This is a genomic window from Acinetobacter sp. 778_lipA, from assembly GCF_058242985.1.
The window spans coordinates 3,053,315-3,168,657 of record NZ_JBZAYT010000001.1; the positions used below are offsets into that span (position 1 = coordinate 3,053,315).

General features: G+C 37.9%; 110 protein-coding genes, 2 tRNA genes and 2 pseudogenes (1 of these 114 cut by a window edge). 48 read left to right on the plus strand and 66 right to left on the minus strand.

Annotated elements, in window-relative coordinates; genetic code table 11:
• Positions 1-39: 39 nt before the first annotated feature.
• Complete coding sequence (locus AC4CUY_RS14495; protein WP_490774323.1) at positions 40-459, minus strand: hypothetical protein; 420 nt, start codon at positions 457-459, stop codon at positions 40-42.
• Positions 460-1,246: 787 nt separating this feature from the next.
• Here AC4CUY_RS14495 and uraH point away from each other — a divergent pair.
• Positions 1,247-1,648: a hydroxyisourate hydrolase gene (uraH, locus tag AC4CUY_RS14500; RefSeq protein WP_419327183.1), complete on the plus strand. Its 402-nt coding sequence runs from the start codon at positions 1,247-1,249 to the stop codon at positions 1,646-1,648.
• 79 nt (positions 1,649-1,727) lie between these two features.
• Here the strand turns inward: uraH and AC4CUY_RS14505 are convergent, their stop codons facing one another.
• Positions 1,728-3,431, minus strand: coding sequence for a M61 family metallopeptidase (locus AC4CUY_RS14505; RefSeq protein WP_419820189.1), 1,704 nt, complete (start codon positions 3,429-3,431; stop codon positions 1,728-1,730).
• A 178-nt stretch (positions 3,432-3,609) separates the two neighbouring features.
• On the opposite strand from AC4CUY_RS14505, the gene AC4CUY_RS14510 reads away from it, so the two are divergent.
• From AC4CUY_RS14510 to AC4CUY_RS14525, 4 genes are all read left to right on the plus strand, one after another.
• Positions 3,610-4,878, plus strand: a complete 1,269-nt coding sequence (locus AC4CUY_RS14510) for a D-alanyl-D-alanine carboxypeptidase PBP6B (protein WP_419820188.1) — start codon at positions 3,610-3,612, stop codon at positions 4,876-4,878.
• Between the two features lie 127 nt (positions 4,879-5,005).
• Positions 5,006-6,292: an NAD(P)/FAD-dependent oxidoreductase gene (locus tag AC4CUY_RS14515; protein WP_336951721.1), complete on the plus strand. Its 1,287-nt coding sequence runs from the start codon at positions 5,006-5,008 to the stop codon at positions 6,290-6,292.
• A gap of 143 nt (positions 6,293-6,435) precedes the next feature.
• Positions 6,436-6,918 carry an FKBP-type peptidyl-prolyl cis-trans isomerase gene (locus AC4CUY_RS14520; RefSeq protein ID WP_004717066.1) on the plus strand — a complete coding sequence of 161 codons (483 nt, stop codon included), beginning with the start codon at positions 6,436-6,438 and terminating at the stop codon, positions 6,916-6,918.
• A gap of 109 nt (positions 6,919-7,027) precedes the next feature.
• Positions 7,028-8,464 carry a cryptochrome/photolyase family protein gene (locus tag AC4CUY_RS14525; RefSeq protein ID WP_490774324.1) on the plus strand — a complete coding sequence of 479 codons (1,437 nt, stop codon included), beginning with the start codon at positions 7,028-7,030 and terminating at the stop codon, positions 8,462-8,464.
• 32 nt (positions 8,465-8,496) lie between these two features.
• On the opposite strand, the gene AC4CUY_RS14530 is transcribed toward AC4CUY_RS14525, so the two are convergent.
• The gene (locus AC4CUY_RS14530; protein WP_419327179.1) at positions 8,497-8,976 is read right to left on the minus strand and encodes a hypothetical protein; all 480 of its coding nucleotides are present in this window, start codon (positions 8,974-8,976) and stop codon (positions 8,497-8,499) included.
• A gap of 246 nt (positions 8,977-9,222) precedes the next feature.
• Here AC4CUY_RS14530 and AC4CUY_RS14535 point away from each other — a divergent pair.
• Both AC4CUY_RS14535 and AC4CUY_RS14540 read left to right on the plus strand, forming a co-directional pair.
• Positions 9,223-9,298: transfer RNA gene (locus AC4CUY_RS14535), tRNA-Asn, on the plus strand.
• A 132-nt stretch (positions 9,299-9,430) separates the two neighbouring features.
• Positions 9,431-9,616 (plus strand): hypothetical protein, encoded by a 186-nt coding sequence (locus AC4CUY_RS14540; RefSeq protein WP_490774325.1) that lies wholly within the window; start codon positions 9,431-9,433, stop codon positions 9,614-9,616.
• Positions 9,617-9,713: 97 nt separating this feature from the next.
• Here the strand turns inward: AC4CUY_RS14540 and AC4CUY_RS14545 are convergent, their stop codons facing one another.
• The 10 genes from AC4CUY_RS14545 to AC4CUY_RS14590 all read right to left on the minus strand — a co-directional run bounded on the left by AC4CUY_RS14545 (position 9,714) and on the right by AC4CUY_RS14590 (position 18,212).
• Positions 9,714-10,358, minus strand: coding sequence for a MiaE family protein (locus tag AC4CUY_RS14545; protein ID WP_336951728.1), 645 nt, complete (start codon positions 10,356-10,358; stop codon positions 9,714-9,716).
• 34 nt (positions 10,359-10,392) lie between these two features.
• Positions 10,393-11,118 (minus strand): pyridoxine 5'-phosphate synthase, encoded by a 726-nt coding sequence (gene pdxJ / locus AC4CUY_RS14550; protein WP_419359455.1) that lies wholly within the window; start codon positions 11,116-11,118, stop codon positions 10,393-10,395.
• Between the two features lie 31 nt (positions 11,119-11,149).
• Positions 11,150-11,869, minus strand: a complete 720-nt coding sequence (recO, locus tag AC4CUY_RS14555; protein ID WP_336951731.1) for a DNA repair protein RecO — start codon at positions 11,867-11,869, stop codon at positions 11,150-11,152.
• Positions 11,870-11,880: 11 nt separating this feature from the next.
• A complete protein-coding gene (locus AC4CUY_RS14560; protein WP_336951733.1) occupies positions 11,881-12,072 on the minus strand; it encodes an NF038104 family lipoprotein in 192 nt (63 codons plus the stop codon).
• Positions 12,073-12,092: 20 nt separating this feature from the next.
• Positions 12,093-13,121 carry a GTPase Era gene (gene era, locus AC4CUY_RS14565; RefSeq protein WP_004823128.1) on the minus strand — a complete coding sequence of 343 codons (1,029 nt, stop codon included), beginning with the start codon at positions 13,119-13,121 and terminating at the stop codon, positions 12,093-12,095.
• A gap of 5 nt (positions 13,122-13,126) precedes the next feature.
• Complete coding sequence (gene rnc / locus AC4CUY_RS14570) at positions 13,127-13,819, minus strand: ribonuclease III (protein ID WP_004717088.1); 693 nt, start codon at positions 13,817-13,819, stop codon at positions 13,127-13,129.
• Complete coding sequence (locus tag AC4CUY_RS14575) at positions 13,791-14,165, minus strand: DUF4845 domain-containing protein (RefSeq protein ID WP_336951736.1); 375 nt, start codon at positions 14,163-14,165, stop codon at positions 13,791-13,793. The genes rnc and AC4CUY_RS14575 overlap by 29 nt, the downstream gene beginning before the upstream one ends.
• Before the next feature lie 309 nt (positions 14,166-14,474).
• Positions 14,475-15,329, minus strand: a complete 855-nt coding sequence (gene lepB / locus AC4CUY_RS14580) for a signal peptidase I (RefSeq protein WP_336951737.1) — start codon at positions 15,327-15,329, stop codon at positions 14,475-14,477.
• Positions 15,330-15,350: 21 nt separating this feature from the next.
• Positions 15,351-17,168, minus strand: a complete 1,818-nt coding sequence (lepA, locus tag AC4CUY_RS14585) for a translation elongation factor 4 (protein WP_004717093.1) — start codon at positions 17,166-17,168, stop codon at positions 15,351-15,353.
• Between the two features lie 261 nt (positions 17,169-17,429).
• Positions 17,430-18,212, minus strand: a complete 783-nt coding sequence (locus tag AC4CUY_RS14590) for an enoyl-CoA hydratase/isomerase family protein (RefSeq protein ID WP_490774326.1) — start codon at positions 18,210-18,212, stop codon at positions 17,430-17,432.
• Positions 18,213-18,357: 145 nt separating this feature from the next.
• Between AC4CUY_RS14590 and AC4CUY_RS14595 the strand changes: the two genes are divergently transcribed.
• A complete protein-coding gene (locus AC4CUY_RS14595; RefSeq protein WP_419327176.1) occupies positions 18,358-18,768 on the plus strand; it encodes a winged helix-turn-helix transcriptional regulator in 411 nt (136 codons plus the stop codon).
• Positions 18,769-19,377: 609 nt separating this feature from the next.
• On the opposite strand, the gene AC4CUY_RS14600 is transcribed toward AC4CUY_RS14595, so the two are convergent.
• Both AC4CUY_RS14600 and AC4CUY_RS14605 read right to left on the minus strand, forming a co-directional pair.
• The gene (locus AC4CUY_RS14600; RefSeq protein ID WP_336951741.1) at positions 19,378-19,824 is read right to left on the minus strand and encodes an acyl-CoA thioesterase; all 447 of its coding nucleotides are present in this window, start codon (positions 19,822-19,824) and stop codon (positions 19,378-19,380) included.
• An 89-nt stretch (positions 19,825-19,913) separates the two neighbouring features.
• Entirely contained in the window at positions 19,914-21,314 is a 1,401-nt protein-coding gene (locus AC4CUY_RS14605) for a Do family serine endopeptidase (RefSeq protein ID WP_336951742.1), read from the minus strand.
• 225 nt (positions 21,315-21,539) lie between these two features.
• On the opposite strand from AC4CUY_RS14605, the gene nadB reads away from it, so the two are divergent.
• Complete coding sequence (nadB, locus tag AC4CUY_RS14610; protein WP_419327174.1) at positions 21,540-23,183, plus strand: L-aspartate oxidase; 1,644 nt, start codon at positions 21,540-21,542, stop codon at positions 23,181-23,183.
• Positions 23,184-23,515: 332 nt separating this feature from the next.
• On the opposite strand, the gene AC4CUY_RS14615 is transcribed toward nadB, so the two are convergent.
• The 8 genes from AC4CUY_RS14615 to pabC form a co-directional block, all read right to left on the minus strand.
• Positions 23,516-24,289 (minus strand): AraC family transcriptional regulator, encoded by a 774-nt coding sequence (locus AC4CUY_RS14615; protein WP_336951744.1) that lies wholly within the window; start codon positions 24,287-24,289, stop codon positions 23,516-23,518.
• A gap of 18 nt (positions 24,290-24,307) precedes the next feature.
• Entirely contained in the window at positions 24,308-24,688 is a 381-nt protein-coding gene (locus AC4CUY_RS14620) for a hypothetical protein (RefSeq protein ID WP_336951745.1), read from the minus strand.
• Positions 24,689-24,794: 106 nt separating this feature from the next.
• Positions 24,795-25,676 (minus strand): arginase family protein, encoded by an 882-nt coding sequence (locus tag AC4CUY_RS14625; protein ID WP_490774327.1) that lies wholly within the window; start codon positions 25,674-25,676, stop codon positions 24,795-24,797.
• 4 nt (positions 25,677-25,680) lie between these two features.
• Positions 25,681-26,661 (minus strand): hypothetical protein, encoded by a 981-nt coding sequence (locus AC4CUY_RS14630; protein WP_419359447.1) that lies wholly within the window; start codon positions 26,659-26,661, stop codon positions 25,681-25,683.
• A 442-nt stretch (positions 26,662-27,103) separates the two neighbouring features.
• Positions 27,104-27,553 carry a PaaI family thioesterase gene (locus AC4CUY_RS14635; RefSeq protein WP_490774328.1) on the minus strand — a complete coding sequence of 150 codons (450 nt, stop codon included), beginning with the start codon at positions 27,551-27,553 and terminating at the stop codon, positions 27,104-27,106.
• 460 nt (positions 27,554-28,013) lie between these two features.
• A complete protein-coding gene (tmk, locus tag AC4CUY_RS14640) occupies positions 28,014-28,613 on the minus strand; it encodes a dTMP kinase (RefSeq protein ID WP_419327170.1) in 600 nt (199 codons plus the stop codon).
• A 9-nt stretch (positions 28,614-28,622) separates the two neighbouring features.
• The gene (mltG, locus tag AC4CUY_RS14645; protein ID WP_336951750.1) at positions 28,623-29,684 is read right to left on the minus strand and encodes an endolytic transglycosylase MltG; all 1,062 of its coding nucleotides are present in this window, start codon (positions 29,682-29,684) and stop codon (positions 28,623-28,625) included.
• A complete protein-coding gene (pabC, locus tag AC4CUY_RS14650; protein ID WP_336951751.1) occupies positions 29,677-30,498 on the minus strand; it encodes an aminodeoxychorismate lyase in 822 nt (273 codons plus the stop codon). Before pabC ends, mltG begins: the two co-directional genes overlap by 8 nt.
• A 163-nt stretch (positions 30,499-30,661) precedes the next feature.
• Here pabC and AC4CUY_RS14655 point away from each other — a divergent pair, with 163 nt between their 5' ends.
• From AC4CUY_RS14655 to AC4CUY_RS14685, 7 genes are all read left to right on the plus strand, one after another.
• Positions 30,662-31,672 (plus strand): sulfate ABC transporter substrate-binding protein, encoded by a 1,011-nt coding sequence (locus tag AC4CUY_RS14655; RefSeq protein WP_490774329.1) that lies wholly within the window; start codon positions 30,662-30,664, stop codon positions 31,670-31,672.
• A 43-nt stretch (positions 31,673-31,715) separates the two neighbouring features.
• Positions 31,716-32,321 (plus strand): RBBP9/YdeN family alpha/beta hydrolase, encoded by a 606-nt coding sequence (locus tag AC4CUY_RS14660; protein WP_336951753.1) that lies wholly within the window; start codon positions 31,716-31,718, stop codon positions 32,319-32,321.
• An 80-nt stretch (positions 32,322-32,401) separates the two neighbouring features.
• Positions 32,402-33,235: a sulfate ABC transporter permease subunit CysT gene (cysT, locus tag AC4CUY_RS14665; protein ID WP_336951754.1), complete on the plus strand. Its 834-nt coding sequence runs from the start codon at positions 32,402-32,404 to the stop codon at positions 33,233-33,235.
• Positions 33,232-34,128, plus strand: a complete 897-nt coding sequence (gene cysW / locus AC4CUY_RS14670; protein ID WP_419327167.1) for a sulfate ABC transporter permease subunit CysW — start codon at positions 33,232-33,234, stop codon at positions 34,126-34,128. The genes cysT and cysW overlap by 4 nt, the downstream gene beginning before the upstream one ends.
• A gap of 10 nt (positions 34,129-34,138) precedes the next feature.
• On the plus strand, positions 34,139-35,200 hold the full coding sequence (locus tag AC4CUY_RS14675) for a sulfate/molybdate ABC transporter ATP-binding protein (RefSeq protein WP_336951756.1): 1,062 nt from the start codon (positions 34,139-34,141) through the stop codon (positions 35,198-35,200).
• Between the two features lie 55 nt (positions 35,201-35,255).
• Positions 35,256-36,185, plus strand: coding sequence for a CysB family HTH-type transcriptional regulator (locus tag AC4CUY_RS14680; RefSeq protein WP_004717184.1), 930 nt, complete (start codon positions 35,256-35,258; stop codon positions 36,183-36,185).
• A 217-nt stretch (positions 36,186-36,402) separates the two neighbouring features.
• On the plus strand, positions 36,403-37,620 hold the full coding sequence (locus AC4CUY_RS14685; protein ID WP_490774330.1) for an outer membrane protein transport protein: 1,218 nt from the start codon (positions 36,403-36,405) through the stop codon (positions 37,618-37,620).
• 89 nt (positions 37,621-37,709) lie between these two features.
• Here the strand turns inward: AC4CUY_RS14685 and carO are convergent, their stop codons facing one another.
• Entirely contained in the window at positions 37,710-38,456 is a 747-nt protein-coding gene (gene carO, locus AC4CUY_RS14690; protein ID WP_336951758.1) for an ornithine uptake porin CarO, read from the minus strand.
• A gap of 304 nt (positions 38,457-38,760) precedes the next feature.
• Between carO and dapD the strand changes: the two genes are divergently transcribed.
• The 6 genes from dapD (at position 38,761) to AC4CUY_RS14720 (ending at position 42,763) form a co-directional block, all read left to right on the plus strand.
• Positions 38,761-39,582, plus strand: coding sequence for a 2,3,4,5-tetrahydropyridine-2,6-dicarboxylate N-succinyltransferase (dapD, locus tag AC4CUY_RS14695; protein ID WP_034612558.1), 822 nt, complete (start codon positions 38,761-38,763; stop codon positions 39,580-39,582).
• A gap of 109 nt (positions 39,583-39,691) precedes the next feature.
• A complete protein-coding gene (queE, locus tag AC4CUY_RS14700; protein ID WP_490774331.1) occupies positions 39,692-40,402 on the plus strand; it encodes a 7-carboxy-7-deazaguanine synthase QueE in 711 nt (236 codons plus the stop codon).
• 36 nt (positions 40,403-40,438) lie between these two features.
• Entirely contained in the window at positions 40,439-41,110 is a 672-nt protein-coding gene (gene queC / locus AC4CUY_RS14705) for a 7-cyano-7-deazaguanine synthase QueC (RefSeq protein WP_004717194.1), read from the plus strand.
• Positions 41,111-41,123: 13 nt separating this feature from the next.
• The gene (locus AC4CUY_RS14710) at positions 41,124-41,534 is read left to right on the plus strand and encodes a hypothetical protein (RefSeq protein WP_004717195.1); all 411 of its coding nucleotides are present in this window, start codon (positions 41,124-41,126) and stop codon (positions 41,532-41,534) included.
• A 65-nt stretch (positions 41,535-41,599) separates the two neighbouring features.
• On the plus strand, positions 41,600-42,292 hold the full coding sequence (locus tag AC4CUY_RS14715; protein ID WP_490774332.1) for a Dph6-related ATP pyrophosphatase: 693 nt from the start codon (positions 41,600-41,602) through the stop codon (positions 42,290-42,292).
• A gap of 9 nt (positions 42,293-42,301) precedes the next feature.
• Entirely contained in the window at positions 42,302-42,763 is a 462-nt protein-coding gene (locus tag AC4CUY_RS14720) for a peroxiredoxin (RefSeq protein ID WP_336951763.1), read from the plus strand.
• Between the two features lie 156 nt (positions 42,764-42,919).
• On the opposite strand, the gene AC4CUY_RS14725 is transcribed toward AC4CUY_RS14720, so the two are convergent.
• The gene (locus AC4CUY_RS14725; protein WP_419327162.1) at positions 42,920-43,522 is read right to left on the minus strand and encodes a LysE/ArgO family amino acid transporter; all 603 of its coding nucleotides are present in this window, start codon (positions 43,520-43,522) and stop codon (positions 42,920-42,922) included.
• Between the two features lie 179 nt (positions 43,523-43,701).
• Between AC4CUY_RS14725 and AC4CUY_RS14730 the strand changes: the two genes are divergently transcribed.
• Positions 43,702-44,592: a LysR family transcriptional regulator ArgP gene (locus AC4CUY_RS14730; RefSeq protein WP_336951765.1), complete on the plus strand. Its 891-nt coding sequence runs from the start codon at positions 43,702-43,704 to the stop codon at positions 44,590-44,592.
• A gap of 310 nt (positions 44,593-44,902) precedes the next feature.
• On the opposite strand, the gene AC4CUY_RS14735 is transcribed toward AC4CUY_RS14730, so the two are convergent.
• Both AC4CUY_RS14735 and AC4CUY_RS14740 read right to left on the minus strand, forming a co-directional pair.
• Complete coding sequence (locus tag AC4CUY_RS14735; RefSeq protein ID WP_336951766.1) at positions 44,903-45,466, minus strand: YceI family protein; 564 nt, start codon at positions 45,464-45,466, stop codon at positions 44,903-44,905.
• A 62-nt stretch (positions 45,467-45,528) separates the two neighbouring features.
• A complete protein-coding gene (locus AC4CUY_RS14740; RefSeq protein WP_336951767.1) occupies positions 45,529-46,095 on the minus strand; it encodes a nicotinate-nicotinamide nucleotide adenylyltransferase in 567 nt (188 codons plus the stop codon).
• Positions 46,096-46,196: 101 nt separating this feature from the next.
• On the opposite strand from AC4CUY_RS14740, the gene AC4CUY_RS14745 reads away from it, so the two are divergent.
• Positions 46,197-46,997, plus strand: coding sequence for an enoyl-CoA hydratase (locus tag AC4CUY_RS14745; RefSeq protein WP_004717217.1), 801 nt, complete (start codon positions 46,197-46,199; stop codon positions 46,995-46,997).
• Between the two features lie 98 nt (positions 46,998-47,095).
• On the plus strand, positions 47,096-47,854 hold the full coding sequence (locus AC4CUY_RS14750) for a nitroreductase family protein (protein ID WP_490774333.1): 759 nt from the start codon (positions 47,096-47,098) through the stop codon (positions 47,852-47,854).
• 56 nt (positions 47,855-47,910) lie between these two features.
• On the opposite strand, the pseudogene AC4CUY_RS14755 reads toward AC4CUY_RS14750, so the two are convergent.
• The 6 genes and pseudogenes from AC4CUY_RS14755 to AC4CUY_RS14780 form a co-directional block, all read right to left on the minus strand.
• Positions 47,911-48,203, minus strand: a pseudogene (locus AC4CUY_RS14755) (NGG1p interacting factor NIF3).
• A 192-nt stretch (positions 48,204-48,395) separates the two neighbouring features.
• On the minus strand, positions 48,396-51,419 hold the full coding sequence (gene gyrA / locus AC4CUY_RS14760; protein WP_490774334.1) for a DNA gyrase subunit A: 3,024 nt from the start codon (positions 51,417-51,419) through the stop codon (positions 48,396-48,398).
• Between the two features lie 524 nt (positions 51,420-51,943).
• Positions 51,944-52,759: a zinc ribbon domain-containing protein gene (locus AC4CUY_RS14765; RefSeq protein WP_336951770.1), complete on the minus strand. Its 816-nt coding sequence runs from the start codon at positions 52,757-52,759 to the stop codon at positions 51,944-51,946.
• 733 nt (positions 52,760-53,492) lie between these two features.
• Positions 53,493-54,425 carry an FAD-binding protein gene (locus tag AC4CUY_RS14770; RefSeq protein ID WP_004717227.1) on the minus strand — a complete coding sequence of 311 codons (933 nt, stop codon included), beginning with the start codon at positions 54,423-54,425 and terminating at the stop codon, positions 53,493-53,495.
• 17 nt (positions 54,426-54,442) lie between these two features.
• Positions 54,443-55,195: an electron transfer flavoprotein subunit beta/FixA family protein gene (locus AC4CUY_RS14775; RefSeq protein WP_004823176.1), complete on the minus strand. Its 753-nt coding sequence runs from the start codon at positions 55,193-55,195 to the stop codon at positions 54,443-54,445.
• 483 nt (positions 55,196-55,678) lie between these two features.
• A complete protein-coding gene (locus AC4CUY_RS14780; protein ID WP_490774335.1) occupies positions 55,679-56,284 on the minus strand; it encodes a LysE family translocator in 606 nt (201 codons plus the stop codon).
• A 116-nt stretch (positions 56,285-56,400) separates the two neighbouring features.
• On the opposite strand from AC4CUY_RS14780, the gene AC4CUY_RS14785 reads away from it, so the two are divergent.
• The 3 genes from AC4CUY_RS14785 to AC4CUY_RS14795 all read left to right on the plus strand — a co-directional run bounded on the left by AC4CUY_RS14785 (position 56,401) and on the right by AC4CUY_RS14795 (position 58,159).
• Complete coding sequence (locus AC4CUY_RS14785; protein ID WP_336951772.1) at positions 56,401-56,895, plus strand: Lrp/AsnC family transcriptional regulator; 495 nt, start codon at positions 56,401-56,403, stop codon at positions 56,893-56,895.
• A 24-nt stretch (positions 56,896-56,919) separates the two neighbouring features.
• Positions 56,920-57,474, plus strand: a complete 555-nt coding sequence (locus AC4CUY_RS14790; RefSeq protein ID WP_336951773.1) for a GNAT family N-acetyltransferase — start codon at positions 56,920-56,922, stop codon at positions 57,472-57,474.
• A gap of 133 nt (positions 57,475-57,607) precedes the next feature.
• Entirely contained in the window at positions 57,608-58,159 is a 552-nt protein-coding gene (locus AC4CUY_RS14795) for a GNAT family N-acetyltransferase (RefSeq protein WP_336951774.1), read from the plus strand.
• 1 nt (position 58,160) lies between these two features.
• Here AC4CUY_RS14795 and AC4CUY_RS14800 read toward each other — a convergent pair whose 3' ends face one another.
• The 3 genes from AC4CUY_RS14800 to AC4CUY_RS14810 form a co-directional block, all read right to left on the minus strand.
• On the minus strand, positions 58,161-58,532 hold the full coding sequence (locus AC4CUY_RS14800) for a hypothetical protein (protein WP_004717237.1): 372 nt from the start codon (positions 58,530-58,532) through the stop codon (positions 58,161-58,163).
• A 228-nt stretch (positions 58,533-58,760) separates the two neighbouring features.
• Entirely contained in the window at positions 58,761-59,660 is a 900-nt protein-coding gene (locus AC4CUY_RS14805) for a tyrosine recombinase XerC (RefSeq protein WP_419359510.1), read from the minus strand.
• Between the two features lie 80 nt (positions 59,661-59,740).
• Positions 59,741-60,700, minus strand: coding sequence for a M28 family peptidase (locus tag AC4CUY_RS14810; RefSeq protein ID WP_419359430.1), 960 nt, complete (start codon positions 60,698-60,700; stop codon positions 59,741-59,743).
• A 139-nt stretch (positions 60,701-60,839) separates the two neighbouring features.
• Between AC4CUY_RS14810 and rlmH the strand changes: the two genes are divergently transcribed.
• The 4 genes from rlmH (at position 60,840) to AC4CUY_RS14830 (ending at position 63,853) form a co-directional block, all read left to right on the plus strand.
• Positions 60,840-61,322, plus strand: a complete 483-nt coding sequence (gene rlmH, locus AC4CUY_RS14815) for a 23S rRNA (pseudouridine(1915)-N(3))-methyltransferase RlmH (RefSeq protein WP_336951776.1) — start codon at positions 60,840-60,842, stop codon at positions 61,320-61,322.
• A 126-nt stretch (positions 61,323-61,448) separates the two neighbouring features.
• The gene (locus AC4CUY_RS14820; protein WP_004717246.1) at positions 61,449-62,225 is read left to right on the plus strand and encodes a dioxygenase family protein; all 777 of its coding nucleotides are present in this window, start codon (positions 61,449-61,451) and stop codon (positions 62,223-62,225) included.
• A 166-nt stretch (positions 62,226-62,391) separates the two neighbouring features.
• Positions 62,392-63,162 carry a DUF4377 domain-containing protein gene (locus AC4CUY_RS14825; protein WP_490774336.1) on the plus strand — a complete coding sequence of 257 codons (771 nt, stop codon included), beginning with the start codon at positions 62,392-62,394 and terminating at the stop codon, positions 63,160-63,162.
• Between the two features lie 274 nt (positions 63,163-63,436).
• Entirely contained in the window at positions 63,437-63,853 is a 417-nt protein-coding gene (locus AC4CUY_RS14830) for a DUF4377 domain-containing protein (protein WP_336951778.1), read from the plus strand.
• Positions 63,854-63,927: 74 nt separating this feature from the next.
• Here AC4CUY_RS14830 and gdhA read toward each other — a convergent pair whose 3' ends face one another.
• A complete protein-coding gene (gene gdhA, locus AC4CUY_RS14835) occupies positions 63,928-65,271 on the minus strand; it encodes an NADP-specific glutamate dehydrogenase (protein WP_336951779.1) in 1,344 nt (447 codons plus the stop codon).
• 345 nt (positions 65,272-65,616) lie between these two features.
• Here gdhA and AC4CUY_RS14840 point away from each other — a divergent pair, with 345 nt between their 5' ends.
• Positions 65,617-66,420, plus strand: a complete 804-nt coding sequence (locus AC4CUY_RS14840) for an RnfABCDGE type electron transport complex subunit B (protein ID WP_336951780.1) — start codon at positions 65,617-65,619, stop codon at positions 66,418-66,420.
• The gene (gene nth / locus AC4CUY_RS14845; protein ID WP_336951781.1) at positions 66,417-67,094 is read left to right on the plus strand and encodes an endonuclease III; all 678 of its coding nucleotides are present in this window, start codon (positions 66,417-66,419) and stop codon (positions 67,092-67,094) included. Before AC4CUY_RS14840 ends, nth begins: the two co-directional genes overlap by 4 nt.
• A gap of 655 nt (positions 67,095-67,749) precedes the next feature.
• On the opposite strand, the gene AC4CUY_RS14850 is transcribed toward nth, so the two are convergent.
• The 4 genes from AC4CUY_RS14850 to AC4CUY_RS14865 all read right to left on the minus strand — a co-directional run bounded on the left by AC4CUY_RS14850 (position 67,750) and on the right by AC4CUY_RS14865 (position 70,709).
• Positions 67,750-67,965 carry a hypothetical protein gene (locus AC4CUY_RS14850; protein WP_419820175.1) on the minus strand — a complete coding sequence of 72 codons (216 nt, stop codon included), beginning with the start codon at positions 67,963-67,965 and terminating at the stop codon, positions 67,750-67,752.
• A 90-nt stretch (positions 67,966-68,055) separates the two neighbouring features.
• Positions 68,056-68,709 (minus strand): adenylate kinase, encoded by a 654-nt coding sequence (gene adk / locus AC4CUY_RS14855; protein ID WP_004717260.1) that lies wholly within the window; start codon positions 68,707-68,709, stop codon positions 68,056-68,058.
• An 83-nt stretch (positions 68,710-68,792) separates the two neighbouring features.
• Positions 68,793-70,109, minus strand: coding sequence for a DUF445 domain-containing protein (locus AC4CUY_RS14860; protein WP_004717262.1), 1,317 nt, complete (start codon positions 70,107-70,109; stop codon positions 68,793-68,795).
• A 60-nt stretch (positions 70,110-70,169) separates the two neighbouring features.
• Positions 70,170-70,709, minus strand: a complete 540-nt coding sequence (locus tag AC4CUY_RS14865) for a hypothetical protein (RefSeq protein WP_336951782.1) — start codon at positions 70,707-70,709, stop codon at positions 70,170-70,172.
• Positions 70,710-71,053: 344 nt separating this feature from the next.
• Between AC4CUY_RS14865 and mrdA the strand changes: the two genes are divergently transcribed.
• Both mrdA and rsmD read left to right on the plus strand, forming a co-directional pair.
• Positions 71,054-73,123 (plus strand): penicillin-binding protein 2, encoded by a 2,070-nt coding sequence (mrdA, locus tag AC4CUY_RS14870; RefSeq protein ID WP_483770775.1) that lies wholly within the window; start codon positions 71,054-71,056, stop codon positions 73,121-73,123.
• A 4-nt stretch (positions 73,124-73,127) separates the two neighbouring features.
• A complete protein-coding gene (rsmD, locus tag AC4CUY_RS14875) occupies positions 73,128-73,676 on the plus strand; it encodes a 16S rRNA (guanine(966)-N(2))-methyltransferase RsmD (protein ID WP_171500312.1) in 549 nt (182 codons plus the stop codon).
• 420 nt (positions 73,677-74,096) lie between these two features.
• Here rsmD and AC4CUY_RS14880 read toward each other — a convergent pair whose 3' ends face one another.
• Complete coding sequence (locus AC4CUY_RS14880) at positions 74,097-74,306, minus strand: hypothetical protein (RefSeq protein WP_336951784.1); 210 nt, start codon at positions 74,304-74,306, stop codon at positions 74,097-74,099.
• A gap of 137 nt (positions 74,307-74,443) precedes the next feature.
• Positions 74,444-75,097: a hypothetical protein gene (locus AC4CUY_RS14885; protein WP_483770773.1), complete on the minus strand. Its 654-nt coding sequence runs from the start codon at positions 75,095-75,097 to the stop codon at positions 74,444-74,446.
• Positions 75,098-75,439: 342 nt separating this feature from the next.
• On the opposite strand from AC4CUY_RS14885, the gene AC4CUY_RS14890 reads away from it, so the two are divergent.
• Positions 75,440-76,201 carry a 3-oxoacyl-ACP reductase gene (locus AC4CUY_RS14890; RefSeq protein ID WP_483770772.1) on the plus strand — a complete coding sequence of 254 codons (762 nt, stop codon included), beginning with the start codon at positions 75,440-75,442 and terminating at the stop codon, positions 76,199-76,201.
• A 153-nt stretch (positions 76,202-76,354) separates the two neighbouring features.
• Here the strand turns inward: AC4CUY_RS14890 and sucD are convergent, their stop codons facing one another.
• The 9 genes from sucD to sdhC form a co-directional block, all read right to left on the minus strand.
• Positions 76,355-77,245 carry a succinate--CoA ligase subunit alpha gene (gene sucD, locus AC4CUY_RS14895; protein ID WP_004717274.1) on the minus strand — a complete coding sequence of 297 codons (891 nt, stop codon included), beginning with the start codon at positions 77,243-77,245 and terminating at the stop codon, positions 76,355-76,357.
• A gap of 12 nt (positions 77,246-77,257) precedes the next feature.
• Positions 77,258-78,424 carry an ADP-forming succinate--CoA ligase subunit beta gene (gene sucC / locus AC4CUY_RS14900; protein WP_004717276.1) on the minus strand — a complete coding sequence of 389 codons (1,167 nt, stop codon included), beginning with the start codon at positions 78,422-78,424 and terminating at the stop codon, positions 77,258-77,260.
• Between the two features lie 168 nt (positions 78,425-78,592).
• Positions 78,593-80,026 carry a dihydrolipoyl dehydrogenase gene (gene lpdA / locus AC4CUY_RS14905; protein WP_004717278.1) on the minus strand — a complete coding sequence of 478 codons (1,434 nt, stop codon included), beginning with the start codon at positions 80,024-80,026 and terminating at the stop codon, positions 78,593-78,595.
• Positions 80,027-80,086: 60 nt separating this feature from the next.
• Entirely contained in the window at positions 80,087-81,298 is a 1,212-nt protein-coding gene (gene odhB / locus AC4CUY_RS14910) for a 2-oxoglutarate dehydrogenase complex dihydrolipoyllysine-residue succinyltransferase (RefSeq protein WP_490774337.1), read from the minus strand.
• The gene (locus AC4CUY_RS14915; protein WP_490774338.1) at positions 81,298-84,135 is read right to left on the minus strand and encodes a 2-oxoglutarate dehydrogenase E1 component; all 2,838 of its coding nucleotides are present in this window, start codon (positions 84,133-84,135) and stop codon (positions 81,298-81,300) included. Before AC4CUY_RS14915 ends, odhB begins: the two co-directional genes overlap by 1 nt.
• 611 nt (positions 84,136-84,746) lie before the next feature.
• Positions 84,747-85,457: a succinate dehydrogenase iron-sulfur subunit gene (locus AC4CUY_RS14920; protein WP_004717284.1), complete on the minus strand. Its 711-nt coding sequence runs from the start codon at positions 85,455-85,457 to the stop codon at positions 84,747-84,749.
• Positions 85,458-85,471: 14 nt separating this feature from the next.
• Positions 85,472-87,370, minus strand: a complete 1,899-nt coding sequence (locus AC4CUY_RS14925) for an FAD-binding protein (RefSeq protein ID WP_490774339.1) — start codon at positions 87,368-87,370, stop codon at positions 85,472-85,474.
• Between the two features lie 12 nt (positions 87,371-87,382).
• Positions 87,383-87,748, minus strand: a complete 366-nt coding sequence (gene sdhD, locus AC4CUY_RS14930) for a succinate dehydrogenase, hydrophobic membrane anchor protein (RefSeq protein WP_336951790.1) — start codon at positions 87,746-87,748, stop codon at positions 87,383-87,385.
• Complete coding sequence (sdhC, locus tag AC4CUY_RS14935; RefSeq protein WP_336951791.1) at positions 87,748-88,146, minus strand: succinate dehydrogenase, cytochrome b556 subunit; 399 nt, start codon at positions 88,144-88,146, stop codon at positions 87,748-87,750. The genes sdhD and sdhC overlap by 1 nt, the downstream gene beginning before the upstream one ends.
• Positions 88,147-89,214: 1,068 nt before the next feature.
• On the opposite strand from sdhC, the gene gltA reads away from it, so the two are divergent.
• Positions 89,215-90,489 carry a citrate synthase gene (gltA, locus tag AC4CUY_RS14940; RefSeq protein WP_309285271.1) on the plus strand — a complete coding sequence of 425 codons (1,275 nt, stop codon included), beginning with the start codon at positions 89,215-89,217 and terminating at the stop codon, positions 90,487-90,489.
• Between the two features lie 243 nt (positions 90,490-90,732).
• On the opposite strand, the pseudogene AC4CUY_RS14945 reads toward gltA, so the two are convergent.
• Together AC4CUY_RS14945 and AC4CUY_RS14950 are read right to left on the minus strand one after the other, a co-directional pair.
• Positions 90,733-91,125 (minus strand): annotated as a pseudogene (locus tag AC4CUY_RS14945) (transposase family protein); the annotation flags it as partial.
• Positions 91,126-91,162: 37 nt separating this feature from the next.
• Entirely contained in the window at positions 91,163-91,567 is a 405-nt protein-coding gene (locus AC4CUY_RS14950; RefSeq protein ID WP_490773745.1) for a transposase family protein, read from the minus strand.
• A gap of 131 nt (positions 91,568-91,698) precedes the next feature.
• Between AC4CUY_RS14950 and AC4CUY_RS14955 the strand changes: the two genes are divergently transcribed.
• Together AC4CUY_RS14955 and AC4CUY_RS14960 are read left to right on the plus strand one after the other, a co-directional pair.
• Positions 91,699-93,267: a peptide MFS transporter gene (locus AC4CUY_RS14955; protein ID WP_490774340.1), complete on the plus strand. Its 1,569-nt coding sequence runs from the start codon at positions 91,699-91,701 to the stop codon at positions 93,265-93,267.
• On the plus strand, positions 93,264-95,066 hold the full coding sequence (locus AC4CUY_RS14960) for an aminopeptidase P family protein (protein ID WP_419359415.1): 1,803 nt from the start codon (positions 93,264-93,266) through the stop codon (positions 95,064-95,066). The genes AC4CUY_RS14955 and AC4CUY_RS14960 overlap by 4 nt, the downstream gene beginning before the upstream one ends.
• 323 nt (positions 95,067-95,389) lie before the next feature.
• Here the strand turns inward: AC4CUY_RS14960 and AC4CUY_RS14965 are convergent, their stop codons facing one another.
• Both AC4CUY_RS14965 and AC4CUY_RS14970 read right to left on the minus strand, forming a co-directional pair.
• A complete protein-coding gene (locus AC4CUY_RS14965) occupies positions 95,390-96,040 on the minus strand; it encodes a hypothetical protein (RefSeq protein WP_336951795.1) in 651 nt (216 codons plus the stop codon).
• Positions 96,041-96,076: 36 nt separating this feature from the next.
• Positions 96,077-96,745 (minus strand): YARHG domain-containing protein, encoded by a 669-nt coding sequence (locus tag AC4CUY_RS14970; protein WP_239045192.1) that lies wholly within the window; start codon positions 96,743-96,745, stop codon positions 96,077-96,079.
• A 206-nt stretch (positions 96,746-96,951) separates the two neighbouring features.
• Here AC4CUY_RS14970 and AC4CUY_RS14975 point away from each other — a divergent pair, with 206 nt between their 5' ends.
• A complete protein-coding gene (locus tag AC4CUY_RS14975; protein WP_419327153.1) occupies positions 96,952-97,641 on the plus strand; it encodes a DUF2306 domain-containing protein in 690 nt (229 codons plus the stop codon).
• A gap of 38 nt (positions 97,642-97,679) precedes the next feature.
• Here the strand turns inward: AC4CUY_RS14975 and AC4CUY_RS14980 are convergent, their stop codons facing one another.
• From AC4CUY_RS14980 to AC4CUY_RS14995, 4 genes are all read right to left on the minus strand, one after another.
• A complete protein-coding gene (locus AC4CUY_RS14980) occupies positions 97,680-99,206 on the minus strand; it encodes a flavin-containing monooxygenase (protein ID WP_419327199.1) in 1,527 nt (508 codons plus the stop codon).
• Between the two features lie 281 nt (positions 99,207-99,487).
• Positions 99,488-100,333, minus strand: a complete 846-nt coding sequence (locus AC4CUY_RS14985) for an SDR family NAD(P)-dependent oxidoreductase (protein WP_490774341.1) — start codon at positions 100,331-100,333, stop codon at positions 99,488-99,490.
• Between the two features lie 27 nt (positions 100,334-100,360).
• A complete protein-coding gene (locus tag AC4CUY_RS14990; RefSeq protein WP_419327152.1) occupies positions 100,361-101,314 on the minus strand; it encodes a metal-dependent hydrolase in 954 nt (317 codons plus the stop codon).
• 375 nt (positions 101,315-101,689) lie between these two features.
• Positions 101,690-102,646, minus strand: a complete 957-nt coding sequence (locus AC4CUY_RS14995) for a metal-dependent hydrolase (RefSeq protein WP_336951800.1) — start codon at positions 102,644-102,646, stop codon at positions 101,690-101,692.
• 731 nt (positions 102,647-103,377) lie between these two features.
• On the opposite strand from AC4CUY_RS14995, the gene AC4CUY_RS15000 reads away from it, so the two are divergent.
• From AC4CUY_RS15000 to AC4CUY_RS15010, 3 genes are all read left to right on the plus strand, one after another.
• Positions 103,378-103,887, plus strand: a complete 510-nt coding sequence (locus tag AC4CUY_RS15000) for a hypothetical protein (RefSeq protein WP_336951801.1) — start codon at positions 103,378-103,380, stop codon at positions 103,885-103,887.
• A gap of 384 nt (positions 103,888-104,271) precedes the next feature.
• A complete protein-coding gene (locus AC4CUY_RS15005; RefSeq protein ID WP_336951802.1) occupies positions 104,272-105,897 on the plus strand; it encodes an NAD+ synthase in 1,626 nt (541 codons plus the stop codon).
• 5 nt (positions 105,898-105,902) lie between these two features.
• Positions 105,903-106,946, plus strand: a complete 1,044-nt coding sequence (locus AC4CUY_RS15010) for a hypothetical protein (RefSeq protein WP_336951804.1) — start codon at positions 105,903-105,905, stop codon at positions 106,944-106,946.
• Positions 106,947-107,073: 127 nt separating this feature from the next.
• On the opposite strand, the gene AC4CUY_RS15015 is transcribed toward AC4CUY_RS15010, so the two are convergent.
• The 5 genes from AC4CUY_RS15015 to rlmE all read right to left on the minus strand — a co-directional run bounded on the left by AC4CUY_RS15015 (position 107,074) and on the right by rlmE (position 111,970).
• Positions 107,074-107,150 (minus strand) — tRNA-Met (locus AC4CUY_RS15015).
• A 645-nt stretch (positions 107,151-107,795) separates the two neighbouring features.
• Positions 107,796-108,110: a DUF5713 family protein gene (locus tag AC4CUY_RS15020; protein WP_336951806.1), complete on the minus strand. Its 315-nt coding sequence runs from the start codon at positions 108,108-108,110 to the stop codon at positions 107,796-107,798.
• Between the two features lie 158 nt (positions 108,111-108,268).
• Positions 108,269-109,123 (minus strand): dihydropteroate synthase, encoded by an 855-nt coding sequence (folP, locus tag AC4CUY_RS15025; protein ID WP_490774342.1) that lies wholly within the window; start codon positions 109,121-109,123, stop codon positions 108,269-108,271.
• A gap of 127 nt (positions 109,124-109,250) precedes the next feature.
• Positions 109,251-111,140 carry an ATP-dependent zinc metalloprotease FtsH gene (gene ftsH / locus AC4CUY_RS15030; RefSeq protein ID WP_336951808.1) on the minus strand — a complete coding sequence of 630 codons (1,890 nt, stop codon included), beginning with the start codon at positions 111,138-111,140 and terminating at the stop codon, positions 109,251-109,253.
• 179 nt (positions 111,141-111,319) lie between these two features.
• The gene (gene rlmE, locus AC4CUY_RS15035) at positions 111,320-111,970 is read right to left on the minus strand and encodes a 23S rRNA (uridine(2552)-2'-O)-methyltransferase RlmE (protein ID WP_004717323.1); all 651 of its coding nucleotides are present in this window, start codon (positions 111,968-111,970) and stop codon (positions 111,320-111,322) included.
• A 199-nt stretch (positions 111,971-112,169) separates the two neighbouring features.
• Between rlmE and yhbY the strand changes: the two genes are divergently transcribed.
• A complete protein-coding gene (gene yhbY, locus AC4CUY_RS15040; protein ID WP_490774343.1) occupies positions 112,170-112,493 on the plus strand; it encodes a ribosome assembly RNA-binding protein YhbY in 324 nt (107 codons plus the stop codon).
• Positions 112,494-112,504: 11 nt separating this feature from the next.
• On the plus strand, positions 112,505-113,044 hold the full coding sequence (locus AC4CUY_RS15045; protein WP_336951809.1) for a DOMON-like domain-containing protein: 540 nt from the start codon (positions 112,505-112,507) through the stop codon (positions 113,042-113,044).
• Positions 113,045-113,159: 115 nt separating this feature from the next.
• On the opposite strand, the gene AC4CUY_RS15050 is transcribed toward AC4CUY_RS15045, so the two are convergent.
• Positions 113,160-113,624, minus strand: coding sequence for a hypothetical protein (locus tag AC4CUY_RS15050; protein WP_419820170.1), 465 nt, complete (start codon positions 113,622-113,624; stop codon positions 113,160-113,162).
• A gap of 319 nt (positions 113,625-113,943) precedes the next feature.
• Between AC4CUY_RS15050 and carA the strand changes: the two genes are divergently transcribed.
• A complete protein-coding gene (gene carA, locus AC4CUY_RS15055) occupies positions 113,944-115,083 on the plus strand; it encodes a glutamine-hydrolyzing carbamoyl-phosphate synthase small subunit (RefSeq protein ID WP_490774344.1) in 1,140 nt (379 codons plus the stop codon).
• A 14-nt stretch (positions 115,084-115,097) separates the two neighbouring features.
• On the plus strand, positions 115,098-115,343 hold the 5' end (the start) of the coding sequence (gene carB / locus AC4CUY_RS15060; RefSeq protein ID WP_336951813.1) for a carbamoyl-phosphate synthase large subunit. It continues 2,988 nt past the right edge of the window; 246 of the gene's 3,234 nt are visible here — the first part of the coding sequence; its start codon is at positions 115,098-115,100; the stop codon falls past the right edge of the window.

Below are 115,343 nucleotides of genomic sequence, written 5' to 3' on the forward strand. Positions count from 1 at the left end.
ACTCTATATTGAGTGCTTTTTTACAGATATTTTTGATTTTTAACGACACTTCCCTGTAGTTTTACCTTCAACACTACTCATACTGCTTTGTAGTTTCGTCAGTGTGGAACATTGTAAATTTCCTGTAATCATTGATTTATTTAAGCTCAATGTTGATGAAACCTGACCTGCAAGCACATTTCCCTCAACAGAAGAATTAACCAACTTTAATACTTTGGCTGTATTGGCTTGCACATTTCCACTCACTGAAGAGTTGTTTAAAATCAAACTTCCACCATTGAGTACATTCACGTTCCCTTCAACGGATGTACTATTTAACGTACATGTTGCACCTGCTGGAACAGTTAAGTTTGCCACAGCATTATTGCTGATTGTACTTGAACAATTTGCAGCAAATCCAAGTGGAGCTACGCCTAAACCACATGCGATTGTGATGAGCCTTAAGAAACGCTTTTTCATTGACATTATCCTTTTGTATTATGAATTTAGAATAAACTTATTGTTGGATGATTTTAAAATATACAGTCAGAAAGTTTAATGACAAATATGTTGATTTCTTTTAACTGGGAATCATAAATATAAAAATGGATGATACTTTAGCTTATTTGCCTCATTTTACTGTTGTTGCAGATTTCGGTTGAAATAAATCATTGCTGATTTATCGACTTAGCGAATTTGACTGATTTCAAAATCAAAAAGCCACTTAAAATTTGGGAGGTGTCGTTATTTTACTTACTGCTTAAGTTACTTAACATAGCCTGCTGAATTCAACATTAAGCCCTTTCTAGTCAGATCCTCAGAGAGTAATTTAGTACGAAACCAATTGTCGGTCGATTTATAATTTTACAGAAAATACAGATGTTCTAACTCATTCTGAACCTCTGTTTTGAACTGAGCAATCAATTCCTGAGCTCTTGCTTTTCCTATCTATTGGCTAAGTAACTAAATAAGAATTGTGGCTACTCTCTCTAATAACATCTATGCTTTTGATACCATTGATCATATAAGCCTTGTAACTTATGAGGGAAAAGGGATCTCAGGAAGCAAGTGTTTTTGGAAACAAGCCGTAAGGTGTATATAGAAACTACATTTTTCCTGTACTGTCTGCTCGCACAACAGATGTCGCCAAAACCGAACCCTACACAAAATATATTTGGGATATTGATGATTAATATAATTTTACATTTTTTTAACGGCAATGCTTCAACTTGACCTTAACATAGAGATTTTAGTCTTAGTAAAAAACATGATGAAAAAATTAATTTTAGCTGTTTCGGCAACCCTATTTTCTGGGATTTGTTTTGCCCAAAACCCATTAAGCGTACATGTATTAAATCTTGAAAATGGCTTACCTTCAAGCAATGTTAAAGTCATTCTTGAAGCGCAACAAAAAGATAAATGGGTAAAAATTAATGAAGGAAGCACAGACAGTAATGGGCGAATTTTATCATTGTATCCTGAAAATAAAGCATTAGATAAGGGTGTATATAAGGTTACTTTTCAAACAGGCGAGTGGTTTAAACAGAACAACCAACGTGCTTTTTTTCCAGAAGTTCCTGTGGTATTTGTGATTGATGGAAGCCTTGAACATTATCATATTCCACTGCTGATTAGCCCCTATGGATATTCAACATATCGTGGTAATTGATTGATCATATCAAGTTAAATTTTAGGCGTAAAAAAACCGATGTTTTTTTAACATCGGTTTTTCTTGGTACACAACTTAATTAAGCCTTTAACCATTTATCAGCCTTAGCTTGATCTAATACAGTCAACTCAACCGTAGTCAAAGCAACTTCACCACCTTGCAACTCAAATTGTAAAAACTCATCACGGCGGAATGCATAAAGTGTAAATTGACCTTGATGTTTTGCATATTGGCTTAAAAGTTTTTCAGACGCTTTTAAACCATCAATCGCAATGATCACATCATTGGCAGATAAACCCGCTTTTGCGCCAACACCATCACGACGCGCTTGCTGAATGATGACACCCTCAGCTTTTTCAGCAACTTTCAAACCAAATGGAAGTGCTTTTTCATTTTGCAAGCCATAGCTCAAACCAAATTCAGGAAACAATTGATCCAGTGGTAATTCATCTGTGGTATTAATCAAATGATTAATCTGTTCGATCCAATTATCACCCGTCAGTTCATTACACAATTCAACAATCGTACGCTCATTGACTTGTATACCCTTTTGGGTATTTTCATACAAACGGCGCATTAATGCATCCAGACTAGAACCACGTAAACGTAGACCTAAATCTAAACTGAGTGCCACCAAACACCCTTTATTGTAATAACTGGTTCCAGCATTATTTGAGTTTTCATCCTGACGATAAAATTTAATCCAAGCATCAAAACTAGACTCTGAAACAGATTGAATAAAACGTCCTGGATTCTGTAGATAACGATCAATTTGCCCTTTTAGCAACTTTAAATAAGATGCTTGAGAAATCACACCACTGCGATACAGAATCAAATCATCATAATAAGAGGTGAAACCTTCAAAAATCCATAGCAGTGAGGTATAGCCTTCCTGATCCAAGTCATAATTTGCAAAATTTTCAGGACGGATAAATTTAACCAACCACGAGTGAAAATATTCATGGCTACACAACCCAAGGAAGCGTTGATAATCCGCTGAGGGCTCTACAGGTTCATTTGCTTTAGGAAGATCATCACGTGGCGAAATCAGACTGGTACTATTCGGATGCTCTAAACCACCATAACTATTGCCGGTTGCCATGGTCATAAAGGTATAGTTTTCAAAAGGTGCTGAACCAAACATTGAAATTTCTGTACTACAGATTTTTTCAAGATCTTGCTTCATACGCTCTGCATTGATTGTATGCTGACCAGAAATCACAAATTCATGTGGAATCCCATTCGCTTCAAAACTAAAACGAGTTTGTTCTGCCAATTCAAATGGTGCATCAATCAATTGTGCATAATTGTTGGCTTTTAAGGTGTAGCGCCCTTTCACCAAACTTCTTGACTCTAAACCTGTGGCAATTTGAAAATGCTTTAATTCTTCAGGTAAAAATACTTCAACTTCGATTGCTGACTCTTCTTGGTCTTGTAACCCTAGACAGACACAAGCAGGATTGACATATAAACGGGTTTGATCGACATACGCGCCACGTACCGAAAGATCATAGGCGTAAACATCATATTCAACAGTAATCAGTTCATGGTCTGTGTTATATAAACGCCATTTATTTTTTTCAAACTTATTAATTTGCAGCTGACGACCCGCTTCATCATAGGCTTTCACAGATTCGATATGTTTAGAAAATTCACGGATCAAATAGCTACCAGGAATCCATGTAGGAAGTGACAAAACTTGGGTAGGGTTCGCCAGAAAGCGCAATGTGACATGGATGAGGTGCTGACGGTAATCGTCAAATTCAATCTGATAATGCAACATAAATATATATTCGAAAATAGACAGTGAGAAATTACCAATTAGATTAGCATTTTTTTACAAAGTCAGGCGATTTTAGTCGCAATTGTCTACGATTCTGACTAGCGAAGAGTGCAAAAAAGGCATAGCATTCGCAAAGTTTATGCACTCTCGCCATAGGATTGGCTTAAAGGTAAATCTGTTGAAAATTCTTGCTTCTTTTATCGCAATAACGGGCTTGGTTTGCTCCACGTTTGTTAACGCCGCTTTACTTAATATTAATCCGCAATCTGTTGAAGCTGAAGCTTGGACAATATTAGATACGCAATCAGGTCAAACCATTGCTGAATATAATAGTCATGTACAGCGTGCGCCAGCATCCATGACCAAAATGATGGTCGCTTATATTGCGTTGAAAGAACTCAAAGCGGGTCATATCAAAAAAGAAGAGATTATTACTGCAACCCCTGTGGTTCAGATCGTGCAATGGGATGAATCCCAAATGTACCTAAAGCAAGGTGAGCAAATCTCAATCGACCAACTTCTTGCTGGATTGATTGTGATGTCTGCCAATGATGCAGCAGTAACACTGGCAGAACGTATCTCAGGTAGCGTACCTGCATTTGTTGCTCGTATGAATCAAGAAGCACAAGCATTGGGAATGAAGGATACTCATTTTGCCAACCCTCCCGGTATTACCATGCCTGATCATTTTTCGTCAGCTCATGATATGGCGATCTTAGGTCAAGCAGTAACATCACAAACCCCTGAATATATGCATTATTCAGTGATGCCAAGTTTTAGTTATAATCAACATTTTCATCATGCTACCAATCTTGTTTTAAAGTCTGATCCAAGTGTAGATGGTTTAAAAACAGGTTTTACCAAAGCAGCCGGCTATAACTTAGCACTGACAGCGCATCGTCCTTCTGCCATTACAGAGTCTCCTGATCGTCGTTTAATTGTGGTGGTGATGGGTGCAAAAAGTGCAATTAAACGCGCGGAAATTGCACATAAACTGTTAAACTTGGGCTATGCCTATACCCGTGATGAAGTCGCAATTAAAGACAAACAGCTGATTGCTGAGCTTCCTGTAGTTAAATCCACCTTGAAAATGTTTAAGGTTGAAGCAAAAAAACCTCAACTTATAACCACATCGTTATATAACGATGCGACACCAATTGATTTAGCGACTTTTGATGTTGTAAATAGCCGTATTATGAAAACTGAAGCAAATGGTCTATTGGCAACAGTTGAACCGCTTACAACAACTCAAACCCATTTGAATGTTGAACTCAATGAGACATCACTTACCGCACCTTTAGAAAAGATCATGCATTTGGCAAAAGTGAATGTTTATCAAAACAATCAACTGATTCAAAGTTTTGATATTGAAGATGAAGTGCATATCGAACAAGCCTCTTGGTTTGAACGCTTAATGGAATGGATCAAGTCAATTTTTGGAATTTAATTAAAACCAACCAATTTACTTAGATTTATTATATTTATGTAACCTGTAATACAAAAAAAACCTAAACAATTAAATAGAATGGCATATTTATGCCATTCTATTTTCATAACAACAATTTAGGTTTTCTATGTCAAATCTACATCATATCGTGATTGTTGGTGGTGGCGCTGGTGGTTTAGAACTGGTGACTCAACTCGGTGATACGCTTGGAAAGAGTAAAAAAGCCAAAATCACCCTTGTTGACCAAAAACTCACCCATATCTGGAAACCATTGCTGCATGAAATTGCGGCTGGCACCATGAACCCAAGTGATGAAGAAACCAATTATTATGCGCATGCAGCCAAACATCACTATGAATTTGTCTTGGGGCGTTTTGAACATTTAGATCGTGATAACAAAACCATCGAGCTCAGCAAAACCCAAACCAGTAAATATGAATCTAATCAAGAGAAAATCACACTGCATTATGATACCTTAATTCTGGCCGTCGGCTCAGTCTCCAATGACTTTAATACGCCCGGGGTTAAAGAATTTTGCCATTATCTCGACAGTCGCCAACAAGCGGAAGTCTTCCAGCAGGACTTACTGCACTTGTATTTAGATGCTCAAAATAAAAATATTGATCGTGAATTACACATTGCCGTGATTGGTGCAGGCGCAACAGGTGTTGAACTTTCAGCTGAGTTGGTTCAAGCCAAACAGAACTTTTATAAATATGGTTTAAATAAAATTAACCCAAACAATGTCAAAATTACTTTGGTTGAAGGCGCTGATCGTATCTTACCTGCACTTTCTGAAAAAATGGCAGAGCATGCCACACAGCAATTACAACGAATGAAAATAGATGTATTAACGGGCAAACGTGTTGAAAAAGTAGATGCTGAAAAAGTCTATTTTAGTGATGGCACATCTGTAGAAGCACAATTAAAAGTTTGGGCAGCAGGGATAAAAACCCCTAAAGTAATTGCCAATTTAGCAGGCTTTGAAAAAGATCGTATGGGGCGTTTAAACGTATACGCAACCTTACAGACTCAGGCTGATCCAAACATTTTTGCCTTTGGTGATTGCGCCCACTGTATCTTAGATGCAAGAGAAGCACCACTTGGTCCACGTGCACAAGTCGCAAGTCAACAAGCTTCGTTTCTTGTAGATGCAATGAATGCACGTATCAAAGGGCGACCACAGCCAATGTTCCAGTTCGCAGACAAAGGCTCACTGGTATCACTTAGTGAAAATAAAGCGGTCGGTGAGCTACTTGGTCAGGTCAATGTTCAGGGCTTCGTGGCAAAATCGATGTATGTGTCTTTATATCGTATTCATCAAGCGACGATATATGGCTATGCTCATGCAGGCTTGTTAACGGCTAAAGATTTTGTTACACGAAAAATCGCGCCAAAAATAAAATTGCATTGAAATTTAAATTTTTGCCCATATTTATGAAAAAATGGTCAAAATACAGATGAAAATGCAATTTTTTAGTAATTTTAGTCTACAAAAATTGCTTTTCACTTTATGATGTAGCCTTAAAATTATCGATTACCCAATGGATCAATAACATGACTGCTATTGCAAATAACAACGTGGTTTCTTTCCACTATACGCTGACTAACGCTGAGGGTGAAACTCTCGATAAATCACAAGGTGAACCACTTGCATATTTACATGGCGCAGGTAACATCATTCCGGGTTTAGAAAAAGCTTTAGAAGGTAAAACTGTAGGTGACAAATTTACAGTCACTATTCCAGCTGCTGAAGGTTATGGCGAATACAACCCTGACCTCGTTCAAGAAGTTCCTGCTCAAATGTTCCAAGGTGTTGAGAACATTGAAGCTGGTATGCAGTTCCAAGCTCAAACTGATGATGGTGTTCAAATCGTTACTGTTAAAGCAATCGAAGGCGACAACATCATCGTTGATGCTAACTTCCCATTAGCTGGCCAAGATCTTACTTTTGAAGTTGAAATTGCAGAAGTTCGTGATGCATCTCCAGAAGAATTAGAGCACGGTCATGTACACGGTGCAGGTGGTCATCACCACTAAGATCTGATTGATCTGATCGAAAAGGCAAAGTTTTTACTTTGCCTTTTTTATATGTATCCGTTTAAATTGATTAAAATCTAGTGCAATTGAGTCTATTCTGATAAATCCTATGCAAAAACAACTTCTTTGGTTCCGTCAAGACTTGCGTATACAAGATCATACTGCCCTATGGCATGCGGCACAAAGTGGCCCTGTGATTGCACTTGTGATTCTTTCACCTGAACAATGGCAGATGCATGACGATGCACCAATTAAGCTTGATTTCTATTTACGTCAAATTAAAGCCATCCAGCAAGAACTTGCTTCCATTCAAATTCCGCTAATTATTTGCAACATCCCCTTATGGGAAAACATTCCAACCGAGATCAATCAACTGTGCCAAAAACTGGAAATTGAAAATGTACATGCCAATATCGAGTGCGGTGTCAATGAGTTAAATCGAGATTTTCAAGTTCAAACACAACTGAATCAAAGTAAGCGTGATTTGATTTTATATCATGATCGCACGCTGTTCCCTGTGGGTTCAATTCGAAATAAATCCAATCAACCCTATCAAGTTTTTGGCCCATTTAAAAAATATTGCTATGAACAACTGAGTATTTCAATCCCGCAATGCTTCCCTATTCCTGAGATTCAAGCCTTAAATGATACAATAGACGTAGGCAAGTTGAATAACAATAGCCTGCCAACTTTGGCCGAGCTTGGTTTTAAATTCGATCCGAATCAGATCAACAAGCAGTGGCAAATTGGCGAACAATATGCTTTGTATGTCTTGGATGAATTTATTGAAAACAAAGTCCGTCATTATCAACTCGAGCGTGATTTCCCCCAAATTGAAGCTACCAGCCAGCTTTCAGCCTATTTAAATATAGGCATCCTTTCAATTCGACAGTGTTTCAATGCCCTCTTTCGAGCACAATTTGGACATTTTTTTATTGATCATATTGGTCAACAAACATGGCTCGATGAGCTGCTTTGGCGTGAGTTTTATCAGCATATCCTGTTTGATTTCCCTCGTGTGTCAAAGCACTTGCCCTTTAAAATGCCAACACAGCAGCTACAATGGCGCAATGCTCCAAATGATTTAAGCGCTTGGCAAACTGGTCAGACAGGTATTCCTATCGTCGATGCAGGTATGCGCCAGTTACTTTACACAGGCTGGATGCATAATCGGATCCGCATGGTTGTCGCCATGTTTCTCACCAAGAACCTATTGATTGATTGGCGTTTAGGTGAGCAATGGTTTATGCAACACCTTATTGATGGGGATTTGGCTGCCAATAACGGAGGATGGCAATGGTGTGCATCCACAGGAACAGATTCCGTACCTTATTTCCGTATTTTTAACCCTATCAGCCAATCGCAGAAATTTGACGCACAAGGTGATTACATTCGAAAATGGGTTCCAGAACTTGCACATTTAGACGCAAAAACCATTCATGAACCTTATGCAAAAAATCCCAATATAGAGCTCAACTATCCAAAGCCAATTGTGGATTTAAAGCAAAGTCGTATTCGAGCAATTGAAGCTTTTAAGCAGATTTAAAGTCACACTTAAAAGCGTTCTCAATGGTTTGATTAAATCGCTTGCTGATACAATTTAAACGGGTTTTGAGGATGGTTTTTTGGGCGTTCAATCGATTCAAAATAGCAGTAATATTTAAAGATGCGATCCAAAGAAACATAAAGCACTTTTTGTTCTGAAACTGACCAAATTTGTGCGTGATTAGAACCTGATAAGGTACTTCCACTCAATTGGAACAGATAAAAATCTTGTGTACGTTGAACTGGTTTTTGAGTAGCTTGCGTGTCTGAACTTGATGAAACCTGACTGGATGAATTTAATAATCGACATGGTGTATTAATCAGCCATTTTTCACTAAACCATAGTTGCAACAGATCGCCCAAATACAGTTTTTTTTCAGTAAATGGCCAAACATCTAAATAGGCTTGTTCAACTTGGATAAAATATTGTTCAGAATCTTGCAAGATTGAAAGGTAGTTTTCTTGATAAAATAAGAAGTTTTCAAAAATTTGAGAAATAGTAAGCGTATTCATTCGCTGTCTCCTATTTAGCCATTTAGTGCTGGCAAGTTGGTTTTAAATCCACACTGTTTAAGTCAAACTTAAACACTCTTTATGGTTTTAATCTAACAAGACCGTTTCACTATTGCAACTGTAAGAATCAATTTTTTTAATTTATCGATAGATTGCTCAAATAAAAACCATACAGTGTACAAATGAAGAAAAGATGACAGGAAAGGCTTGACCCATAAAGATATATCCTTATAATCGCATTCAGATTCTCCAATAGCTCAGTCGGTAGAGCGACGGACTGTTAATCCGCAGGTCCCTGGTTCGAGCCCAGGTTGGAGAGCCAAATTCTAAAAGCCCACTTTCATAAGTGGGCTTTTTTTATTTCAGAACTCGACACCGGGTGTAACAAATAGACAAGTTTTATGTGCTACTTTCACTTCTAAAAACGACATATAGCCAACCTGTCAAAAAACCCATGCACAAGAATATAAGTTCTCTCAATTCGTATTTTCATTTAAATTATTTACAGAACAACCTTAAAGCCAATCAGCTTAGCCTCACGAATGAACAAATTCTACAACTTGATCAACTTTTTGCACCTGATCAGATACAGGATGAACGTTATCCAAATACAGACTGGACAGGTATCGAAACTGCCTAAAGCAACAATTTCATCTGATTTTATTAAAGAGTACAACGAAATAGACCAAAGCAATGCTTTGGTCTATTTTTTAATTCAGCTTTTAATCAGATGATAGTTAAGCTGGCACACCACTATGAAAACGGAAGGTCTTATCAGGCGTTAAAATCAAATCCTTCTCTACTTCACGAATCAATTCGATACGTTGCTCAATATCCTCTTCTGGATCTTTTAATTTGGCAGTTTTAGCAACATCTAAAGCCAAAGCTAAATAGTCCTCATAGTGACGAGATTCAGATTTCAACAAGTAACGGTAATATCGACCCAGCTCGTCATCCACCAATGGTGCTAAAGCATAAAATCGTTCACAAGAACGTGCTTCAACAAACGCCCCAATCACCAAAATATCAATCAAAGCTTCTGGTTCATAAGTACGAATTTCCTTACGCAAACCACCTGCGTAGCGACCTGCACTCAGACCTTTCCATTCTTGACCACGCTTGCTCATAAACTCTAACACTTGTTCATAATGCAACATTTCTTCACGAACAAGTTGTGCTAATTTGATCTGCAAATCGGTAAAAAAACTGTAACGGAACATCAAGTTCATTGCTGTTCCCGCCGCTTTCTTTTCACAATTCGCATGATCTTGCATGAGCAATGGGAGATTGTTCAATGCCTCATCCAACCATGCCTTTGGCGTTTCACAGCCTAAAAAAGCAATCACAGGTTGCATGAGTTCATCATAATTCATATTCGACATGATCAATATTCAACAACGTAAATCAAAAATTAAATTAACCAGCTGCATGAAGTGCGGCCTTCATGTCCTTCACTGCTTGTTCCAAACCGACGAAAACACTTTCGGCGATAATCGAATGTCCAATATTGAGTTCATGAATCTGTGGAATTGCAGCAATTGCAGCCACATTGTCCAAATTCAAACCATGACCAGCATTGACGACCAAACCTTTAGATGCTGCGTACTTTGTACCTTTAATAATTCTTTCTAGTTCAATCTGTTGAGCTTCAGCATTTTTAGCGTCTGCATAAGCACCTGTATGCAATTCGATGGTTGGTGCACCACAAGCAATAGCAGCATCAATTTGCGCAAGATCAGCATCAATAAACAAAGATACATCACAACCAATCGCAGTTAATGCCTGAGTCGCGGCTTTCACATCTTCAAAATGTCCAAGCACATCTAAACCACCTTCTGTCGTGATTTCTTGACGTTTCTCTGGCACAAAACAAACATGATGTGGTTGAATCTCTTTTGCAAATGCAACCATTTCATCTGTTACAGCGATTTCCAAGTTCATTCTTGTGGTCAATACAGGTCGCATACGGCGCACATCATCATCTTGAATATGACGACGATCTTCACGTAAGTGTAAAGTGATCCCTTCCGCCCCTGCTTGTTCACAAATTAATGCAGCTTTCACAGGATCAGGATAAGTTGTTCCACGTGCTTGTCTGAGTGTCGCAACATGGTCAATGTTTACACCTAGCAATGCAGCCATAACATTCTCCTAATTCACCAATAAAATAAAATTAACGGCTCAAGGTTTTAGATTGAGCGTTTTGAACCCAAAGCTGACGACTTTTTAATGGTCGATCACCTAAAAGTGAAGTAATCATTTGTCGATAGAGTTTAGCCAATAATTGTAACTGTTCTGGGCTAAAATCCCTACCCTTTTCATAATTTGCCATACTTAGAATTTGTTGCCCCAGCAACGTCCCAGATGAAGTATATGACACTGGTGTAAAGCCTTCCGCCAATTGAAATTGATAACGTTGGGTCAGCATAATCTCTTGTTGATTTGAATCATGCTCATAATCCAGTGGATAACCCAATTCTTCTAACAGTGCATGTTCAAACTGGCGTAAAATTTGTCGGAGAAATAAATCTGCTTGTGGATGTTCAGCCAATTTTTGTAAATGCTGTAAGGTTAAATGGTATTGCTGAAATGTTTCAGACATCATTTCTTCAAGCGGACATAAACGAAGTAGCAGTTCATTTAAATAAAAGCCTGAAAAGAAAGCATCCCCATAAAAGAAAATCGGTTGATTGAGTATTTCGAGTTTTGAAAAGTTTTTAAGCTCGGATTTTCCCGACGCTTGTAAAGTAATCGGTTGATATTGGGGTGGTGGGGTTTGTCTAAGAATACCGTCGACACGACCATGCTCTTGTGTAAATAAGTGCACAATATGACTACGTTCTCTGTATTTTCGATGATGGATTAAATAACCATGCAAGATTTCATTACGCATCTAGCTTGAACTTAATCATCCTTTTCTTTTTTCTTATCATCGTCATCATCCCCGTCAGGGATAACAGCGCCTACAACCGCAGCTGTACCTTTAACCACGCCTTTTGTGGTTTTATACGCAACTTTGACGGGAACTGTCACAATTTTAGTGATACAGCCTTGTAACATGACTATGCAAGCAAGAATTGCTATAACTCGAATCATTTCAGTTCCCAAAAAGTCAATTAAATATCGCTGTAGCCTAAACTTTTTAAAGCACGTTCGTCATCAGACCAACCGCCTTTAACTTTCACCCAAAGTGTTAGCATGATTTTTTGCTCAAACATTTTTTCCATGTCAACACGAGCATCCATACCAATTTTCTTCAGCTTAGCACCTTTTTCACCGATCACGATGGCTTTTTGGCCAGGGCGATCAACAAAAATTGTGGCATCAATATAAGTACATGCTGCTTTAGGACGACCAGTTTTTTCATTCACTGTTGCTTCTTCTGTTTTAAATGATTCAATTTGAACCGTTAAATCATACGGAAGTTCTTCGCCCAACTGACGCATAATTTTCTCACGAATGATTTCACTGGCAAGAAAACGTTCTGAACGGTCAGTTAACTGTTCTAAAGAATACAATGGTGGCTGAAATGGAAGATACTTTTCAATCGCTTCACGCAAATGATCTAAGTTTGCACCACGTAAGGCAGAAACAGGAACAATTTCAGCAAAATTCATCAACTTCGCACGTTCTTGAATCAACGGTAAAATCATACGCTTATTTTCTAAAGTATCGATTTTGTTGATAATCAAAACGACTGGCATTTCTGCATTTTGTAGTTTCTCTAAAACTAAGTCATCATTTGGCGTCCATTTCTGGGCATCTAAAACAAATAGAACCAAATTGACATCGCGTAAGGCAGAATGTGCAGCTTTGTTCATCATTTTATTAATCGCACGCACTTCTTTCTTGTGCATCCCTGGTGTATCAACAAATACAGCCTGAGACTTTTCACGACTATCAATACCAATGATTTTATGGCGTGTCGTTTGTGGCTTACGTGAAGTAATTGACAACTTTTGACCCAATAAATGGTTCATCAATGTCGATTTACCCACATTTGGACGTCCTACAATTGCAACAAATCCACTTCGATAATCCGAAGGGATTTCTGTACCTTGCGAGCTAAAAAATTGATTAATTAACTCATTACCGTTTTCAGACGGCTCGTGATCAGCATCATTGTGATCGGAATGTGTACTCATGCAGTTTACTGCTCCAATATCTTTAAAAAATCCGCCGCGACTGCTTGTTCTGCAAAACGGCGACTTGATCCCTCACCCATCATTTTAGGCAAGCCATCTACTGTACATTCTACTTTAAAATGCTGGTTAGGTGCATCACCCTGAATATCTACGACCTCATAAACTGGGAGATGCTTTTTACGAGCTTGTAGATATTCTTGTAAACGTGATTTTGGATCTTTGAGTTGATCTGTCGGTTCGATATGGTCTAAATAGGGTTCATACCATTTTAAAACAATCGATTCCAATAAAGGCAAATCTCGTGTTTCGGTATAAATCGCGCCAATAATTGCTTCAACAGTATCCGCTAATATTGACTCACGATGATGACCGCCTGATTTCAATTCACCTGTACTTAAAATTAAACTTTGACTTAACTTTAAATCATTTGCAATTTTACCCAGTGCTTCTTGGCGTACCAAAGTTGCACGCATACGCGTCAAACGTCCTTCATTTTCATGAGGATATGCATGATATAAGTAATTTGCGATGATCATACCCAACAATGCATCACCTAAAAACTCTAGGCGCTCATAGTTATATTTATGACTCACCGAGCGATGAGTCAGTGCGAGTTGTAATAACTCGTATTGTTTAAACTGGTAACCGATTCTACTCTGTAAGCGAGGATCACTTACTTTCAACTGACCTTTGATCAAAACTCTTCTCGAAAGTGAGGACTAAATCTATATTCAGCATGAAATTTTTCCGTACTTCATATTTTTTAGTCACTTGTAAACCATCTTTAGTTGATACAGTCGCAATATCCTCAAATTTAGTATCTCGGATATTGTTCATTTCTAACCGTTTATCAACTTCTGTTGCAAATTTCATTGGCGTGATATCAGTAGAGCTTTTATTTATTTGCTCTACAATTTGATTGTTAATCACACGATCATCCCAGTATAAGGGCCATACAGCAACTATGATTTTCAACATAAAAGCTAAGGCAATTATCCCCAATAAAATTCCAATATATGAAGCGCCTTGTTGATTTTTACGCATTTTTTTATCCAACAGGTAAGAATGAATAATCTTTAATCGCAATTGAAAATAATCATATAATTGAGTCAAATACTGTGATGCAATTCAACTAATCATTTTCAATTGTTATAAATTTTTTATCCACTGCAACCCCTGGTGTGATAAAAAACTTTTCCGCGCTATTATCCTTGAAACTGCATCAAGTTGCTAGTTTAAATCATTTGTTCTATTTCATTTTTCTTATAAATCAAGGCAACTTGATAGCTTTAACAGATAAAAATAAAGGTCAACATAAATTGACCTTTATTTGATTTTGTAAATTGTAGTCGATTAGTTAATAGCACCATTGCGACTAAATGAAGGAATTTTAAAACCAGGTTCCTTATGCATCCATACATATATTGCATGACCCGTTAAATTTTCTTCAGGTACAAAGCCCCAAAAACGACTGTCTGCACTTTGGTCACGGTTATCACCCATGGCAAAATATTGACCTTTTGGAACAGTGACTTCCCAGCTTTGACCATTGGATTTTACAAAGCGATCATTTGCTGTTGCTACATAGGGTAGGTCTTGTTTCTTCTGTGCATAATTAAATGCTGAAACCAACGTATTTTGGCCTTCCAACAGACGGACTAAATGCTTATGTGTACCCATCGTTTCATAATAGTAGATTGACTTAGGCGTATCTAAAATATCTTTTTCACGACTAAACTCAGTAGGTACTTGCTCAACATTTTTGCCATTGATTGTGAGTTGACCATTATTGAATTCAAGATGGTCACCTGGTAAACCAATAATACGCTTGATGTAGCTAATTTTAGGGTTTTCTGGATAACGGAAAACAGCAACATCACCACGTTGTGGCTCACCAATATCAATAATCTTGGTATTGGTAATCGGTAAACGTACCCCATACTGGAATTTGTTCACCAAAATATAATCACCCGTCTCTAAAGTGGGTACCATAGAATCAGAAGGAATATTAAACGGTTCAAATAAGAATGAACGCAATACCAAAACCACTGCTAGAACAGGCCAGAAATCATATGCCCATGAAATAATGACATTTTCATTCCCCTTACCTTTGGTTGCACGTTGTTTCAGTACAAACTTATCCAGTAACCATAGCCCAAAAAATATAAGCGTTGCAGGAACGAGAATTAAATTAAAATCAAAATCCATGAGCAATAAGACCTCTAGTTTTTATCTTTCTACTTTTAACACAGCAAGGAACGCTTCTTGTGGGATTTCAACACTACCCACTTGTTTCATGCGTTTCTTACCTTCTTTTTGTTTCGATAACAGTTTCTTCTTACGAGAAACGTCACCACCATAACATTTAGCCAATACGTTTTTACGCATCGCTTTAACTGTTGAACGTGCAATGATTTGTGCACCAATTGCAGCTTGAATCGCTACATCAAACATTTGACGCGGAATCAAATCTTTCATTTTTTCAACTAAAGCAATACCACGGTGACGCGCATCATTACGATGACAAATCATTGCCAAAGCATCAACCTTATCACCATTAATTAACACATCAACCTTAACTAGAGATGAACTCTCAAAACGCACGAAATTGTAATCCAGTGAAGCAAAACCACGTGAGCAAGATTTCAATTTATCAAAGAAATCCATAACCACTTCTGCCATTGGAATTTCAAAGGTAATAGATACTTGATTACCCAAGAATTTCATATCTTTTTGCACACCACGGCGCTCGATACATAAAGTCATGACATTACCCAAGTATTCTTGAGGCACTAAGATATGACATTCAGCAATCGGCTCGCGTAAATCTTCAACCGTTGAACCATCAGGCATTTTAGATGGGCTATCGATATAAATCGTTTCGCCATTTTTCATCAATGCTTCATAAATTACGGTTGGCGCAGAGCTAATTAAGTCTAAATCATACTCACGCTCTAGACGTTCTTGTACAATTTCCATGTGTAGCATTCCCAAGAAGCCACAACGGAAGCCAAAACCTAAAGCATCGGAGCTTTCGGGTTCAAAGAACAACGCAGAATCGTTAATCTGTAACTTATGTAGTGCTTCACGGAATGGTTCAAAATCACTAGCATCAATTGGGAATAAACCCGCATAAACCTGTGGTTTTACCTTTTTGAAACCCGGTAAAGTCGCAACATCAGGAGTCGTTGCCAAAGTAATCGTATCACCAACAGGCGCACCAAAAATATCTTTGATCCCAGCGATGATGAAGCCAACTTCACCCGCTTCTAAAATACCGGTATCAGTATGTTTTGGATTAAAAATACCAACTGAAGTGATAATGTGCGATTGACCTGTTGATTTCATCAACATTTTATCACCTTTACGCACACGACCTTGTTTGATACGAACAAGTGATACAACACCCAAATAGTTATCAAACCAAGAGTCAATAATTAAGGCTTGTAAAGGTGCATCACGGTCACCTTGCGGTGCGGGAATAATGTCAACCAATGTCTCTAAAACAGACTCTACACCTAGACCTGTTTTTGCTGAACATGTTGGTGCATGTGTTGCTTCAATACCGATAATTTCTTCGATTTCATGAATAACACGTTCAGGTTCTGCTTGTGGTAAATCGATTTTATTCAGGACGGGTAATACTTCTAGACCCTGCTCAATTGCGGTATAGCAGTTTGCAACAGATTGCGCCTCAACCCCTTGTGCAGCATCGACAACCAACAACGCACCTTCACAAGCCGCAAGTGAGCGCGATACTTCATAAGAGAAATCCACATGCCCAGGTGTATCGATAAAGTTTAATTGATACTCTTGCCCATTTGGATGGGTATAATACAAGGTTACAGAAGCCGCTTTAATGGTAATCCCACGTTCACGCTCAAGCTCCATAGAGTCAAGGACTTGAGCCTGCATTTCACGGTCTTGCAATCCACCACACATTTGAATGAAACGGTCTGCAAGTGTCGATTTACCGTGGTCGATATGAGCGATAATGGAAAAATTACGTATATTGTTGATATTAACGGATTTCTTAGCTACTGCCATACACTACTCTAAAAATATGTACACGATCATGTACTCAATATCAAAAGTACTTATGACGTGCAAAAAATGAAATATCTTAATTGCTGCACAGTATAAGCAGAACAGGGTCAAAAATATAGTGAGGCTTTGATAAATTCAGATACTATTAATTAAATAGTAAAAACCGTCATTACAAAACAACTAAAATTATTTTCCCCATTTAGATTCATCCCAAAGCCACCAATAAGATGACGCGTTGCAGATGAAGATAATACCTCCTAATTAAGATAGTTCGCGAAGTAGTTGCTCCAAATTATGTTCGCCAGTTTTTGTTTGAGCACCTCCCTGCAAACCGCCACGTATTCGTTTTTCAGCAGCAGGAAGCGCAAATAGACCTGCCCATTCCTGATGTTCTCGCAACAAACCCTCTCTCAAATCCGCTGGTTTAACGACTTTCTTTGCAGCGGAAATAACACCTTCTGGCAAAGCAGCAATATTGTTGGCTAGACGGCGAACAAATGCACCCAACTCGTTTGCAGCAAGTGCACGGTTCACCCACCCATATTTTTCTGCCAGCAGCGCATCAATGAGATCCGCTCCAAGTATTACTTCTAACGCACGTCCCCGCGTCATTCGCTGTGAAAGATATTGAGTGGCACCGCCACCGGGAATAATACCCATCAATGCCTCACATTGAGCGAGTCCTGCACGACCAATGGCAGCGAATGTCATATCCACTGCCGCCACGAATTCAGCACCACCACCCCGCGCCAGACCTTCAAGTTTGACAATTGTTACTTGCGGTTGTGCCCGAATCATCTCTCCCAAAGCCTGAAATGGGTTCAAGCCATCAGGAGCATTCTTGGCTATCTCATCGAAAGCATGCGGCTCATCAATCAGTGTCATGTCTACATGAGCTATAAAAAACTCTGGATCAGCACTTTGGAAAACGATTACGCGAGTTTGTGGATCATCACGCACCTGAGTGAGAAAACTTTGGATATCGCTCATCACAGCAACATCCAACACATTGACTGGCGGATTATTGATTGTAACAGTAGCCACACCACCATCATGCTCAATGTGAAGTGTAGAATAAGTGGAAATATTCATAATGTACCCTGATTTAGCTGTATATAGTCATGGTATCTTATGTATACTAGGTGTCAATTACGCACCTTAAGCATCCTAAGTATGTTGGAGCATACCAATGAACCTTGACCTAGATCCAGTCTACCGTGCCGACTGTCCTAGCCGCGCTATTCTCGATCAAATCGCAGACAAATGGTCAATGCTGGTCTTGATTGTCTTACATGAACCACGTCGCTTCAATGCCATTAAGCGTCGCCTCGATGGTATTACCCAGCGCGTATTGACACAGACACTTCGTAAGTTAGAGCGCAATGGTATGCTGACACGCACTGTCATAGACGGTAAAACCCTAGGTGTAGAATATGCTTTGACACCACTAGGTAAGTCACTCAAACTACCTTTTAACGCGCTCTACGACTGGACTGTAGAGAATATGGAAAGCATTCAGGCTTGCCAATCTCGCTATGATGAGTGTGATGATGTAATTGGCTCGAATTTCACGAAGGAGTCTCCCGTTACTCCAAAATAAAATACGTGGGAGATGGCTACAAACAGTGTCTGAGCTTGGCTTACTTAATTTATCCCGCTTTCCTTTAGACATTAAAAAACCACTCAAATTAAACTATTGATTATTATAAATTATCCTGAGATATGCATATAAAAAACCTACATATCTATAGACGTTTTTAGAATTATTGATTTGATAAACAACAATACTCAATACTTTTTAAATCAGATTCAATCAACAATCCCTTGCTAATCAGCATAATTCTAGAAACGATTGTGACATTATTTGGTTGATTAGGATTGATTTTCTTAAAATTATTATTAAATACTTTAACGAACCTAATTATACAAATTGAGATCAACTATTTTAAATTGACTATTGACTGCACCGAGTTGTAAAAATGGTTAATCTAATTCGCTTTAAGTTTTTAATTCAGAACAAAGTAAGAAATTTAATATTAAAAGTAAATAGATATTTACTCTGTAGTATGGCTATTTAATATTTCTACCAACAGTTTAGAACGCAAATATCGAAGCAGATTTATGCATGCCGATTTATTTAAGTTTTATAATTCTACTTCAATATATAATAGCAACTGATTAACTCTAAACTTTAAATTTTTTATTGTGTTTAAACTATCGAGCTTAAATCAAAAGGATCTACTTCAGGATCAACTGGTTGATAGGCTTGAATAAAAGTTGGAGACATCCGTTTTGGACGCCCTGAAGCGATTTCTATACATGCCCATTTGGTATTACCAGTAAAGAGTAAGCTAAGATCTTTAGCATTAAAAAAAGCGTATTGACGAAAAGAATAAAGTGCATTGATCTCATATAGCCAAGTTCTCAGAATAATATCATCATTCAACATCGCTGCTTTGCGATACTGAACATGATGTTCTACTGCAACCATTGCATGTTTCATTTCTAAGTATTGATCTAAGCCAACACCTAATGTTTCGATATGTGCAGAGGCAACATCCTGCATCCATTGTACATACACCACATTATTTACATGACCTAAGAGATCTATATGCTCTGGTTTTACTTTGATTTTTAAATCAAATACTGAACTCATCTCATCATTCCTTTTGCACTTTTAAATCATCCGCATAAGTTTGACATAAAAAAGCCACTCTTTGAGTGGCTGATTCTGATCAGTTGTATTTATTGAATACGTAATCCAATCATAGCATGTTGTCCTTCACGAACAATCGCTACACGTGCTACCGTATTTTTCTGTAGCTCAGACACTGCATCAACAAAATCATTTGGTGTATTTACTTTCTTGTTATTTACTTGTGTGATTACATCACCAGGTAAAATCCGTGACTGTGCAGCTAAGCCGCCTCTGGTCACATCTTGAATAAACACGCCACCTTTAACATTTAAACGATTCTTTTCTTGTTCAGTTAAAGCACGAATCGCAACACCGATGATAGGCCCTTTATTTGGCTTAGCTGAAGTGTTAGTGTTATCAACTTTTGCAGGTGTATCATCAGGTGCAACGGTTAAAGTTGCTGTAATCACTCTCGGTTTATCATCGCGTAAAATTTCGAGCTTAACAGATTGATTTGGCTGAGTACGATTCAAATAGTTCAATAATTCTGAAGTACGTGAAATTGGTGATCCATTATATTTTAGGATCACATCGCCTGATTTAAAGCCCGCTTTTTCTGCAGGTGAATTTGGCGCAACTTGTGTAATCAGTGAACCTTCTGGTTTATCTAATTTATAGGCTTCAGCTAAGTTTCGATCGATATCTTGTAACATTACACCAAGATAAGAACGGGTAACCTTACCATTCTTTTTCAACTGATCAACAACATCCATTGCAACATCAATTGGAATAGAAAATGACAAGCCCATATAACCGCCAGTACCACTAAAGATACGTGAGTTTACACCGACAACCTGACCTTGTTGGTTAAATAATGGACCACCTGAGTTTCCTGGATTTAACGCGACATCAGTTTGGATAAATGGTACCGATGTTTCACCCATCATATTGCGTGACTTAGCACTGACTATCCCTGCTGATGCTGAATAATCAAAACCAAATGGTGATCCAATTGCAAGAACAGGTTGCCCTACTTTAAGTTGATCTACATTACCCACAGATAATGATGGGAAATTATTTCCTTCAACTTTAAGCAAAGCGACATCAGTACGTTCGTCACTACCCACCACTTTTGCATCAATTTCACGGCGATCGTTCAGCATAATTGTTACTTTAGATGCATCTTCAACCACATGGTGATTTGTCAGTAAATAACCATCTTTACTAATAAAGAATGCACTACCATACGCGGTCTTTTCTTGTGGCGCACGTTGTTGTGGAATAATGATTTGATTACCAAAGAAACGCTTTAAAATTTCAGGGACTTGCTGTTGTAACAACTCTTCCTGAGATAATTTTTTAACAACATTAACACTAACAACAGCTGGACTGACTTGTTCAACCAAGTTAGAAAAATCCACAGGCGTTGAAGCTTGAACTTGTGATGTTGCCGCAGCGACAGTAAATACTGCTGCATACATTCCTTTTTGCATTAGACCATTACTCATTTCTCACGAACCTGTATCTGATGATGATTGCTTAAAAATATTTGTAACATATTATTTAATATAAATACGTAAAAATATGTTTACATTTTTTTATAAAACAAGACTTTACTTAATTTTATCTTAAAAGCCTTAGAATATCTTATTTATACTAAAATCTGACACATGTGACTATTGTAATTTGTTAAAAAAAAGAGTGTTATTAGCAAACATTTTTCAAATTAGCTGATGGACATGTCTAATTTAAGCACAACTCATCAATTTGACGTGGTTATTGTAGGGAGCGGCGGTGCTGGCTTAAGTTTAGCCTTATCTTTGCCTGAAAACTTTAATATTGCTGTTTTAGCGAAATCGACCTTAACCGATGCAAGCACGTATTTTGCACAAGGTGGTGTTGCTGCTGTACTTGATGAAACAGATTCCATTCAACAGCATATTGATGACACTATGATTGCAGGCGCACAGTTATGTGAGCTTGAAGCAGTTAAACATACGGTAGAGGGGGGGCGACCTTCTGTCGATTTCTTACTCCACCATGGTGTGCAGTTTACATTAGATCAGGATGAACAATTACATTTGACCCGTGAAGGTGGACATTCGCAACGTCGTATTATTCATTCAGCAGATGCAACAGGTAAGGCCATTTCAACAACACTGGTTCAAAGGGCTCAAGAAAAGAAAAATATTCATATTTTTGAAAATTATATTGCGATTGATTTAATCACCACACATAAATTAGGACATAAACAACAACCTAATCGTTCGGTTGGTCTGTATGCACTTGATGAAAGCAATGAAAAAGTTCATACCTTTTTAGCGCCCTTTACTGCCCTTGCTTGTGGTGGTGCAATGAAAGCTTATTTATACACATCAAATCCTGATATTGCCACAGGCGATGGTATAGCCATGGCATATCGTGCAGGTTGCCGTGTGGCAAATATGGAGTTTAATCAGTTCCATCCCACTTGTTTATATCATCCTCAAGCACGCTCATTTCTGATCACGGAAGCAATGCGTGGTGAAGGTGCATATTTACGTTTACCCGATGGTGAACGCTTCATGTTGCGTTTTGATGAACGTGCAGAGCTTGCTCCAAGAGATATTGTTGCACGCGCCATTGATTATGAAATCAAACGCTTAGGTATCCGTCATGTATGGTTAGATATCAGTCATAAACCTGCTGAATTTGTCAAAGAGCACTTTCCTACTTTATATGCACGCTTATTGGAACTTGGTATTGATATCACCAAGGATATGATCCCTGTTGTCCCAGCAGCGCACTATACTTGTGGTGGTGTGGTTGTCGATGAAAATAGCCAAACTGATTTAGCTGGTTTATATGCGATTGGTGAAACATCCTATACGGGTCTACATGGAGCTAACCGTATGGCGAGCAATTCACTACTTGAATGCTTTGTGTATGGTATGAGCGCTGCTAAAGACATTGAAGCAAAATTTAATCATCACTTTGACATACCCACTGTACCTGAATGGGATGCTTCACTATCGACCAATCCTGATGAAGATGTTGTCATTCTGCAAAACTGGGATGAACTGCGTCAAACCATGTGGAATTATGTCGGGATTGTAAGAACAACAAAACGTTTACAACGTGCATTACATCGTATTGAAATGCTGAAGAAAGAAATTACAGAATATTATCAGGACTATCATGTCAGTAAGAACTTGATTGAGCTGCGTAATTTAGTCATGGTGTCAGAAATGATTGTTCGTTGTGCCATGCAACGTAAGGAATCACGAGGCCTGCATTATACGCTTGATTATCCAGAGCTTTCCCCTGAATTAAGAAAAACGGTATTAACACCGCCAAACTTTACTGTCGAAACACCCCTGGTAAATGAAGAAGTTTAAAACTCCTTGAAATCTTGAAAAATAGCCAGATGATTCTGGCTATTTTTATATGAGGATATTAGAGTTTATTACCCTTCCATACATGGTCTACATTCTGAATTAAAATTGAGCATGAAAGGTATACATCATAAAGCATGCACGTGAAGCGCGAGACTAGTTCAAAATCCATAAGGGATAGTGTATCTATTGCTAAAGAAATTATTTTTAATTTTTATCTCTGAAAAGTGAGGCATCATCTACATCTACGCAAATCAATTTAAAGTTTTCAATCTAACATGAGACATGTGCAAAATCTTTAATGCTATTAGGTCTTCTATTTGAGAATAAAAAAGTTATGTTTGCTGCATATAATTTCGAGGTGAAAGATGCATTATTTTCTTAAACATCATAATAAATGAGCTATCACTATCATAGCCTAATTTCATCGCAACCTGATGCACCGAATTCCCTTCAGTTAACCACTGTAATGCCAATACAACATGTAACTTTCTTCGCCATTGATTAATACTCATCCCTGTTGTTTGATGAAAAGTGCGTGTAAGGCTGCGTTCACTCATACAGCATAACTTTGCCCATTTAGCTAGGCTTTGATTTTGCTCAGGGTTCCTCAATAAGTTGTCAGTCATTTTCACTAAACGTAGATCTTGCGGGATCGGTAAAAAAAATGTTGGCTTTACAACCGATTGAATTTCGTCTAACAAACATTGATGTAAACGTAAGCCTTTTTCTGAAAGTACCTTCTCAGACAAGCTTTCAACTCTTTCCAATAGCGCATTAAGTAAATTTGTCACCTGTAACATAGTGCAAGTGAGTTCTGAGAAATGATCAAGTTGGGGATCAATAAATGCAACATAACCAGAGGAGATACCATAACTACTGACTTTATGTGACACATTTGATGGAATCCATAAAGCATGTTGCGCTGGAACAACCCAAATTCCAGATGGTGTTTCCACAGTAATTAAGCCATTGATGGTCATCATTAATTGGCTTTTTATATGCTGATGTGACGCAAGTTCCCAATCAGGAACTTGCTGATGTATTTTTAATACAATAATTGCTTGGTCTATTTGATCTACAAAAAAAGCATCCACATTATCAAGCATGGTTTACCTATACATTTATCACTTTAAAACAGCGTTGATAACTTTCTGTGCTTGTTGTTGATTGTCTACGATAAACATCGGGTAACCTGTAAACTTAATAAAGTTATTGGCAAATTTTTGCGCCTCTAGTCGAATATTTTCATCAGGTTCAATATGAATCAATGCTTTCACATATTGGGTTAAACTTTCACGTTTTGCTTTTACCCATGCTGCAACTTGCTTGCGTTCTTCATGATCATTTTTTTGTTCAGGAAAAGCGCCTTCACTGATAAAAACAAAAGTTTCTTTGCGACTCAATAATGATTCATAAATTGCAATTGTTTCATCAACTGAAACTGCATCTTCAGCTTGATAACTAATACGAACGATTGGAAAGTTTTCTAAATTTTGAATAAACATGATAATTTCCTTAAATGAGAATAATTATCATTGTACAAATTTATACAGATTGCACATTACTAAATTCAGCCAATAAATACGGTATTCCAGCCAATTTTAAAAGAGTCTAATCTTTATTTTTTCCATAATAAATACGATGTGCTATATGAAAAGTTTCAGCATGTAATTTTGCTAAATCGTCTAAATTCTGATAGCCCCCTGCAAGTACAAACATGATCGGAATATTTTCACGTTTGGCTAGGTTAAACACCATTTCGTCTCTTTTTTGAATTAACTCTGTCGTAAACCATGCTGAACCATAAGGATCTGCTTGATGACAATCCATCCCCGCTTGATAAATAATAATATCTGCTTTCCACTCATTCGCTCGCTGAAATGCTTCATGCAATGCCATGGTATATTGAGCAAAACTTCCATGCTTGGTATGAATGTGACGACTTTCCGCTCGCTCATACGTGGGGTAGCCAAAAGCCAAACCGTAAATACTAAAATTATATAAATTATCCAATCTACGAGTAAAGTCAGCCGTTCCATCACCACCATGCTGATCGCAATCCAAAATAAAAATTCGCTTATTTGAATAATGTTGTGCAATTAGTGCCAAACCATTAAAAGTACAATATGAGCCACCATATTCATAATTTGCATGATGAAACCCTTGCGCAATATTGGCAGCAATTCCATGTTGGAGTGCCAGTTCAGTTGCCAACAATTGCCCAGCATTGATGGAGAGTACCGCATCTCTTAATTGTTCATTCCAAGGCTTAAAACCAGCAAAAGTTGCCAGTTTTGCGGGTTGCCCAGTTAAAAAAGCCTCGACATATTTAGGAGAATGTAAGGCTTTTAAAATCTCTGGTTCAATTTGTTGTGGTTCATGAAATTTATAATAATTAAATTGCTGTAGTTGCTCTGCGACTGCAACAAGTTTTTCCATGCTATTGGTATGTGTTTGAGCAAAATAGCGTGGAGAGAAACAAACATTTAACATAAAACTATCCGAGAATGAGTGCTCTCAATTGTGATTTTGCAACATCATTGAGTTGTTTTATAAGTGTTGTGTCCGGACTAAACAGTCCATTATTCACTTGTTGTTCAAAATGTGTCGTAAATGCCCTTTGTCGATTCTCAGGTGAAATGGCTAAAGTGGTTAATCGCAAGAACCAAAAACCTTGAATCTCTTTATAAGGAATAATATAACCTTTAAACTCTTGATTGGGGACTTTGTTTGCAATTTGTTCGATATCATAATCGACAGAAAATAAGGAACCAATCGGAATACGAATCCCATTCATCAATAAAGGTTGTAAATTTATACACGAATGATTATCTCCCATATTCATTTTTTCAATCAATAACGGACGATTTTGATCATCTACAAAAATATTAATTGAGCCTTGTCTTAACATGGAGCGATGGGCAATCTTTAAGAAAAATGCTTCTGCCATGGGACATGAGCCCACTTTAGGCTTGCCCTCTAGCGTCGGAATTTCAACATAACCTGTTTCATCTGCTGTTTTTGGTAAAATCACATCCTCCAACATAGCGCAAATAACATTACTTTCTTCTAATTGTGCTTGTTGCGATAAGCGTCTCAAGTTTGCTTGAATTGCAACTTCTTGTTCAACTAAGACTTTAAACTCATCATCTTTGGCTTCAGTAAGAAAATTTTGAATCGATTTATTTTGATCTAAGTTATGCCAATCATCGATCTCTAAACCATAAGCATTTTTTTGCTCAATGATTTTTTTTAACTTCTTAAAATCATAATCTTTAAATATTTTTAAATCAGTTGCTTCAACTTGATCACGCGGAAAATTAATGTACTCAGCCAATACTCGTGTAGCCTGCGTATAACCGCAACCACGGCGCTCAGTTTGATGTGAATAGTGTTCATTTAACATCTCCGTCAATTTATCTGATAAAGGAAAAACCCGTTCCTTAAACAAATCTACGACTTCATGACCTGATGACATATTCTTTATTCCATTCAATCTATATTAATATTTTTAAATCAACTATTTATTATGAATAAATTAGCATTATCCCTTGCACAACTCAATATATCACTCAAGTTGTAATTTCATCTATATCAATCAATACAATTGATTATTTATTATTCTTTTTGATACCCATGCTCACATTCATGATTTAAGTATCCATCAACGATCTTTCATCAATCAAAAATGGCCATATTGAGTGAATTAGACTTTTTATCGAAAGCCCCTTCTCCCTTTGGGAGAAGGCTAGAATAAAGGGATTGTATGATGATCTATGCTTTAAAAAAGAACGAACGTAAAAGTCTATTGTTAATGATGCTTGAACCAAAAATATAGATTGATGATTAAAACAAGCTAACCATCAGTAAAAATAGTGATCATTAAAAACCATCAGAAAACTGCTAGGGATTATAAAAAATCACCCAACAGGTATTTTAAAACCCCTAAATGATTTTTTTTGTGGTGGAACAGAATAAGTTCCTGTCACATGAGCAACAGGATCATCCGAATCCAAAGAATAAATCCAGACCTCCCCCACAATTAAAGCTTTACCCACTTTCATCAATTTACACACGCCGCGAATATCAACACCACCTGTTGGTTTGCGTAAAAAATTAATATTCATATTGGTTGTGACCGTCAAACCCACTAAACCGATTTCACCCATAATCGCAACATACAGTGCAAAATCTGCTAGGGCCATCATGGTAGGGCCTGAAACAGTTCCACCTGGTCGTATATCTTGATCACTGACATGCCAAACCAATGAAGCTCCTTTTTCGGTTACTTCTTCAATTTCACAACGTTGTAAGCTAGGTGAAAAAAATTGCTGTAAGAATTCTACGATTTCAGCTTTCGAGCTTTTCATAATTAAAGTCTTTATATCCATGACCTAAAACAATATAAAGACTTTTTCGGTTCAAAACACTAGGGGCCGTTGACAATTCGTCTATGTTTACGACTATAAGTGTTTTTTAGGCAATACTAGGCACGAAATACGAAATTTAGTCATTCTAAATGATGAGAAACATCGTTTCGCAAGGTAACGAAGTAGTGACAAAAAACACTTAAGTCCCCCCCACTGCGCCTTGCGCTGCAAACAAAGCAGTGCTTTGTTCTTGCTCAGGGTTGTGACTAAAATTATCTTAGTCTGCGTTATGAAACTCGAAAATAGTCTCGCTATTTTCTTCATGCTTTACGACGTATACGTCTCATGCTCAATTTTAGCCTCCAACGCAAGCCATTTATGAAATGCCAACAGCCCCTTTATCGTTCAAATCAATAGAATAAATTGCTCAACTGAACTTATTTAGAGGATTGATTGGCACTTATTTTAAATAACTCAACGCCTCGGCAAATACTTGCGCTGGTGCTTGAGTTGCATCTAAACGTTTCATTCGCTGAGAATCGCGAAGATGTATTTCAGAAAAACCACTACGTACCGATTCAAAAAACACCACTTTTTCTTGTTCAAAGCGGTCTAAGGCACCGCGTGCACGTGCACGGTTCATTCCCAATTCAATTGGTGCATCCAACCAAAAAGTAATATCTGGCATTTTAGAAACAAAATTTTCATTGAGCAGTTGTAACTTATCTCGGCTTAACCCGCGACCAGCACATTGATAAGCAAAGCTTGAATCGACAAACCGGTCACACAGTACAATTTTACCCTCTGCCAATGCAGGTAAAATCACAGTTGCCAAATGTTGTGCTCGTGCTGCATACATCAGCAATAACTCAGTGTCATTACTCATCTGTTCTTCATGATTGACAGACAGCAATAATGAACGAATTTGTTCAGCTAAGGGCGTACCACCAGGCTCACGTGTTAAAACAACCTGTTGACCTTGTTGTTGAAAGTAATCAAATAACTTTTGAATGAGCGTGGTTTTTCCTACACCTTCAGTACCTTCAAAACTTATAAACATGCTCATTCCTTAATTCTTAGACCGCATAACTTGAATATATTCTTGCACTGCGCGATTATGATCATTCAGATTGGCTGTAAATTTGTGCCCACCATTACCTGTGGCAACAAAGTAAATGTTTTCAGAGTGATCTGGATGCATCGTCGCTTCAATGGCTTTTTTACTAGGTAAAGCAATCGGTGTAGGCGGTAAACCATTGATCGTATATGTATTATAAGCAGTCGGTGTACGTAAATCCTGCTTAGAAATTTTACCCGTATATTTATCACCCATCCCATAAATCACGGTAGGATCAGTTTGTAAACGCATGCCCAGTTTTAAACGACGATAGAACACACCTGAAACCTGAGGTAACTCGCTGTCTACACTAGTTTCTTTTTCAATAATCGATGCCATGATTAAGGCTTCATATTTATTTTTATAAGGTAAGTCTGGCGCGCGTTTTTCCCAAGCTTCATCTAAAATTTTCATTTGACGTTGGTAAAGATCAGTCAAGATTTGCTTATCCGTTGCACCTTTATCAAAGAAATAAGTATCAGGTGCAAATAAACCTTCTGGGTGATCATAAGGAATATCTAAAGCTTTCAGCATTTCACTACGGGGAAGTTGGATCACTGATTTTTCAACCAATGGATCTTTTTGCAATGACTGAATTAATTGCTTGGATGTTGTTCCCTCAATCACTAAAAGTCGGCTCATCTGAGCATTTTCAATATTAGAAACCATTTCTAATACTTGACGTACATTCATCCCTTTGGTCACTTCATACACACCAGCTTTCATGGTGTCATGGATGAAAATCTTACGATAGAGCTTAAGAATAATCGGAAAACTGACCTTATCCTCTTTGGCCAATTGATCAATAAAACCGGTATAGGTTTCACCATTTGAAATAGACAGCTTTTGTTTTTGACCTGTCACTGGATATTCTTTAAAAATACTCATTTTTAAAATAATTGCAGTTATGAGAAAAAAAATAACCAGAACGATTGCAATGCCTTTATAAATGTTATTGCTCACTTGGGCTTGAGTTTTCTTTTTAGACTTTGGCTTAGGTTTGGTTTTAGACATGAGAATTAAACTGACTTAAATTTAAAGTATTAAATAACTCAACACAGGATTGAGTGTCTAGATGTTGATGATTCAACGTTTCGACTGCTTTCATTGGACTGAGTGCATTGCAAAAGAATAGGCTTTGAAAATGTTGAATTTCATCCATATCGATAAAACGCTGTTCACAAGTGACGCCATAATGTTGCATCCGTGACAAAATTTCGGCTCGCATCACACCATGTACACCATTATAACGAAGTTCAGGCGTAATCCATCTATTGTTTATTCGAATAAAACAATTACTGCTCACACCTTCAACAACTGAACCTTGTACATCTGTAACTAATGCTTCTAACCAGCCTTTTGCTTGAGCTTCTTTTTTGAGTAGTACCTGTTCTAAACGATTTAAGGTTTTTAGTCCCACCAAATTTGGCATCAATAAGCCAATCGCCTGATCTAATACACCACTTTGAATTAATTCAGGCTGAAAGCACGCAGTTGTTTTTGGATAATAGACCACATAAAGGTCTGCTTCATGCTCGGGCATTGCATAACCACGGTCACCATCTCCCCGACTAATAATCACTTTCAATGTTCCATTCAATATTCCATTTTTTTGTCTTAAACCTTGTAGGGTCTGATCCAACAATTCGAAATTCACATCTAAAAACAAACGTTCAGCCGCTAGCTTCAATCGAGCACGATGTAAAAGTTCCAACTCCATAACATCTTGATGTAATCGGACTGTAGTAAAACAACCATCTCCATAATGAAATGCTCGGTCTAAAAGTGAAATAGAATCAACAAATTGAGCATTTTTAAAACAGATCATTAAGCAGTTTCCTATGACTTTGCACGAATACTATAAGCAATATAAGTATTTTCTTTTTCTTTTTTATTCATATAAAATTCGTTTTTTATTATTTTTTATGGATAAAGACTAGCGTTATGCTCACTCCATCTTACCGAACTTCAGAATTAAATGGGGCAAAAAAATGCAGTTCTCTAAACTTAAATTCGCTGTAGCAGCAGCACTAATTTCAACCACAACTTTCAGCGTTGCTGCAAAAGATTTTTTAAATGTCTCTTATGATCCTACACGAGAATTGTACGATAATTTTAACAAGCAATTTGCAACATTTTGGAAATCTAAAACGGGCCAAGACATCCAATTTAAACAATCACATGGTGGTTCTGGCAAACAAGCCCGTGCTGTAATTGATGGTTTGCAAGCAGATGTTGTGACTTTAGCATTGGCCGCAGATATTGATGCAATTGCGCAAAATACAAATTTATTGCCAAAAGACTGGCAAAAGAAATTCCCACAAAACTCTACACCTTACACATCAACAATCGTTTTCCTCGTCCGTAAAGGTAACCCGAAAGGCATCAAAGACTGGGGTGATTTGGTAAAACCAGGTGTAGAAATTGTAACACCAAACCCTAAAACTTCAGGTGGTGCACGCTGGAACTATTTGGCAGCATGGGCTTGGGCAAAACATAAATATGGTTCAGACGCGAAAGCACAAGAGTTTGTACGTCAAATTTATAAACAAACTAAAGTACTTGATTCTGGTGCACGTGGTTCTACTACAACATTTGCAGAACGCGGTATTGGTGATGTGTTATTAGCTTGGGAAAATGAAGCGTATTTATCTACACGTGAACAACCGGGTAAATTTGAAATCATTACCCCATCACTATCGATCTTAGCAGAACCCCCTGTCGCGATTGTTGAAAAGAATGCTGAAAAAGACGGTAACTTAAACTTAGCGAAAGCATATTTAAACTATATGTATTCACCTGCTGGTCAAGACATTGCAGCGAAAAACTTCTATCGTCCGCGTAATGCAGCAATTTTACAAAAGTATGCGACAACCTTCAAACCGTTAAAATTGGTCACAATTGACAAAGAGTTTGGCGGTTGGACTAAAGTTCAAAAGCAACATTTTGAAAATAATGGTGTTTTTGATCAAATCGTAAAAGCCAATGCAAGCAGCAAATAACTGTTTAAAATAAACTTAAACGAAAGGAAACAGGAGCATAGACTTGATTCATACAATTATTGTTCCAGGCGTTGGTGGTAGTGATTACGATCACTGGCAATCTAAATTACAACGTGAACTCATGTCTTGCTCGCGCGTACAACAACAAGATTGGAACTTACCTATTCTGAAGGACTGGATTGCCCAATTTGTTGCGACTGTCGTCAATTCTGAACAACCTGTTCAAATTGTTGCACATAGTTTCGGATGTTTAACCACGGTTGCTGCTTTGGCTCAACATCCTGAAATTGTAGCTAAAGTAAGAAAAATTATTTTAGTTGCACCAGCTAATCCGGCACGTTTTGGTGAGGCTGGTTTTGCTCGAAACAGTATGGGTGACTATGAAGCTTATTTTCATGAATTGAAAATAACTGTGCCTGCTGAAATGATTATTTCTGAAAATGATCCTTGGTTGAATTTTGAGGATGCACAAAAGCTGGCAAAAGCATGGAAAATTAGACCTCGAAATTTAGGTCAAGTTGGGCATATCAATGTTGCATCAGGCTTTGGGCACTTTCCTGAAATTTATGATCATTTGATTTTTAATCAGCAAAACTTCTTTATCAGTAATACTGATGACAACAAGTTGTTATTTAAATTTGCAATTTAATCATTGCCTTTTAAGCTTGCAAAATCGTTTTAAATTTGCTTATTGATTTCAATAAGCTTTCTCTCTTTTGAGGAGTCATCATGTCGCAGCGATCCCGAGTGCTGCCAGGTTTTGGTCTTTCACTAGGCTTCACCCTAGCGTATCTATCATTAATCGTACTGATACCACTGTCTGCTGTATTCATAAAATCATTAGGCGTAGGTTGGGATGGTTTGTGGGAAATCTTGAGCTCTGAACGTATTTTAAAATCATTACAGCTCAGTTTTACCACCGCCCTCATTGCAGCCTTAATCAATGTCATTTTCGGATTTTTATTGGCTTGGTGCTTAGTCCGTTATTCATTTCCTGGTAAACGTATAGTCGATGCATTGGTGGACTTACCCTTTGCATTACCTACAGCGGTCGCAGGTATTGCGTTAACCTCTTTATATGCATCAACAGGTTGGATTGGTCATTTGCTTGAGCCTTTAGGGATTAAAATTGCCTATACCTCACTGGGTATTACGCTTGCTTTAATTTTTATTGGTATTCCTTTTGTGGTTCGTACAGTCCAGCCTGTTTTAAGTGATCTTGAAACTGAGCTAGAAGAAGCCGCTTCGGCATTGGGTGCAAACCGTTTTCAGATCGTAACAAGAATCATTTTACCGATTTTGTTTCCTGCATTACTGACTGGCTTTGCGTTGGCATTTGCTCGTGGTGTGGGTGAATATGGTTCGGTAATCTTTATTGCGGGAAATATTCCTTACGAAACTGAAATTGCTCCGTTAATGATCATTACGCGCCTTGAAGAATATGATTATGCAGGTGCAACGACAATTGCAGTTGTGATGCTGGTGATTTCTTTCTTTATCTTGTTCCTGATTAACTTGATACAGGCTTGGGCTAGTCGCCGTACAGGGAGAACAGCACGATGAGCTTAAATACCAATAGCAATGCTTTGGCAGAAAAATTGCAATCTCGTGATGCGACACGTGAACCGGCATGGGTACGTAATACCTTACTGATTATTGGTCTGATTTTCTTTTTAGGCTGCTTAATTCTACCGTTGGTGCTTATTTTTGTTGAAGCATTTAAACAAGGGGTTCAAGTCTACTTTGCCTCACTAGTTGACCCTTATACTTTGTCTGCAGTCAAACTCACATTATTGACTGCAGCCATTGCAGTACCTTTGAATGTGATTTTTGGTGTTACAGCAGCATGGTGTGTCGCCAAGTTTAATTTCCGTGGAAAATCATTCTTAACCACCATTATTGATACACCATTTTCAGTCTCACCCGTCATTGCTGGTTTAATGTTGGTTTTAATCTTTGGTTCACAAGGTTGGATTGGATCATGGTTAATTGAACATGATATTAAAATCCTCTATGCAACACCGGCCATTATCCTTGCCACAGTATTTATTACTGTTCCTTTTGTGGCACGTGAATTGATTCCATTGATGGAAGCACAAGGTACGGAAGAAGAAGAAGCTGCGATTGTACTCGGAGCTTCTGGTTGGCAAACCTTTTGGAAAATCACCATTCCAAATATCAAATGGGGTCTTATTTATGGCGTGATTTTGTGTAATGCACGTGCCATGGGTGAATTCGGTGCAGTATCTGTGGTTTCAGGACATATTCGTGGCGAAACCAATACCTTACCGTTGCATATTGAAATTTTATATAACGAACCAAATTCGATTAGTGCTGCTTTTGCGGTCTCAACACTGTTAGCATTCTTAGCCATTTTTACCCTGATTTTAAAAACATGGGTTGAATATCGCCAAGAAAAACAAGATCGAGAAAGTAAAGAATCAACTGTTTCTTAAGGAATTGCACATGAGTATTCAAGTTAAAAATATTGAAAAAAACTTCGGTGCATTCCATGCACTTAAAAACATCTCTTTAGATTTTCCAGAAGGTCAGCTGGTTGCGCTACTTGGCCCTTCTGGCTGTGGTAAAACGACACTACTGCGTATCATTGCTGGTTTAGAATCTACCGATAAAGGGCAAGTCATTCTTGAAGGTACAGATGCGACTAATATTCACGTACGCGAACGACAAGTAGGTTTTGTTTTTCAGCATTACGCATTGTTCCGTCATATGACCGTCTATGACAATGTTGCATTTGGTTTACGTGTTCGTCCAAAAGCAACTCGACCAAATGAAACTGAAATAAAAAAGCGCGTTACCCGTTTACTAGATTTGGTACAGCTCGGTTTCTTAGCAGATCGTTATCCAGCGCAATTGTCTGGCGGTCAACGTCAACGTATTGCATTGGCACGCGCATTGGCTGTTGAACCTCGGGTATTACTCTTAGATGAACCGTTTGGTGCACTGGATGCCAAAGTACGTAAAGAATTACGCCGTTGGTTACGTACTTTACATGATGAATTACATATCACTTCAATCTTTGTTACCCATGATCAAGAAGAAGCCTTAGAAGTTGCTGATCAAATCGTGGTAATGAACAAAGGTGATATTGAACAAATTGGTTCACCGCGTGAAGTTTATGAAAAGCCTGCAACACCTTTTGTATTTGACTTTTTAGGTCAAGCAAACCGTTTTGAAGGTGAAAACCATCAAGGCATCATTCAAATTGGTGAAGATCGCATCCATCTGCCTTCGGCTACACAAACCGCCAATGGTAAAGTGATTGCCTTTGCCCGTCCAAATGAATTGAAAATTCATACGCAACCGACTGAAAATACAATTCAAGCAATTTTCTTACGTGAGTTGTGGATTGCGGGTAAAGTTATGGCAGAGTTACAAGATCGTCAAGGACAACTGATTGAAATTGCTTTAAATCCTGATGAAGCAAAATTACATCAATATCGACCAAATCAAACAGTTTGGGTAAGTGCATCTACACTTCACCTATTTGAAAATCAAGTCGCATAATCGACGACAGGATGAATATTACTCCTATTCATCCACATTTGAGGTATCGAACATCATGAACTTTCAACAATTACGAATTATTCGAGAAACAGTTCGTCAAAATTACAATTTAACTGAAGCATCTGCTGCACTTTATACCTCGCAATCAGGTGTAAGTAAGCATATTAAAGATTTAGAAGATGAATTGGGTGTACAACTTTTTGTTCGTAAAGGTAAACGGTTATTAGGTTTAACTGAACCTGGTCAAGCCCTACTGAGTATTGTTGAACGCATGCTCATTGATGCTGACAATATTAAACGTCTTGCAGACGATTTTAATAAAGTTGATGAAGGTACACTCACCATCGCAACAACACATACACAAGCACGTTATGTGTTACCACCGATCGTGAATTTATTTAAAAAAGCATTTCCAAAAGTTCATTTGATTTTGCAACAAGCCAGTCCTGTGGAAATATCTGAAATGTTATTGCTTGGTTTGGCTGATATCGGTATTGCAACTGAATCACTGACCACTGAAGATAATTTGGGCAGTGTATCTTTCTATAACTGGAAACACAGCATCATTACGCCACAAGATCACCCATTGACTAAGCTTAATCCCAAAGAGATTACCTTAGAAAAATTGGCTGAATTTCCAATTATTACTTATCACGGGGGTTTTACTGGACGTTCTAAAATTGATAAAGCCTTTGAAGATGCCAATTTAGATGTAGACATTGTGATGTCAGCACTGGATGCCGATGTGATCAAAACCTATGTTGAACTGGGAATGGGTGTCGGTATCGTCAATGATGTCGCTTATGACACAGAACGAGATAAGCGTCTAAAACAAATCGATACTGATATTTTTGGTTTAAATACGACATGGATTGCAGTTCGTAAAGGGCATCTACTCCGTGGCTATGGCTATGAGTTTATTTCGCTCTGCTCTCCAGAAGCTGATATCAAAGCATTGAAAAAAATTGCGTATCCTGATGATTAAACTTTGAAATCAATCATCAAGAAAGAAACCATCAAAGAGTCATGATGATTAATGATAGAGAGCTACGGCTCTCTTTTTTATCATTTAAAAATAAAACACAAACTCTTAAGAATAATTAATCTATTTGATTTTATTTAATATTTTATTATGAGCATGCTTTTTAGTATAAAATTTAGTCTTATCTTAATCACTGATCAATTTATTTTTGGGGGAATGAATGAATTCGATTGCTTGGGGCTTAACCCTTGGAAGTTTTGTTCCTCTTTTTAGCCATGCAGCAGGTATGGAGAAATCTGACCAGTCTATCCTTGCTTTTTTAGAACCACGTCATTATGTAGAGTTGTCTTATGCAGAGCTCTATGCAGATGTTTCAGGACAACTACCCCAACATGAGCAATTCAAACAACTCGGCATTCAAGATTTTTCAACAGGCAACCTTGTTAACAATTACCACTTTGTCAAAGCTGCCGCAAAACTACAAATTGCCTCGCAACTTTCATTTGGACTGATTTATGATCAGCCTTATGGTGTTGATCTCAGTTATGAATATCGCCCACAGAGCTTTGCTGGAAAGCAACTTTTAGAGTCGGGTCAATTTAAGTTTAAAAGCCAAAACCTTTCAATGTTATTGGGTTATCAACCTAGTGCGAATTGGAATATATATACTGGTGGCATTTATCAACAGTTTGAGGGTGAACTCAAAGTCTTTGGAGCAAACTATTCAGCGATGAGTGGCTATCATGCAGAGCTAAAACAAAGTTCAGGTCATGGTTGGCTTGCAGGTTTAAGCTACCAAATTCCAGAGTATGCAGTAAAAACTGCGATTACCTATCGTTCCAAAATTAATCATCAATCGGCAATCAATGAGGATGTTGCAGAGCAAGCTTTAAGTATTCTTCCCTTCGCGAAAACGCAAATCACCACACCTCAATCCATCAATTTGGATCTTCAGACTGGTTTAACACCATCGAATATTCTTTATGGTAATTTGAGGTGGGTCAATTGGAAAGATTTTGAAATTCAACCTAGACAATTTGGTGCAGTGGTTAATATTGCTGCAGAACAATATCCCGAGCTAATCAAACCTTTTAATTTGATTGATTACAACAAAAATCAATGGTCTGCAAAGCTTGGGCTTGCACATATATTTTCACAACAATGGATTGCCACTACGGATATTTCATGGGATTCAGGCACTGCGAATCCCGCTGGAACCTTAAATCCTTCTGATTGCTTTTATGCTTTAGGTTTGGGTGCTTTATATAACATCAATCCGCAGAGCTTTATTTCTTATGGTGTTAAATATTTTAAATTCAATAAAGCAAAAGTTAGCGACTTAGATGCCAATACTTGGATTATTCAAAACTCAACTTTATCTGAAGTGGCTCATAATGATGCTTTTGCCCATGGAATTCGACTTGGCTATCGCTTTTGATTCATCTGAAAATCCAGTTATAAAAAATACCCAGTTCAAAATAAAAAAACGAGCCGAAGCTCGTTTTTTATTACATGATCAACAATCAATTACCAATGGTAGCTTACGCCCACTTTACCAACTGGTAACCATTTATATTTGTCATCATTACGGATTTTATCCGCTTCTGCTCTAGTTGCTTGACCTAGAGTACGACCATCATCACCAATTAATCCTGGGTTACTAGAAACCAGTTCCACTGTTGGATTACCTGTGTAGTAAGCACCTACTTCACCAAATACACCGAAATTCTTATTAATTTTCGGAGCAATACCGAAGCCTACATATGGGGCAATATCGTTATCGTATTTCTGGTTACCTTTAATTGATACATTATCATTTAAACCAGCATTAAAGCGTGACCCATCAACTTTAAATGATGCATTACGACCAATATTACGATTTACATCATAATCATTGTCAATATAAGCTACACCAGCAGCGACATATAGACCTTGTGCCCAAGTATTTTGGCTTGCACCCCAAGGACGAATCTCAGCGTTTAAATACGCTAATTTGTTGTCCATGTCTAAGTCATATTTAGATCCATTGATTTTTAAATCATCAGACCAAGAAATATCACCACCGTTATAACCCAGTGCTAAACCAACATAAGGGTTAGCAGTCCAAAGTAAAGCACCACCGTAACCAGTTGTACCAACTTCAAGACGAGCACCTGTAGGAATTAATTGGTTTGCTTCAAATGCATAACCTTGGTCAACAACAGAGCCATCTGCCATTGCTAGACCAGAAGCAGATAACGCAGCTGTAACAGCCAATAATTTTAACACTTTCATTTATGTCTCCTCAAAAAATAGAGTTTGTTCTTTAATCATTAATGTGTTGGACTCAGGACGATCATATGTGATTCTCTGCTCACAATTAATAGATAAATTGATTGCTTTTTGTTATTTTTTGATACAAATAGATATTAATTGTTGTTTTTAAAGAGAATAAGTTAAATAAAAACTTAACAATTCGCTCTTTTGGTTATTTTATTTTAAATTATAAGATTAGTTTTTTCGATTGAAACTAGATTTTATATCTAAACTGAGGCCAATTTGGTGTAGAATCTTTTAAAATTTTTTGGGAAGGAAGATCATGTCTCAGCTTTCAACGATCATCGAACAAGCGTTTGAAAACCGTGCTAACTTTACAGCAGTAGATTGCCCTGCTGAAGTACGTCAAGCTGTTGAAGAAGCCATTGCTGGCTTAGATAACGGTACACTTCGTGTAGCTGAAAAAATTGACGGTGAATGGATTGTTCACCAATGGTTGAAAAAAGCTGTGTTATTGTCTTTTAAGTTAAATGATAACAAGCCAATCGAATCATGTGATCTTCGTTTCTATGACAAAGTAGAGACTAAATTTACAGGTTGGACTGAAGAACAATTTAAAGCTGCTGGTGTACGTGTAGTACCGCCTGCTGTTGCGCGTAAAGGTTCTTTCCAAGCGAAAAATGTAGTATTGATGCCTTCGTATGTAAACATTGGTGCTTATGTAGATGAAGGCACAATGGTCGATACATGGGCAACTGTAGGTTCGTGTGCCCAAATTGGTAAAAATGTTCATCTTTCAGGTGGTGTAGGCATTGGTGGTGTTCTTGAACCACTTCAAGCAAACCCAACAATCATTGAAGATAACTGCTTTATTGGTGCACGTTCTGAAATCGTTGAAGGTGTGATTGTTGAAGAAGGCTCAGTTATTTCAATGGGCGTATTCATTGGTCAATCGACTAAGATTTTTGACCGTGAAACAGGTGAAATCCATTATGGTCGTGTACCCGCTGGATCAGTTGTTGTTTCAGGCAGCCTACCATCTAAATGTGGTACGTATAGCTTATATGCTGCAATTATTGTCAAGAAAGTTGATGCTAAAACACGCGCTAAAACAAGCCTGAACGAATTGCTTCGCGAAGACTAATTTATATCTCCTCGTGGAATTTTAGTCATCTAGCATGGCAATCGCTTCTCATCTCTACGGTCAATCGTGATCGTAGAGATTTTTCATTTTGTAATCTGTGGTAAATTTCATGAATTCTCTTCGTTCTTCAACTATTCCTGTTTCTGATCCGTCTGCGGGGCTACGTATCACGGAGATTTTTTATTCATTGCAAGGTGAAGCCAACACTGCGGGTTTACCTACTGTTTTTATTCGTTTAACGGGTTGCCCATTACGCTGTACCTATTGCGATACCACCTATTCTTTTGAAGGTGGCGAGCGCCAATCGCTTGACCAAATAATTCAAACAACATTAGATTATAAAACTCCTTACATCTGTGTCACAGGTGGCGAACCCCTCGCTCAACCCAATGCCTTACCCCTAATGCAACGTTTGGCAGATTTAGGTTGTGAAGTTTCTTTAGAAACCAGCGGTGCTTTAGATGTCTCTAAAGTCGACTCACGCGTTTCAAAAGTTTTAGATTTAAAAACCCCAACTTCGGGTGAGGTTGCACGAAATTTACTGAGCAATCTTGATCATTTAACCCAACATGATCAAATCAAATTTGTGATTTGTAATCGTGAAGATTATGAATGGTCTAAACAGCAAGTTGAACAATACGCTTTAGAGCAAAAAGTCAGTACAGTTTGGTTTTCTCCTGCTTTTGCAGTGGAAAAAGGTGTGGCACGTTTGCCTCAGCTTGCTCGTGATTTAGCACAATGGATTTTAGAAGACCATCTCCCTGTTCGCTTCCAGTTGCAATTACATAAATTGCTTTGGAACGATGAAACTGGTCGTTAAATTTATCGTCAATTATTAATATTTGGAGAGTTGGATATGCGCCCTCGTGCCGTAGTCTTATTATCTGGTGGCTTAGACTCAACGACGTGTTTGGCTTGGGCTCAAGCAAACTATGACTGTATCGCCCTAAGTTTTATGTATGGTCAACGCTCTACCACTGAACTCGATGCAGCCCGTGCTTTAACGCAACGCGCAGGTGTAGAACATCGTGTGATTAATATCGATTTAGGTAATTTAGGCGGTTCAGCGCTTACAGACCTTAACATTGATGTACCTGATCATGAAACAGATGGTATTCCTGTAACTTATGTTCCAGCACGTAACACCATTTTCTTGTCTTATGCACTTGCTGCTGCTGAAGTTTTTGATGCTCAAGCAATTGTAATTGGCATCAATGCTGTTGATTATTCAGGATATCCTGACTGCCGACCAGAGTTTATCGAGGCTTTTGCCAATATGGCTCGTCTTGCAACGAAAGTGGGTGTGGAAGGAAAGCCTCTTAAATTTGAAACACCTCTGTTACATTTATCCAAAGCGAATATAATACGCTTAGGTATCGAACATGGCGTAGACTATAGTCAAACGGTTTCATGCTATCAAGCAGATGACCAAGGACGTGCTTGTGGCAAGTGTGATAGCTGCCGACTTCGTAAAGAAGGTTTTAAGGATGCAGGTATTGCAGACCCAACACGTTATATACCGCAATAACAAGGTACTGTTTATGAAAAATTTAAAATCAAGTCTTATTCTTTCTGCTTTATTTTCAGCCTCGGCTTTAATGGGATCTACGGCTTTTGCTGCTGAATCAAATGCAGTTCAACAAGCCTATAAAAGCGCAAATGTGAAATCTGCGCTTATTGGTGTGTGTAAAACAGAAACTGCTAAAGGTGGTAAGTTAACTTCTGCGGAAGTAAGTAAATACTGTAGCTGTGCTGTTGAATCTGATGGTAAGTTAACCAATGATCAAAAATGGCAAATTCAAAGTGCCATTAACCAAAAGAAAAGCCCAGCGACACTGGCTTTCGTTCAAAAAAACAACCAAGACCTTCAAACATGTTTTGGTCCTCAGTTAACAGGTAAATTAAAAACCTTAACTGAAGAAGCAATGAAAGCTGCACAAGCGAAGAAATAATTTCTTCTTGTTGTGAAGAGCCTGCATATGCAGGCTCTTTTTACAATTGGATGATACAAAGCGATATGCTAGATCAATGGGACACTGTTCTACAGCAACAAAAGTTTGTTGCTTCATATAGTGGCGGTAAAGATAGTAGCCTTGCGTTATACCATGCTTTGCAAACTGGACAAGCCGTGGCTTTAATGGTCATGTTAGAAGAACATGGGCAAAGATCTCGTTCTCACGCCATGCCGCTGGATATCATTGATACTCAAGCTAAGCTGATTGGTTTACCAATTCTTAAAACAGCAGCCACGTGGAATGAGTATGAACATCAATTTTTAAATCTGCTCAATCAAGCCAAACAGCTGGGTGCAGAAGCCCTTGTTACGGGTGATATTGATCTGATTGGACATGCGCAATGGAACCAATCTGTCTGTGAGCAAAGCCAATTACAGTTATGCATGCCATTATGGCAAAAACCACGGCTCGACATTGTGAGTGAATTGATTCAACTGGGTTTTGTCAGCATCATTGTGACGATTAATTTAAACCTCGGTATGCGGGTTGAAGATTTAGGTAGAATTTTAACAGCTGATTTTGTGAATGAATTAATTACACGAGGGATTGATCCATGTGGTGAAGCTGGTGAATTTCATACCACATTGATAGATGGTCCCATTTTTAAAAAACCACTTTTACTGCATAAAGGTGATATTCTGTATCATGAAAATTATGCATTTCTAGCACTTGAACTTAAACAAGATAGCATTTAAGGACAAACAATGACTGAGCAAATATTACTTCCGAATCAAAAATTCCCTACGACTACGGGTGAAATCAATCTCACTGAGCTCTCCACAGATTGGTTAGTTTTATATTTTTATCCAAAAGATTCTACACCTGGCTGTACCACTCAAGCGGTTGGTTTCTCCTGTATAAAAGACCAATTTGACGCTTTAAATACCACTATCATTGGTGTATCTCGTGACTCTGTAAAAGCACATCAAAACTTTACTGAAAAGCAAGCATTGACCATTAATCTGATCAGTGACAAAGAAGAAGAATTATGTAAACACTTTGATGTGATTAAAGAAAAAAATATGTATGGTAAAAAAGTGATGGGAATTGAACGCTCAACATTTATTTATCATCAAGGTAAACTGGTTAAAGAATATCGTAAAGTTAAAGCAGCTGGACATGCTGAACAAGTTTTAGAAGACTTAAAAGCACTACAAAAAGCTTAACTGCAAAAGTCCCTACTCGCTTTGAAGTTAACGCGATTTTAAGCGTGTCAGGGACTTTAGCAGTTTCTTATTGAGAACATACTCAAATCCGATATAGCTTATTCCTTCTTTTCTCATTAAAAATGATCATTATGCTGAGTTGACCAACAATACCAATTAAACCAGCAAAGATATTGCAATTCCCCACATGACTAATGCAATAATAAAATCTAATATTTGCCATGAGCGTTGATTTTGAAAAACGGGGAGTAAAAAGCGTGCACCAAAACCTAAGCTAAAGAAGAATAACCACGATGCCGTTACTGCACCAATCGCAAAATACAGCGCGGCGGTAGATTCAAACTTTGTCGATATAGAACCAATTAAAACCACAGTATCCAAATAAACATGTGGATTAAGCCAAGTTAAAGCTAAACAAATCAGAAGCATTTTCATTAGTTTGAATTCATTATTTTCACTCGGTTTTAAACCTGTCGATGTTCTGAAAGCTTGTAGAAAATGTTGTGCTCCATAGACCAATAAAAACGTTGCTCCGAAATACTTTGCCCAATCGACAAACTCTGGATGGGTTTGAATAACTTTTGAAAATCCAAGCACACCCAATAAAATTAAAATCGAGTCAGATGCGGCACAGACCACGCAAACCCAAAATACATGTTGCTTCTTTAAACCTTGTTTGAGTACAAAAGCATTTTGAGCGCCAATTGCAATAATCAGGCTAAACCCAACAGCTAACCCCTGCATATAACTTTGCAACATTTTAAAACTACACTTTTAAAGTTTTGAATGGATTGTGCTATTATCCAAATTTACTCCTTTAAATGAGTATTTCTAAGTAAATATCATTTAAGTTAAGTTTTTCTTAGTTATTGGTAATGGGGTATTTTAAAATAACTCATCTCTTTATATAAAAACGCCCAATTTTTTAGAGGATCCGCATGTTACAAAGTAAGCATAGTGAAGCTTTTCTAGCGGTTGCCGAAACAGGTAGCTTTGAGCAAGCTGCTATTCGTTTGAACATCACAGCGTCAGCGGTAACATTACGTTTGCAAACTTTGGAAAAACAACTTGGACAAGTCCTGATCATTCGAGAAAGACCATGCAAAGTCACTCAAGCAGGCCAGGAAGTGTTACTTTTTCTACAACATCATCGCTTGATGGAACAGAATTTAATTCAGAGTCTTCAAGGACAAAGTTCACAATCACAATTTTTTAAATTAAACATAGCCACCAATGCCGATTCATTGGTGACGTGGCTATTACCCACAATTCAACACACCTTACTTACAGAAAAAATTGCTATAGACTTAAAAATTGATGATCAAACTCAAACCCATCACTTACTGGAAGCGGGATTAGTCAATGCCTGTATTTCAACCGAATCGAAACCAATGAAAGGCTGTGAGGCGATTCATTTAGGTACAATGAGTTATAGGATGGTTGCTACACCGAATTTTATCCACACTTACTTTCAGCATGGTATTCAACGTGAAACATTACGGCATATCCCTGCTGTTATTTTTAATGATAAAGACCACGTGCATGCCGAAGTTTTACAGCAAGTTTTTGGCTTGATGCCAAACAGTTATCCATGCCACTTTATTCCTTCTGCAACATCTTTTGTAGATGCGATTTTGCTCGATTTGGGCTATGGCATGGTACCTAAAATGCAAATTCAAAAAGAATTAGTAACAGGACAATTACTTGAAATCATACCCAAAGCAAGAACCGATTTACATCTATATTGGCATCATTGGAAACAACAATCTAAGCAACTGGAAAAACTCACTTTGGATTTAATTAGTAATACTCAGTCTATTTTAATCTAAGCACATGCTAATACTATTTGATTAAAGCGAATTCAAATCACATGTAAAGAACCCAACCATATCCCAGATCGAAATTTCATACATTGGACGAGCTAAACCCTTAGCTTGCGTTGCAAAAAATTGTAATTTGTTCTAGTACTCAGAGTTAAAGTATCTAAGTACCAAAAAAATTGTCGAATGAGTGAATCGTCCCCGCGTAAAAATGATATCCGTATCGCTATGCGATAGATATACAATAAATAATTGAACAATAAAAAATGTAAAACTACGTTATAGATATTATGCTAATTATGTTGGGCACTATACGTTATTACTTTATCCTCCACTGCCCAGACACTTGGATATTCACTTTTTCTCCAACGCCACCCACAGCTTTTTTCATTCCGAAATCACTACGCTTTATGACTGTAGTAGAACTAAAATCCAGCAATTTTGGATTATTTAGATTGGGTTTAATTGTCGCATTAAAAGTTACAGGCTTAGTCACATTACGCAAGGTTAAATTACCTGAAATTAGATACTTATTATTAGCAAGCGGTTTAAATGCCATACTTTTAAAAGAAGCGGAAGGATATTTAGCAGCGTAAAATAAATCTTCACCCATAATCATATTTTTTAAAGAAGATTTATTAATGCTTAGGCTATTTACATCCATCACAAATTCAGTAGATGCATTTTGCGGAGCGCTCGTATCAAAATTAAGGGAAGAATTAACACGCTTAAATTGCCCTTTGACGATGTTCATACCCAATGAGTCGATATGAAATCCAACATCACTATTGGGTGTCAATGTCCAAGACGCGGCATAGCTTGAAATCGAAATAACGAAGCTACCCAATAAAACTCCGTTTATAGCGACTGATTTAAACTGCATGCAATACTCCATTCATATTCTATATATTTCTATTCAGTGTATTGCAATGCACACAAAAAACATTAAAGATTTGATTTGTCTTGCGTTTGGTATTTGTACTTTAATTGTTGGTAAATTTCCGTTTTCTGAAATTTCTCTAAAAACTCAGCTGTGCCCAAAGGAAACTCGACCTGATAAACTTCACCACGATAATATGCCTCACGTAGTGGGGTCGCAGAGATAGAGCCAACTAAACTATCCAATTCAACCATTTGCCATTCTGGAAATAGTTTTAAGTAATAAGATGAATCATCTTTAAAGTGACCAATTAAACCAATCTTATCAGTCTCTAAAACTGTAGCATTCACCAAGGACTTAACCAGCTCTACCCATTTAGTATCATTATAAACATCAATAACATGTACAAATTTGATTCGTTTTTGATCCGCTTCAGAAAAATTAGATAAAATCATTTGTTCCCGTTCTGATGCCAGAAAAGGATTTTTAGTATTCCGTTCATTTTGCGCAGAACCCAAGGCCAAAATTACATATTGGCTTTGTTGTAATGCAATTTTAATAGTTTGCATATGCGCGAGATGAAAGGGCTGAAAACGTCCAATATAAACAAGATAATCAAATTTATAAGTCATAAAAGTAATTTTTTATGAACTCATCAGTTGCAACAGAATTTCAAATATGCGACATAATGAGGGCATAAAATCCAATTAAATTTTAAAGCAAGGATAGTACGATGACACTTAGTTGTATTCAACAGCCACATCAACATTTAAACGCAAATTTAGAGAATGGTGTACTGACTTTAGCAATTAATCGACCAGAAGCAAAAAATGCACTGTATGGTGAATTATATCTATGGATTGCAAAAGCCCTAGATGAAGCTGATCAAGATCGTGATGTTCGTGTGGTAATCTTACGTGGCGCAGATGCTGACTTTAGTGCAGGTAATGATATGAAAGATTTTATGGCTTTCATTCAACAACCACTTGAAGGTAAAGAAGGTGACGGCCCTCCATTTGTATTATTAAAATCTGCTGCACGTTTATCTAAACCATTGATCTGCGCAGTACGTGGTGTGGCGATCGGGATCGGAGTAACAGTACTTTTACATGCTGACCTCGTTTATGCAGACAATACTGCCCTATTCCAAATCCCATTTGTCAGTCTGGGACTTTCTCCTGAGGGTGCTTCCAGTAAACTCTTAATTCAACAAGCGGGATATCATAAAGCGGCTGAATTACTGTTAACTGCACAAAAATTTAACAGTGAAAAAGCGCTCAATGCTGGCTTAATCAATAGTATTGAAGACGATGTATATGGTCACGCTTTACACCAAGCACAGACCCTAGCAGCACTTCCGTTGGCTTCAATCAAACAAACCAAAGCATTAATGAAGCATAATCTTGAAGAGATTATTCAATGCGTGGATGATGAAGCGGTGATCTTTATGCAACGCGTTAAATCACCTGAAATGGCTGAAGCCGTTGCCGCATTTATGCAAAAGCGTAAGCCAAACTTCTCTCAATTTAATTAATTGAGAGAATCTGTCAAAAGCCACTGCATGACTAATATTCAGTGGCTTTTGTCATTTTGAATCCAATAAAACATATCATTTAATTATGGGTAAAGATCATGTCACAAGATACAACGACCAAGAAGCGCTATTACGAACCCGCTCCACAAGATATCGATATTGAAAATTTCCGTAAAGTCATAGAAAGTCGTCGCTCAGTACGTAAATACACTGAAAAGCAAATTCCTGCCGATGTTTTAGATGCTTGTTTAGATTTGGCTTTATTGGCACCAAACTCATCAAATCTTCAGCCTTGGACGTTCTATGTGGTTCAGTCTCAAGCGAAAAAGAAACAATTAGTCAAAGCTTGTTTAAGCCAATTATCAGCAAAAACAGCCGCAGAACTGATTGTATGTGTGGCACGTATTGACCGTATTGATGAAATGGCAAAAAACAATTTAACCCATTTCCCAATGCCAGAAGCGCCAAGAGCTGTAAAACAATATTATAAATTTATTGCATATAACTATAAAACAGGTTATCTGAATGCTTTAGGTAACTTTAAAAAGGTGGCTTTTAAAGTAGCACGCACTTTAGATAAACAACTTCCTGTCACTGCATTCAACCCAGCTGATGCAAAGCTTTGGTCCAGTAAAACAACAGCCTTGGCTTGTGAAAACTTGGTACTGGCTTTACGTGCTTATGGTTTTGACAGTTGCATGATGGAAGGTTTTGATGAACCCTTAGTTCGCAAGATCCTCAATCTAGGTGATAAAGAATTTCCAGTCATGGTGATTAGTGCCGGTGAACGTGCTGAAGATGGCGTATTCTTCCCACAATACCGTTTTGATCGTGATTTGTTTATTCAAAAAGTTTAATTTTAGCTTATAAATTCCTCCTCTTTGTTCAGAAGAGGGTTGAGATTTTTAAACTATTATTCAATATCAATGATTTGAATAAACTCAAAAGCAGGTTCTTCATAAGGATGACTTGCTTTTAAAGCGATTGCCACTTGTTTGGCCTTGTGTTCAGGAACGATAGTTTCCACTCGCCATTCAGGCAGCCTATAAAAGGCTGTGCACCGCTTAACGGTTTAAATTGCCCTATTCCTAACACTTGCCAAGCGCAATGTTCATAATCACCAATACCACCCGCTCCTGCTTGAAAAATTGCAAGTTTGGTTGCTTCAAGGTGTGATTCTGGAACATAGTAGATCAGTTTAAGCATATTATTTTATAATCAAAAACTTGATTATAGCTTTGTTCGTATTTACTTTTACTTATTTTTATTTGGTTTTCGTTAGAAAAAAGCTATGTATCGTTAGCACAATTCATAAGATTTAAACAGAACTGTAGATTTCATAAGCTTGATCAGAATACAAAAAAGAGCGCCTAAGCGCTCTTTTTATTTCTCTAAAAATTACTCGTCAGATTCAGTATTATCAGACTCAGTTTCACCTACATCCATAACAGTTTCATCATCAACTAATTTTTCAGAATCAATTAAATTCTCTGAATCTAAAGCAGTCTCGCCTTCGATCGCGTCTAACTGATCGATAATCTCATCATCAGCTTCGACAGCTTCAACCGCAACCACACCGACCAAGACTTCTTCATTACCTAAGCGGATCAAACGAACACCTTGGGCATTACGACCTGTTCTCGCTACTTCAGAAGCACGGGTACGAACCAGTGTTCCACCATCAGAAATCAACATTAATTCTTTAGATTCATCGATGGCAACAGCACCCACTAACTCACCATTACGTTCAGATGTTTTAATTGCAATAACACCTTTACCACCACGTTTTTTAGTTGGGAAGTCATCTACTGGTGTACGTTTACCATAACCATTTGCAGAAGCACATAATACTTCGCCAGTTTCTGGTACAACAACTAACGAAACGATTCGGCTAACCACATTGGTATTCGAATCTATAGTATCTTCATCATCTGAATCTACATCAACTTCAACATCTTCTTCTGTTTGTGCCGCAGCCAATGCCACACGCATACCACGAACACCTTTCGCAGTACGACCCATCACACGAGCATCAGTTTCAGAGAAACGGATTGCTTTACCTTCATTCGAGAACAACATGATTTGCTGTTCGCCATCAGTAATTGCAACACCAATTAAAGTATCTTCTTCTTTCAACTCGATCGCACGTAAACCATTTGAACGAACATTACCAAACTGCTCTAATTCAACACGTTTTACTGTACCTGATGCTGTTGCCATAAATACATAGAAGTTTTTACGAACACTTTCTACACGTTCAGCAAATTCAGCGATTAATTCATCATCAAGATCAGAAGCAGAAAGTTCAATACCAATTTCTTTGAGTTGCTTACGTAAAGCATCTGATAAGTCATCTGGATTTTCACCAAGATCTGCAAACGCAGCTTTTAGTGCTTCATAATGTGAGTCGATAATTGTATTTTGACGCAGTTGAGCAACGTTGGCACGGACAAAAGTTCTAAACTCTGTTAAACGCTCTGTAAATTTCTTCGGTGCATCGATAACAGGAAGAATCGCTGTAATGGTCTCTTCTGCATCCAGTGGTAATAAGTTCACCATTGGGCGACCTTTTGCACCACGTGACGCTTGAGGTACTTCAAATACTCTTAAGCGATAAACTTTACCTACATTGGTAAAGCACAATACAGTTGCATGGTTCGATGTCACAATTAAATGTTGAATATAATCGTCTTCTTTCATCGAAGTTGCAGATTTACCACGTCCACCACGGCGCTGTGCAGCATAATCAGACAATGGTTGCGTTTTTGCATACCCTGTTTTTGAAACAGTTAAAACAACTTGCTCTTCTGGAATCAAATCTTCACGAGAGAAATCAATACGTGATTCAACAATATCCGTTTTACGTGCATCGCCATATTGTTGAAGAACCAATGCAAGTTCTTCACGAATCACATTCATCAAAAGATTGAAGTCATTTAAAATTGCGGTAAGTTCAGCAATTTGAGCTAAAATTTCAGAATATTCAGCTTGTAATTTATCTTGTTCAAGCCCTGTTAAACGATGTAAACGTAATTCTAAAATTGCACCAACTTGAGCTGGAGATAAACGATAAAGCTGACCGTCTAAACCAAATGGACGACTTGGATCTTCACCTTCAATCTCATCTGGGCGAACTGAAATTGCACCCGCTTTTTCTAGCAATGCAACAACATTTCCACCCGCCCATTCGCCAGCAAGTAAACGCTCACGTGCTTCAGCTGGATTCGCAGAAGTCTTAATGGTTTCGATGATTTCATCAATATTGGCTAAAGCAACAGTCAAACCTTCTAAGATATGACCACGTTCACGCGCTTTACGTAATTCAAACATGGTACGGCGCGTCACCACTTCTTGACGGTGACGAATAAATGCCGCAATGATGTCTTTTAAATTCATCAGTTTAGGTTGGCCATTATCCAAGCAAACCATGTTGATACTGAATGAATTTTCAAGTTGAGTATTTAAAAATAAGTTATTAACAATAACTTCAGCGTTTTCGCCACGCTTTAAGTCAATTGCAATACGCATCCCGTCTTTATCAGATTCGTCTCGAAGTTCTGAAATACCTTCAAGTTTTTTCTCTTTGACCAATTCAGCAATACGTTCAATGGTTCTTGCTTTATTGACCTGATAAGGAATTTCAGTGAAAACAATCGTCGTACGACCAGTTTTTTGATCTTCTTCAAAATGGTATTTACCACGAATATGCAAACGACCTTTACCCGTACGGTAAGCATCTACAATTCCTGATTTACCATAGATAATGCCGCCTGTAGGGAAATCTGGACCAGAAATATATTCCATCAACCCTTCAATTGAGATGTTTGGATTATTTGCATAAGCCAAACATGCATTAACTACTTCTGTCATGTTGTGTGGCGCCATGTTGGTCGCCATACCGACAGCAATACCTGTCACACCATTGATCAGTAAGTTAGGAATACGTGTTGGCATAACCTGAGGAATACGCTCAGAGCCATCGTAGTTATCTTCCCACTCGACTGTATCTTTTTCCAAGTCAGCTAACATTTCATGGGTGAGCTTACGCATACGCACTTCGGTATAACGCATTGCTGCTGCGCTGTCACCATCGACAGAACCAAAGTTACCCTGACCATCAACCAATTGATAACGTAGACTAAAATCTTGAGCCATACGAACAATTGTTTCATAAACAGCTGAATCACCATGTGGGTGATATTTACCGATTACGTCACCAACAACACGTGCAGATTTTTTATAGGCTTTGTTATAGTCGTTGCCTAACTCGTGCATAGCGAACAGCACACGACGATGAACAGGTTTTAAACCATCTCTCACGTCTGGTAATGCACGAGATACAATAACACTCATGGCATAATCGAGATATGAGCTTTTTAGTTCATCCTCAATGGCAATCGGTCTAATTTCCGATACGCTCATGCATACTCCTTATTACAAACAGTGCAAACTGCTACTGCTCATTTATATAATCTAGCTAGTCAAAATTTAGCTCAAAAAGCGTTGAGCCAAAATCTAAAATTCAGTCGCACAGTATAGCATAAAACCAAGCGATTTTGTGCCTATCCAACCACACTATAATCATGATTTTTTGTAGTATTTTTAAACAATTTTAACGATTTATTGACAATAAAAAAACGCCTGATTGTCCACTCAATTAAGCATCGTTAAATTTATAAATGAATGGGTATTTTTATCTCGAAACCTAGATTTTTTCTATCCAATCATACCCAATGATGTGCTTCATTGACTATTTTTGTTATGTTTATTAGTAAAAAATAAATCACATCAAACAGTTTTGCTTCGGATCGATTAAAAAACTCAAACTTGAAAGTTGCCCTATAAAATCCAATATGGCAAAAAATATGAGCAAAGCAATACGGAGTCTAACTCCACTGATCAGAAAAATCTAAACACTTCCAAATATAGAGTTTTGTGAATTTCTATCATTTATATGGATCTGCCTGAATCAATTCACAGTGTTGCAGCAAATCATCACTGATTGCTACACGATAACATTGCCAATCATGAATTTTATTATTTTCAAGCTGTGGAACCATATATATTCGACTTGCAGGAGTATCAGTGAATTTACCCACTAGAACTCCTTGCTGTGTAATTTCAATTTGATCAAAAATAAAATCACTAAACTGAGTCTGTTCAAACTTTTCAATATCTTTTAGGCTCGTTGCAAAACGATGCTTGACATCATAATACTCTGTTAAGCGCGCTTGATAAGCTTGCATATCAAAATAACGCGCTTGATATTCATTAGACACCACCTCTTCGCTTGCAGGAAGTGCTTCATCTGTGATCGCAGCCTCATCTTGATTGGATGCCCCAATTACAGACATCACGATAGGAATAACGACACTTGAAATAACCCCAAGCACTGCCGGACCAAACAAAAATACAGCTAAAAGTATCCAGACAATTTTAAAATTTTTCTTTTTAGGCTGATTCTGAGACTCTCTTTGAGTATGTGCAACTTTCTGCTGCCATGATTCAAGTAATGCACTCGCCTTATCTCCTACAGAAGCATGCTGATTGCTTTCTGTTTCATTGTTCGGCGGAGTCTGTCGAGGTTTTATATTATGCGTGGGATTTGACTGTCCCTGCTTATTTTCACGGCGTACAGAAAATTCAACATTACTATTGCCTGTTAAATCGTTAGTCTGTTTAACATGTTTTAAACGAGTACCACAAATACCACATTTCATGGCTTCATTGATATTCTCAGCGTAACATTTGGGACACTTCATATTTATAGCTATTCTAGGTGAGATGATATGGAATTGAGCAGTAATGGAAAAACACAGCGTCTAAAATGACAGAATCAGCCAGTCTAATGCGCCAACAAATATAGAATTAAAAAAATGGTGAAAAACAGCTACAGAGTTAAAGGATATGTTTGTGTCTGTAACAACTGATTTAAACTGGAATTTTCTGCATGTTGTCAGTATACGATTGAAAATTTAATTATGTTTATCATTTGATCTTATAGGGTTTAAAATTAGACTTCAAGGCATTTATCTACTCATTCTCTCTCGCAATATTCCTTAAAAAACTTATCTATTTATATCAATTAATTATAGATAAAATAACCACTCAAATTACAGTACTTTAGACGTAAGAATTAATATCAGAAAAAATGAAAATAGCATTTTTGATCACTGTTTTTATTTTATGATACCTTATGTTTAAAAATCCCTTTTATAAATCAAGAAAAGATCATGTAGCTTGAATCGTATTAGTTTTGCAAGGTTCCTTATACCTATGGGAAAAATGACCATAAAGGAGCTTTTAAATTGATTTACACTATAAAAAAAGGTCTTATGAGAGAAGCTACTCAGAGTTTCTTTATTAGCATAGAGAATAACCCACCACCACGACTTTATTTATCCGCACATACAATCCATCTATTTAATCAATAAATTTGAAAAAAAAACGCACTTAGGAAATCCTAAGCGCGTTTTTTGAAACTTAATTCGAGAATTAAAGCTTAGAAACTAATTCAGGAACAACAGTATTCAAATCACCAACTAACCAGTAGTCAGCTACAGCATTGATTGGTGCTTCTTCATCTTTGTTGATTGCAACAATCACTTTAGAATCTTTCATACCTGCCAAATGCTGGATCGCACCAGAAATACCTACAGCGATGTAGAGATCAGGCGCAACGATTTTACCAGTTTGACCAACTTGCATATCGTTAGGAACGAAGCCAGCATCAACCGCAGCACGTGAAGCACCTTGAGCTGCACTCAGCTTGTCAGCAAGTGGGTCAAGTACTTTATGATAGTTCTCACCAGAACCAACACCACGACCACCCGATACAACGATACGCGCAGCAGTTAATTCAGGACGTTCTGATTTCACAATTTCTTCAGAAATGAACTTAGAAATACCTGCATCACCTGTAGAAGCCGCTGATTCAACTGCAGCTGAACCGCCTTCAGCAGCAACAGGATCAAAAGCTGTACCACGTACAGTTGCAAGAACAATTGCTTCGTCAGATTGAACTGTAGCAATTGCATTACCTGCATAAATTGGACGTTTGAAAGTTTTAGGACCTTCAACAGCAATGATGTCAGTGATCATGCTTGAGTCTAAAAGTGCAGCAGCGCGTGGCAAGATGTTCTTACCTGTTGTTGTTGAAGCAGCAAGGATATGTGAATAACCTTTACCTAATTCAGCAACAAGTTTCGCTACGTTTTCAGCCAATTGGTTTGCATAAGCTGCATCGTCAGCAAGCAAAACTTTGCTTACACCAGCAACTTTCGCAGCAGCATCTGCAACTGCTTGAGCACCAGAACCTGCAACCAATACAGTGATATCACCACCGATTTTTTGAGCCGCAGCAACAACGTTTAAAGTTGCACCGTTAAGTGTCTTATTGTCGTGCTCAGCGATAACTAAAATACTCATGATTTTATCCTTCTGTATTAGATCACTTTCGCTTCATTTTTAAGTTTTTCAACAAGCTCGTCTACAGACTTCACTTGTACACCAGCTTTACGCTCTGCAGGTGGTTCAACTTTAACTGTTTTAAGTTTAGAAGTTGCTGTAACACCGAAATCTGCAGGAGTTTTCGTATCAAGTGGCTTTTTACGTGCTTTCATAATGTTTGGAAGCGCAGCATAACGTGGCTCATTCAAACGTAAGTCAGTGGTAATGATCGCTGGAGTATTTAACTCAACAGTTTGTAAACCGCCGTCAACTTCACGAGTTACTTGAACTTTATCGCCATTTACAGTTACTACAGAAGCAAATGTACCTTGACCAGCGCCAAGTAAAGCCCCCAACATTTGACCAACTTGGTTAGAGTCGTCATCAATTGCTTGCTTACCTAAAAGCACAAGTTGTGGTTGTTCTTGTTCAACAACAGCTTTTAGGATTTTAGCAACTTCTAAAGCGCCAAGTTGACTGTCATCAGCCTCAACTAAAATACCGCGATCTGCACCAAGCGCCATAGCAGAACGAATTTGTTCTTGCGCTTCTTTTGGTCCAATAGAAACAACAACGATTTCTGAAACTGTTCCTTTTTCTTTTAAGCGAACCGCTTCTTCAACTGCGATTTCATCGAATGGGTTAATTGACATTTTAACGTTAGTAAGGTCTACCCCACTATTGTCCGGTTTAACGCGAACTTTAACGTTGGCATCAACCACACGTTTTACAGCAACAAGAGCCTTCATGTAATCCTCGGCTGTTTTAGCAAAAGTAAATGTTAAGAAGAGTTATAATAACGCTTCATTTAAAATTATTTAGGTGTCCTATCTTGCAATGTGATTGGCATTTCGGTCAAGTCACAATTCGCAAAACTGCTGTAAAAAGTCATAAAAAAGCTTGAACGTACAGTTCACATTTTTTCTAAATATTTTAACTTAGACACATAAGGCTACTATTTCGACAATATTTATATATTGATAAATAACATTATTTGTATAGATTCTGTATAAATAATCAAAAAAATTAAGATAAATTATCAATCAATCAAAGGGATGACACCACCCGTTCATCGATACTGCTACACTCTGTCATTTTAGACAGAATCAGCAATTTTTCTAAGTATGTTTATTGATTAAATTTGTGAACTTTTTGGCATTAAACTTGTAACAAAATACTAAATATACAAAAACGGGCTTCTTTTCAGAATTACCCGTTTGTTTCTGCTTGGATTAATTTACCAATAACCATGCGGCTGCAATAGTCAACAAAGTCCCTGAACCACCATCAATCCATTTTTGCTTACGCTCATTGATGTGCTGCTTTTTGGTCAATTGAGCAATCAAAAGACTCAAACCACAATACACCAAGAAAATCAAAACAATAAAAATTGCTGACAAAGCCAAGCCTTGAAACACGGTGTTGCCTGATTTATCGATAAATTGTGGCAAAATCGCAAAATAGATTAACATGCCTTTTGGATTCAACAATGCCGTAACAAAGCCTTTGCGAATAGGATTTGAAACTGCTTTCTGTTCAATACGTAATGTCTTTTGGCTAAATACTGATTTAATCAAATGAAATGCCAAATACAATAAATAGGCGATCCCCAAATATCGAATCGTCTCAAACAATACTGGGAATGAAACAATAATTGCAGCAATTCCAAGCGCAACCAGAATCGAATGAACCAGATAGCCAGAACAAATACCGATTGTCGCCATCATGCCTGCTTTCGCATCTTTACCTATCACTTGTGACAGGATAAATAACATATCTGGTCCTGGTGTGAAAATTAACGGTAGTACCGTTAAGGCAAAAAGTACAAATACAGACATCTCTTTTCCCTTTCTGAAGTTTGACTGCGAGAAGAAAACAGTATCTTTTAAAATGCTTAAAATAGGATTTCAAATATTCTATAATAATGATTATTTTTCGAATTAAATTCTAATTTATGAAAATTTCATCTAAGACTATTCTAATCAAACTAGATCGTATTGATAAAAATATCATTCGGGCTTTACAAGCCAATGGCCGAATCCAAAATAATGATTTGGCTCGTGAGATTGGGCTCTCGCCCTCATCATGTCTGAGACGAATTCGACTCTTAGAAGAAGCTAAAGTCATCCAAAACTATACAACAGTGGTGGATCCACAAAAAATTGGATTTCAATTGATACTATTCTCAAGAATCTGGCTGTTAGGACAAGATGCTGAAACCATTGATACCTTTATTGAAGCAATGAAAGAACTGCCTCAGGTCATGGAGTGTTATATTATTCTGGGTGAATGTGATGCGATGTTAAAAGTGGTCGTCCCCGATTTAGAAAGCTACCGTAAATTTCAGTCGACACATTTGACCAAGAAGAATGGTATTACCAGTGTAAAAACCGATGTCCCAAGTCAAATCATTAAACAAAGCTTTCAGCTACCTCTTGAAGATTTATAATTCAAAAATACGCATTAGGTGAATATGAAAACATTTACTCCCCCCGTTCAATTAGAAACACCTAGACTTATTCTTAGACAATGGCAAGTTCGTGATTTTGATGTTTTTGCAGATTTAAATGCTGATCCAGATGTTATGCGGTATTTTCCAGCGGCCTTGTCAAAAAATGAAAGTGACCTTTTGGCAGGTCGATTTCAAGACACAATTACTGAATATGGTTGGGGATTTTGGGCGGTTGAGTTAAAAGAAAATCAGCAATTTATCGGTTTTGTGGGTCTAGCCAATCAAGCGGAAAAATTTACTTTCTCTCCTTGTGTTGAAATTGGTTGGCGCTTGGCACAGCAATATTGGCATCAAGGTTATGCAACGGAAGCCGCTCAGCAATGTTTAAAGTTTGCATTTGAAAAATTGGCTTTGGAACAGGTTGTTTCGTTCACAACTGTACTGAATCAAGCTTCGGAAAAAGTAATGCAACGACTTGGTATGGATTATGTCGAGAACTTTATGCATCCCGTTTTAGACAAAAACCATGCTTTGGCTGAACATGTACTTTACCGTATACAAAATCCAAAGCTGTAACGCTGGTCAATATGCGGATTATCTTAGACGATGTAAAATTATATATCATAGGTGAAAATTTGACTGAGGCAATACGCTAAAAATTCTCCCCTCTTCTACTTAAGTAGTGCTTTAATCAGGATATTCAATAAAAATGATTTATGAATTATGTACAGATCGTCTTTTACTTCGACAATGGCAAGCTTCTGATTACGATGCATTTGCAAAAATCACAGCAAACCCTGAAGTGATGCAATTTTTCCCAAAAATTTTAAATCGTGAGCAAAGTGACGAACTGGCAAATCAGATTAAATATTTAATAGAAATCAAAGGCTGGGGACTTTGGGCTGTTGAATTGATTGAAACCCAAGAATTTATTGGATGTGTGGGACTACATCAACAACCCTCAAAATTTGAATTTTCACCATGTATAGAAATCGGCTGGCGGCTTGATCCAAAATTTTGGAATAAAGGCTATGCAACTGAGGCAGCTCAAGCTTGTCTAAGATTTGCATTTGAAGAACTGAATTTTCAAGAAATTGTTGCATTTACATCTAAACATAATTTTGCGTCGCAAAATGTCATGAAAAAAATTGGAATGAGCTTTTCTCATGACTTTCTGCATCCTGATTTTGATGAGCACCATCCACTACATGAAGAGAAGCTCTATCGAATCCAAAAACAAGATTTTCAATTTGAGTATTGAACTATTTCGCCATGCTTGCTAAAAAATCACGATGAATATGGCTTAAATCAATCAAATCTTGATTTTTGAGCTCCAGCACTTGCCAAATCTCAATAAAGTCTTCTTTTAAATCAATATGATTAGACACTGTTTGGGCCGCTTGCCATTGTTGGTCTGATATCCATAAATAGGTCTGATTAGTTGCTGTATTTACAGCTTGAACTTTACCCTCAGCATTGATACCCAATACTTTTCCTTCTTGCGGTAACGTTGCCTCAATTTTGGGAAGGCTGAATTCTACAAAATGTTTAATTTGGCGTAAGCCATAGCCCTTAAAAATTTCTTTTTGAGCGTCAGTCAGTTGCTTATATTTTTGTTCAAGTTCAGGGATCATTGAAAGACCTAATTTTTCTGCAAAATTGAATCAATAGAAATGTATTGAATAAATACGAAACCTAGATATACATGAGAGCATTTTTAAAAACAATTATCTATTCGACTTTTTTCTGTGCTAAATGTGTTTAAGCGCTGTGCATTTTATCAAAAACTAACAGTACTTCTCAGCAGGTCTATTCATTACAAAATACAAAGATCAACGCTTAATAAAGCCTTATATGCAAGGTCAATCTTTTATTTTCGATGCAGCAGCTCTTGGATGCGCTTGATCATAGACTTGTGCCAGATGATCAAAATCGACATGGGTATAAATCTGTGTCGTGGTTAAATTGCTATGTCCTAGCATTTCTTGCACTGCACGCAGATCTCCACTATTGGATAACATATGGCTTGCAAAACAGTGGCGCAATAAATGTGGGTGTAAATCAACATTTACCCCTGCACGTAGTGCTTGATATTTGACTCGATTTTCAATCTGACGTGGGGTAATACTTGTGCCGCGTTGGGTAATAAATACCAAAGACTCAGGGCTAAACTCCCCCTGCCAGATTCGATAAATTTTTAACCATTCAATCAGACTCTCTCTCGCTTTAGACCCAAAAGGTACAATTCGAGTTTTATTCCCCTTACCCGTGATACGCAATAAATGGCGGGTAAAATCAATATCCCGTATGGTTAAACTTTGCACTTCCGCCAAGCGTAAGCCACTGGAATAGAGCAATTCCAAAATAGCTTTATCTCGTAACCACAACTGCTTTTCTCCAGGCTTTTCAGGCTCGGGCTGATCCATAATCTGATTGACCGTTTCAATATCAATCATCCCTGGTAATGGTCGAGCTTGCCGCTTTATCTGAAAATCATCAGCTGCATTGATTTCTAAATAACCACCCTGTTTAGCCCACTTCATAAACTGACGAATTGAAGTTAAATGCCGTTGTAAACTACTGGTCGAAAGCTGATCTTTTTCGACACGATAAGCCACATACTCTCTTAAATCAGTAGCTTCGACTTGTTTTAACTCCATCTGCTTGTCATAGCAAAAGTCAATAAAGTTAGCCACATCTCGGAAATAAGCTTCTAAGGTATGTACCGATTGATTCTGTATTTTCCGATCCTTAATCCACATCGAGAGCAATTGCATTGCACCGTATTGCATAAGCTCTCCTTTGATCAAAATAGCAAATGATATAACCTGATTGAAAAATATCAGTCTTGTAAAACTGTATACACCACACCATTAATGACTTCTGCCATCTTATTTAAATTGAGTTTTTCAACAGTATCGTCTTGGGTATGATAATGCTTATTTCTAAAAAAAGCCGTATCTGTGATCATAATAGCAGGTATATCGAAACGCCAATAATTCAAATGATCTGAGAAATCCACGCCTTGTACAAATGATGGCGCTATCAATCTTTGACAATCAAGGCGTTTTAACGCTTTCATGGCATCACAATATTTTTCACCCAATCCACGTGAAGTGAAATTACTCACTGCGCCAATAAAATTTCCATGTTTGGGATAAAACAGAGCTAATCCGGATGGATAATCCTGAACATTTTTATGGTCAAAATATCCAATCATTTCCAAAATATACACCGCTTGAATTTGATCTTTTTGTTTTAAAATGGATTGTGCGTGAATATAACTCCCCATATGTTCAGTACGGAAATACGGAGGTTCTTCCAAAGTATAAAAGACAAAATCAACATTCTGTTTAAGACTGGCTTTATTGACTGCCAAAATTCGCGCTGTCTCAATCAGCCCCACCACACCAGAAGCATTATCATCAGCACCTTTGAAATTCCCATAAACATCATAATGGGCACCAAGAATCACTTTTTTGGCGTGCCCCATTTGTAAGTGACATATTACATTTCGATAAGTTTTGCCTTTGACTTGATAAGGCTGGTATTCACAAGGAATCGCAAACTGTTCAAGTTGTTGTTTAATGAAAGCCGCAACTCGATCGAGCTCTTGAATATTTTGATAATTTCGAAACGCTTGTGGGTGAATCACTTGTTGTAAATAACTGTTTAAACGATCAGGTTCAGCTTGCTGATCATAGCGTTGTTCTGCGGCTACACTCCATGTTGAAAGCACACAGCTGAGCAATATAATGAAAAGATAATTTAAATTTAAAAAATTTGGATAACCTATTTGCATGTATAAATCCAATTTAAAAGCGTGTTGGTATAGCTATAATTTAAAAAAACAGCAGTTAGACATTCAGTTCTTGTTGTACGCCTGAGAATAACCAATATCGCGCTATAATGATGCAATTACCACGTTAGAAATTGTTAATATGAAAATCCGTATTCTGACCATTGGTCAAAAAATGCCTGCTTGGGTATTAACTGGTTTTGAAGATTACTTCAAAAGAATCCAACCTTTTGTACAGACGCAAATTATTGAACTCCCGATGGCAAAGCGTGGCAAAAATGATTCAGAAGCAGATATTTTAAAATATCGCCAAATTGAGGGTGATAGTATTCTCAGCCAACTGAAACACAATGAAGTATTGATTGCACTTGAAGTAGGCGGACGTGAATTTAGTACTGAAAAGCTGGCTGAAACCATGAAAGGCTGGATGCTTGAAGGTAATGATGTTGCACTGGCCATTGGCGGACCAGATGGGCATTCTGAAGCCGTGCGAAAAGCTGCTGCTTGGCACTGGTCACTGTCAAAACTAACTCTGCCCCATCCATTGGTTCGGGTTATGCTGATTGAACAACTTTATCGTGCGATGAGTATTAATCATAATCATCCGTATCATCGTGCAGGCTAGTCATGTAATTGGGCAAAAGTTGCATTGATGAAACAGTCTGTTGAAATAAAAGGCTTATTGAGAGCATACATTTTAGCTAGAATGGGCAATTCACGCTGTATTTAATGATCATTTAGGCACAAAGATATGAACTTACAAACACTCCCAGGTTTATTCATTTCACATGGCTCTCCCATGCTTGCGCTAGATCCTGAACAAGTCGGTCCTGCTCTACATCGTCTTGGTCTAAATTTGCCAAAACCACAAGCCATCGTGGTGATGTCTGCCCATTGGGAAAGTGAGGCTTTAGAAGTCAATACAGGTGTACGCCCTGAAACATGGCATGACTTTCGTGGTTTTCCTCAAGCGCTGTATGAGATTCGCTATCCCGCACCAGGAAATCCTGAATTAGCGGAAGAAATTTTGCATCTCTTGGCTGAAGCACATCTTCCTGCACATGCAAATAGTACTCGACCACGTGATCATGGCGTATGGATGCCTTTATTACATATGTACCCTGAGGCAGATATTCCAGTCATTGAAATTTCTTTACCTATGAATATGCATGCTGATCAAATCTACCAAATTGGTCAAGCACTTGCCCCACTCCGTGAAAAACAAATTTTATTGATTGGTTCAGGTAGCATCACTCACAATTTAAGAGAATTGTCATGGAACGGCAAAGATGAGAATGTCCCGGAATGGGCATCTACATTTAGAAATTATGTGGTGAGCAAACTCAATCATAGTAATTATGATGCTGTATTGGAATGGGATAGCATTCCTTATCTACAGAAGAATCACCCAACACTTGAACACTTTGCACCTCTGTTCTTTGCAATGGGCACTGGTCACCGCTTTAGTATTGTCCACAGTAGTTTTTCAATGGGTGCGCTAGGTATGGATATTTATCGTTTTGACTAAAGAACCTAATTGATCAAAATTTAGTTGGAATAATAAAAATTTGTTAATTATTGTTTAACTTTTAGTTATATGGATACATATTGAAACCGAATTAATAAATTGTATCCATATCTTTTAGTGTTTCATGGTTTATCCTATGCATAGTTTTTTAAAACGTGAATAGAATATGAAATTCAAATATTTAGCATTAGCTGTACTTCCTTTAGCCCTCGCGGCTTGCCAATCTGGCGATATTCAAAAATTGGGTGATACCGCAGTGAAAGTATTACAACAACAAGGTAATGCAGAGCAAACATTAAATGCTTATCAATGGTCTTATCAACCAGCAGATACCAAGCAACCCATCGTACTTAACTTTGCAGACCAACGTTTAAATGTTGCAACTGGCTGTAACCGACTAATGACAAGTGCTAAAGTTGAGAATGGTTTATTAGTAACAGGAAATATCGCCTCAACAAACATGATGTGTTCCCCTGAATTAATGAAACAGGAAAGTTTTGCTGCGGCATTGTTCCAATCGAATAAAACAGCATTTGTACTTGATACAGCAAATACTGAAAACCCAACGCTTACCTTGGTAAATGCGACAGGCGGTAAAGTTGTATTTACTGGTAAAATGACACCTGAAACTAAATACCAAAGCCAAGGTGAAACAATTTTCTTAGAAATCAGCCCAGAAACCAAAGAATGTTCTGCTGGTGTAAGAAAAATGCAGTGCTTACAAGTACGCGAAATCAAATATGCTGATAATGGTGTAAAAACGCAAGTAGATAAAGATTGGACATATTTCTATGACGATATCGAAGGCTTTACTCATAGCTCTGCTGAACGTCAAGTGGTTCGTGTAAAACGTTATGAGATTAAAAACCCAGCGGCTGATCAGTCTAAATACGCTTATGTCCAAGACATGATTATCGAACGTGAAACTTTAAAATAATTGTATAGAAAAGCTGAAGTTCAACTTCAGCTTTTCATTTTAGCTACTTATATAAACATATAGATTTAATTCAGCTTCATGCTTTTTCAACCAGATAATCAAAACATTTCTACCTTAAGGTCTACCTTTTAATTTTAATCGATGCAAAGCCCCAAACACTGCACAATAGTTAAATAACAGTGAATTTAAACACTCAATAATAGAAACTTAAGCAATCAATAGTCATTGCATGAAAGCACATTTTTAATTTAGGAAGATCGATAAAGGTAAAACTATGAATCACAAATCAAGCATTTTACTGCTCTTACCGTTGCTCGTCATAGCATGTAGCGAAGAATCTACAACTCAAAAAGTTCCGACGCCTGCACATATAGAGACCCAAATTTCAAATACAACAGTTCAACCACAAATTATTTTTTTAGAAGTCAGTCCTGAAATTCGACCCTGTACTGGTGTTGCACCACAAACCTGTTTTTTAGTCCGTGAATTGACAATAAGCGAAACTGGTCAAAAAAATTATAGCGAAAAAGAAGCGAGTTATTTTTATGATTCTATTGACGGCTTTACCCATAATTCAAAGTCTTATCAAATTATTAAGGTCAAGCGCACAGAAATTGTCAATCCGGCCGCTGATCAGTCTCAATACCAATATGAGCTCGATTCAGTTGTTGAAACGATTCCTAAAAAATAAGCTTGTCACTGTTTTAATTGCTCAGAAAAAACCGATGCAAAAGCATCGGTTTTAAGTTCAAAATCAAACAGAAATTAGAACACGCCTTGCGCCAACATTGCATCTGCAACTTTTACAAAACCAGCAATATTTGCACCATTTACATAGTTCACTGTGCCATCTGCTTGAGTACCATACTTCACACAGTTACGGTGAATTTCTTTCATAATCGCATGTAAGCGCTCATCCACTTCTTCAAATGTCCACCCCAAACGAATCGAATTTTGTGACATTTCAAGGCCAGAGGTGGCAACACCACCTGCATTAGACGCTTTACCTGGCGCATAAAGAATTTTTGCTTCTACAAATTTTTCTACAGCTTCTAGTGTTGAAGGCATATTGGCACCTTCAGCAACACAGATTACACCATTGGCAAGAAGTACATCTGCATCTTCTTCATTTAATTCATTTTGAGTTGCACATGGCAATGCAATATCACACTGAATTGACCAAGGGCGTTGACCTTCTAAATATTCAAAACCGTGTTTTGAAGCAAATTCAGAAATACGTCCACGTTTTACGTTCTTAAGTTCCATCACTTCGGCAAGAAGCTCATTGGTAAAGCCATTTTTTACATGTACCGTGCCATTTGAGTCAGACAATGAAACCACTTTCGCGCCTAAATAAATAGCTTTTTCTGCAGCAAACTGCGCAACGTTGCCCGAACCTGAAATCACCACAGTTTTATCTTTAAAGCTTTCACCGCGAGTTTTTAGCATTTCTTCAGCAAAATAAACTGTACCAAAACCAGTTGCTTCTGGGCGAGCCAAAGAACCACCAAATGATGAACCTTTACCCGTAAATACACACGAAGTGTCGTTACTGAGCTTTTTCATCATACCCGCCATGTAACCCACTTCACGGCCACCCACACCAATATCCCCTGCTGGAATATCAGTATTTGAACCTAGATGTCGGTATAGTTCGATGATTAATGCTTGGCAAAAACGCATGATCTCACCGTCTGACTTGCCTTTCGGATCAAAATCAGAACCACCTTTACCGCCACCCATTGGTAGTGTAGTCAAAGCATTTTTAAACGTTTGCTCAAAACCTAAAAATTTTAAAATAGAAAGGTTTACAGATGGGTGAAACCGCATGCCGCCTTTAAATGGACCAATAGCAGAATTATATTGAACACGAAAAGCACGGTTAACTTGAGTTTGGCCCTTGTCATCTACCCATGAAACCCGGAATTGAATCGCTCGTTCTGGCTCAACAAGACGTTCAAGCAAACCGTGCTCAGCATACTCTGGGTTTTTCTCAATAAATGGCCACAAACTGGTCATAACTTCTTCCACAGCTTGTAAAAACTCTGGTTGATTTGGATCACGTGCTTTAACGTAATTTAAAAAGTCATTCAGGCTATTATATTTCAACGCTCATTCCTCAGCAGAAAATGATACAAAAAAGGTCAACCCTTTTAATAAAATGATAAATTTTGGCGCAAAGTATTTAATCCCTTTTGTATATAATCCACAACCTTTTTTCAAATGTTTTTTCAAATAATATTTAAATTCAATATGATAATTTCTAATCAACCCCAAATAAAATGTCAATTTGTTGGCGTTTTTAAACAAAAATTATTCAATATTTTGATCTAAATTAGCGCATTTTTAGCGCCAAATTAGAGCAAAGATTTTCACTGTAAAACATGCTAAAATTGCAAAATATTCTTCGCTTTTACCAAGTATTTGTTCATTTTTCTTTAAAGTTTTATTCACATGAATTCATCGCTTTCCTTCATTCAGCAAATAGATGCTATTTTGCCACAAACACAATGTGGACTCTGTGGTCACCGTGATGGGTGTCTACCTTATGCAAAATCTATTGTAGAAAAAGGTGAAGCAGCCAATAAATGTGTGCCAGGTGGGCAACCTGTTGCAGATGCGCTTGCTGATATACTCAATCGCAATAAACTCGTTGCTGAACCAAGTGTCTGGCCAATTCAAAGCGATGGCCGCCCACAACGCATGAAAGCTATTATTCGTGAAGATGAATGTATCGGTTGCACCAAATGCATCAGTGCTTGCCCTGTAGATGCCATTATTGGTTCTGGTAAACTAATGCATACCATACTTACAGATTTATGCACTGGGTGTGAACTATGTATTGCTCCTTGCCCAGTAGATTGCATCGATTTAGTTGAAGACATCCAGCCTATTCCAAATGACGAACAACGTTTCTTAGAACAAAATGACTTACGTGGTCGTTACTATGCCCATATTCAACGTGAAGAAAAGCTACGCATCCATCGTAAAGGCCCTGTGGTTCGTGCAGAAATCGACACTGAACTCTTTGCACAAATAACACAGCAAAGTCAGGCTTTACCTACAATTGAAATCAACCAACCCATAATAAAAAATCCAATTGTTACAGATGCTAAAACCACCATTCAATTGGCTAAGCTGCGAACTCAAATTAAAAAATTAGAGAAACAATTGAGTGTTCGAGCAGATGAAAATAAGCAACATCAATTAAATGAATTGATTCAACAGTTATCTGTTTTGCAAGAGGATGCATCATGACTGTAAAGAATATGACCAAAAAGCAGATTCAGATTTTCTTTGAAAGATTACGCGAGCAACGCCCAAATCCGAAAACAGAACTCAATTACTCAAACCCATTTGAGTTGCTTGTTGCTGTTACTTTATCGGCTCAAGCCACAGATATAAGTGTCAACAAAGCCACTGATAAGTTATTTCCTGTCGCCAATACCCCTGAACAGATTTATGCATTGGGTGTAGACGGTTTAAAACAATATATTAAAACCATTGGTTTATATAATGCCAAAGCTGAAAATGTGATTAAAGCCTGTAAAATTCTGATTGAGAAGCACAATAGCCAAGTTCCAGATAATCGTGCTGATTTAGAGGCTTTACCCGGTGTAGGACGCAAAACTGCCAATGTTGTGCTGAATACCGCCTTTGGTCAGCCTACAATGGCTGTAGATACGCATATCTTCCGAGTTGGCAATCGTACTGGACTTGCTGTAGGAAAAAATGTACTTGAGGTCGAGCATCGTCTAATCAAAGTGATTCCAAAAGAATTTATTATAGACTCGCATCATTGGTTAATTTTACATGGGCGATATTGCTGTATTGCACGGAAACCGAAATGCCATGAATGTATTGTGTCAGATGTTTGTAATTGGCCTGATAAATATGAATTTGGCGCTGTACGCGAAGTCAAAACAAAGTAGCGAATAAACGAGAGATTTTAGCAAAGCATAATCATCATTTAATTAAAATCAGGCTTTGTCATTTTCCTGAGGAAGCTATTTTCCGAAGAAACAGCTAGCATCTTAAAATAGTTCTCAATCAAATCTGACTTAACACCTCTAAGGGCACCCAGCCAGACTGATCATCAGATAATCTGCTACACCAAATCCAGCCATTTAGTTGTTCTTCTCCAACCAATAGATCGCCATGATCTACATTGAGTTCTTTCGCTGTGTAATCTGCTATTGCATGGCGCCTTGATGCTTATTGATCCATTCAATGATTTGAGTAGCACCCCCCTCTAATCCATTGTCAACTGTGCAGAAATACCAATTGTCCCAATTCTCCGAGCCTTGATACTTTTCGCCTATGTTCAGCAAAGTCCCCTTTGAAAAATGAATAGGCTCTAAATATTCGCTAAGATGTGCTGTTAGGCAATCAATTTCATTTAGACAGTCTTCATATAATATGAATGCTGTGAATTTAACATGTAGATGGATAAACAAAATACTTAGAATTAATTGCTTACACATCTCAATCATAAAAATTCATCAGTTAAATTCATTAATTTGGAAGAATGAAGCGCGATGATAGATAAGGATGAATTTATCCTCAGCATTCATCTCCCTAATTATTTTACTTTTTATTTTCCAAATCTTTCTTTAACTTTTCAAGCCGTTTCCACTCTTCAGCCACCTGTGGATGCACTTGGTAATTACCTGATTTTCTCATTTCACGGCGTTGCTGAAGCTCTTCTTTTTGTGCTTTGCGTAGTAATTTAAAGCTTATATACAATAAGCCCAAAAGAAGCAATATACTCAAAATGACCAAAGCAATTAATACAAACTTCACTCTCTACGCCACTCTTGCAAAAAAAAGAGACCTAATATGAATCAGGTCTCTGTTATTGTCAAAGCTTAAAAAAATGCTTTGAATGCGGTCTTATTTATCTAAAATCGCAAATAAATCTTTTTGGACATCTTCTATTGGACGTAAACCGTTCAATTTATTATAAGTCGGTGCATTTTCCCCAGAAGCTGCACGCCCTTGATAGAAACCAACAAGCTGTTCAGTTTCATTATGATAAGAGCCTAAACGCTTACGAATCGTTGCTTCTTCGTCATCTGGACGTTGCACCAGATCTTCGCCAGTTTCATCATCTTTACCTTCCACTTTCGGTGGGTTATAAATCGTGTGATAAACGCGACCAGATGCTGGGTGCTGACGACGACCAGAAAGACGTTTTACGATTTCTTCGTCTGGCACTTCAATTTCGATCACATGGTCAATGCTAATCCCTTCGTTCTCTAAAGCCTCAGCTTGAGGAATCGTACGTGGGAAACCATCGAAAATACAACCATTTACACAATCAGGTTGTGCAATACGTTCTTTCACTAAACCGATAATAAGCTCATCAGATACTAAACCACCTGATTCCATTACACTTTTAGCTTTAAGACCTAATTCAGTACCTTCACGAATTGCAGCACGGAGCATATCACCGGTTGAAATTTGTGGGACATTGTAGCGCTTACAGATCAACTGAGCTTGTGTACCTTTACCTGCTCCAGGTGGTCCGAGTAATATAATGCGCATAAAAAAACATCCTCATTTAAAACAATATGTATGATACCGTTTGCCATGACAAATTAAAACTTATCATCGTAATGGCATCAAATTTATAAGAAAGCCACAAATAAATGTATTAGACCAGCAAAAAATCCAGTCACACCACCGAGTACTATCAAAATCCATTCGTCTTCCTGAAATGCAGGACGTAACAAGTTTTGAAACTCTTTTGGGGTTAACTCTCTGATCCGCTCTTTAAACATCTGAAAAATTTTCTGTGCACGGCTCGCATTAAACGCAGGGTCGCAAACAGGCACCATCGTAATTTCAATTGACCGATCAATCAAGTCTGTCTTGAGTTTTGCATACTCTTTTAGTCCTAAAGACAATTGTAAAGAGGTACGAACCAATGGAGTTTCCATAATTTCGTTAATATGACGCTTTACAATACGACGGGTTTTTTCTTTCTTAGGACCGTACATCATTTCAGTCATGATTGACTTTAATGTAATCAAATCTTCAGTGACGACACTTGCAAAAACATCTGACACTTCTTCTTGGCGTTTCATAAACGCACCTTGAACATTATAAGTGCCAATTCTTGGAATAACAGGTTTAATCCATGGAAATTTTCGATCTTTTGTCCGTTCAAAAAATTGTGGATAGCGTACATAATGTGGCTCTACAGGATTGAAAACCATCCAGATTGCAATCCAGTTGGTTAAAAAGCCCCAGACTGCAGCAAAGAAAGGTACAGTCCAATGTTGAGGAACAAATACATAGACAAACATTTGAAAAATACCAAAGAAACTGCCAATGACTGCACTAATATGCCAAATAAAGTTAATTTCTTTTTGTCCAACTTTTAAAAACATACGGACCATCAAACGGCGATCGCCTTCCATTTGAGTTACGACCATATCTCGCATGTTGACCAGTGACTCGACATTCATAGTCAGCTCGGTCACGAGTTCTCTTAAAACACCCGGCAATTGTTTATGCGCTTGACCATAAATTCGCCGTTTAATCGAATAAGGTAGGTTTTCCCACAAAACAGCATTACGATCTAACATCACCTCATCAATCAAATGCTCAAGTTCGAAACCGACTTGTTCACCGATAATCCGAGCCATATCTTCAGGGTCCATTGCATCTAAAAACTCACGCAAAGAACCTAGTTTGGATAATGTATTGTCTGTAATAATGCCTGAAATTCGCCCAGCTTTACGTGGCACAATCCCTTGCCATCCTACAGGTAAGGGACCAATATGAAATCCCCAAAACGTGATTGGATAAAATACCATTTTCAGTGCCATCCAAACGTGCGCCCACGTTACAAAGGCCGTCACTGGGATGATACTTAAAATGGCAAGATGATCAGGTCGAGCTGTAAAAGCGTGCCACAAACCATTAACGTATTCCAACATGCATGACTCTCGTATTTATTTCTATTTGCGGTCGAAGGATATAGATAAAATCATAAAACTTTAGAACCCGACACTTAAGGTATAAGCAAATTGTATTTGTGGACGAGTCTCTAGGATCATATCTCCATTTTTATTATGAAGTTCACTACCTGCACCCATCCCCACACTAAATGTACTTATACGCTCTTTATTCAATAAAACATAAGATAAATCGGCACCACCACCATATTGGACTTCATCACTTCCGTCCACTTTTTTGCTTTTAAGTGTTCCGCCATAGACCCCTACATAGAAGCCATTTTTATCTTTACCATTTAATACTACAGGAATTCTATAACCGACTTGGCCTGCAAACTCATGGTCACCATTATAAAAAACACCTAATTTAGTATAGGCAATTCCATAAGGATTTACCCATTCACCATTTGCATGAACCATCTGTTGTGTTACACCCGCACCGATATTCCATTTAGAAGCATCTTCAGGCTTAAACTTTGCCTCTGGTAAAATTCCCTTCATATCTGGCAAATAATCTTTAACATCAGCGTGCGCGAAACTTCCGACAGCAACCAATATTAATAAGGGAAAGATTTTTTTCATTATTTTCTCCATTATCCCTAATCTTAACTTAGGTCGAATCTATTTATCCTTAAGGCTCGACTTTAACAGAATTATTTTAGCACTCATATACAAAACACTATAAATTTAATGTCGCTAAGGTCAAATCCATATAGGGGCTATTGACATTTTGCCTAGCTTTACAATGATGCGTATTTTTCAAATGAAATGTAAACGGTCTCATCTAAGAAACAAAATCAATTACAGTTTTTAGTTAAAATATATTTTGATGACTTATTTGTGTTTTTTAATTTTTAAGACGCAATCTAGGGTAAAATGTTTGACCCCTAAATTCACCCATCTTTAAGTACTAAAGCCGACGACGTATGAAGCAGCAGTTTCCTCTAAAAAATGTCCAACAAGAAAAACGCATCTTCCGTGGTCGTGTCTTTTTTGCGATTGGTATTGTTTCATTTTTTATGTGCCTTCTAGTTGCACGCTATGCTTATCTGCAAATTTTTCATCATCAAGAGTTTAGTGAAGCGTCAGATAAAAACCGAATTCGACTACAACCTATAGCACCAGCACGTGGCTATATTTATGATCGTAATGGGATTTTACTTGCAGATAACTACCCTGTTTTTACCGCAACATTGAGCAAAGCCGATGTCGAAGATATAGATGACACTGTTAAGCGCTTGATTCCAATTTTAAATCTCAATCAAGAAGATATCGACCGTTTTAATAGCCGCATTAAAACCTCTAAAAAAACAGAACGTGTTACCTTAAAGCTAAATCTAACAGAACAAGATATTGCTCGCTTTAGTGAAATAAAGTTTCAATTTCCAGGTGTTGATATTGAAACTCAAATGACTCGCTATTATCCACATGGTGAATTGTTTGCTCATGTGGTGGGTTATGTTGGTCGTATTAACGATAAAGAACTTAAAGCAATTGATAAAGATAGTTACGCTGGCACAAACCTAATCGGGAAAATTGGTGTAGAAAAATCTTATGAGGAATTACTTCATGGCGTTCCTGGTTATGAATCGATTGAAGCTGATGCACATGGTAATGTGTTACGCCATTTAGGTCGTAAAGAGTCAACCAGAGGCAATGATTTATATCTTTCATTGGATTATGGTTTGCAAACTATTGCAGCAGAACAACTTAAAGATCGTCGTGGTGCAATCGTCGCAATTGACCCACGCACTGGTGAAATATTAGCGCTTGTTTCCAGCCCAAGTTTCAACCCGAACTTATTTGTGACAGGTATTGGGCATGCGGACTATACTGCTTTACGTGACAACTTAGACCAACCACTCTATAACCGCGCTGTTCAAGGGACTTACCCTCCCGGTTCTACCATCAAACCAATGGAAGGCTTAGGTGGCATCCATTTTAAAACTGTGGATTGGGGAACTACAATTTCCGATCCTGGTTATTTCCATTTACCTGGTGATTCACATAAATTCCGTGACTGGAAAAAAACTGGGCATGGCGCTGTCAATTTACATAAATCTATAGTGGTTTCTTGTGATACTTACTTCTATATCTTGTCTTACCAGATGGGTATAGATCGAATGAATGAATGGATGCGTCAATTTGGTTTCGGTGAAAAAACGGGTGTAGATTTACCAAGCGAAAGTACAGGTTTATATCCAAGTCCTGAATGGAAGATGCGTACTCGTAAGAGTAAATGGCTCAAAGGTGAAACCATTTCTGTCAGTATTGGTCAAGGTGCATTTACTGCCACTCCATTACAGTTAGCTATGGCAACGGCAATTACGGCCAACCATGGTGCGCATGTCACCCCACACGTATTACGTGAATCTAAAGGGGCGAAAAAGCATGAAGTACTCAATGCCCCGACAGGAAAAATCAACTTTAGTGGTACGGATGACGACTGGGTCAAAATGCGCGATGCAATGGTTGATGTTATTCAAACAGGTACAGGCCGAGGTATCCGTACACCGATGTACCAAATCGCAGGTAAAACAGGTACAGCACAGGTGAAGAGTATTGCGCAAGGCAAACGCTATAACGAAGCTGCACTGACATCAAGACAATTAGACCACGGTTTATTTGTTGGTTTTGCACCTGCTGAAAATCCTGAAATTGCCATTGCCGTGATTTGGGAAAATGGTAAGCATGGTGGTTCTGCTGCCAAAATTGCTCGTCCTGTATTTGATTACTGGTTGCTAACTCGCAAAAAGAATCCAATTGTACCGCTTAATCATCAAGTCAGTGGGGGCTTAATGACAGCCGGCATCAAACCGGGTGAACTGCCAAGTGGTGATGTTTCCCTTGCAGCAGATCCAAATGCCTTGCCTAAACCGAAGCCAAATACGCAGACCAATACGGCTACCCAAAACCGTATACCAACTCAAGGTCATAGTCCGACTTCGACGCAACCCACTCCTCCACCTGTACCTGAGGCTGATATCAGTGAATAATAAAGTGAAAAACCAATTACGTATTATTGGTGGAGAATGGAAACGTCGAGTTCTTCCTTTTGCTGATATCGATGGTTTACGTCCCACACCTGATCGAGTACGTGAAACATTGTTTAACTGGCTCATGTGGGATATTCAAAATGCCAAAGTCTTAGATCTTTGTGCTGGTTCAGGTGCTTTAGGATTTGAAGCACTTTCACGTGGTGCAAGGCACGTGATCATGATTGAACCCAATGCCACGCAAGCTAAATTTTTAAAAGACAATATTCAGTTGCTCAAAGCTGATAACTGTCAGCTAAAAACACAAACAGCACAACAAGCCTTATCCAATTTAAATGAACAGTTTGATTTAATGTTTTTAGATCCACCCTATAGTTTAAATTTATGGGATGAATTGGCTCAAAAAGCGGATCAATACTTATCTGATCAAGCATTGATTTATGTAGAAGCAGATCGTGGCTTAAATCAACTGAATTTACCCTCAACATGGCAATTACAGAAACAAACCAAAGCTGGTGTAGTACAAGCAGGTTTATTTAAAAAAATAATATAGGGTCTGTAGACATTTCATAAATGACTTGCGTTGTAGGTTAAAATTGAGCATGAGACGTATACGTCGTAAAGCAGGAAACGAAGAGAATAGCGAGACTATTTTCGAGTTTCATAACGTAGGCTGAGATAATTTTAGCCACAACCCTGAGCAAGAACAAAGCACTGCTTTGTTTGCAGCGCAAGGCGCAGTGGGGACTAGAGTAGTTTTTACCGCTACGTCGTTACCTTTCGAAACGATGTTTCTCATCATTTAGAATGATTAAGTTTCATAGTTCTTGCCTTGTATCATCCAAAAACCACTTGTAGTCGCAAACGTAGACGAATTGTCAACAGACCCTAATTACTTCATTCATATATTTTCAAACAACAAGATAGAAAAAAATGGGCATACATTGCCCATTTTTATATTTAAGATAAAGAATTAACGTCCTTTCCAATTCCAGTCACGATCATTGCGATCTCGGTCATAACGATGTCGATCACCATCACGATGCTGATCCCTGCGATGATCCGAATCATGTCGCTGATCATAACGACCATGACCACCTCGATGACCATCATCAAATGGTGCAACAATACAGCCGGTTAATGAAATAGCAACTACACCCAACACAATAACTTTGTTTAACATGATGACTCACCTCTTCATCTCATTTTGTTTAAGTTAGTCTTTTAATGTGTAGTGCTAAACAAGCTTATGTTTCAAGTTGTAGTATTTCCAACATGATTTCTTCATGGTAATAAAAATGATCGATAAAATATTTATTGTTAATAAGTCAGCGTTCTAATCCAAAACAGACGCAATAATTGCCCACGATCATAAGGAAAACTAGAGATGTATTCATAACCCACTTTGTTTAAAGCATTGATCTTAAATTCAATGCCATAACCAAAAGAAAGATAAAGCTCACTTGATGCAGGATTATCATTTGAAGGATTGAGCAATGATGTCTTTAATTGTTGTACATTGTAAGCAGTATAATTGAACACCCGAATACGCTCATTTTCATAAAATTTATTGGTTAAAATTGAATAATCTGCCAATTCATGCTCATGCTGTTCTGCTAGCTTTTTTTGCAATTGGTCTTGTTCAAAAAAAATATCATTTCGCTCAATGCTCATTTCAGTATCACTTAGGCTATTTTCTTGATTTTCAATTTTAAATAATTGCTCATCTTGCAATTGATCTGGTTGTCCTAATAATTCATCTTGATATTCCACAACTTGATTTTGTGCCTCTTCTACCATAAGTTCCAGATCATTAAAAGCATAAACATTTGAATTTATGAAAAATATAAAAATGACCATTAAATTGAGTGGGTAAATAGATCGCATGTTTTGCCTAATCAATTCATGATTTTTATCGGAGTTATACCAATCATAAAACAAGATGGTTGTCTCCTCTGTTTGTTTATAAGTCACTTAAATGATCAGTCTAATTGTAGCCTACATATAGATCAGAATGGCTAAAGCACACCTAATATCAAATGCGTTTCGTTTTAATTATAAATAATATGATCAATATGTTAAACCAATTAACTATCATTCTGAGCCATCATTTTATCAATAGGATTTAAAAAGTTTAATTATTTGAATATTCATATGTAATCAATCCACTAAGATGCTTAAATTTCTCTAGATGTTTTTTATATTTTTCATCTTGAGTATGTGCAATTGATAAACTTTGTAACTCATCTCTCAATCGAAGTGTCTGATCGATAAAAGTGCTAAAATTAAATTGATATCAAATGAGTTGATTTGAACATGGAAATACGAGATCAAATTATTCTAGTGACTGGTGGCGCACGTGGTTTAGGACTTGCAATTACCTATGCTTTGATTCGTGAAGGTGCAAGAGTTGTGGTGAATTATTTCAATAGTGAAGAATCCGCACAACAGCTTGCTAAGGAACATGCCGAACAGGTTTTTATTTACAAAGCAGATGTAACCGATGCAGATCAAGTCAACACGATGTTTAAAAAGGCAAAACTGCATTATGGACATGCAATCACTTCAGTGATTAATAATGCACTATTGGCATTTAAATTTGATGGTGATCTACGTCCAAAAGTTGAAACACTGAGCTGGCACAGTATGCAACAGCAATTGGACAGTGCAGTAAAAGCCGCTTTAAACACCACCCAAGCTGCGCTAGAAGATATGAAAAAAGATCATTTTGGTCGAATCATCAATATTGGAACCAATCTCGTGCAAAATCCTGTGGTTCCTTATCATGATTATACTGCGGCTAAAGCAGCACTTTTGGCTTTTACTCGAACCACTTCACATGATTTAGGTCAGTATGGTATTAATGTAAATATGCTTTCAGGTGGTCTATTACGTAAGACTGATGCCAGTAGTGCAACACCTGATCAAGTGTTTGATTTAATCGCAGCCTCTACGCCCTTACAAGAAGTCACCACACCTGAGCAGTTTGCAGATGCCGTGCTGATGTTTTTATCACCGTGGTCACGTGCTGTAACAGGACAAAATTTGATTGTGGATGGTGGTTTAGTCAAAGGCTAATTACAGATCACCCATCTCATATAAATTCCCTTTTTTTATTTTGATTACAAAGTTAAATACTAACAATCAAGAATCTACAACTAATACTCTACAACCAATAAAAATGGGAGCCGATTGGCTCCCATTTTTTAGCTTAAAAAATTAAAAATTAAATTAAACCAAGCCTTTCTTTTTTAAGACATCAAACATAGTTGAACCTAGTTCAGCTGGGCTACGGGTATATGCCATACCCGCTTTTTCAAATGCAGCAAACTTCTCTTCAGCAGTACCTTTACCGCCAGAGATAATCGCTCCAGCGTGACCCATACGCTTACCTTTAGGCGCTGTTACACCCGCAATATAACCAACAACAGGTTTAGTCACATTAGATTGAATATATTCAGCAGCTTCTTCTTCCGCACTACCACCAATTTCACCAATCATGATGATTGCTTCTGTTTGTGGGTCTTCTTGGAAAAGTTTTAAGCAGTCAATTTGGTTCATACCTGGAATTGGGTCACCACCGATACCAATACAAGTAGACTGACCTAAACCAAGCTTAGTGGTTTGAGCAACTGCTTCATAAGTCAATGTACCAGAACGAGAAATGATCCCGATTTTACCTGGTTGATGAATATGCCCTGGCATAATCCCAATTTTACATTCACCCGGTGTGATAATACCTGGACAGTTTGGACCGATTAAACGTGCATTATTACCATAAGTTTCAAGGTAACGTTTGGCTTTTAACATGTCTAAGGTTGGCACACCTTCAGTGATCACCACGATTAACTCAATACCAGAATCTACTGCTTCAACAATTGAATCTAGTACAAATGGAGCAGGTACATAAATTGATGTTGCATTTGCACCCGTTTCTTTTACTGCTTCACGCATTGTATTGAAAACAGGTAGACCAATATGAGTTTGACCACCTTTACCGGGTGTTACGCCACCAACTACTTTTGTACCATATGCAATTGATTGCTCAGAATGGAATGTACCATTCTTACCTGTAAAGCCTTGTACCAATACTTTTGTGTCTTTATTAACTAATACGCTCATGATTGATACTCCTTACGCTTTCACAGCAGCAACAACTTTTTCTGCGGCATCAGCTAAGCCGTTCGCAGAAATTAATTTTAGACCTGATTCATCAAGTAATTTAGCACCTAACTCCGCATTGTTCCCTTCCAAACGAACAACAACAGGTACGGTTACATTTACTTCTTGAACCGCTGCAATAATCGCTTCAGCAATCATGTCACAACGTACGATACCACCAAAAATATTGATCAACACACCTTGTACAGATGAATCTGAAAGAATAATTTTAAATGCTTCAATGACGCGATCTTTGGTTGCACCGCCACCAACATCAAGGAAGTTTGCTGGCTGACCACCATACAGTTTGATGATATCCATTGTTGCCATTGCAAGACCTGCACCATTTACCATACAACCAATATTGCCTTCTAGAGCAACATAGTTGAGGTCAAATTCAGATGCTTTTAACTCACGTTCATTTTCTTGAGATTTATCACGCATCGCAGCAATTTCAGGCAAACGATAAAGTGCATTTGAGTCGATACCGACTTTGGCATCTACACATAAGATTTCACCATTTTCACGAACGGAAAGTGGATTAATTTCAAATAGTGCAAAGTCATTTTCAACAAATGCTTTGTACGCGCCTGTCATGATAGTTACAAATTGGCTGATTTGCTTATCTTTTAAACCCAACTGGAAACCAACATCACGCGCTTGGAATGGCAATAAACCAACTAATGGATCTACTTCGACTTTAATAATTTTTTCAGGCGTTTCTTCAGCAACTTTTTCAATTTCTACGCCACCCTCTGTAGACGCCATGAATGTCACACGACGACTAGAACGATCGACCACTGCACCTAAATACAATTCACGTTCTACAGGATAAACATCTTCACAAACAAGGATACTATTTACAGGCTGGCCATTGGCATCAGTTTGATATGTGACTAAACGAGTACCTAACAGGCTTTTTGCATATTCAGCTGCTTCTTCTTTTGACTTAACAACTTTTACGCCACCCGCTTTACCACGACCACCTGCATGGACTTGGGCCTTCATCACAGCGAATTTGCCACTAATTTGCTCAAAGGCAGCAGATGCTTCTTCAGGCGTAGTGATTAAAATGCCTTCTTGAACTGGCATACCATATTTTTTTAACAGCGTTTTCGCTTGATACTCATGTAGATTCATGTTTTACCTTTTACTACTTTTCACATTGTTATGACACACCAATAATTAGACTTCCATCACAATAACTATCGGCATTTATTAAAGTTTGTTCTTTTATTTTTAGATGATTATTCAATTAAAAACAACCATCAAAAGTAAAAAGAGCGGTCGAAACCGCTCTTTTTTGTGTTATTTACGTTTACGCTGAATCGCGTGAATCGCACGCCCATCAACAGCAAGCGCTGCTTCATGAACGACTTCAGAATAAGTTGGGTGACCGAAAGTCATCAATTGTAAATCTTCAACAGAAGATACAAATTCAAGTGCAATCATACCTTGGTGAACAATGTCAGAAGCACCAGGACCAATGATATGCATACCCAATAAACGATCTGTTTTTGCATCTGCAACAAACTTCACAAATCCAGCAGATTCATTGGCAGCTAAAGCACGACCATTGACAGCAAATGGGAATTGACCGGTTTTAACGTCGTGACCTTTCTCTTTAGCTTGCTCTTCAGTCAAACCTACCCATGCAGCTTCAGGGTGTGTATAAATCACTGAAATAATGGTGTCGTAATTCACTTGAGCAGCATGACCATGCATACGCTCAACCGCCATTACACCTTCTTCCATTGCTTTATGCGCAAGCATTGGGCCACGCACCAAGTCACCAATTGCATATACACCGTCAACAGACGTTGCACACCAATCGTTCACTTCAACCAAACCACGTTCAGTTAATTTAATGCCTGAATCTTCAGCCAATAAACCTTCTGCATACGCTTTACGACCAACACAAACGATTAATTTATCGAAAGTTTGAGTTTTATCTTCGCCTGCTTGATTATATTGAACAGTCACTTCACGACCATTCACTTCAGTGCCTGAAACTTTAGCACCAATACGAATATCTAAACCTTGTTTTGTTAAAAGTTTTTGATAATCTTTTGCCAACGCTTTATCCGCCATTGGTAAGAATGCATCTAATGCTTCGAACACAACAACTTCAGATCCAAGACGACGCCATACTGAACCAAGTTCCAGCCCAATTACGCCTGCACCAATTACACCTAAACGTTTAGGCACTTCTTGGAATTCTAAAGCACCTGTTGAATCAACGATAAGGTCTTCATCAACTTTTGCTACAGGAATATTTACAGGTACAGAACCAGTTGCAAGAATTACGAATTTAGGTTCTAAAACTTGAACATCACCACCTTCTAATGGTGTGAATTCAACTTTTTTACCAGCAAGTAGTTTACCCGTACCTTGTAACCACTCGATACCATTGCCTTTCAGCAATTGAGCAACACCACCAGTTAAGTTATCTACAACTTTGTCTTTACGAGCAAGAAGCTTTTGAAGATCAAGTTGGACATTTTCAACTGTAATACCGTGAACATCTAAGCCATGAAGAGTATCTTCATAGTGATGAGAAGAATCTAAAAGTGCTTTAGAAGGAATACAACCTACGTTTAAGCAAGTACCACCTAAAGATGGCTTACCTTTGTGTACACGTTTTTCGATACACGCAACTTTGAAACCAAGTTGAGCAGCACGAATTGCCGCTTCATAACCACCTGGCCCACCGCCGATTACAACTAAATCAAACTGAGACATGCTTATCTCCAAAAACGAGTTTAAAGGATCACTCTAAACTCGTGTTGTTATTCTAAAGAATTAAAGGTCAAGGATTAGTTTAGCTGGTTCTTCAAGTAACTCTTTAACAGTTACCAAGAAGCCTACAGCTTCTTTACCATCAATCATACGATGGTCATAAGAAAGCGCTAAGTACATCATTGGAAGAATTTCAACTTGACCATTTACAGCCATAGGACGCTCTTGGATTTTGTGCATACCTAAAATAGCAGTTTGTGGTTGGTTCAAAATAGGTGTTGAAAGTAATGAACCGAAAGTACCACCGTTGGTAATTGTGAAAGTACCACCAGTCATATCTTCAATTGCTAATTTACCTTCACGTGCTTTTGCAGCATACGCACCAATACCTGATTCAACTTCAGCATAGTTCATACGGTCAGTATTACGTAATACTGGAACCACTAAACCACGATCAGAAGAAACCGCAACACCGATATCATAGTATCCATGATAAACAATATCATCACCGTCGATTGAAGCATTTACCGCAGGATAGCGTTTAAGTGCTTCAGTTACAGCTTTAACGAAGAATGACATAAAGCCTAAACGTGCACCATGACGTTTTTCGAAAGCATCTTTATATTGCTTACGCATTTCCATCACAGGTTTCATGTTAACTTCGTTAAACGTAGTCAACATCGCAGTTTGCTGTGTAGCAGCAAGAAGACGTTCAGCAACACGCTTACGTAAACGTGTCATTGGAACACGTTTCTCAATACGCTCACCAACTGCAACGCTTAATGGTGTTACAGCAGCAGCTGGTTTAATTTGATGATTTGCAACATCTTCTTTGGTGATACGACCACCACGACCAGTACCATCTACATCCGCAGCAGCAATACCTGTTTCAGTTAAAGCTTTACGCACTGCAGGTGCTTGATCTTGTACTTGAGCACGTTCAACAACAGGTGCATTACCCGCTTGAGTTTGTGCCGCAGCTTGTTCTACTTTCTCTTCTGATTGAACTGCTTGAGTTTGAGTAGCGCCAGAAACAGCACCTTCTTCAAATGTCGCAATAACTTCAGAAGAAAGAACTGTGTCACCTTCATTTTTGATGATTGCAGAGATAGTACCATCAGCAGGAGCAACAACTTCTAAAACAACTTTATCCGTTTCAATATCACAGATGACTTCATCACGTGATACCGCTTCACCTGGTTGTTTGTGCCAAGTTGCAATTGTTCCGTCAGCAACTGACTCTGGGAACACCGGTGCTTTAATTTCGGTTGCCATTATTTAGATTCTCCTGATTGTTCAGCTACGATCGCAAGTGCGTCATTCACGAGCTGAGCTTGTTGTTTTGCATGCAAATATGGTGAGCCACATGCAGGTGCAGCTGAAGCTTCACGTCCTGCATAGCTAATTTGAACTTGTAGAGCAGACGTCATTACACCTTCGTATAAACGAGGAGCAATGAATAACCATGCGCCTTGGTTCTTCGGTTCTTCTTGACACCAAACAAGTTCTTTTATGTTCGGATATGTCGCAAGCACTTCAGCAAGACGTTTTTCTGGGTATGGGTACAATTGTTCAACACGTACCACCGCAATGTTCAAGTTTTCTTCACGACGTTTTTCAAGTAAGTCGTAATAAACTTTACCACCACAAAGTACAACACGTGTTACATCTTGTTTGTTGATTTGATCCACTTCATCAATCACAGTCTGGAATGTACCAGTTGCAAGCTCTTCCAAAGTTGAAGTTGCAAGTTTATGACGAAGTAACGACTTCGGTGAAGTCACGATCATTGGCTTACGAATTGGGCGAATTGCCTGACGACGCATTGCATGGAAAATCTGTGCAGGTGTCGTAGGTGTAATCACTTGCATGTTTTCTTCAGCACATAACTGTAAGAAACGCTCAAGACGTGCAGATGAATGCTCAGGACCTTGACCTTCATAACCATGTGGAAGAAGCAATGTTAAACCACACACACGCTCCCATTTGGTTTCACCAGATGAGATGAACTGATCAATAACCACTTGCGCACAGTTTGCAAAGTCCCCGAACTGAGCTTCCCAGATGACCAAACTTTTTGGCAATGTTGTTGCATAACCATATTCAAATGCAAGCACAGCCATTTCTGACAATAATGAGTCATAAATTGCAGTACGTGGCTGGTTTTCTTTGATATGACACAGTGGAATATAAACCGAACCATCAACTTGGTTATGTAGCTTAGCATGACGGTGTGAGAATGTACCACGACCAACATCTTCACCAGTCAAACGCACCAAGAAACCATCATCAAGGATAGAAGCATAAGCTAAAGTTTCTGCTGCACCCCAGTTTAATGGCATTTCACCAGTTTGCATTTTCAAACGTTCATCGATCACTTTAGACACTTGACGCTGCATCACGAAACCTTCCGGTAATTCGCGCATTTTCGTACCAATTTCTTTTAAGCGTTCGATTGGGAAAGTCGTATCCCAAACATCTGTATATTCATGGCCTAGATACGGTTTCCAGTCCACAAACATTTTGTCATTTGGTTCAAGCACTAAAGCATTGGCAACATGGTTACCTGCTTCAAGATCTTCACGATATTTTTCAACTAAAGCATCTGCATCTGAACGATCTAATACTTTTTCTTGTACCAATTGATCTGCATAAAGCGTACGTGTAGTCGCTTTTTTATTGATCACTTGATACATCATTGGTTGTGTTGCTGCTGGCTCATCTGCTTCGTTATGACCACGACGACGATAACAGAACATGTCAATCACAACATCTTTACGGAATGTATGACGGAAATCATGTGCCAATTGCGCAACAAACAATACAGATTCAGGGTCATCACCATTTACATGGAAAATTGGCGCCTGAATCATTTTTGCAATGTCAGTACAGTATTCAGTAGAACGTGCATCACGTGGATCAGATGTAGTAAAACCAACTTGGTTGTTGACTACGATATGAACCGTACCACCTACGGTATAACCACGCGTTTGTGACATTTGGAAGGTTTCTTGGTTGACACCTTGACCAGCAAATGCAGCATCACCATGTACGATTACAGGTAATACGTCATCACCACCAATGTCTTTACGACGTACTTGGCGTGCACGAACTGAACCTTCAACCACAGGACCAACAATTTCTAAATGCGATGGGTTAAATGCCAAAGCCAAGTGAACTTCGCCACCAGGTGTCATCACATTTGATGAGAAACCTTGGTGATACTTAACATCACCAGAACCTTTTTTAGCTAAAGTTTTACCTTCGAACTCACCAAACAAATCAGCTGGGTTTTTACCCATAATGTTCACAAGTAAGTTTAAACGACCACGGTGTGGCATCCCAATTACGACTTCTTTACAACCTACAGAACCTGCACGTTGAATAAGTTCGTTTACCATTGGAATAAAAGATTCACCACCCTCTACACCAAAACGCTTCGCACCAACATACTTATTACCGAGGAATTTTTCTAAGCCTTCAGCAGCAGTTAAACGTTCAAGTACATGTTTCTTTTGATCTGCCGAGAAACCGAACTGACCGCGTGCACCTTCAAGACGTTGTTGAATCCAGCGTTTTTCTTTGGTGTCAACAATGTGCATATATTCAGCACCAATAGAAGCACAGTATGTTGCCTCCATTGCGCTAACCATTTCACCTAAAGTTGCTTCAGTTTTACCAATCGCCAAATTTCCAGCATTGAAAACTGTATCTAGGTCAGACTTGGTTAAACCATGTGCAGCAAGATCTAAATCTGGCACATCTTCACGTTTAGCCAAACCTAGTGGATCAAGCTTCGCTTTTTGATGACCACGGTTACGGTATGCTGCAATCAGTTGCAAAACACCGATTTGACGACGTTCATGCTCAGTACTTACTTCACTTTGCACAACAGGCTGAACACGACTTGAATTACGACCTAATAATAAGAATTGCTCACGAATGTTTCCGTGCGGTTGGTCACCTTTAGGGAATTTATCGAAATATTGACGCCAATCCTCACCTACTGAGGTTGGAGAAGAAAGGTACTGTTCGTAAAGCTCTTCAATATACGCTGCACTATCAGCGGAAAGTTCAGTATCAAGACGCAATGCGTCAGCAACTTCTTGCATTTGTGGACCCATTTCCTATTGCAAAAACATTAGAGGGTGCTTTTTAAGCACTCCCATGATTGATAATGCCAAATCGGTAAATTGACATTCACCCATCAGATACTCATGACCAAGGGGCGTTATAAACATTAGCTTTTACTAATGCATACAATGAATCATAACGCCCTCAATGGCATCATCACTCACTTATATACTCAACCGAAGCTGAGCAATTTTTTGCAAATCGACTTAGAAAAAACAAAGACTTTTTTGCTTTTTCTAAAGCGGTTCTAAACTTTGCTTATAAAATTATTTATAAACTGATCTGGATCACACTTATGTAGAAAAAATGTACCAAAAATATGGTGTGTTTTTCACATATAGTGGTTTGTTAAATCGTAACATGATCTGTCACTTCAATTGATTTTTTTGACACATACCACCTATAAATTAGCGAAATACATACAAGAAATAATCTATTATTATCCATCCATTTATATCGGGTCTGTTGCTACTTTTTCAATGCTTAAAACTTATCCTTCACTCGCTCGAACAAAAAACAACCATCTCATTAAAAATCCAATAAAAAAAGAGCGTACATCCCAAGATGTACGCCCTTTTTTCACATCGTATTAACCCGCTTGATCGAGCAACATGCTACGAATATGACCGATTGCTTTTGTTGGATTCAAGCCTTTCGGACATACAGACACACAGTTCATAATTCCTTTACAACGGAATAATGAGAATGGGTCATCAAGACGTGATAAACGATCTTGTGTCGCAGTATCACGAGAATCAATAATAAAACGATATGCATTCAACAATGCTGAAGGACCCAGGAATTTATCCGGATTCCACCAGAATGATGGGCATGACGTTGAACAACATGCACAAAGAATACACTCATATAAACCATTTAAGTGCTCACGCTCTTCTGGAGATTGTAAACGCTCTTTTGGTGGTGCAGGTTGATTATTGATTAAGAATGGATGAATTTTGTCATACTGATCGTAGAACTGATTCATATCCACAACTAAATCTTTAACTACTGGCAGACCAGGCAATGGACGAATGACGATTTTTTCAGGTAAATCGTTCAAGTTCCATAAACACGCAAGACCATTCTTACCATTGATATTCACACCATCTGAACCGCAAATACCTTCACGGCAAGAACGACGGAATGTTAATGATTCGTCTTGAACTTTTAACGCTAAAAGTGCGTCAAGCAACATACGATGCTTGTCCGTCAACTCTAGTTTAAAAGTCTGCATATACGGTGCTTTATCCTTATCAGGATCATAGCGGTAGATTTCGAATGTACGTGTACCTCTACTCATCTTATTTCTCCCGATTAGAATGTACGTGGTTTAGGTTCAATTGGGTCTACAGACAATGGGCTGTAACGTACTGGCTTGTATTCAAGATGGTTATCCGCTGAATACCATAAAGTATGTTTCATCCATTCATCATCACGACGACCATATGAATAGTGCTCATCATCAGCAGGCAATTCATAATCTACAACAGTATGTGCACCACGACATTCTTTACGTGCAGCAGCAGAAATCAATGTTGCTTTTGCTACTTCGTATAAGTTTTCAACTTCCAAGGCTTCAATACGTGCAGTATTAAATACTTTAGATTTGTCTTTTAAATGAATGTTACGTACACGTGGTTCAATCGCAAGAATCTGCTTAACACCCTCATCAAGCAATGCTTGAGTACGGAATACACCCGCATGGTCTTGAACGATATCACGAATCGCATCCGCAACTTCTTGTGCATTTTCACCAGAAGTAGAATCATCTAAATGATTGATACGTTTCAACGTGTTCATAAGTACATCATTTGGAAGTGGCTGGTATTCATCACCGTGATGTTTAGTCACGTAATCAATGATGTGTTCACCAGCAGCTTTACCAAATACAACCAAGTCAAGTAATGAGTTTGTACCTAAACGGTTTGCACCATGTACAGACACGCAAGAACACTCACCAATCGCATAGAAGCCTTTTACAGGCACTGTGTAATTCATTGTACCGTTGGTTGTGTATTCATTTGCAGCTTTATCAAAACCTGCATAGAAATCTGCTGCATTTTTCGCTGTTTCAGGGATAACCACTTGACCATGAATATTGGTAGGAATACCCCCCATTTGATAATGGATTGTTGGTACAACTGGAATTGGTTCTTTGGTGATATCCACGTTTGCGAATTTCTTACCAATCTCAAATACAGATGGTAAACGCTTCATGATGGTATCTGCGCCCAAGTGAGTCATATCAAGAAGGATATAATCACCTTTAGGACCACAACCACGACCTTCTTTGATCTCTTGGTCCATAGAACGTGATACGAAGTCACGAGGAGCCAAATCTTTCAAAGTTGGTGCATAACGCTCCATGAACGGTTCGCCATCTTTGTTACGAAGGATTGCACCTTCACCACGACAACCTTCCGTTAACAATACACCTGCACCAGCAACACCGGTTGGGTGGAATTGCCAGAATTCCATATCTTGTAATGGAATACCCGCACGAGCTGCCATACCAAGACCATCACCAGTATTGATATAAGCATTGGTAGATGCACGGTAAACACGACCAGCACCACCAGTAGCAAACAATGTTGCTTTGGCTTGGAATACAGCAATTTTGCCTGTTTCTTGGTCAATTGCTGTTACACCAAGTACATCACCAGCTTCGTTACGGATTAAGTCTAATGCAATCCATTCAACGAAGAATTGAGTACCCATTTTCACATTACTTTGATAAAGCGTATGAAGAAGAGCATGACCTGTACGATCGGCAGCGGCACAGGCACGTGGAACTGGTTTTTCACCATAGTTCGCAGAGTGACCACCAAATGGACGTTGGTAAATTGTACCATCTGCATTACGGTCAAATGGCATACCTAAGTGTTCAAGTTCATAAACAACTTTAGGCGCCTCACGACACATAAATTCGATTGCATCTTGGTCACCTAACCAGTCAGAACCTTTTACTGTGTCATAGAAATGATAGTTCCAGTTGTCGTCTTGCATATTACCAAGCGATGCACCAATACCACCTTGAGCCGCAACAGTATGAGAACGTGTTGGGAATACTTTAGTTAGCACTGCAACATTCAAGCCTGCTTGAGCAAGTTGATATGAAGCACGCATACCTGAACCACCACCACCAACGATGACTGCATCGAAGAACTGGCTTGGAATATTTGAATAATCTTCTTTAGGGGTTAAAGCGCCCATGACATTTTCCTATCAATTCGCCCAAAAAATCTGGATTGCCCAGATCGCATATGCAATAACAGCAATAATCACTGCTGAAGTTAACACGATGCGTAAACCTGAAGCTGAAGGACCCATCTGACGAGTAGTCACATAGTCTGTGAATACTTGCCACATACCAATCCAAGCATGCGCAACAAGAGATAAGACTGCCAATAAAGATAAAATCTTCATCGGAAGTGTCATCATAAAGCCAAACCATTGCTCATAGTTAAATCCGACATTGCACAGAATCCAACCTAATACGACAACAGTATAAACAGCTAGAACTACAGCACTTACGCGTTGGATATACCAATCACGAGAACCTGACCCCGTTAAACCTGTAGCACTTTTCATTAGAGAACGATCCATACAAATGATGCGACAACTGATATCGCAGCCAAAATTAATGCAATAGTTGCTGCTATGCGACCGCTTTGTAACTCTTCCGCAAAGCCTAGATCAGCAAGTAAATGTTTAATGCCCATAATAAAATGGAACAATAAACCAGCGACAAATACCCATACGATGAAACGTACAATGAAGCCACCAAAGATTGCTTGAACTTGAGCAAAGCCTTCAGGCGAAGACAAAGACTTGTCTAAAAGCCACAAAAGTACCGGTACGAGTAAAAATACGATGACACCTGATAGACGGTGTAGAATTGATGCAATAGCCACAGGGGATTTTAAGTTTACATCTAAAACTTGACCCATGGACAAATTGACAGGTCTGTTGCTTTTCACAGCGGGCATCCTGTAAGTAAAAACTCCATCCGGAGTTTGTTGGAATTAATTCGAAGGAAAGCTAGCATTGTCAGACAAATAAATTGCCTGAACTTTAAACGACACTGAATTATAAAACGTGCACTGTCAAAATACAAACCATCGAAATTGGCTTTTTCTTTAAAAAACACTCAAATAAGAATCATTTACAGCTATTTAAAAAATAAAGTAGAACACCCATCTAGGCTTTTAAGGGCTATCTCTTTATTTTTTATGATAATTAAACATATTACTTTTATACATAATTACGACTTATATTATTTTTATAAATTTAGACTAAAGCACAACATTACGGACAAAATCGTCCTGTGGTTAATTTTATCTGCGCTTTTATTTTCTTTCACGTTGTTAAATTTTTTTAGATACCCAACATGTTATTTTAAAATAGTCCTTTATTCCCATTTTAAATGGGTATCATTTAATTCAGTGATTTGACTGAAAGCTTTGTAATAAGAAATAAAGACTTAGTTTGTGAATAATTCACAATTTAGATTCAAGATTTTGTCATATTTGATTATTCATCAGGCAATCAAATATCTATTTTTATGCTAATTCGATTATTTTTTATACTTTAAAAGCTTCAATAAAAACTATTTTTTAATCAATTAAGCATTAAAATGAAAATAAATATTTCATCATCTTATTTGGATGTTTTTTACACAAAAATAATATCAAAAGCTATGTAAGTCGTGAAATTCAGATGGTTTTAAAACAGCAACAATGCATTTACCAACTTACAAAAGCTACAAAATATTGGTCAAAAATGCCATTTCCTGTCTAGCAATCACAATTATTTTTCTGCACCTTCTTTAGAATTTACCTTATTATACTGACCGACTCTGAAATTTAATGATCAATCTTACTGGTTAAAGTTAGACTAACTACTGATGAAAACATCATTTTTTCATCCATAAGTATAATTGACAAAATTTCAGTACTCACTAAGCTAAATAGCAATTTTTGATCCGTCTGACTTGTACATTACAAGATGACTCAGCAAGTTAGATAAAATATCCACCAGGACAGGAGATCTATTGAATGTCTGCAGCAACTGGCAAGAAAGCCGTTCTAGAGCTTGATGGCAAAAAAATTGAATTACCAATTTACAGCGGCACATTGGGCCCAGATGTAATCGACGTTAAGGATGTGTTGGCTTCAGGTCACTTTACTTTTGATCCTGGTTTTATGGCGACAGCTTCTTGCGAGTCTAAAATCACTTTCATTGATGGTGATAAAGGCGTTCTTTTACACCGTGGTTATCCAATTGCTCAACTTGCAACTCAAGCTTCTTACTTAGAAACTTGCTATTTATTATTAAGCGGTGAGCTTCCAACTGCTGAACAAAAAACAGACTTCGAAAACAAAGTCCGCAACCACACGATGGTTCACGATCAAGTTAGCCGTTTCTTCAATGGTTTCCGTCGTGATGCTCACCCTATGGCGGTTATGTGCGGTGTAGTTGGTGCGTTATCTGCGTTCTATCACAACGGTTTTGATGTTGAAAACGTTGATCACCGTGAAATTACTGCAGTTCGCTTAATTGCTAAGATTCCTACCCTTGCGGCTTGGACTTATAAATATACTGTTGGTCAACCATTCGTTTACCCACGTAATGATTTAAGCTACGCTGAAAACTTCCTTTACATGATGTTTGCTACTCCAGCAGATCGTGACTACAAAGTTAACCCTATTCTTGCTAAAGCAATGGATCGTATCTTTACGCTTCATGCTGACCATGAACAAAATGCATCAACGTCTACAGTACGTTTAGCTGGTTCTACAGGTGCTAACCCTTATGCATGTATTGCTGCGGGTATTGCTGCACTTTGGGGACCTGCGCATGGTGGTGCAAACGAAGCTGTTCTTAAGATGCTCGATGAAATCGGCACTGTAGAAAATGTTGCGCCGTTCATGGAAAAAGTAAAAACTAAAGAAGTTAAACTTATGGGCTTCGGTCACCGAGTTTATAAAAACTTCGATCCACGTGCAAAAGTAATGAAAGAGACTTGTGACGAAGTGTTAAGTGCACTTGGTATCAATGATCCTCAACTTGCGCTTGCAATGGAACTTGAACGTATTGCATTAAGCGATCCGTACTTCATCGAACGTAAACTTTACCCGAACGTAGACTTCTATTCAGGTATCATCCTTAAAGCGATTGGTATCCCAACTGAAATGTTTACGGTAATCTTCGCGCTTGCACGTACAGTTGGTTGGATCAGCCACTGGTTAGAAATGCACAGCGGTCCGTACAAAATCGGTCGTCCTCGTCAGCTTTATACTGGCGAAACTGAACGCGATATCAAACGTTAATTCGTTACGCATTCACATTGAAGAACCACCCTTTTGGGTGGTTTTTTATTATATATTTATACCAATTGGTATAACCTTTTTATTTTAAAATTTATTTAAAATCAAGCCATAACAATATCAATAATAAGCATAGAAAATGAAATTTATATTTTTACTATAAAGCTTACAAATCACTACTTTAAAAAATACCCAACAAATAACTTTATTTTATATATTAGACTTCCTTCATAAATCATTTTTCAATCAATTTAATTGTTTATCTTTCACCCAATCTAAATTGTATATGCCAGCAAGTAAATTAAACCGCAGGTTTAATCTTTTACGACGATTTCTATATACACAAGATAAAATCTTAAAACATTTCATCCTTCCAAATACATGCTCTACTTGAATTCGTCTACGACCAATCTCTCTATTTAACTTTTTTAATTCAGAATCTAGTTTTTCAGTTTTCTTTGCTTTAGATGGCATGAGGCATCCAAAACCCAATTTCTTTATCCCTAAATACCCCTTATCAACGATAAAAAAGGGCTTAAATTTTAATTTCCTCATGCTTTTTTTAAATATTTTAAAATCATGCATGCTTCCATGACTTCCACATACACTCAGTATTTCACCTGTTGTATAGTGCATAGATAACTGAAATTTAAAGGTATGTCGCTTTTTTTTACCGCTATACCATTTCTTCTGTTTTTTTTGGACGTTGAACTAATATTTCAGTTGCATCAATCACAACAACTTCCCAATCCACTTCATCTCGATTAGGAAGTTGTTTTGGCAAGTTAAATTTTCCAGAACGGATTAAGGTATCTTCAATAACACGTATGATACGAATTGCACTCGTTTCAGATACACCGTAACTCATACCAAGATGGAAAAATGTTCGATATTCTCTCCAATATTCTATACATAAGAGCAAACGATCTTCCAACGGTAATTTATGCGGTCGTCCTTTACCAATATGACGAGGTAAATGCTTATTTAGCTCGGCCAACATCAGGTTAAATGTAGCCCAACTAACACCGGTAAGCCTACGAAACTTAACGTCTGATAATTTTTGAATATCTTTGAATTTCATCCAAGGATTATCTCTTGAATTAAATAATTTTGCTGATTAATTTAAGATCAAATAAATTGTACGTTTTTTGATTTATGACGGAAGTCTATTGTTTAAAAATTTTTAATCATACATTTTCAAAGGACTTGAAGATGCCTCAACATTTATCCAAGCAAATGCACGATCCAGATCAAGCTTTTTTTGGTCACCCTAAACCATTAAAAGGTTTATTTTTTACCGAGCTTTGGGAACGTTTTTCCTATTATGGTATTCGCCCTTTATTAATCCTCTATATGGCGGCTTTAGTTGCTGATGGCGGTCTCGGTTTAGATCGCCCAACAGCATCAGCAATTGTCGGCTTATTTGCAGGCAGTATGTATTTAATGACCGTATTGGGTGGATGGGTTGCTGACAATTATCTCGGTCAGGAGCGCGCTGTGTGGTACGGTTCACTGATCATCGCATTTGGACATCTATCCATTGCATTGGCAGCTTTATTTGGGCATTTCTTTTTTTATTTCGGTTTAGTTTTGATTGTGATCGGTTCTGGTTTATTTAAAACCTGTATTTCCGTCATTGTTGGCACTTTATATCAGGCTGAAGATTCACGGCGTGATGCAGGATTTTCCATTTTTTATATGGGAATTAATCTAGGTTCGTTGATTGCTCCACTATTGACTGGTTTATTGGTTAAAGAACATGGTTGGCACTGGGGGTTCGGAATTGGTGGCCTTGGAATGTTAATCGCCTTACTGATTTTTAAGTTAATAACTGTGCCTCAATTAAAACAATTTAATCATGTGCAAGGCAATGAAAATAACTGGGCTCGTCCTGTACATTACAATCCTAAAGCACCCCAAATGATCATAGGTTTTATTGCCGTTGTTGGCTTGATTATCGGTCTAGTTTCTCTTGGCATAGTTAACATCAATCCAATTCAAATCGCCACATATTTCACGATCACAATCTGTATTTGTATTGCCTTATATTTCAGCTACCTATTACTCTTTGCTGGTTTGAATAATACTGAGAAAAAACAAATCATCATCTGTTTTATTTTACTCATCACCGCTGCACTTTTCTGGTCAGCATTTGAACAAAAACCAACATCTTTCAATCTTTTCGCCCAAGACTTTACAGATCGCCAATTCTTTGGCTTTGAAATACCCGCAGTTTGGTTTCAATCGATTAACCCGCTTTTCATTATTATTTTCGCACCGATCATCGCATGGCTTTGGGTTAAATTAGGCAAACAAAATCGTGACCCTAGCTATATCACCAAATTTATTATTGCTTTACTCCTCGCTGCGGGTGGTTTCCTCGTGATGAGCATTGCCAGTTACTTGATCACCCAAAATGGTGGAACTGTTTCTGCATTATGGATCGCATCAAGCCTCCTGCTTTTAACACTAGGTGAATTATGCTTAAGCCCTGTTGGTCTTTCAACGATGACTAAACTTGCTCCAACCATAATTCGTGGACAAGTGATGGGGCTTTGGTTTACAGCATCTGCTTTAGGAAACTTGATGGCAGGTTTAATCGGTGGTCATGTTTCTATCCATGAAGTTGACCAATTACCCTTGCTATTTGTGCGATGTGTCATCGCTTTACTTCTTGGCGCACTCGTTCTATGGTTAATGAGAAAACCGATTCGTAAATTACTCAATCAAACATCGACCCCCTCTCAAAAATCTATTGATATGCAATTGGAAAAAGTATGAACAGTTTGTCACCTGCCAACAAATTAGAAAACCTTCGTACAATTATGAAGAAATATCAGCAGGATGCTTTTATCGCCATGAGTGCAGATCCACATATGTCAGAATATCTACCTGATTATTGGAAAATACGCCAATGGCTAACAGGCTTTACAGGTTCAGTCGGCACAATTGTAGTCACTCAAAACTTCGCAGGTTTATGGGTAGATGGTCGATATTGGGTACAAGCTGAACAGCAACTGGAAAATACAGGTTACGTTTTACAAAAGCAGACACCTGATCCTGCTTCAACACATTTGGCTTGGCTTTCACAACATTTAGCCAAAGATGCAAAAATCTCTGTCAATGGAAATACCATTTCAACTCAACAATACAGCGCATTATCAGCGCTTGCAATAGAACACAATTTCTTCATTCAAACAGACTTAGATTTAATTGATGAAATTTGGACTGAACGGCCAGCACTGCCCCTACAACCCATTTGGCAAATGGCAGATGATTTAAATGCCCAAACACGCTTAGAAAAAATAACAGCGATCCGTCACAAACTTATTCAGAAAAAAGCAACGGGGCATTTTATTTCTGCACTCGATGATATTGCTTGGATTTTGAATTGTAGGGGGCGTGATGTTGAATATAACCCCGTGTTCTTAGCGTACTTATATATTGACCATTCTCGAACTGTGCTTTTTATTGATGTTGCAAAACTTTCAAATGAAATGCAGCAAAGATTTGCTTTGGATAACATTGAAATCTTATCTTATAACGCAAGCATCGAGTTTTTGGCCGAACTTAAACAACAAAATATTTTAATTGATCCAGCTAAAGTCTCAATTTCATCTGCACAGGCCATTGAGCAGCAAAGTCATTTAGTCCATGACATTAATCCAAGCACCTTATTTAAATCGCAAAAACAGCCTATTGAAATTACCCATATACGCAGTGCAATGACCAAAGATGGTGTTGCCCTATGTCATTTCTTTCATTGGCTAGATAACGCATTGGCTGATAAAGAATCGATCAATGAACTCACCATCGACGAAAAAATTTCAGGCTTTCGCGCACAACAAGCAGGTTTTATTGGATTAAGCTTCTCGACAATTGCAGGCTTTAATGCCAACGGCGCATTACCCCACTATCGTGCCACCGAAGAAAGCTTTAGCGAGATTAGTGGTGATGGTTTGCTTTTGATTGATTCAGGCGCACAATATGATGAAGGAACCACAGATATTACCCGTGTTGTTCCCATAGGCACCGCAAGCGCGGAACAAAAGCGCGATTATACACTTGTATTAAAATGTCATATTGCGCTTGCTCAAACTGTTTTCCCAAAAGGCATTGCATCACCTCTTTTAGATTCGATCACACGTCAAACCCTGTGGAAATATGGTTTGGATTATCGTCATGGTACAGGTCACGGTGTAGGCTATGCATTGAATGTTCATGAAGGTCCCCAAGTGATTTCATATTATGCCCCAGTCACACCATCCACTAAGATGCGCGAAGGGATGATTACTTCCAATGAACCTGGTTTATATCATCAAGGCAAGTACGGCATTCGAATTGAGAATCTTGTCGTCAACAAAATTAAGCATTTTGAAGATACCACCTATGGCCAATTTTTAGAATTCGAAACATTAACACTGTGCCCAATTAACCTAAGCTGTATTATTTTAACGTTGTTAAATGATGATGAAAAAGCATGGTTAAATCAGTACCATCAAACAGTCAGAGAACGATTAGCAGCTCACTTAGAAGGTGATGTTTTAAACTGGCTAAATGAAAACACCCAAGCTATTTAACTCTTCATATCAATCAAAAAAGCGCAGAGCCTTTTGACTGTGCGCTTTTTTGAAAATCTATATACCATTGATGCATATAATAAAGATAAAATTCTGCACTTTTTAGCATAGTGAGTTTATGGAAAACACATACAACAAAATATCGTTTATCTTCAATAATAAAATTAACCGTCGAATATATCGGACGGTGATATGAATGCTGTGACTACCCTGCCTTACATTTTAAGTTTAATTACTTTGCACAGATGATGCTTCATTTTTCAGAGATGGAAAAGTGAATCCCATCTAATCGAATCACCGAGCACTGCAATCAACACGGGTACTTATAGTACGATTTTAATTTTTTCCGTTTTGGTTGTAACTTTTGCATTTTTACACGCATTGGATGATTGAATAGTTTTAATCACTTCATTGCTGGCGGATAAAATCTTTAAACTTGAAACAATTTCCCCACCCGTTTTACAATCTTCCTCACCCAACTTCTCACTAAAACGCCCCGGATCACTCGAAGATTCAGCAGTTACAATAATTTTAGCTTTCCATCCATCAAAATAGACTAAATCAGTTGTCTGGGAAACTTGCCCCTGACCCGAGCCTGCAGATTCTATTTCAATCAAATCGATTGGTTTTGCTCGATATTGCACCGTATGTACTGTGAAATCATTGGCTTGACCACCGAACTCAAGTATTCGAGATTGTTTTAGTTTTGGGCGCGTCAATATATAGCCTCCCCAAAAATTTCGTCCTGCATTTTCAAATGTTACACCAGAGAGATAAGCCAGCTCTCCTGACAGCAAACGAACCTCTTTCATATAATCAATCATTATCGCTTTGGCGGGTGTAGCTTGAGAAGCGTTTAGGTTCGTTATACTGTTGATCACTGCTTGATCTGTAGGTGTTGCTGCAAAACTTAGGGCAGATGAACTTAAAACAAAAACCATAATACTCAATCGAACTGAAGGATAGTGAAGCATAAGATAAACTCTCAGATTTTGTGATTGATTGTGTGCTTAACGACCCCATTCCATTTTCGCCATATACGGGCGAATTTTTTTAATACGTTGGATATTGGTCTTTTCAATCTGAGTTAATTGATTTTCAACATTAGTACTGCATGGCATATACCAATTATCGTTAGCAAATTGAGAGGCAATCTCTTTATTGGCAAATGAATAACCATGACGCGCATAAATTTCATTACGCATCCAGTCCAGCTCTTCAGGAGGAATTTGTAGATCCTCATCTTTTAATAAACGTTGTGATGCAACTGGATAATCACCGACATCTTTTTGATAGCGACACTGTTGCGGCTTTAAATCAAAATATTTTGGTTTAACCTTAGCCGTTGTAGATTCCCAACTAGACTCCAACACATTCGGTTGATTCTGTTTTACAGTAAAGGTAAACACACCACTACTTGCTTTAGCGCCACTTTCTGTTGCGGTAATTTTATAGCCTTGTGAAGTTGTCTGTACTTTCCCTGAGAAATTTTGTTTATTTTTACCAAGAACACTATAGCCTTTGACCTGATTACGATCGATAGATTGGATGAAAACAGCAATTTTCTGCTCATCATATTTTCCAGACCAAGATTTTTGCAACTGTTGAATATCCAGTGCATAACTATTCTGGAAACCAATCATTCCTAATCCAACGAGTGTGATTAAACTTTTATTCATTGTTATACCTATTTGTTATGAAGATATTGGATGCATTTTCACATTGATTTTAGATTAAATTGTTTGCTTTGTGATCTACTTTAAGATAAATAAATCAGGATTCTCTGTGGTTTATTTTAAAATCTATGCCATACCCAAACATAAATATGCTGTTTCAACCTATCTTCCACTATAATTTCTCAATCACCATTCCATTATAAGCAGTGATGAGCAAAACAAAAACTAACTTGGCATATTCAAGCTTGAGTCTAATTTCACTCGTGATCTATGCTTATTTATGCTATCTCATGGTCGCAATATGTCTACAATATTTCCCATGGCAAACTGATCAGCATTTTCTCTTGTTAAAGCAAGATGTAGTCAATACTCAACCTTGGCAGGCGGCTTTTAAAATCCATGTGATCAGCAGTAGTTTTGTACTCATCGCTGGATTTACACAGTTTTTCCGTGTCTTTCGCACGCGTTATCCCCGAATTCATCACTGGAGTGGTTGGCTCTACATCATCACCATTTTGGGGCTGTCTTTACCCAGTGGCTTAATTTTAGCTTTTTCAGCGGCTGGAGGGTTATCCACACAAATCAGCTTTGTCTTATTAAGTTCACTCTGGGCGATCACCACCCTATCCGCTTTATACTTTTTATTGAAAAAGCGCTGGATTTTACACCGTGACTGGATGATCCGTAGTTTTGCACTGAGCCTTTCAGCGCTGAGCTTAAGGACATGGAAAATCGTGCTTTATGAGTTACAACTTTATTTTGATTGGTTAACCCCAATTCACATCTATCAGTTAGAATCTTGGTTAGGTTGGGTGGTCAATCTAATCCTAGCTGAAATCATTATTTTTGGATTACATCGTCGCACAAGACAAAAAAATAAAAGCCCTAAATCAATTTAGGGCTCGCATAAAAAGTGTACAGCAATTGAATACTAAACTTATTTTTTACTCACACTATAATGGTTTAAATCTAGTTGTTTTAATTGGTTACGTAATTGTTGCAATGACCATGGCCATGCTGCAAAGTTACGACCATTTTCATCCAGATAATAAGACTTACACCCACCCGCATTAAATACAGTGGTTTTTAAATGTTTCTGCAAACGTTTATTATGCTGTGCAAGCACATCCGCTTTGATTTCAAAGCGAGTGAATTTTTGCTCACGCATTTTTAGCAAGCCATCAACAATATAGCCGACTTGTGCTTCCGCAATACCAATAAATGAATCATATACCAGAATGTTTGGACCGAGGACCAAGAACGCATTCGGTACATGTTCAATACTCGCACCCAAATAGGCTTCAGGTGAACTATTTTTCCAACGCTCAGCAAGGACTTGACCATTGCTGTCATAAACTCGTTTACCAATTGGAGGATGTGAAACTTCAAAGCCTGTTCCCCAAATAATCACATCCACTTCATGACGTTCACCATTTGCTGCAACCACTGTATTTCCATCAATTTCAACCAAACCATGTGCAATCAGATTCACATTATCTTGTTGTAGTGCTGGATAATAATTGTTTGCAAACAATAAGCGCTTACATCCAATAGTAAAGTTCGGTGTCACTGCTTTACGCAAAGTTTCATCTTTAATTTGTAGTTTGAGTAATTGCTTACTTAGGAAATTAACAGGTTCCAATACTTTAGGATTACGCAATCCAAAGTTAATCCCATTTAAAATCTGTGCAATGCTATTACGCCAAGTTTGTTGAATGATTGGGAATCGAGAAATGATCCCTTTAGCCGTTTCGTTTAACTCCATATCCGCCTTGGGTAGTACCCACGGTGCTGTACGCTGGAATACGATCAGCTGTTTCGCTAAAGGTTGTACTTGTGGGATAAACTGAATTGCAGAAGCCCCTGTACCAATCACTGCAACACGCTTACCCGTTAAATCATAATCATGATTCCAACGTGCTGAATGGAACATTTCACCTTTAAAACTTTCAATTCCTTTTAATTTCGGCAAAGCAGGTTCAGTAATCGGTCCTGTCGTAAAGATCACTGTCTTTGATTGATATTGACCTTTAGAGGTTTCTAAGTACCAAATATGTTGTGCTTCATCCCATTTGGCACTGATTAATTCATTATTAAATTCAATTTTCTCACCAAGGTCATATTTTTCCACCACCTCTTCTAAATAGCTTAGAATTTCTGGTTGCTTGGCAAATAAATGACTCCATTTATGGCTTGGTGAGAAAGAAAATGAATAAAGTGCTGAGGGTACATCACAACCGCAGCCCGGATAATTATTGTCGCGCCATGTTCCCCCCACACGACTGGCTTTTTCAAGTACCACATAATCATTATAGCCTGCTTGATTCATTTTATAAGCAGCAGCAATCCCTGAAATACCCGCACCAACCACGATGGTATCATATACATGTACAGCATCTTTCTGCTGAGTTGTTGGAGCACTTTTCTCTGTGGGCTGTTCAAGCTTTTCAGAGGTAGACGCTATTTGAGTATCAGCTTTATTTTTAGCTTTAGACTGAGTTTGGACTTCAGCTTTAGCGGTATTTTCTTTCGCTGGCTTTGTAACAGTCTTTGCCTCGGCTTGCTTCTGAACTGACGCTTTTTCTTTAAGCTGTTTTGCTGCAAGTGACTTATCTTGTGCCATATTCGGTTGAGTCACCTGTTTAATATCTTCAACTGTAGTTTGGGTTGTTTTTTGCTCTACGCTGTTCTCTTCAGGTAGCTTAGCTAAAGTTGTTTCTGTTGTCATTTTGATCTACTCGCAACTTATTTGATGTATTTGTTAAATAATGGATATCCAATACCCAACGCTTTGGCATATAACGCGGGTGATGCACGTTTTAATATCCAAAACAGTTTTGCATCTGGCTGAGGAATGGTGTACAGCTTGCCTGCATCCAAATTATTTAAGGTTTTAACCACCACCTGATCACTGGTGGTAAATGCATGATTCATCAATAAATCATCTGCTAAACCCGCATAATGACCAGGCAAACGACCATTTTTCATAATATTTGTAGGCACTAATGTTGGACACAACACATTCACTCGAATGTTGTCACCGCGAAGTTCTGCTGAAAGAGTTTCTGACAATGCCAGCACACTGGATTTGGTCACGTTATAAGCGGTCATTTCGGGAGCTGCTGTATAACCCGCAGCTGAAGCAACATTGATAATAGCCCCATATCCTTGTTGCTTAAACTGAGGAACAAAATAGTGACAACCATGAATAACCCCCCAGAGGTTGACATGCATACACCATTGCCAATCTTCCAGTGAAACTTCATCAAACTTACCGCCCAATCCCACACCCGCATTATTAATGATCAGGCTTACAGGGTGATTCATTAATTTTTCGGCTTGTTCAGAAAGTTCTTTTACTTGCTCTTTCACACCAACATCACATTGCACAGCAAATGCTTTTGCTGACGTTCCTGATTCAATCAAACTGACAGTTTCATTGGCTGCATCCAAATTTATGTCAGCACAAACAATTGTTCCTCCGCGTTTTGCAAGCTCCATTGCAAAACTACGTCCAATGCCACTGCCTGCGCCTGTCACAACTGCATAAGCACTGTAGCTCGGCTTAACTTTTTTAGAAAAAATTCCCATAAACTTTAAATCCATCTCTTTTAGGTTTTATGAACGCAATGCAGGATAAAACTCTTTCGTCAAATATGGCGTAAGAAGCCCTGTCTTTGGATTCAGCAGTTTCTCTTTGTAATAGTCCAGAAATTCAGATGTGTCATGATCATTTGGATGAAAATCGGGACGCAGATAATCAAAAATATGCTTAAAGCTGCTGCCGTAGACCCCATCTTTTAAGCCAAAGATAAGGCGAAAATTATATGGAATTTCTTTCCAATAACGTAAGCTAATCAAGTTCTTAGGGTTGCGATAGAAAGGCACTAAAAATGATGCAGCTGAAATCAGCACCAAAATTGTGATCAATGCGGGAAAGAATCCTGCAATACGCAATAAATAGTTATTGGATAATTCTTGAAACACATCGAAAGCAATATCCTTATGCTCTGACTCTTCAAGCATATGCCACATCCAAATTGCCCGTTGTTTTTCGTCTTGTGAACGGAAGAACACTTCTTCATGATTCATCATGTATTCTGCAAGTACCGCCGTGAAATGCTCAATGCCTGCCATCAATGATAATTTCATTGGTTGTGGAAGACGCTCAAACCCATATTCAAATGCCCAGCCAGCCCAAGTACGAAAGAGTTTCACTGGCAAATCACGAATTAAATAAGCATCATTTAACTCTTCATGCATCTTTGAATGAATAGCCTCTTGACCGATCAGTGAGGTAACACGTTGCTTTAATAATGGATCGGTTATGAAATCACGATGATAACGTGCAGTATCAATTACGAGATCTTCACCTCGGGTTAAAAAAATCGACAGTGATGCAAAATATGCACTTGCCAATTCTGCATCCATATAAAATCGGTGATCTACTTGCTCTGGATCAAAATCAAACTTCATATGTCGAATTGGAATAATCGGCGTTTGATTTTCCAGACTGAATGGTGCCGCAGCAAAAACTTTGGCTACGGCTTTCTTAAGTGGCTTTGCGAACATAGCTGGTACTCTTTATTCATTTAATATGGCAATCCATTTCATCGTCTTAATGCTGATGACTTACAGATCGCCTTTTGAGTAAAAACTCTACTTTGATGGCTAAAAATTACGACAAGCCTTGTCAATTACCATTGGCACATGCATTCATTCGGTTTGCAAATTATGACAACCTTATATAATTGTCAGACAATCACTTTGAGAAGTTGCCTCCACTGATAAAGAATGTCCCTTAAAAACAATTTTTATGAGATGCTTGGTTAGAATCACAGCTTTAAAAAAAGCTTTTCCTTCAAAAAATTGATGAAAAAGCTCAGTATTGATCTACAACATCATTTTCATATTAAATAGAATGTTGAACGCAGAGACTGAATAGAATTACACCCGTAAAGCAGGTGTAAACGCTTTAACAAAATAAGGGGTGAGTGTACCTGTTTCAGGATCAAGTAACTCTTTTTTGAAATAGTCTAAAAGCTCAGTTGTATCATGATCATTAGGATGAAAGTCTGGACGTAAATAATCAAAAATATGACCTAAACTGCTACCAAAAACACCATTATCTCGACTAAATAATAAATCCCAACTGCCCTTTGCCTCTTTCCAAAAACTTAGACTAAAGGTATTCATTGGACGTCGTAAAAATGGCAACATCAATGCGCCAGCACCTACGCCTAAACCCAAAGTAATCAGCGCAATAAAGAATCCCGAAACTCGTAATGGATAGTTTGCAGACAGCACTTGATAAGTATCATAAGCAATATCTTTATGCTCAGATTCTTCCAGCATATGCCATAACCATAAAGCACGTGTCTTTTCATCGAGAGAATGATTAAAGATGTCTTGATGAGTCATGGCATATTGAGCAAAGACAGCTGTGAAATGCTCAATCCCAGCCATCATTGAGAGCTTTAAAGGTTGTGGGAATTTTAAAAAAGTATGATTAAAAACCTGTTCTGCTAAAAACCGATACAACTGCACTGGCAAATTATTTGGAATCATAGTTTCATTGTATTCTTCATGGACTTTTGAGTGAATTGCCTCTTGCCCAATCAAACTAGTCAAACGCTGTTTTAAAACAGGATCTTGTATTTGATCACGATGATGTCGTGCAGTTTCAATCACTAACTCTTCACCATAGGTCAAAAAAATTGACAGCGCTGCAAAATAAGCACTTGCCCACTCTTTCTGCATAAAAAATTTAACATCCATTTCATCCGAGCTAAATTTAAAATTGAAGTGACGAATCGGAATATTTGCAATCTGATCTTTTAAATCAGGCAATCGGCTTGGAAAAGCTTTTGCAAACACTTTTTTGACAGGCTTAGCAAGTAACATATAGCACCCATTGGTTATTTACGGAGCAAGGATTTGACTGAAACCAGTACAAATTCACATTTCAAGTAAAAATCATATTTATGTTTGAAAAAGTAAGTCATCTTGATTCAAATACCACTGACATTTCAGGTCAATCCATTGGCAATTTATGACTATTCAATAAAGTGTCTGACAAATAAGAGAGGAGATTGCCTCTACTGATAAATAATGACCTTTGTGGATAAATCATCACTTTTGACATGCTGACATCATGATTTAAATATTAGGTATGCTGAACCAACAAAAGAATTGAAAAGAATAGGCAGAATATTAAACTGTAGAATATTAATTTGTAGAATTCTAAATTGTTATAAAGCTACATATGACAAAATCACCACTTATATAAAATCTTGGATGTCTCAATTTGCAATAAAGCGTAACAGTTATAAATGCTGAAACAGATAGGTGACTTTGTTGATTTACGCATTGCTTAAACTATACCCGCTTCCCTTTTATTGTGATTTACAAAGAGTGAAATCATTAAGAGATACTTCGTCACCCACACAATTACATTCTCTGAATCACTAAAACCAGTCAAATGAAGATTTATCAATAAAAAGTTCATTTCAGCCTATAAAAACAACAGACATTTTCTTTTATCATGGTGTTACTGAGTCACAGTTAATCTTTGGGTCAAACTGAATCAGTGCTAAACTTAATGATGTACTCTTTAAACAGAACAAAATTAAACAATGTTCAATTTCATTTGGCGCTTTGTACAGCTTCTCCAATTGGATCAATTCAAATATCGAAAATTGACAGATGGCGAAATTCGTATTAGCCAAAGTGTATTTGGAGATTTAATTGACTACAGCCAAGTCAAGGTGATGAATCATCCTTATTTACCGTGGCAGCCTGTTGGGATTTTGATGGCGCCCAATGGCTATATTCACTTAAAAGATGCAGACTATTGTGAAGACTTTTCCTGTATGAGCTTGGGTTATCAAGCTGTTTTTATTCATGAAATGGCCCATGTTTATCAATATCAGCGTCAAGAAAATGTATTACTCAAAGGTGCTATTTTACAATCCGCACTCTATCTAAGTTTTGGTAAATACAACCCTTATCGCTACACTCTGATTCAAGGAAAACCTTATTTTGATTATAATATTGAACAACAAGGAGATATTGCGAAAGATATTTATTTAAATCGAATTGAAAATATTATTCTGAATAAAAATTCAGGCAACTCTTCTATTTAATTGCTTTTTGATGCTAATTCAAACAAATAAAGTGATGTATTTCACAAAAAATATTTAAAGCTGATCTTTCCCAATATAAAATCCAAAAAAATAATGAAAAATCACTAGTTTCTATAAAAGAAATACTCTAAATTCATGAGGTCATTGATGGTGTACTGAATAAACTTGATGAATCACTAGCTTCTGACGTTTTTTTAGTTAAAATACTCAATGTCTGAAATTTTTGCCTTGCAAGAAAATAAAGATTTTTGATGATTTTTAATGATTTTATAGTTTCGCCCTTTGGCAATTTCTGTGATATCTATATACTTATGTTGAATAACTACATTTTAAAAATCAACAATTTGTGTATAAATTACCCTATTGGAATAGGATTTGGTTTAAATGAAAAGTTTTAAAATTGCTCTCGCGCAATTCTCTCCGTTCATTGGTGATATTGAGTCAAATGTTCAGAAAATGATTGAACAAGCCAATGATGCAAAAAAACAGAATGCTGAAATTGTTGTTTTCCCTGAACTTTCTATAATCGGTTACCCTGCCGAAGATTTGCTTTTACGCCCAAGCCTAGCAAAGCGTACAGCACAAGCTTTCGAAAAACTGTCTACTGTTAAAGACATTGTGATGGTATTTGGTTTTGCCAATCTTACTGATGATGGTCAACGCTATAATGCTGCTGCAGTGATGAAAGATGGTCAAGTTTTAGGTGTTTATAACAAACAAAACCTTCCTAATTACAGCGTTTTTGATGAAAAACGTTATTTTAATGAAGGCCATCAACATCTTGTATTTGAGTATCTAGGTCATAAATTTGGTGTACTCATTTGTGAAGATGTCTGGTCTCTAAATACTGTTCAACAGCTTGCTCAACTTAATGTGGAAAGTGTTCTAGTATTGAATGCTTCCCCATATGAAGTAGGTAAACCACAACATCGTATTGAAACGTTAAAAGAATTGGCAAAACAGCTTCACCTCAATGTGGTTTATATCAACCAAGTGGGTGGTCAAGATGATCTTATTTTTGACGGAACCAGTTTTGTCATTAACCATTCAGGTGAAGTTGCGTTACAAGCACCAAGCTTTAAAGAAGATCTCTACTTTGCTGACTACCAAATAGAAAACAAAGCCTATCAAGTGGTTGAAGCTGCGCCAGCATTAAACACTATGGCTGAGATCTATCAAGCTTTGGTTTTAGCAACACGCGACTATGTACAACGCTCTGGTTTCCCTGGTGTGATTTTAGGACTATCAGGCGGTATCGACTCAGCTTTAACCTTGGCAATTGCAGTTGATGCGATTGGCGCAGATAAAGTTCAAGCCGTGATGATGCCTTTTACTTACACATCACAAATTAGTGTGGAAGATGCCACTGAACAAGCAAAACGTATGGGTGTTACTTTTGGCATTGCCGAAATTCATCCTATCGTAAATAGCTTTATGCAGACCTTGTTCCCATTCTTTGGTAACTCACCTGCGGATACAACTGAAGAAAATCTTCAAGCACGTGCACGTGGTACATTGCTTATGGGCTTGTCCAATAAGTTTGGTAACCTTGTGCTTGCAACAGGCAATAAGTCTGAGCTTTCTGTAGGTTACTGCACACTGTATGGCGATATGGTAGGTGGTTTTGCTGTACTCAAAGATGTTTATAAAACCATTGTCTTTGAATTGGCTAAATACCGTAACAGTATTTCTGAAACGCCTGTGATTCCTGAACGGGTTATTTCACGTCCACCATCAGCAGAACTTCGTCCTGATCAAAAAGACCAAGACTCTTTACCTGCTTATGATGTACTTGATGCCATTCTATATGCATATATTGAGGAAGAACAAAGCCAAGAAGACATCATTGCCAAAGGTTTTGAACGTGCAATCGTGGAAAAAGTCATTCAGCTTGTTGACCGTAATGAATACAAACGTCGTCAAGGTTCAATTGGACCGCGTATCAGCTCACGTGCATTTAGCCGTGAACGCCGTTATCCGATTGTGAATGGCTGGAAAGCAGGTGTATAAGCCTCGTGAATGTGAATAATTCACCACCACCTTCGAGCTTTGCTCAGGAACTTGCTCAAGCACTCTTGCTTGAGCAAGTTCGCTTTATAAAAAAACAACTCTTAGATCAAAAAAATCCGCAATTTATTCAAAATTTTATTTCTCAAACCTATCAGAATGCAGACAAAATTCTTTTAAAAAATGTGATTCAACTTGAGCAACTGCAGTCTGTAGTGCAAAAATATGCTTTTGAATTGAATTTAGGCTCTGACATTCTTGAATTTATTGGTGTCGTCGCTCAAAAAATTCATCAATATGCCATTCATAGCCAAACCATTTTCAATGATCTACTCTCAGATGAATCTTTTGAACTGTGGCTGTTTAAAATATTAGAATTAGAACAATTAAGGGACTATATTCAAGAAAACTTACAACACAACCCCCAAATTCAACAAGTTAGCCTACAGCTTGCCAATCAGATTTTAGAAAACAATACCCCTTGGCTCAATCAGCTACGTCAATATACAGTTAAACATAACCGCATTGGCGCTAAAGTCATCAGCTTTATTCAAGATCAGCAACACAATATTGAGCTTAAGTTAGAACAGCAACTTGCAACTGCTATCCGTAGCCAACTCAGCAATATCATTCTACTGCCTAATGAAGACCTAGCAGATATTGCTACACATGTTTGGAATGAAGTTAAGCAACGCACATTAAAAGAGGCTTTCTCTCAACTTCAATCCATTGATTTTGAAGAATTCTTTATTCTTGTCTATGAAACTTGGAAAGAATTACGTCAAACAGAATATATGCAACAGGTCATTTTAAATGTTGTCGAAGCATTTTATGAATACTTTGGGGAATATAGCTTACAAGAATTACTACACTCAGTTGGCTTAGATCAAAACGATTTATTTATCGAAGCAGATCGCTTTATTCCGCATACACTAGGTGCTTTGGACCAACATGGCTTATTGGATGAGATTATTCAATCCTTGATTGCGCCATTCTACCTTGACACGCAAACACAAAGATTTATAGAAAATTATTTAGCAGAAAAAGCTTAATCAAACATTCAACTGGATTTTTTCAGTATTCTAAATATTCATAGCACGATGATAATTTTTATCTGTATCTACTAATCTTTTGATGATGCAAAAAAAGAGACCATGCAGTGAGCATGGTCTATAAAAATGGTGGCTATGACGGGACTTGAACCTGTGACCCCCGCATTATGAGTGCGGTGCTCTAACCAACTGAGCTACATAGCCATAAACTGTGTGCGCATTATCTAAACTTATCTACCCTACGTCAAGCATTCAAACACACCAATGCTCATACTTTAAGCAATTGATATTTAAATGTTTAAATTTAATACATATTTATGTTTTTATCGAAAAAACAGCTTAATAAGTAGCATATATAAGTAAGGAATTAAGCTTGCCATTCTATAGTCAAACCACCTAATTATTCATACAAATGATTTGCTTCAAGTCATTAAGCATAAATGAAGCTTATATTTTTGTATAAACTTTTATAAACTATTGGTTATCGATTCATTTTGTACTTTGAATCATAGATGATGATCCTATCGTGAGGCGATATGGACATCTCCGTTGAGCGGAGGTACAGGAGTACCCCTCGCCCAACATGAGCAAAAACAAAGCATAGCTGTGCTTACAGCGCAATGTTTGGCATCTACTACTAAAAGTGAGGCATCGCCTACATAAAGGTATTTAAACTTTGAATGTAAGGTGTGGCATTGCACACTTTTTATAATCAAAAAAATCATTCTCTATGCAATTGATTTAATTTAAAATATTAATTAAGAAAAACTATATTTTTGTATCTGAGTTTTTGACTGATTGACTGTACTTGTTTGTCTCTAAAAATCCATAGCAAAAAAAGAGAGTGGCTTACCACTCTCTATTTGCAACAAGTTCTTCCATTTCAATATCGAGATACCCTTGGTCTTGTACCACCATCATCATTGCCTCAGCAATATAATCAGCCGCAGTACCATCCAAAGAAGAATCAAGATCCTCAAACTGTGGCTTCATTTCATTAATTTCAATCACAGTCAGTTTTGCCATAGAATAAATTTCTGCATCACTAAAGCTGGTTTTTGCCACTTTTTTAGCAAAATTTTCAATAAGTTGCTTAACCTCAGCAACTAGAATATCTGGATAATATTCATCATCGAACATTGGGAGAAGTAGATCGTTAAACATTGCAACCTAAAATAAAACAGCAATTCACGCGCTTATATAACACAAACCATACAATTCACCAAATTGATTGAGCAATTTAACTGATTAATTCTTCAGATGTAGATAATCTAAATTTTAAAAAAGATCAAACAATATCAGGGGCTATTGACTATTCATCATTAAATTGCAGAGCGCATGGCTTGCCATACTTTAATTGCATCCGACATCGCTTTTACATCATGTGCACGCACCATACACGCGCCCTGTTGAATGCTGAGCAAGTGTGCAGCAACACTACCCACAGCACGATGACTTGCATCTGCACCATCTAGAGCTTCACCGATAAAGCGCTTACGTGATAAGGCTGATAAAATTGGATAGCCCATTTTGTTCAATTGATAAAACTCATTAAGAAGCTTTAAATTTTGTTGCGCATTTTTAGCAAAACCAAAACCAGGATCTATCATAATATTTTTGGGGTGAATTCCTGCCTGTAGTGCATCATCTACTCGTTGCTGTAATTCAGCAATTACCTCTAGAGTAACATTTTCATACTGATTAAGATGATTCATTGTGGTTGGCTCGCCTCGCATATGCATAATAATCACAGGGATATTGAGCTCTGCAGCAGTCTCTAAGGCATGTGGACGAGTTAAGGCACGGACATCATTCCAAATATGCGCACCAGCCTTAACCGCCTCACAAATCACTTCTGGTTGTGAGGTATCTATTGAAATAATGACATCCAATTTAGCTAATTCAGCAACCACAGGAACGACACGACGTATTTCTTCAGCAATCTCAACTGAAGAGGCACCAGGACGTGTAGATTCCCCTCCAACATCAATTACTGTCGCACCGTCAGCAATCATTTGCTTGGCATAAGCAACAGCTTGATCTTTTTGATCATGTTTCCCACCATCGCTAAATGAATCTGGAGTGACATTCAGTATGCCCATGACATGTGCTTGCGATAAATCCAGACTCAAACGCCCACATTTCAAAATTTGCTTAGGTAGTGGCATCAGTTGCATGTCAATTCTCCGTATTCAATTCAGGCTAGTTTAACAATTCAAATCAATAACACAGTGATTTTTATCTGTGAATTTTTTTGTATAAAAAAAGAGCCTCGATTGAGGCTCTTGTTTATTTACTGACTGATCAGGTCGCTGGCAATGGTGGTGGCGTTGATGGACCATCTGTAGGTGTTACATCAAGCACTGGATTTTCCGCAACATAAACCTTAGGTGGCTGAGGAGGACGACCTTCCATGATGTCACGGATCTGATCACGATCAATCGTTTCCCATTCCATCAAAGCTTTTACCATTGCATGAGCAATATCTTTGTTATTTTCAAGGATATCACGCGCAACACGATACTGTTCATCTAGGATACGACGTACTTCTTGGTCAACTTGCTGTTGCGTTGCTTCAGAAATTGTACGGCTACCGACATTTCCGAAGAAACCATTTTGGTTTTCATCTTCATAGACCATCACGCCCATTTTGTCTGACATACCGTACTTGGTCACCATTGCGCGTGCCATTTTGGTTGCACGTTCAAAGTCGTTAGACGCACCCGTTGACATTTGATCAATGAAAACTTCTTCTGCAATACGACCACCAAATAAGATTGAAAGTTCATTCAACATCTTAGACTTGTAATGGCTGGTTTGATCATGTTCTGGCAATTGCCAAGTTACACCCAAAGCCCAACCACGTGGCATAATTGTTACTTTATGCACAGGGTCAGTCCCTGGAAGAATTTCTGCAACAATGGCATGACCTGCTTCATGATAAGCAGTTGCACGACGTTCCTCTTCACGGATCACCATCGACTTACGCTCAGGACCCATGTAGATCTTATCTTTTGCATCTTCAAAGTCATGCATATCGACGGTGTTCTTGTTACGACGAGCAGCAAATAATGCAGCTTCATTGACAAGATTCGCCAATTGCGCACCAGAGAAACCAGGTGTACCACGTGCCAATACCTTAAGATCAACACCAGTTACCGAAGGAAGTTTCTTTAAATGCACTGCCAAGATCTGTTCACGACCTTTAATATCTGGCAGCCCCACCATCACTTGACGGTCGAAACGCCCCGGACGAAGTAATGCTTTATCTAGTACATCCGCACGGTTTGTTGCCGCAATGACGATAATTCCTTCATTACCTTCAAAACCATCCATTTCAACAAGCATTTGGTTTAGTGTTTGTTCACGTTCATCATGACCACCACCTGTACCTGAACCACGATGACGACCGACTGCATCAATCTCATCAATAAAGATGATACATGGTGCATGGCGTTTCGCCTGTTCGAACATGTCACGCACACGAGATGCACCAACACCAACGAACATTTCAACGAAGTCAGAACCTGAAATACTAAAGAATGGAACTTTGGCTTCACCAGCAATCGCTTTTGCAAGTAAAGTTTTACCTGTACCTGGAGGACCAACCATCAATACGCCTTTAGGAATTGTTGCCCCTAAGCGTTTGAATTTTGCGGGGTCTTTCAAGAAATCAACGATTTCTACAACTTCTTGTTTTGCTTCATCACAACCAGCAACATCGGTAAAGGTCACTTTGATTTGGTCTTCTGAAAGCATTTTCGCTTTAGATTTACCAAAACTCATTGGTCCATTTTTACCACCTGCACCACCACCCATGTTACGCATAAAGAACATGAACAATAAAATAATTAAAAGCACAGGAAAGCTTGCGATGAGAAGTTGCATCAATAAACCTTGACGCTGAGGTGCAGTACCTTCAACAACAACGTTATTTTTGATGAGTGTAGGCATCAATTCAGGATCTTGAACTGCTGGGCGAATACTTTCAAAGTTCGAACCGTTCTTTTTTTCGCCGCTTATTCTTTCACCATCAATTGTGACTTTACTAATTTGACCAGCATTCACCGCTGTGACGAATTCTGAATAATTCATCGCAGAAGGCTTACTGCGGTCACTGAGATTGCTGAAAATTAAGATCAGCACACCCAGTATGACCAGCCACAATACGGCATTTTTGAAGTAATCGCTCAAAGCTTTATTCCCATATATAACTATTTTGATCAGGCTCAATCTTGCTTGATCGTAACAAAAAGCGAGTAATGAATTTCGCAATAAAGGTTAAAAAGGTACAAAATGCACAATTTTTAACAACTTGGCAAGTATTTGTTGGCAATTCATTACGAAGAATGAACATACCTTAAAACCACCACCTATTGCGAAACTTTTTTACGGCCCTGTCCAATTAAAAAAACTTCTTTTGAACGTGCACGTGAAGCAGCTGGTTTTGCTGTTTTTAACACATCAAAACTATCCACGACTTGCTTTCGGAACTCATCAAAACCAGTTCCTTGGAAAACTTTAACTAAAAACTGCCCTTTTGGTCCAAGAACCTTGTTGGCAAAATCTAACGCAAGTTCACACAAGTAAATCTGGCGAGGTTGATCTACAGCCCTATTACCTGATGTATTGGGGGCCATATCTGAAATTACAACGTCTACAGTGCGTCCATTTAAAATATTTAACAATTTTTCGAAAACTTCTTCTTCTCTAAAATCACCTTGTAAGAAGGTAACATCAGGCAAAGCATCCATTTCCAAAATATCTGAAGCAATCACTAAACCTTTATCACCAACTAGTTTACCAGCGATTTGCGACCAACTTCCTGGCGCAGCACCCAAGTCAACCACGGTCATACCTGGTTTAATCATTTTGTGTTTTTCTTGAATTTCAAGAAGTTTATATGCAGCGCGAGCTCGGTAACCTTCTTTTTGTGCTTTTTTCACAAAAGGGTCATCTAAATGCTCTCTCATCCACGCACGACTACTTTTGGATAACTTCTGGTTGGTAATGCGTGTAGCCATAACTCTCTTGATCTAAACCGATAACTAACTTCTGATTGTACGTGAAAAAAAATCTCATTGCAGTATTCATATTGATTTAAATCGACAGATATTGATATGTTTTTTTGAATAAGCTTCATCGATTATTTCTACAGAATTTACAGCGTAGTGATATGGCTTTTGTTATACTAAGTCGTTTCTAAAATTAGGTTATCTTTATATGGCGGCTCTATCTATCCAAGAACGTAAACGTTTACGTCAAATCGGCCATGCGTTAAATCCTGTTGTAATGCTTGGCGATAAAGGCTTGACTGAAAGTGTCGTTGAAGAATTAAATCGTGCTTTAAATGATCACGAGTTAATTAAAGTCAAGGTTACTGGTGAAGACCGCGAAGCACGTGCTGCAACGATTACTAAAATTGCAAATGTTACTGGTGCTGAAGTTGTTCAAACAATTGGTAAAATTGCATTGCTTTATAAAAAAGCTGCGAAACAAAATCCAAAATTGTCTAATTTAGTTCGCCACGCTCATCTTTCAAATTAAGATTTATTTTCATGGCAAGTTTCGAACTGAATGCATTTGATCGTCGTTTTCAAAGTATCTCCCTAGTTGGTGCGATTGAACAAATTAGCCCGTATACGCTCAATGTCGGTTATTGGTTAAGAGATCCCAATCAATTCATAATTTATCCTGAACTGGTTACAGCAAATCCGCGTCAGGATTTGCTTTGGGAAAATACCTGTTTTGAGATTTTTATAGGTGTGCAAGGCGAAGATTATTATCGTGAAATTAATCTATCCCCTTCTCAAGCTTGGCAAGCTTATCAATTTGAAGAATATCGTTATCCTGAAAATATGCCACCAGTCGCTGCTTATGACATTGAATTAAATCAGTTAAAGCGCACACATTATGGATTAAATGTCAGCATAGATCTTAGCGAGTTTATGCTTGCCAATAAATTAAAATGGTCAGACTTATTTTTGGGTTTAAGCGCTGTTTTAAATACCACGCAAGGTCAACATTTCTTTGCCATGCAACACAGTGGCCAACAGGCCGACTTTCACAATAAACGTGATTGGTTACATACATTTTAGACTACACTTATGTAAACTGAGCTTGAAAATAAAAAAAGTGAGGCTAGTTGCCTCACTTTTTTATTGCCATTTTTCTTAAAAAATAGCTTTCCTTAAAACATAAGCCTTATATATCTCATTGTTTTGTCGTTACTTTATTCCAAACTTCTAAAGTGTGATCTTTAGAACGCTTTAAAGTTTCAGTTAACTGAACTTTATGTTTGCTCGAAATTTGTGAAACGTCTTCACGAATTTCTTTACCAACTTCAGTTAACTCTTTCACTAAAATGCTTAATTCTGATTTTAAGAAATCAGCCAATTCAGCCAAATCTTTTTGTGAAGTGGAAAATTGTGATTTGATCACATCAAGACGTTGCACCAAATCTTGTTTAAAGTTTTGTACTTGATCTTGAACTTGCTCAGTTAATTGCTCTGACTCTGCTTCAAGCTTAGTTTTAGTTTCGGTAACAGCTTCAGCAACTTTCTGCTGCGCTTCTTTACCTAACTTCTCTAAGTTCTCTGTAGTTTCAGTTACAACTTCTTTCAAAGCTGTGGTGTCTTTGGTTACTTTCTCTGTAACACTTTCTTTAGATATTGTCATATTGATTCCCCCTGGAATGTGAGTCAATAAGATACATTGAAAAGATAAATTTTAGATTTTGATTTGTCTAACAATAATTAAATACTTACAATTTCAAATATTTCACTTTAAAAGCAGAATTAATGATAAATAGCAAGGTATTTATCTTAGATTATCCCTCGAAATAAAATAGACTTTCGAGGGGCTCATGCGTATAATGCGCTGTTAAGTTACAAGCGAGCAGACAAGAGGAGGGTAGGATTTAGTAAGCCTTCCTTTTTTTTCGTCTACTCGCTTTTTTACAGCCCTATTTTTGTGGTTTTAGTTCAGGAGCTATGGTTTGAGCACCCCCGCCATTTTAGCCCTTGCTGACGGTACTGTTTTTAAAGGTACATCGATCGGCGCTACGGGAAGTACGACTGGTGAAGTCGTTTTTAACACTGCCATGACTGGTTATCAAGAAATTTTGACCGACCCTAGTTATGCACAGCAACTTGTAACTTTAACTTATCCTCATATCGGTAATACTGGTTGTAATGAAGAAGACGCTGAATCAGGTCGAATTCATAAAGTTTGGGCGAATGGTTTAATCATTCGTGACCTACCGTTATTACACAGCAATTTCCGAGCTACTCAGTCTCTTGGCGAATATTTACAACAACATAATGTCGTTGCCATTGCAGATATTGATACTCGTAAATTGACACGTATTTTACGTGACAAAGGCGCACAAAACGGATGCATTCTTGCCGGCGATAATATTACTGAAGAAGAAGCTATTGCAAAAGCACGTGCCTTTGGTGGTCTAGATGGTTTAGACCTTGCGAAAGAATGTTGTGACCCACAAGGTTTTGAATGGACCGAAGGCTCATGGACACTGGGCCAAGGCTTTTCTCAACCTGAAACAAAGTTTCATGTTGTTGCATACGATTACGGTGTCAAAACCAACATCTTACGTATGCTTGCCGACCGTGGGTGTAAATTAACTGTTGTTCCTGCACAAACACCTGCTGAAAAAGTATTGGCGTTAAATCCAGATGGCGTATTTTTGTCAAATGGACCTGGCGATCCAGCAGCATGTGATTATGCAATTGCGGCAGTAAAAACCATTGTTGAAACTACAAACCTACCAGTTTTCGGTATTTGTTTGGGTCATCAAATTCTAGCTTTAGCTTCTGGCGCTAGAACGGTGAAAATGCCACATGGTCACCACGGTGCAAACCATCCTGTACAGAATCTTGAAAATGGTACAGTGATGATTACTTCTCAAAACCATGGCTTTGCAGTAGATGCAGAAACCTTACCTGCAAACCTCAAAGCTACGCATAAATCTTTGTTCGATCAAACCTTACAAGGTATTCATCGTACAGATAAACCTGCGTTTAGCTTTCAAGGTCACCCTGAAGCAAGCCCTGGTCCACATGACTGTGCCCCATTGTTCGATCATTTCATCAAACTTATTGAAGCATCTAAGAAGTAATTAAGGAAGCGATCATGGCTAAACGTACAGACATTAAAAGCATCTTAATTATTGGTGCGGGTCCGATTGTCATCGGGCAAGCATGTGAGTTCGATTACTCAGGTGCACAAGCATGTAAAGCCCTTCGTGAAGAAGGCTACCGTGTTATTTTGGTGAACTCTAACCCAGCCACCATTATGACTGACCCAACTATGGCAGATGCAACGTATATCGAACCGATTACGTGGCAAACTGTTGCACAAATCATTGAGAAAGAACGC

Coding starts and splice junctions, on each gene's coding strand:
- AC4CUY_RS14975 (WP_419327153.1), top strand. CDS start 96,952: ATGAGCAAAACAAAAACTAACTTGGCATATTCAAGCTTGAGTCTAATT.
- AC4CUY_RS14990 (WP_419327152.1), bottom strand. CDS start 101,314: ATGTTCGCAAAGCCACTTAAGAAAGCCGTAGCCAAAGTTTTTGCTGCG.
- AC4CUY_RS14955 (WP_490774340.1), top strand. CDS start 91,699: ATGCCTCAACATTTATCCAAGCAAATGCACGATCCAGATCAAGCTTTT.
- yhbY (WP_490774343.1), top strand. CDS start 112,170: ATGGCGGCTCTATCTATCCAAGAACGTAAACGTTTACGTCAAATCGGC.
- AC4CUY_RS14785 (WP_336951772.1), top strand. CDS start 56,401: ATGAAAATTTCATCTAAGACTATTCTAATCAAACTAGATCGTATTGAT.
- AC4CUY_RS14765 (WP_336951770.1), bottom strand. CDS start 52,759: ATGAAGTGTCCCAAATGTTACGCTGAGAATATCAATGAAGCCATGAAA.
- AC4CUY_RS14540 (WP_490774325.1), top strand. CDS start 9,431: ATGCACAAGAATATAAGTTCTCTCAATTCGTATTTTCATTTAAATTAT.
- AC4CUY_RS14950 (WP_490773745.1), bottom strand. CDS start 91,567: ATGAAATTCAAAGATATTCAAAAATTATCAGACGTTAAGTTTCGTAGG.
- odhB (WP_490774337.1), bottom strand. CDS start 81,298: ATGGCAACCGAAATTAAAGCACCGGTGTTCCCAGAGTCAGTTGCTGAC.
- gltA (WP_309285271.1), top strand. CDS start 89,215: ATGTCTGCAGCAACTGGCAAGAAAGCCGTTCTAGAGCTTGATGGCAAA.
- AC4CUY_RS14965 (WP_336951795.1), bottom strand. CDS start 96,040: ATGCTTCACTATCCTTCAGTTCGATTGAGTATTATGGTTTTTGTTTTA.
- nth (WP_336951781.1), top strand. CDS start 66,417: ATGACTGTAAAGAATATGACCAAAAAGCAGATTCAGATTTTCTTTGAA.
- era (WP_004823128.1), bottom strand. CDS start 13,121: ATGAGTACACATTCCGATCACAATGATGCTGATCACGAGCCGTCTGAA.
- AC4CUY_RS14495 (WP_490774323.1), bottom strand. CDS start 459: ATGAAAAAGCGTTTCTTAAGGCTCATCACAATCGCATGTGGTTTAGGC.
- AC4CUY_RS15020 (WP_336951806.1), bottom strand. CDS start 108,110: ATGTTTAACGATCTACTTCTCCCAATGTTCGATGATGAATATTATCCA.
- AC4CUY_RS14710 (WP_004717195.1), top strand. CDS start 41,124: ATGAAAAATTTAAAATCAAGTCTTATTCTTTCTGCTTTATTTTCAGCC.
- sucD (WP_004717274.1), bottom strand. CDS start 77,245: ATGAGCGTATTAGTTAATAAAGACACAAAAGTATTGGTACAAGGCTTT.
- AC4CUY_RS14735 (WP_336951766.1), bottom strand. CDS start 45,466: ATGCAGTTTAAATCAGTCGCTATAAACGGAGTTTTATTGGGTAGCTTC.
- AC4CUY_RS14730 (WP_336951765.1), top strand. CDS start 43,702: ATGTTACAAAGTAAGCATAGTGAAGCTTTTCTAGCGGTTGCCGAAACA.
- AC4CUY_RS15000 (WP_336951801.1), top strand. CDS start 103,378: ATGTTCAATTTCATTTGGCGCTTTGTACAGCTTCTCCAATTGGATCAA.
- AC4CUY_RS14920 (WP_004717284.1), bottom strand. CDS start 85,457: ATGAGTAGAGGTACACGTACATTCGAAATCTACCGCTATGATCCTGAT.
- carO (WP_336951758.1), bottom strand. CDS start 38,456: ATGAAAGTGTTAAAATTATTGGCTGTTACAGCTGCGTTATCTGCTTCT.
- folP (WP_490774342.1), bottom strand. CDS start 109,123: ATGCAACTGATGCCACTACCTAAGCAAATTTTGAAATGTGGGCGTTTG.
- AC4CUY_RS14750 (WP_490774333.1), top strand. CDS start 47,096: ATGTCACAAGATACAACGACCAAGAAGCGCTATTACGAACCCGCTCCA.
- recO (WP_336951731.1), bottom strand. CDS start 11,869: ATGCGTAATGAAATCTTGCATGGTTATTTAATCCATCATCGAAAATAC.
- AC4CUY_RS14800 (WP_004717237.1), bottom strand. CDS start 58,532: ATGATCCCTGAACTTGAACAAAAATATAAGCAACTGACTGACGCTCAA.
- AC4CUY_RS14890 (WP_483770772.1), top strand. CDS start 75,440: ATGGAAATACGAGATCAAATTATTCTAGTGACTGGTGGCGCACGTGGT.
- AC4CUY_RS14625 (WP_490774327.1), bottom strand. CDS start 25,676: ATGTTAAATGTTTGTTTCTCTCCACGCTATTTTGCTCAAACACATACC.
- AC4CUY_RS14805 (WP_419359510.1), bottom strand. CDS start 59,660: ATGTGGATTAAGGATCGGAAAATACAGAATCAATCGGTACATACCTTA.
- AC4CUY_RS15050 (WP_419820170.1), bottom strand. CDS start 113,624: ATGACAATATCTAAAGAAAGTGTTACAGAGAAAGTAACCAAAGACACC.
- gyrA (WP_490774334.1), bottom strand. CDS start 51,419: ATGAGCGTATCGGAAATTAGACCGATTGCCATTGAGGATGAACTAAAA.
- AC4CUY_RS14725 (WP_419327162.1), bottom strand. CDS start 43,522: ATGTTGCAAAGTTATATGCAGGGGTTAGCTGTTGGGTTTAGCCTGATT.
- lepB (WP_336951737.1), bottom strand. CDS start 15,329: ATGGATTTTGATTTTAATTTAATTCTCGTTCCTGCAACGCTTATATTT.
- cysT (WP_336951754.1), top strand. CDS start 32,402: ATGTCGCAGCGATCCCGAGTGCTGCCAGGTTTTGGTCTTTCACTAGGC.
- AC4CUY_RS14520 (WP_004717066.1), top strand. CDS start 6,436: ATGACTGCTATTGCAAATAACAACGTGGTTTCTTTCCACTATACGCTG.
- AC4CUY_RS14525 (WP_490774324.1), top strand. CDS start 7,028: ATGCAAAAACAACTTCTTTGGTTCCGTCAAGACTTGCGTATACAAGAT.
- AC4CUY_RS14985 (WP_490774341.1), bottom strand. CDS start 100,333: ATGGGAATTTTTTCTAAAAAAGTTAAGCCGAGCTACAGTGCTTATGCA.
- AC4CUY_RS15005 (WP_336951802.1), top strand. CDS start 104,272: ATGAAAAGTTTTAAAATTGCTCTCGCGCAATTCTCTCCGTTCATTGGT.
- AC4CUY_RS14545 (WP_336951728.1), bottom strand. CDS start 10,358: ATGTCGAATATGAATTATGATGAACTCATGCAACCTGTGATTGCTTTT.
- AC4CUY_RS14680 (WP_004717184.1), top strand. CDS start 35,256: ATGAACTTTCAACAATTACGAATTATTCGAGAAACAGTTCGTCAAAAT.
- uraH (WP_419327183.1), top strand. CDS start 1,247: ATGATGAAAAAATTAATTTTAGCTGTTTCGGCAACCCTATTTTCTGGG.
- AC4CUY_RS14560 (WP_336951733.1), bottom strand. CDS start 12,072: ATGATTCGAGTTATAGCAATTCTTGCTTGCATAGTCATGTTACAAGGC.
- AC4CUY_RS14795 (WP_336951774.1), top strand. CDS start 57,608: ATGATTTATGAATTATGTACAGATCGTCTTTTACTTCGACAATGGCAA.
- AC4CUY_RS14745 (WP_004717217.1), top strand. CDS start 46,197: ATGACACTTAGTTGTATTCAACAGCCACATCAACATTTAAACGCAAAT.
- AC4CUY_RS14810 (WP_419359430.1), bottom strand. CDS start 60,700: ATGCAAATAGGTTATCCAAATTTTTTAAATTTAAATTATCTTTTCATT.
- AC4CUY_RS14530 (WP_419327179.1), bottom strand. CDS start 8,976: ATGAATACGCTTACTATTTCTCAAATTTTTGAAAACTTCTTATTTTAT.
- cysW (WP_419327167.1), top strand. CDS start 33,232: ATGAGCTTAAATACCAATAGCAATGCTTTGGCAGAAAAATTGCAATCT.
- AC4CUY_RS14605 (WP_336951742.1), bottom strand. CDS start 21,314: ATGAGTAATGGTCTAATGCAAAAAGGAATGTATGCAGCAGTATTTACT.
- AC4CUY_RS14825 (WP_490774336.1), top strand. CDS start 62,392: ATGAAATTCAAATATTTAGCATTAGCTGTACTTCCTTTAGCCCTCGCG.
- nadB (WP_419327174.1), top strand. CDS start 21,540: ATGGACATGTCTAATTTAAGCACAACTCATCAATTTGACGTGGTTATT.
- AC4CUY_RS14770 (WP_004717227.1), bottom strand. CDS start 54,425: ATGAGTATTTTAGTTATCGCTGAGCACGACAATAAGACACTTAACGGT.
- AC4CUY_RS14575 (WP_336951736.1), bottom strand. CDS start 14,165: ATGCGTAAAAATCAACAAGGCGCTTCATATATTGGAATTTTATTGGGG.
- AC4CUY_RS14995 (WP_336951800.1), bottom strand. CDS start 102,646: ATGTTACTTGCTAAGCCTGTCAAAAAAGTGTTTGCAAAAGCTTTTCCA.
- AC4CUY_RS14925 (WP_490774339.1), bottom strand. CDS start 87,370: ATGGGCGCTTTAACCCCTAAAGAAGATTATTCAAATATTCCAAGCCAG.
- AC4CUY_RS14840 (WP_336951780.1), top strand. CDS start 65,617: ATGAATTCATCGCTTTCCTTCATTCAGCAAATAGATGCTATTTTGCCA.
- AC4CUY_RS14775 (WP_004823176.1), bottom strand. CDS start 55,195: ATGAAGGCTCTTGTTGCTGTAAAACGTGTGGTTGATGCCAACGTTAAA.
- AC4CUY_RS14600 (WP_336951741.1), bottom strand. CDS start 19,824: ATGAGTTCAGTATTTGATTTAAAAATCAAAGTAAAACCAGAGCATATA.
- AC4CUY_RS14515 (WP_336951721.1), top strand. CDS start 5,006: ATGTCAAATCTACATCATATCGTGATTGTTGGTGGTGGCGCTGGTGGT.
- mltG (WP_336951750.1), bottom strand. CDS start 29,684: ATGTCTAAAACCAAACCTAAGCCAAAGTCTAAAAAGAAAACTCAAGCC.
- AC4CUY_RS14655 (WP_490774329.1), top strand. CDS start 30,662: ATGCAGTTCTCTAAACTTAAATTCGCTGTAGCAGCAGCACTAATTTCA.
- AC4CUY_RS14790 (WP_336951773.1), top strand. CDS start 56,920: ATGAAAACATTTACTCCCCCCGTTCAATTAGAAACACCTAGACTTATT.
- AC4CUY_RS14780 (WP_490774335.1), bottom strand. CDS start 56,284: ATGTCTGTATTTGTACTTTTTGCCTTAACGGTACTACCGTTAATTTTC.
- lpdA (WP_004717278.1), bottom strand. CDS start 80,026: ATGTCTCAGTTTGATTTAGTTGTAATCGGCGGTGGGCCAGGTGGTTAT.
- AC4CUY_RS14820 (WP_004717246.1), top strand. CDS start 61,449: ATGAACTTACAAACACTCCCAGGTTTATTCATTTCACATGGCTCTCCC.
- queC (WP_004717194.1), top strand. CDS start 40,439: ATGCGCCCTCGTGCCGTAGTCTTATTATCTGGTGGCTTAGACTCAACG.
- tmk (WP_419327170.1), bottom strand. CDS start 28,613: ATGTTTATAAGTTTTGAAGGTACTGAAGGTGTAGGAAAAACCACGCTC.
- mrdA (WP_483770775.1), top strand. CDS start 71,054: ATGAAGCAGCAGTTTCCTCTAAAAAATGTCCAACAAGAAAAACGCATC.
- adk (WP_004717260.1), bottom strand. CDS start 68,709: ATGCGCATTATATTACTCGGACCACCTGGAGCAGGTAAAGGTACACAA.
- AC4CUY_RS14970 (WP_239045192.1), bottom strand. CDS start 96,745: ATGAATAAAAGTTTAATCACACTCGTTGGATTAGGAATGATTGGTTTC.
- pdxJ (WP_419359455.1), bottom strand. CDS start 11,118: ATGGCTGCATTGCTAGGTGTAAACATTGACCATGTTGCGACACTCAGA.
- queE (WP_490774331.1), top strand. CDS start 39,692: ATGAATTCTCTTCGTTCTTCAACTATTCCTGTTTCTGATCCGTCTGCG.
- AC4CUY_RS14915 (WP_490774338.1), bottom strand. CDS start 84,135: ATGCAAGAAGTTGCTGACGCATTGCGTCTTGATACTGAACTTTCCGCT.
- AC4CUY_RS14720 (WP_336951763.1), top strand. CDS start 42,302: ATGACTGAGCAAATATTACTTCCGAATCAAAAATTCCCTACGACTACG.
- AC4CUY_RS14740 (WP_336951767.1), bottom strand. CDS start 46,095: ATGACTTATAAATTTGATTATCTTGTTTATATTGGACGTTTTCAGCCC.
- AC4CUY_RS14675 (WP_336951756.1), top strand. CDS start 34,139: ATGAGTATTCAAGTTAAAAATATTGAAAAAAACTTCGGTGCATTCCAT.
- lepA (WP_004717093.1), bottom strand. CDS start 17,168: ATGGCAGTAGCTAAGAAATCCGTTAATATCAACAATATACGTAATTTT.
- AC4CUY_RS14630 (WP_419359447.1), bottom strand. CDS start 26,661: ATGTCATCAGGTCATGAAGTCGTAGATTTGTTTAAGGAACGGGTTTTT.
- AC4CUY_RS14960 (WP_419359415.1), top strand. CDS start 93,264: ATGAACAGTTTGTCACCTGCCAACAAATTAGAAAACCTTCGTACAATT.
- sdhC (WP_336951791.1), bottom strand. CDS start 88,146: ATGCCCGCTGTGAAAAGCAACAGACCTGTCAATTTGTCCATGGGTCAA.
- AC4CUY_RS15045 (WP_336951809.1), top strand. CDS start 112,505: ATGGCAAGTTTCGAACTGAATGCATTTGATCGTCGTTTTCAAAGTATC.
- AC4CUY_RS14860 (WP_004717262.1), bottom strand. CDS start 70,109: ATGTTGGAATACGTTAATGGTTTGTGGCACGCTTTTACAGCTCGACCT.
- AC4CUY_RS14880 (WP_336951784.1), bottom strand. CDS start 74,306: ATGTTAAACAAAGTTATTGTGTTGGGTGTAGTTGCTATTTCATTAACC.
- AC4CUY_RS14505 (WP_419820189.1), bottom strand. CDS start 3,431: ATGTTGCATTATCAGATTGAATTTGACGATTACCGTCAGCACCTCATC.
- sdhD (WP_336951790.1), bottom strand. CDS start 87,748: ATGAAAAGTGCTACAGGTTTAACGGGGTCAGGTTCTCGTGATTGGTAT.
- rlmH (WP_336951776.1), top strand. CDS start 60,840: ATGAAAATCCGTATTCTGACCATTGGTCAAAAAATGCCTGCTTGGGTA.
- AC4CUY_RS14685 (WP_490774330.1), top strand. CDS start 36,403: ATGAATTCGATTGCTTGGGGCTTAACCCTTGGAAGTTTTGTTCCTCTT.
- AC4CUY_RS14715 (WP_490774332.1), top strand. CDS start 41,600: ATGCTAGATCAATGGGACACTGTTCTACAGCAACAAAAGTTTGTTGCT.
- AC4CUY_RS14595 (WP_419327176.1), top strand. CDS start 18,358: ATGAACCTTGACCTAGATCCAGTCTACCGTGCCGACTGTCCTAGCCGC.
- AC4CUY_RS14635 (WP_490774328.1), bottom strand. CDS start 27,553: ATGAAAAGCTCGAAAGCTGAAATCGTAGAATTCTTACAGCAATTTTTT.
- dapD (WP_034612558.1), top strand. CDS start 38,761: ATGTCTCAGCTTTCAACGATCATCGAACAAGCGTTTGAAAACCGTGCT.
- rlmE (WP_004717323.1), bottom strand. CDS start 111,970: ATGGCTACACGCATTACCAACCAGAAGTTATCCAAAAGTAGTCGTGCG.
- AC4CUY_RS14830 (WP_336951778.1), top strand. CDS start 63,437: ATGAATCACAAATCAAGCATTTTACTGCTCTTACCGTTGCTCGTCATA.
- AC4CUY_RS14865 (WP_336951782.1), bottom strand. CDS start 70,709: ATGAAAAAAATCTTTCCCTTATTAATATTGGTTGCTGTCGGAAGTTTC.
- sucC (WP_004717276.1), bottom strand. CDS start 78,424: ATGAATCTACATGAGTATCAAGCGAAAACGCTGTTAAAAAAATATGGT.
- AC4CUY_RS14620 (WP_336951745.1), bottom strand. CDS start 24,688: ATGTTTATTCAAAATTTAGAAAACTTTCCAATCGTTCGTATTAGTTAT.
- AC4CUY_RS14615 (WP_336951744.1), bottom strand. CDS start 24,289: ATGCTTGATAATGTGGATGCTTTTTTTGTAGATCAAATAGACCAAGCA.
- pabC (WP_336951751.1), bottom strand. CDS start 30,498: ATGATCTGTTTTAAAAATGCTCAATTTGTTGATTCTATTTCACTTTTA.